At 45.4% G+C, this 115,343-nt stretch carries 104 protein-coding genes and 3 pseudogenes (2 of these 107 cut by a window edge); 56 read left to right on the forward strand and 51 right to left on the reverse strand.

From position 1 onward, the window contains the following. The 7 genes from AC6R16_RS13945 to AC6R16_RS13975 form a co-directional block, all read left to right on the forward strand. Nucleotides 1–448 carry the 3' portion of a transcriptional regulator gene (locus AC6R16_RS13945; protein ID WP_500674766.1) on the forward strand. The gene continues 317 nt to the left of window position 1, outside the view, so the window shows 448 of its 765 coding nt (coding positions 318–765); its start codon lies beyond the left edge, outside the window; the stop codon is at nt 446–448. Between the two features lie 276 nt (nt 449–724). Beyond that, entirely contained in the window at nt 725–2,335 is a 1,611-nt protein-coding gene (locus AC6R16_RS13950) for a peptide ABC transporter substrate-binding protein (RefSeq protein WP_500674767.1), read from the forward strand. 70 nt (nt 2,336–2,405) lie between these two features. Continuing rightward, entirely contained in the window at nt 2,406–3,326 is a 921-nt protein-coding gene (gene oppB, locus AC6R16_RS13955) for an oligopeptide ABC transporter permease OppB (RefSeq protein WP_171320612.1), read from the forward strand. A 10-nt stretch (nt 3,327–3,336) separates the two neighbouring features. Continuing rightward, nucleotides 3,337–4,266 (forward strand): ABC transporter permease subunit, encoded by a 930-nt coding sequence (locus tag AC6R16_RS13960; RefSeq protein WP_239824078.1) that lies wholly within the window; start codon nt 3,337–3,339, stop codon nt 4,264–4,266. 9 nt (nt 4,267–4,275) lie between these two features. Next, nucleotides 4,276–5,265, forward strand: coding sequence for an ABC transporter ATP-binding protein (locus AC6R16_RS13965; protein WP_500674768.1), 990 nt, complete (start codon nt 4,276–4,278; stop codon nt 5,263–5,265). 8 nt (nt 5,266–5,273) lie between these two features. Then, nucleotides 5,274–6,272, forward strand: a complete 999-nt coding sequence (locus AC6R16_RS13970; protein ID WP_500674769.1) for an ABC transporter ATP-binding protein — start codon at nt 5,274–5,276, stop codon at nt 6,270–6,272. Further along, nucleotides 6,269–8,056, forward strand: a complete 1,788-nt coding sequence (locus AC6R16_RS13975) for an aminopeptidase P family protein (protein ID WP_500674770.1) — start codon at nt 6,269–6,271, stop codon at nt 8,054–8,056. The genes AC6R16_RS13970 and AC6R16_RS13975 overlap by 4 nt, the downstream gene beginning before the upstream one ends. Nucleotides 8,057–8,124: 68 nt before the next feature. On the opposite strand, the gene AC6R16_RS13980 is transcribed toward AC6R16_RS13975, so the two are convergent. The 3 genes from AC6R16_RS13980 to AC6R16_RS13990 form a co-directional block, all read right to left on the reverse strand. Further along, nucleotides 8,125–8,538: a VF530 family protein gene (locus AC6R16_RS13980; RefSeq protein ID WP_004743668.1), complete on the reverse strand. Its 414-nt coding sequence runs from the start codon at nt 8,536–8,538 to the stop codon at nt 8,125–8,127. A 148-nt stretch (nt 8,539–8,686) separates the two neighbouring features. Further along, nucleotides 8,687–9,469 (reverse strand): type I methionyl aminopeptidase, encoded by a 783-nt coding sequence (map, locus tag AC6R16_RS13985; RefSeq protein ID WP_494503904.1) that lies wholly within the window; start codon nt 9,467–9,469, stop codon nt 8,687–8,689. Next, complete coding sequence (locus AC6R16_RS13990; RefSeq protein ID WP_500674771.1) at nt 9,459–9,686, reverse strand: ParD-like family protein; 228 nt, start codon at nt 9,684–9,686, stop codon at nt 9,459–9,461. The genes map and AC6R16_RS13990 overlap by 11 nt, the downstream gene beginning before the upstream one ends. Before the next feature lie 321 nt (nt 9,687–10,007). Between AC6R16_RS13990 and trpS the strand changes: the two genes are divergently transcribed. Continuing rightward, complete coding sequence (gene trpS / locus AC6R16_RS13995; protein WP_500674772.1) at nt 10,008–11,030, forward strand: tryptophan--tRNA ligase; 1,023 nt, start codon at nt 10,008–10,010, stop codon at nt 11,028–11,030. A 73-nt stretch (nt 11,031–11,103) separates the two neighbouring features. On the opposite strand, the gene AC6R16_RS14000 is transcribed toward trpS, so the two are convergent. Then, nucleotides 11,104–11,970, reverse strand: a complete 867-nt coding sequence (locus tag AC6R16_RS14000) for an alpha/beta fold hydrolase (RefSeq protein WP_500674773.1) — start codon at nt 11,968–11,970, stop codon at nt 11,104–11,106. Between the two features lie 253 nt (nt 11,971–12,223). On the opposite strand from AC6R16_RS14000, the gene AC6R16_RS14005 reads away from it, so the two are divergent. The 5 genes from AC6R16_RS14005 (at nt 12,224) to AC6R16_RS14025 (ending at nt 15,167) form a co-directional block, all read left to right on the forward strand. After that, nucleotides 12,224–12,649 (forward strand): gamma-glutamylcyclotransferase family protein, encoded by a 426-nt coding sequence (locus AC6R16_RS14005; RefSeq protein ID WP_500674774.1) that lies wholly within the window; start codon nt 12,224–12,226, stop codon nt 12,647–12,649. Nucleotides 12,650–12,658: 9 nt separating this feature from the next. Continuing rightward, nucleotides 12,659–13,171 carry a DUF6653 family protein gene (locus tag AC6R16_RS14010; protein WP_500674775.1) on the forward strand — a complete coding sequence of 171 codons (513 nt, stop codon included), beginning with the start codon at nt 12,659–12,661 and terminating at the stop codon, nt 13,169–13,171. A 26-nt stretch (nt 13,172–13,197) separates the two neighbouring features. Then, entirely contained in the window at nt 13,198–13,653 is a 456-nt protein-coding gene (locus AC6R16_RS14015; protein WP_500674776.1) for a GNAT family N-acetyltransferase, read from the forward strand. A 167-nt stretch (nt 13,654–13,820) separates the two neighbouring features. Further along, on the forward strand, nt 13,821–14,771 hold the full coding sequence (locus tag AC6R16_RS14020; RefSeq protein WP_500674777.1) for a universal stress protein: 951 nt from the start codon (nt 13,821–13,823) through the stop codon (nt 14,769–14,771). 99 nt (nt 14,772–14,870) lie between these two features. Beyond that, nucleotides 14,871–15,167: a hypothetical protein gene (locus AC6R16_RS14025; RefSeq protein WP_004749104.1), complete on the forward strand. Its 297-nt coding sequence runs from the start codon at nt 14,871–14,873 to the stop codon at nt 15,165–15,167. Between the two features lie 80 nt (nt 15,168–15,247). On the opposite strand, the gene AC6R16_RS14030 is transcribed toward AC6R16_RS14025, so the two are convergent. The 6 genes from AC6R16_RS14030 to AC6R16_RS14055 all read right to left on the reverse strand — a co-directional run bounded on the left by AC6R16_RS14030 (nt 15,248) and on the right by AC6R16_RS14055 (nt 24,875). After that, a complete protein-coding gene (locus AC6R16_RS14030; protein ID WP_500674778.1) occupies nt 15,248–16,441 on the reverse strand; it encodes a DUF3103 domain-containing protein in 1,194 nt (397 codons plus the stop codon). A gap of 253 nt (nt 16,442–16,694) precedes the next feature. After that, on the reverse strand, nt 16,695–19,112 hold the full coding sequence (locus tag AC6R16_RS14035; RefSeq protein WP_500674779.1) for a M9 family metallopeptidase: 2,418 nt from the start codon (nt 19,110–19,112) through the stop codon (nt 16,695–16,697). Nucleotides 19,113–19,267: 155 nt separating this feature from the next. Beyond that, nucleotides 19,268–20,236, reverse strand: coding sequence for a chromosome partitioning protein ParA (locus tag AC6R16_RS14040; protein ID WP_500674780.1), 969 nt, complete (start codon nt 20,234–20,236; stop codon nt 19,268–19,270). Then, complete coding sequence (locus AC6R16_RS14045) at nt 20,236–21,561, reverse strand: sphingomyelin phosphodiesterase (RefSeq protein WP_500674781.1); 1,326 nt, start codon at nt 21,559–21,561, stop codon at nt 20,236–20,238. The genes AC6R16_RS14040 and AC6R16_RS14045 overlap by 1 nt, the downstream gene beginning before the upstream one ends. 248 nt (nt 21,562–21,809) lie before the next feature. Then, a complete protein-coding gene (locus tag AC6R16_RS14050) occupies nt 21,810–24,269 on the reverse strand; it encodes a collagenase (RefSeq protein ID WP_500674782.1) in 2,460 nt (819 codons plus the stop codon). A gap of 366 nt (nt 24,270–24,635) precedes the next feature. Beyond that, entirely contained in the window at nt 24,636–24,875 is a 240-nt protein-coding gene (locus AC6R16_RS14055) for an HP1242/YdcH family protein (RefSeq protein WP_004744651.1), read from the reverse strand. A gap of 220 nt (nt 24,876–25,095) precedes the next feature. On the opposite strand from AC6R16_RS14055, the gene AC6R16_RS14060 reads away from it, so the two are divergent. Beyond that, nucleotides 25,096–25,881 (forward strand): SDR family NAD(P)-dependent oxidoreductase, encoded by a 786-nt coding sequence (locus AC6R16_RS14060; RefSeq protein ID WP_500674783.1) that lies wholly within the window; start codon nt 25,096–25,098, stop codon nt 25,879–25,881. 179 nt (nt 25,882–26,060) lie between these two features. Here the strand turns inward: AC6R16_RS14060 and AC6R16_RS14065 are convergent, their stop codons facing one another. The 5 genes from AC6R16_RS14065 to AC6R16_RS14085 all read right to left on the reverse strand — a co-directional run bounded on the left by AC6R16_RS14065 (nt 26,061) and on the right by AC6R16_RS14085 (nt 29,697). Next, a complete protein-coding gene (locus tag AC6R16_RS14065; protein ID WP_500674784.1) occupies nt 26,061–26,969 on the reverse strand; it encodes a DMT family transporter in 909 nt (302 codons plus the stop codon). A 270-nt stretch (nt 26,970–27,239) separates the two neighbouring features. Next, nucleotides 27,240–28,196, reverse strand: a complete 957-nt coding sequence (locus AC6R16_RS14070; RefSeq protein ID WP_500674785.1) for a LysR family transcriptional regulator — start codon at nt 28,194–28,196, stop codon at nt 27,240–27,242. Nucleotides 28,197–28,205: 9 nt separating this feature from the next. Next, entirely contained in the window at nt 28,206–28,664 is a 459-nt protein-coding gene (locus AC6R16_RS14075; protein ID WP_239851526.1) for a YaiI/YqxD family protein, read from the reverse strand. Nucleotides 28,665–28,730: 66 nt separating this feature from the next. Next, nucleotides 28,731–29,051, reverse strand: a complete 321-nt coding sequence (locus AC6R16_RS14080) for a heavy metal-binding domain-containing protein (RefSeq protein ID WP_004744645.1) — start codon at nt 29,049–29,051, stop codon at nt 28,731–28,733. A gap of 25 nt (nt 29,052–29,076) precedes the next feature. Then, the gene (locus AC6R16_RS14085; protein WP_500674786.1) at nt 29,077–29,697 is read right to left on the reverse strand and encodes a LysE family translocator; all 621 of its coding nucleotides are present in this window, start codon (nt 29,695–29,697) and stop codon (nt 29,077–29,079) included. A 176-nt stretch (nt 29,698–29,873) separates the two neighbouring features. On the opposite strand from AC6R16_RS14085, the gene AC6R16_RS14090 reads away from it, so the two are divergent. Both AC6R16_RS14090 and AC6R16_RS14095 read left to right on the forward strand, forming a co-directional pair. Next, nucleotides 29,874–31,370, forward strand: coding sequence for a phospholipase D family protein (locus AC6R16_RS14090; RefSeq protein ID WP_500675340.1), 1,497 nt, complete (start codon nt 29,874–29,876; stop codon nt 31,368–31,370). Nucleotides 31,371–31,699: 329 nt separating this feature from the next. Beyond that, complete coding sequence (locus tag AC6R16_RS14095; protein WP_500674787.1) at nt 31,700–33,004, forward strand: dicarboxylate/amino acid:cation symporter; 1,305 nt, start codon at nt 31,700–31,702, stop codon at nt 33,002–33,004. A 73-nt stretch (nt 33,005–33,077) separates the two neighbouring features. Here the strand turns inward: AC6R16_RS14095 and AC6R16_RS14100 are convergent, their stop codons facing one another. The 5 genes from AC6R16_RS14100 to AC6R16_RS14120 all read right to left on the reverse strand — a co-directional run bounded on the left by AC6R16_RS14100 (nt 33,078) and on the right by AC6R16_RS14120 (nt 38,498). Then, nucleotides 33,078–33,935, reverse strand: coding sequence for an EAL domain-containing protein (locus AC6R16_RS14100; protein ID WP_500674788.1), 858 nt, complete (start codon nt 33,933–33,935; stop codon nt 33,078–33,080). 1,451 nt (nt 33,936–35,386) lie between these two features. Next, nucleotides 35,387–35,638, reverse strand: a complete 252-nt coding sequence (locus AC6R16_RS14105; protein WP_004744637.1) for a DUF3081 domain-containing protein — start codon at nt 35,636–35,638, stop codon at nt 35,387–35,389. 116 nt (nt 35,639–35,754) lie between these two features. Beyond that, nucleotides 35,755–37,002: an NAD(P)/FAD-dependent oxidoreductase gene (locus AC6R16_RS14110; protein WP_500674789.1), complete on the reverse strand. Its 1,248-nt coding sequence runs from the start codon at nt 37,000–37,002 to the stop codon at nt 35,755–35,757. 5 nt (nt 37,003–37,007) lie between these two features. Continuing rightward, nucleotides 37,008–38,075: a methyltransferase gene (locus tag AC6R16_RS14115; RefSeq protein WP_500674790.1), complete on the reverse strand. Its 1,068-nt coding sequence runs from the start codon at nt 38,073–38,075 to the stop codon at nt 37,008–37,010. A gap of 30 nt (nt 38,076–38,105) precedes the next feature. After that, the gene (locus AC6R16_RS14120; protein WP_004744634.1) at nt 38,106–38,498 is read right to left on the reverse strand and encodes a hypothetical protein; all 393 of its coding nucleotides are present in this window, start codon (nt 38,496–38,498) and stop codon (nt 38,106–38,108) included. 70 nt (nt 38,499–38,568) lie between these two features. On the opposite strand from AC6R16_RS14120, the gene AC6R16_RS14125 reads away from it, so the two are divergent. From AC6R16_RS14125 to cspE, 20 genes are all read left to right on the forward strand, one after another. Then, nucleotides 38,569–39,297, forward strand: a complete 729-nt coding sequence (locus tag AC6R16_RS14125; protein WP_500674791.1) for a beta-ketoacyl synthase chain length factor — start codon at nt 38,569–38,571, stop codon at nt 39,295–39,297. Then, nucleotides 39,297–40,061 carry a lysophospholipid acyltransferase family protein gene (locus tag AC6R16_RS14130; RefSeq protein ID WP_500674792.1) on the forward strand — a complete coding sequence of 255 codons (765 nt, stop codon included), beginning with the start codon at nt 39,297–39,299 and terminating at the stop codon, nt 40,059–40,061. The genes AC6R16_RS14125 and AC6R16_RS14130 overlap by 1 nt, the downstream gene beginning before the upstream one ends. Nucleotides 40,062–40,077: 16 nt before the next feature. Further along, nucleotides 40,078–40,338 carry a phosphopantetheine-binding protein gene (locus AC6R16_RS14135; RefSeq protein ID WP_004744631.1) on the forward strand — a complete coding sequence of 87 codons (261 nt, stop codon included), beginning with the start codon at nt 40,078–40,080 and terminating at the stop codon, nt 40,336–40,338. A 15-nt stretch (nt 40,339–40,353) separates the two neighbouring features. Then, the gene (locus tag AC6R16_RS14140; RefSeq protein WP_171320567.1) at nt 40,354–40,611 is read left to right on the forward strand and encodes an acyl carrier protein; all 258 of its coding nucleotides are present in this window, start codon (nt 40,354–40,356) and stop codon (nt 40,609–40,611) included. After that, a complete protein-coding gene (locus AC6R16_RS14145; RefSeq protein ID WP_500674793.1) occupies nt 40,611–41,180 on the forward strand; it encodes a COG4648 family protein in 570 nt (189 codons plus the stop codon). Before AC6R16_RS14140 ends, AC6R16_RS14145 begins: the two co-directional genes overlap by 1 nt. After that, on the forward strand, nt 41,177–42,553 hold the full coding sequence (locus AC6R16_RS14150) for an AMP-binding protein (RefSeq protein ID WP_500674794.1): 1,377 nt from the start codon (nt 41,177–41,179) through the stop codon (nt 42,551–42,553). Before AC6R16_RS14145 ends, AC6R16_RS14150 begins: the two co-directional genes overlap by 4 nt. A gap of 6 nt (nt 42,554–42,559) precedes the next feature. After that, nucleotides 42,560–42,919 (forward strand): ApeI family dehydratase, encoded by a 360-nt coding sequence (locus AC6R16_RS14155; RefSeq protein WP_500674795.1) that lies wholly within the window; start codon nt 42,560–42,562, stop codon nt 42,917–42,919. 1 nt (nt 42,920) lies between these two features. Beyond that, complete coding sequence (locus tag AC6R16_RS14160) at nt 42,921–44,633, forward strand: glycosyltransferase family 2 protein (RefSeq protein WP_500674796.1); 1,713 nt, start codon at nt 42,921–42,923, stop codon at nt 44,631–44,633. Continuing rightward, complete coding sequence (locus AC6R16_RS14165) at nt 44,614–46,167, forward strand: HAL/PAL/TAL family ammonia-lyase (protein ID WP_004744625.1); 1,554 nt, start codon at nt 44,614–44,616, stop codon at nt 46,165–46,167. The genes AC6R16_RS14160 and AC6R16_RS14165 overlap by 20 nt, the downstream gene beginning before the upstream one ends. Beyond that, nucleotides 46,167–46,616, forward strand: coding sequence for an acyl-CoA thioesterase (locus AC6R16_RS14170; protein WP_500674797.1), 450 nt, complete (start codon nt 46,167–46,169; stop codon nt 46,614–46,616). Before AC6R16_RS14165 ends, AC6R16_RS14170 begins: the two co-directional genes overlap by 1 nt. Beyond that, a complete protein-coding gene (locus AC6R16_RS14175) occupies nt 46,613–47,221 on the forward strand; it encodes an outer membrane lipoprotein carrier protein LolA (RefSeq protein WP_500674798.1) in 609 nt (202 codons plus the stop codon). Before AC6R16_RS14170 ends, AC6R16_RS14175 begins: the two co-directional genes overlap by 4 nt. After that, complete coding sequence (locus AC6R16_RS14180) at nt 47,193–49,544, forward strand: MMPL family transporter (RefSeq protein WP_500674799.1); 2,352 nt, start codon at nt 47,193–47,195, stop codon at nt 49,542–49,544. The genes AC6R16_RS14175 and AC6R16_RS14180 overlap by 29 nt, the downstream gene beginning before the upstream one ends. Beyond that, on the forward strand, nt 49,541–50,152 hold the full coding sequence (locus AC6R16_RS14185; protein WP_500674800.1) for a DUF3261 domain-containing protein: 612 nt from the start codon (nt 49,541–49,543) through the stop codon (nt 50,150–50,152). The genes AC6R16_RS14180 and AC6R16_RS14185 overlap by 4 nt, the downstream gene beginning before the upstream one ends. Before the next feature lie 21 nt (nt 50,153–50,173). Then, entirely contained in the window at nt 50,174–51,361 is a 1,188-nt protein-coding gene (locus AC6R16_RS14190) for a beta-ketoacyl-[acyl-carrier-protein] synthase family protein (RefSeq protein ID WP_500674801.1), read from the forward strand. Further along, on the forward strand, nt 51,354–51,818 hold the full coding sequence (locus AC6R16_RS14195) for a hotdog family protein (RefSeq protein ID WP_500674802.1): 465 nt from the start codon (nt 51,354–51,356) through the stop codon (nt 51,816–51,818). Before AC6R16_RS14190 ends, AC6R16_RS14195 begins: the two co-directional genes overlap by 8 nt. Further along, a complete protein-coding gene (locus AC6R16_RS14200; RefSeq protein ID WP_171320555.1) occupies nt 51,815–52,540 on the forward strand; it encodes a 3-ketoacyl-ACP reductase FabG2 in 726 nt (241 codons plus the stop codon). Before AC6R16_RS14195 ends, AC6R16_RS14200 begins: the two co-directional genes overlap by 4 nt. Continuing rightward, nucleotides 52,537–53,760 (forward strand): beta-ketoacyl-ACP synthase, encoded by a 1,224-nt coding sequence (locus AC6R16_RS14205; RefSeq protein WP_500674803.1) that lies wholly within the window; start codon nt 52,537–52,539, stop codon nt 53,758–53,760. Before AC6R16_RS14200 ends, AC6R16_RS14205 begins: the two co-directional genes overlap by 4 nt. A gap of 364 nt (nt 53,761–54,124) precedes the next feature. Next, nucleotides 54,125–56,737 (forward strand): cellulose-binding domain-containing protein, encoded by a 2,613-nt coding sequence (locus tag AC6R16_RS14210; protein WP_500674804.1) that lies wholly within the window; start codon nt 54,125–54,127, stop codon nt 56,735–56,737. Nucleotides 56,738–56,973: 236 nt separating this feature from the next. Next, a complete protein-coding gene (locus AC6R16_RS14215; RefSeq protein WP_500675341.1) occupies nt 56,974–57,441 on the forward strand; it encodes an Sbal_3080 family lipoprotein in 468 nt (155 codons plus the stop codon). 285 nt (nt 57,442–57,726) lie between these two features. Next, a complete protein-coding gene (gene cspE / locus AC6R16_RS14220) occupies nt 57,727–57,939 on the forward strand; it encodes a transcription antiterminator/RNA stability regulator CspE (RefSeq protein ID WP_004744614.1) in 213 nt (70 codons plus the stop codon). 119 nt (nt 57,940–58,058) lie between these two features. Here the strand turns inward: cspE and AC6R16_RS14225 are convergent, their stop codons facing one another. Continuing rightward, nucleotides 58,059–58,580, reverse strand: a complete 522-nt coding sequence (locus AC6R16_RS14225; RefSeq protein ID WP_004744613.1) for a DUF2058 domain-containing protein — start codon at nt 58,578–58,580, stop codon at nt 58,059–58,061. A gap of 279 nt (nt 58,581–58,859) precedes the next feature. Between AC6R16_RS14225 and speA the strand changes: the two genes are divergently transcribed. Then, nucleotides 58,860–60,782: an arginine decarboxylase gene (gene speA / locus AC6R16_RS14230; protein ID WP_500674805.1), complete on the forward strand. Its 1,923-nt coding sequence runs from the start codon at nt 58,860–58,862 to the stop codon at nt 60,780–60,782. After that, nucleotides 60,783–61,709: an agmatinase gene (gene speB / locus AC6R16_RS14235; RefSeq protein ID WP_500674806.1), complete on the forward strand. Its 927-nt coding sequence runs from the start codon at nt 60,783–60,785 to the stop codon at nt 61,707–61,709. A 56-nt stretch (nt 61,710–61,765) separates the two neighbouring features. On the opposite strand, the gene AC6R16_RS14240 is transcribed toward speB, so the two are convergent. Beyond that, nucleotides 61,766–62,797, reverse strand: a complete 1,032-nt coding sequence (locus tag AC6R16_RS14240) for an AraC family transcriptional regulator (RefSeq protein ID WP_500674807.1) — start codon at nt 62,795–62,797, stop codon at nt 61,766–61,768. A gap of 171 nt (nt 62,798–62,968) precedes the next feature. Here AC6R16_RS14240 and AC6R16_RS14245 point away from each other — a divergent pair, with 171 nt between their 5' ends. Then, a complete protein-coding gene (locus AC6R16_RS14245) occupies nt 62,969–63,982 on the forward strand; it encodes a DUF2804 domain-containing protein (RefSeq protein WP_500674808.1) in 1,014 nt (337 codons plus the stop codon). A gap of 22 nt (nt 63,983–64,004) precedes the next feature. After that, on the forward strand, nt 64,005–64,910 hold the full coding sequence (locus AC6R16_RS14250) for a sterol desaturase family protein (protein WP_500674809.1): 906 nt from the start codon (nt 64,005–64,007) through the stop codon (nt 64,908–64,910). 4 nt (nt 64,911–64,914) lie between these two features. Here AC6R16_RS14250 and AC6R16_RS14255 read toward each other — a convergent pair whose 3' ends face one another. Continuing rightward, nucleotides 64,915–65,466: a P-loop NTPase family protein gene (locus AC6R16_RS14255; protein ID WP_500674810.1), complete on the reverse strand. Its 552-nt coding sequence runs from the start codon at nt 65,464–65,466 to the stop codon at nt 64,915–64,917. Nucleotides 65,467–65,607: 141 nt separating this feature from the next. Further along, on the reverse strand, nt 65,608–67,431 hold the full coding sequence (locus tag AC6R16_RS14260) for a M4 family metallopeptidase (protein WP_500674811.1): 1,824 nt from the start codon (nt 67,429–67,431) through the stop codon (nt 65,608–65,610). Nucleotides 67,432–68,088: 657 nt separating this feature from the next. On the opposite strand from AC6R16_RS14260, the gene AC6R16_RS14265 reads away from it, so the two are divergent. From AC6R16_RS14265 to guaD, 6 genes are all read left to right on the forward strand, one after another. Beyond that, nucleotides 68,089–69,780, forward strand: a complete 1,692-nt coding sequence (locus tag AC6R16_RS14265) for a methyl-accepting chemotaxis protein (protein WP_500674812.1) — start codon at nt 68,089–68,091, stop codon at nt 69,778–69,780. A 134-nt stretch (nt 69,781–69,914) separates the two neighbouring features. Then, a complete protein-coding gene (locus AC6R16_RS14270) occupies nt 69,915–70,646 on the forward strand; it encodes a GntR family transcriptional regulator (protein WP_500674813.1) in 732 nt (243 codons plus the stop codon). Between the two features lie 454 nt (nt 70,647–71,100). After that, a complete protein-coding gene (gene xdhA / locus AC6R16_RS14275; RefSeq protein ID WP_371717284.1) occupies nt 71,101–72,546 on the forward strand; it encodes a xanthine dehydrogenase small subunit in 1,446 nt (481 codons plus the stop codon). Further along, on the forward strand, nt 72,539–74,923 hold the full coding sequence (xdhB, locus tag AC6R16_RS14280) for a xanthine dehydrogenase molybdopterin binding subunit (protein ID WP_500674814.1): 2,385 nt from the start codon (nt 72,539–72,541) through the stop codon (nt 74,921–74,923). Before xdhA ends, xdhB begins: the two co-directional genes overlap by 8 nt. 52 nt (nt 74,924–74,975) lie before the next feature. Further along, a complete protein-coding gene (gene xdhC / locus AC6R16_RS14285; RefSeq protein ID WP_171320540.1) occupies nt 74,976–75,827 on the forward strand; it encodes a xanthine dehydrogenase accessory protein XdhC in 852 nt (283 codons plus the stop codon). Between the two features lie 41 nt (nt 75,828–75,868). Further along, nucleotides 75,869–77,206, forward strand: a complete 1,338-nt coding sequence (gene guaD / locus AC6R16_RS14290; RefSeq protein ID WP_239856006.1) for a guanine deaminase — start codon at nt 75,869–75,871, stop codon at nt 77,204–77,206. Nucleotides 77,207–77,275: 69 nt separating this feature from the next. Here the strand turns inward: guaD and AC6R16_RS14295 are convergent, their stop codons facing one another. The 4 genes from AC6R16_RS14295 to AC6R16_RS14310 form a co-directional block, all read right to left on the reverse strand. Then, the gene (locus AC6R16_RS14295) at nt 77,276–78,004 is read right to left on the reverse strand and encodes a transporter substrate-binding domain-containing protein (protein ID WP_004743677.1); all 729 of its coding nucleotides are present in this window, start codon (nt 78,002–78,004) and stop codon (nt 77,276–77,278) included. Between the two features lie 21 nt (nt 78,005–78,025). Beyond that, nucleotides 78,026–79,561, reverse strand: a complete 1,536-nt coding sequence (locus AC6R16_RS14300; RefSeq protein WP_004749591.1) for a methyl-accepting chemotaxis protein — start codon at nt 79,559–79,561, stop codon at nt 78,026–78,028. A 201-nt stretch (nt 79,562–79,762) separates the two neighbouring features. Further along, nucleotides 79,763–81,874 (reverse strand): ATP-binding protein, encoded by a 2,112-nt coding sequence (locus AC6R16_RS14305; RefSeq protein WP_500674815.1) that lies wholly within the window; start codon nt 81,872–81,874, stop codon nt 79,763–79,765. A gap of 4 nt (nt 81,875–81,878) precedes the next feature. Continuing rightward, the gene (locus AC6R16_RS14310) at nt 81,879–82,379 is read right to left on the reverse strand and encodes a putative pterin-binding protein (RefSeq protein WP_500639749.1); all 501 of its coding nucleotides are present in this window, start codon (nt 82,377–82,379) and stop codon (nt 81,879–81,881) included. Between the two features lie 348 nt (nt 82,380–82,727). Between AC6R16_RS14310 and AC6R16_RS14315 the strand changes: the two genes are divergently transcribed. After that, nucleotides 82,728–84,101, forward strand: a complete 1,374-nt coding sequence (locus AC6R16_RS14315; protein ID WP_500674816.1) for a nucleobase:cation symporter-2 family protein — start codon at nt 82,728–82,730, stop codon at nt 84,099–84,101. A 42-nt stretch (nt 84,102–84,143) separates the two neighbouring features. On the opposite strand, the gene AC6R16_RS14320 is transcribed toward AC6R16_RS14315, so the two are convergent. The 14 genes and pseudogenes from AC6R16_RS14320 to urtA form a co-directional block, all read right to left on the reverse strand. Next, nucleotides 84,144–84,617 (reverse strand): hypothetical protein, encoded by a 474-nt coding sequence (locus AC6R16_RS14320; RefSeq protein ID WP_500639751.1) that lies wholly within the window; start codon nt 84,615–84,617, stop codon nt 84,144–84,146. Between the two features lie 145 nt (nt 84,618–84,762). Further along, nucleotides 84,763–85,386, reverse strand: a complete 624-nt coding sequence (gene ureG, locus AC6R16_RS14325; protein WP_008079192.1) for an urease accessory protein UreG — start codon at nt 85,384–85,386, stop codon at nt 84,763–84,765. Nucleotides 85,387–85,421: 35 nt separating this feature from the next. Beyond that, nucleotides 85,422–86,111 (reverse strand): urease accessory protein UreF, encoded by a 690-nt coding sequence (locus AC6R16_RS14330; protein ID WP_500674817.1) that lies wholly within the window; start codon nt 86,109–86,111, stop codon nt 85,422–85,424. Nucleotides 86,112–86,121: 10 nt separating this feature from the next. After that, a complete protein-coding gene (locus tag AC6R16_RS14335) occupies nt 86,122–86,685 on the reverse strand; it encodes a HupE/UreJ family protein (RefSeq protein ID WP_500674818.1) in 564 nt (187 codons plus the stop codon). Between the two features lie 39 nt (nt 86,686–86,724). Further along, nucleotides 86,725–87,177: an urease accessory protein UreE gene (gene ureE, locus AC6R16_RS14340; protein ID WP_004744077.1), complete on the reverse strand. Its 453-nt coding sequence runs from the start codon at nt 87,175–87,177 to the stop codon at nt 86,725–86,727. A 68-nt stretch (nt 87,178–87,245) separates the two neighbouring features. Then, complete coding sequence (gene ureC, locus AC6R16_RS14345) at nt 87,246–88,949, reverse strand: urease subunit alpha (protein ID WP_500674819.1); 1,704 nt, start codon at nt 88,947–88,949, stop codon at nt 87,246–87,248. Between the two features lie 22 nt (nt 88,950–88,971). Then, a complete protein-coding gene (locus tag AC6R16_RS14350; RefSeq protein WP_004744079.1) occupies nt 88,972–89,313 on the reverse strand; it encodes an urease subunit beta in 342 nt (113 codons plus the stop codon). Between the two features lie 8 nt (nt 89,314–89,321). Then, a complete protein-coding gene (gene ureA / locus AC6R16_RS14355; RefSeq protein ID WP_008079177.1) occupies nt 89,322–89,624 on the reverse strand; it encodes an urease subunit gamma in 303 nt (100 codons plus the stop codon). A 57-nt stretch (nt 89,625–89,681) separates the two neighbouring features. Further along, nucleotides 89,682–90,591 (reverse strand): annotated as a pseudogene (locus AC6R16_RS14360) (urease accessory protein UreD). Then, nucleotides 90,588–91,283 (reverse strand): urea ABC transporter ATP-binding subunit UrtE, encoded by a 696-nt coding sequence (gene urtE / locus AC6R16_RS14365; RefSeq protein ID WP_500674820.1) that lies wholly within the window; start codon nt 91,281–91,283, stop codon nt 90,588–90,590. The pseudogene AC6R16_RS14360 and the gene urtE overlap by 4 nt, the downstream one beginning before the upstream one ends. A gap of 1 nt (nt 91,284) precedes the next feature. Continuing rightward, nucleotides 91,285–92,136: an urea ABC transporter ATP-binding protein UrtD gene (gene urtD / locus AC6R16_RS14370; protein WP_500674821.1), complete on the reverse strand. Its 852-nt coding sequence runs from the start codon at nt 92,134–92,136 to the stop codon at nt 91,285–91,287. Continuing rightward, nucleotides 92,133–93,326 carry an urea ABC transporter permease subunit UrtC gene (gene urtC, locus AC6R16_RS14375; protein ID WP_500674822.1) on the reverse strand — a complete coding sequence of 398 codons (1,194 nt, stop codon included), beginning with the start codon at nt 93,324–93,326 and terminating at the stop codon, nt 92,133–92,135. The genes urtD and urtC overlap by 4 nt, the downstream gene beginning before the upstream one ends. A gap of 9 nt (nt 93,327–93,335) precedes the next feature. After that, nucleotides 93,336–94,961 carry an urea ABC transporter permease subunit UrtB gene (gene urtB / locus AC6R16_RS14380; protein ID WP_500674823.1) on the reverse strand — a complete coding sequence of 542 codons (1,626 nt, stop codon included), beginning with the start codon at nt 94,959–94,961 and terminating at the stop codon, nt 93,336–93,338. A 99-nt stretch (nt 94,962–95,060) separates the two neighbouring features. After that, nucleotides 95,061–96,344, reverse strand: a complete 1,284-nt coding sequence (urtA, locus tag AC6R16_RS14385; RefSeq protein ID WP_004744086.1) for an urea ABC transporter substrate-binding protein — start codon at nt 96,342–96,344, stop codon at nt 95,061–95,063. A gap of 583 nt (nt 96,345–96,927) precedes the next feature. Between urtA and AC6R16_RS14390 the strand changes: the two genes are divergently transcribed. Continuing rightward, nucleotides 96,928–98,511: a S8 family peptidase gene (locus tag AC6R16_RS14390; protein WP_500639762.1), complete on the forward strand. Its 1,584-nt coding sequence runs from the start codon at nt 96,928–96,930 to the stop codon at nt 98,509–98,511. Nucleotides 98,512–98,594: 83 nt separating this feature from the next. Here the strand turns inward: AC6R16_RS14390 and AC6R16_RS14395 are convergent, their stop codons facing one another. The 7 genes and pseudogenes from AC6R16_RS14395 to puuE all read right to left on the reverse strand — a co-directional run bounded on the left by AC6R16_RS14395 (nt 98,595) and on the right by puuE (nt 105,094). Beyond that, nucleotides 98,595–100,514, reverse strand: coding sequence for a methyl-accepting chemotaxis protein (locus AC6R16_RS14395; RefSeq protein WP_500639763.1), 1,920 nt, complete (start codon nt 100,512–100,514; stop codon nt 98,595–98,597). A gap of 140 nt (nt 100,515–100,654) precedes the next feature. Next, nucleotides 100,655–100,924 (reverse strand): annotated as a pseudogene (locus tag AC6R16_RS14400) (urate hydroxylase PuuD); the annotation flags it as partial. 92 nt (nt 100,925–101,016) lie between these two features. After that, a pseudogene (locus AC6R16_RS14405) lies at nt 101,017–101,956 on the reverse strand (urate hydroxylase PuuD); the annotation flags it as partial. An 11-nt stretch (nt 101,957–101,967) separates the two neighbouring features. Beyond that, the gene (locus AC6R16_RS14410) at nt 101,968–102,531 is read right to left on the reverse strand and encodes an ureidoglycolate lyase (protein WP_500674824.1); all 564 of its coding nucleotides are present in this window, start codon (nt 102,529–102,531) and stop codon (nt 101,968–101,970) included. Nucleotides 102,532–102,545: 14 nt separating this feature from the next. Continuing rightward, nucleotides 102,546–103,532: an allantoicase gene (gene alc / locus AC6R16_RS14415; RefSeq protein ID WP_239854955.1), complete on the reverse strand. Its 987-nt coding sequence runs from the start codon at nt 103,530–103,532 to the stop codon at nt 102,546–102,548. A 121-nt stretch (nt 103,533–103,653) separates the two neighbouring features. After that, nucleotides 103,654–104,169: a 2-oxo-4-hydroxy-4-carboxy-5-ureidoimidazoline decarboxylase gene (uraD, locus tag AC6R16_RS14420; RefSeq protein WP_171320518.1), complete on the reverse strand. Its 516-nt coding sequence runs from the start codon at nt 104,167–104,169 to the stop codon at nt 103,654–103,656. 1 nt (nt 104,170) lies between these two features. After that, on the reverse strand, nt 104,171–105,094 hold the full coding sequence (gene puuE / locus AC6R16_RS14425; protein ID WP_239854956.1) for an allantoinase PuuE: 924 nt from the start codon (nt 105,092–105,094) through the stop codon (nt 104,171–104,173). A 352-nt stretch (nt 105,095–105,446) separates the two neighbouring features. Between puuE and uraH the strand changes: the two genes are divergently transcribed. The 6 genes from uraH to AC6R16_RS14455 all read left to right on the forward strand — a co-directional run bounded on the left by uraH (nt 105,447) and on the right by AC6R16_RS14455 (nt 112,653). Beyond that, entirely contained in the window at nt 105,447–105,800 is a 354-nt protein-coding gene (uraH, locus tag AC6R16_RS14430) for a hydroxyisourate hydrolase (protein WP_500674825.1), read from the forward strand. A 136-nt stretch (nt 105,801–105,936) separates the two neighbouring features. Next, entirely contained in the window at nt 105,937–107,280 is a 1,344-nt protein-coding gene (locus AC6R16_RS14435; RefSeq protein WP_500674826.1) for an NCS2 family permease, read from the forward strand. A gap of 158 nt (nt 107,281–107,438) precedes the next feature. Continuing rightward, nucleotides 107,439–108,845, forward strand: a complete 1,407-nt coding sequence (locus AC6R16_RS14440; protein ID WP_239854959.1) for a nucleobase:cation symporter-2 family protein — start codon at nt 107,439–107,441, stop codon at nt 108,843–108,845. 163 nt (nt 108,846–109,008) lie between these two features. Next, nucleotides 109,009–110,370 (forward strand): 8-oxoguanine deaminase, encoded by a 1,362-nt coding sequence (locus AC6R16_RS14445; RefSeq protein WP_500674827.1) that lies wholly within the window; start codon nt 109,009–109,011, stop codon nt 110,368–110,370. A 393-nt stretch (nt 110,371–110,763) separates the two neighbouring features. After that, nucleotides 110,764–111,990 carry a YbfB/YjiJ family MFS transporter gene (locus AC6R16_RS14450; RefSeq protein WP_500675342.1) on the forward strand — a complete coding sequence of 409 codons (1,227 nt, stop codon included), beginning with the start codon at nt 110,764–110,766 and terminating at the stop codon, nt 111,988–111,990. A 9-nt stretch (nt 111,991–111,999) separates the two neighbouring features. Next, complete coding sequence (locus tag AC6R16_RS14455) at nt 112,000–112,653, forward strand: glutathione S-transferase family protein (protein WP_500674828.1); 654 nt, start codon at nt 112,000–112,002, stop codon at nt 112,651–112,653. Nucleotides 112,654–112,698: 45 nt separating this feature from the next. Here the strand turns inward: AC6R16_RS14455 and AC6R16_RS14460 are convergent, their stop codons facing one another. Then, nucleotides 112,699–113,394, reverse strand: coding sequence for a VC0807 family protein (locus AC6R16_RS14460; RefSeq protein WP_500639769.1), 696 nt, complete (start codon nt 113,392–113,394; stop codon nt 112,699–112,701). Between the two features lie 220 nt (nt 113,395–113,614). Here AC6R16_RS14460 and uilS point away from each other — a divergent pair, with 220 nt between their 5' ends. Beyond that, on the forward strand, nt 113,615–114,481 hold the full coding sequence (uilS, locus tag AC6R16_RS14465) for a UilS family quorum-quenching N-acyl-homoserine lactonase (protein WP_500674829.1): 867 nt from the start codon (nt 113,615–113,617) through the stop codon (nt 114,479–114,481). A 64-nt stretch (nt 114,482–114,545) separates the two neighbouring features. Here the strand turns inward: uilS and AC6R16_RS14470 are convergent, their stop codons facing one another. Further along, a complete protein-coding gene (locus AC6R16_RS14470; protein ID WP_500639771.1) occupies nt 114,546–115,019 on the reverse strand; it encodes a PaaI family thioesterase in 474 nt (157 codons plus the stop codon). A 273-nt stretch (nt 115,020–115,292) separates the two neighbouring features. On the opposite strand from AC6R16_RS14470, the gene AC6R16_RS14475 reads away from it, so the two are divergent. After that, on the forward strand, nt 115,293–115,343 hold the 5' end (the start) of the coding sequence (locus AC6R16_RS14475; protein WP_367940015.1) for a thiamine-phosphate diphosphorylase. 288 nt of this gene lie beyond the right edge of the window; 51 of the gene's 339 nt are visible here — the first part of the coding sequence; its start codon is at nt 115,293–115,295; the stop codon falls past the right edge of the window.

Raw genomic sequence — 115,343 nt, forward strand, 5'->3', positions numbered from 1 at the left:
AACCCCAGAGGAAATCGCTGAGGATTATCAGTTGTCTGACACCAGCGTGCGTTTTTACCTTAGTATTGCAGAAGTACTGGGCTATATAGAAAATCTCGGAGATAAGATTTTTTATCGTTCTGGACGCCGCTTTATCATGGAAGAAGGTACTGCACTTGATACTTTGTTCAAAAAACGCTTTGAACAAGTTTCTATGGCGGATGAAACCCTCTCACAAGTGTGCCATGCTCGCGTGCGATTAACTGCAGAGCAACGGCTGCAACTAGAAAAAGAAGTCGATCAGAAAATCGGTGAGATGCATGCCGCCAACAGCGCCAATGGAACGGGCGAGTTGACGAATGTCTTGCTGCGAAACATTCCTGGGCAACAGATTTTCTTCTCTGACGGCATTCCTGAAATTGATGGAAAGCTGCTTAAAGAAGTCTCTTCCCGCTTCCGTCGCCAGTAACCCTTTCTTCCTGAGAGCTTACTGTGATCAAAGCCTAGTAACTGTCATATCAACTGCTCATTTTTGCTCGGTCTCAATTTATAAGACTGCCGGTCTCTCTTTTTGCCACCTTGTTACAAACATGTTAATTAGTGTTGTTTGATTATTTTATACAATATACATTTCTCTTATCCCTTTGGTGAAACATCAAGCTTACTCTTGTGCCGTTTTTCGAGTAGGTCTCCCCCACAAAGTGACGCCAAAGGGCCACTCCGATAAGGACATAACGAGGAAGCTATGAAAGCCAAAAAACTGATCGCACTAAGTACCATCGCTGCTGCGCTGCTGACTAGCAACGCGATAGCTAAACCCTTTCCTGCTGGGACACAGCTCGCAGATAAACAAGAGATTGTGTTAAACAACGGAGCAGAAGTCACCTCTATTGACCCTGCAAAACAAGCGGCAGAGCCTGCATTTAATCTAGGACGAGACCTGTTTGAAGGTCTTACAATCCAAGATAAACAAGGCAAAACCATTCCAGGTATCGCAGAGAGTTGGCAGGCTAATGATAACAACACTGTCTATACCTTTAAGCTGCGTGAGTCTCAATGGTCAAATGGCGAGCCTTTGACTGCGCAAGATTTCGTTTATAGCTGGAAACGCTTAATCAATCCCGAGACCGCTTCTCCGTACGCATGGTTTGCTGCGATTCCGGGCATAAAAAACTCAAACAAGATTATGAAGGGTGAAGCATCGGCAGATACCTTAGGTGTGCGTGCCGTTGACGACTATACCTTTGAGGTAACGCTAGAAAAACCCGTTCCTTTTTTCATCAAACTGCTTAGCCACCCTGTACTCGCACCTGTTCATCAGGCAACGGTAGAAAAGCATAGCAACGCTTGGACACAGCCCGAAAACATCGTGACCAACGGCGCATTCACAGTTTCAAGTTGGAAAGTCAATGAGAAGATGGTGATGGCGAAAAACGCTCACTACTGGGATGCAGATAATGTCGTACTAGAGAAAATTACTTGGTTACCGATTGGTGATGCTAACGTGGCACTAAATCGCTACCTTGCAGGAGAAATTGATCAAGCACTCTCGATTCCAGCGGCGCAGAAAAACAAACTCCTTAAGAAATACCCAGAGCAAGTCGCTGATACCAGTGCCTCTTTAGGATCGACTTTCTACTACTTGAATACACAAAAAGGGCCAACCAAAGATCTACGCGTTCGTCAGGCTTTATCATTTGCGATTGACCGTAACATCATTACCAAAGCGATTGCTAAGAATGGCGGTATCCCAATGTTCACTTTGGTACCACCGCAAACCGATGGTTTTAAAACTCATACACCAACCTTCGCAACTTGGGATCAAGCTAAGCGAGATTCTCAAGCTAAAGCGCTGCTTGCAGACGCGGGGTACAGCAAGAGCAACCCACTTAAGCTGACCTTCACTGTCCCTACCTTCTCTAAAGATGTGAAGATGGCCACCGCAATGGCTGGTATGTGGAAGAGCAAACTGGGTGCACAAATCGAAATCAAACAGCTAGAGCCTAAGGTCTTTTACGCACTTAAAGATCCGGGCAACATCAGCCGTGGTGGTTGGACCGCCGACTACAATGAAGCTTCGACTTGGTTAGATATCTTTGTCTCAACTGGCGAGTACAACGACTCAAAATACAACAATCCAGAGTATGATCGCCTGATGGCTGAGTCTAAGAGCCTCAGTGACCCTTCAGCTGAATATATTGCCGCAGAGAAACTTCTTATCGAAGACATGGCGATCATTCCAATGTATCGCAATGGCAACGACCAATACCTGATTAAGGAGTATGTCGGTGGATTCGAGCGCACCAATCCTGAGTCGTCATACTACCGCAAGAATGTTTACGTAAAGGCCCACTAATTGGGACGGTTTGCCCGCACCTAACGATGTACTCGTAGTTAGCGGGCTTTTTTGAACGAAAGGATGCGTCATGTTGCTGTATATTCTCCGTCGCTTGCTTATCGCAGTGCCCACATTACTGTTCATCGCCTTGGTTTCTTTTTGGCTGATGCATATTGCCCCTGGTGGGCCATTTGATATGGAAAGGCCGATGCCAGAAGTGGTACGCGCCAATATTGAAGCCAAATTTCACCTAAATGAACCTTTTATTGTTCAGTTTTTTATCTACATTGGTAACTTCATACAGGGCGACCTTGGCCCCAGTTTCGTTTATCAAGACTTTAGTGTCACCGAACTTGTCGCGCAATCATGGCCTGTTTCAGCTGTGTTGGGTGTAATTTCTTTTTGTATTTCAGTCCCTCTAGGGATGGTTTTAGGCACCATAGCAGCGCTCAATCGCAATGGAAAACTCGACTACTTACTTATGTCACTTTCAATGACAGGTGTCGTGATTCCAGCGTTTGTTTTGGCGCCTGTGCTTGTAACTATTTTCTCTATCCATTTAGGCTGGCTACCCGCAGGCGGATGGGAAGGCGGTCAAGCTTCATTTTTGATTTTACCTGTACTTAGTTTAGCGATTGGATCTGTAGCAAGTATCGCTAGGGTCATGCGCGGCGCAATGATTGAGACGCTCAACCAACCTTATATACGCACAGCAAAAGCAAAGGGGCTGTCCACCAGCTACATTCTGTTTCATCACGCTCTTCGCCCTTCACTCATACCGATTGTCGCGATGCTCGGCCCGAGCTTTGTTGCCGTTGTCACTGGCTCGGTGATCATCGATATCTTCTTTAGTACCGGAGGTATGGGGCAACACTTCGTCTCTGGAGCTCTTAATCGAGATTACGGCTTAGTCATGGGCATAACCCTGATTGTCGCCTCTCTTACCATCTTGTTTAACTTGGTGGTCGACATTCTCTACACCGTCATCGACCCGCGTATTCGTGTTTAGGAGGTAACCAATGTTAACCAAACGTATTGACGCCCAGGAGCTAGCAGATCAAGTAAGCTCTCAAGTTGAAGCGGTTGAAGGGCGTAGCTTATGGCAAGACGCTTGGACTCGCTTTCGTAAGAACCGTGCCGCAATGACATCCATTTATGTGCTGATGTTTATCGTCTTGTGTATCACGTTCGGCCCACAGCTTGCTGCCTTCGGTCACGATGAAATTGATTGGAACGTGGTTGCTGACCCTTATGAATTAGGCAAACCTTCGCTCAGTTCAGGGCACTACTTTGGTACCGATGATTTAGGCCAAGATATTTTCGCCCGCACCATGCAGGGAGGCAGGCTCTCGATCATGGTTGGCTTTATGGGCGCACTGGTCGCGGTCGTGATTGGAACTGCTTGGGGAGCCTTATCTGGTTATCTTGGTGGCATCGTTGATAGCACTATGATGCGCATTATAGAAGTGCTCGACTCCGTCCCATTTATGTTTCTGGTCATTCTGTTCGTTACCCTATTTGGCAATAATATCTACCTGATCTTTGTTGTGATCGGCATGGTCTCTTGGCTCGGCATTGCTAGGGTCGTACGCGGTGTCACATTCAGTATCAAGAAAAGGGAATTTATCGAAGCAGCCCATTCTATCGGGGTGTCTCGATTGACCATAGTACGCCGTCACGTGTTACCCAATGTACTGGGCATTGTGATGGTTTACTCCTCACTCATGGTACCCGGGTTCATTATGTTTGAGTCCTTCTTAAGCTTTTTGGGGCTGGGCGTTCAACCACCCGATACCAGTTGGGGCATCTTAATCGCTGAGGGTGCGAAAACAATAGATGTCGCCCTTTGGCAATTGGTGTTCCCTTCAATTTTCCTTGTTGCCACCTTGTTCTGTTTTAACTTTATCGGTGATGGTCTGCGTGACGCACTCGATCCAAAAGATCGCTAAGGAGTAGTGATGAGTATTCTCTCGATTAACCAGATGAATGTGCGCTTCCAAACCCCTGATGGCTTAGTGCAAGCGGTCAGTGATTTGTCCTATAGCATAAACAAAGGCGAAACCTTGGGCATTGTCGGCGAGTCTGGCTCGGGCAAAAGCCAATCGGTTTTTGCGCTGATGGGCTTAACTGCTGACAACGGTTTGGTCAGCGGAGAGGCCAATTTCCACGGTGAAAACCTACTTTCGATGTCAAAGAGCCAACTCAATCATATTCGTGCAGAAAAGATTGGCATGATCTTCCAAGATCCGATGACCTCACTCAACCCGTTTATGAAAATTGGTAAGCAACTTGCCGAAGTTTTGATGATTCACAAAGGCATGTCACGCAAAGAAGCCGATAAAGAAGCCATTGCCATGCTTGATGCGGTAAGGATTCCATCAGCGGCCACAAGGATGGCGCAGTATCCGCATGAAATGTCAGGCGGCATGCGCCAACGAGTAATGATTGCAATGGCATTGCTGTGCAAACCTGAACTACTGATCGCGGATGAACCGACCACCGCACTGGATGTTACGGTACAAGCACAAATTTTGACTCTATTGCGTGAGCTGCAAGCTGAATTCAACACCGCTATTCTGCTTATTACCCATGATATGGGCGTGGTCGCAGAAATGTGTGACCGAGTCTTAGTCATGTATGGCGGGCGTAAAATGGAAGAGGCAGATACGGAGTCAATATTCGCCTCCCCTTCTCATCCATACACACAAGGTCTTCTCAAAGCAATTCCTTCAATCAGTGAAGATATGGATCGCCTGCCTACTATTCCCGGTAATCCCCCTAGTGCACTGATTCACAACAAAGGCTGCCCTTTTAAAGAACGTTGTAACGAGTACCGGGCGGAGTGCAGTGCGCAAATGCCGCCATTTAGAGCACTCTCTAAGAGCCAAGGGCTAGCTTGCCATGTCAATGCCCCCGCTTCCATCACATCCATTGCGCGTTCAGCTTAGGAGCTAACATGAACCAACCAGAAGTTTTGCTTTCAGCGCGTGATCTAAAAGTTCACTTCGCGATCAATAAACACATACTGCCAAGTAAACGCAAAGTGGTGAAAGCCGTCGATGGTATCGACTTAGAAGTATTCCGCGGAGAAACTTTAGGCATTGTCGGTGAATCAGGGTGTGGAAAATCAACCCTAGCACGAGCGCTGCTTCGCCTGATAGAGCCAACAGGTGGCGAGCTCTCATGGAAGGGGCAAGATATGCGTGGGTTTGGTAAACAAGAGCTAGCGAAAAAACGTCGTGAGTTTCAAATGGTGTTTCAAGATCCTTCTGCCTGTTTGAATCCTCGTCTGACGATCTCCGAATGTATCGCTGAACCCTTACTGACTCATGAACCCCACTTAAGCCGCCAAGAGATAGAGAGTCGCGTTATCGCGATGATGGACAAAGTGGGCTTACTTGCGAGCCAGCGAAATCGCTATCCGCATGAGTTCTCGGGCGGTCAATGTCAACGCGTGGGCATCGCACGTGCTCTGATTCTCAAACCCGACTTAGTGGTGTGCGATGAACCTGTCAGCGCCCTTGATGTATCGATACAAGCGCAGGTGATTAATCTTCTTGATGATTTAAAACAAGAGATGGGGTTAACACTGGTCATGATCGCCCACGACCTAAGTGTAGTAAGACACATAAGCGATCGTGTCATGGTGATGTATTTAGGTAAACCGATGGAAGTTGGCCGCTACGATAAGGTTTTCGATGACGCCCAGCACCCATACACTAAGGCCTTACTATCTGCTGTTCCTATCGCTCACCCAACACTCGCTCGCAATCGTGATATTCAACTACTGCCTGGCGATCTTCCATCACCGCTCAATCCACCAAGTGGATGTGTATTTCGCACTCGTTGCCCAAGTGCAACTGATTTATGTGGCCAACAAAAACCGACTCGAAGTGGTCTGCCAGACCACCACATTTTCTGTACCCATACTTTGCTAGGAAGCCAAACATTATGACTTTAACCACTGTTCCACAACGACTTAACGCTTTACGTGATGGCATGCAAAAACATAAATTTGATGCCTATATCGTCACCAATAATGACCCACATGCCAGTGAATACTCGGCCGATTATTGGTTGGCAAGACAATGGATATCCGGCTTTACTGGCTCTGCTGGCGATGTGGTGGTGACCAAAGATGGCGGCGGACTTTGGACAGATGGACGCTACTACATTCAAGGAGCCGAGCAAATCGAAGGCTCTGGTTTATCGCTGTTTAAAGCGCGCCTAGCCGAGACGCCAACAATTGCGCAATGGTTAGCTCAAACCTTGCCAGAAAACGCGACGGTAGGTGTCGATGGTCGCAGTATCAGTAAACAATTTTTCGATGAGCTTACTCGCGCATTCGAAGACAAATCGATTCGAGTGGTACTAGAGCACGATCTTATTTCCTCCATTTGGCATGATCGACCGTCGCGACCGACTGCACCTGTTTTTAACCATCCAATAGAGGTTGCAGGGCTAACATGTGGCGAAAAAGTCTCTCAGATTCGTCAATACCTTAATGATGAGAAGGCCGATGCACTATTGATTTCAACGCTAGACGACGTGATGTGGACGCTCAACATTCGCGGAGGCGATACCACCTATTGCCCGATATCTGAGGGCTACTTACTTGTCGATAAGCAAAGTTGCCGTTTGTTTATTGACACTCGAAAGCTCACTCAGCAAGTTGTCGCTGCACTTGAAGAATCTCAGGTTCATATCCATGATTACGAGCACCTTAGCACAGCGTTAAACCTTATCGAAAAAGGCGCTAGGGTCATTTATACCACTAAAAACTGTGACAGCCTGTTAGCAAGCCAGATTAAATCTGAGCTCTGTCTAATTGACCGCCCATGCCCTGTCACGCTAATGAAAGCCCAAAAGAATTCAACCGAACTTGCAAGTATGGAAGAGACGTTGCGCCAAGATGGCGTAGCGGTCGTAAAATTCATGCAATGGCTAGATGAACAAGTACCCAGTGGCAAAGTCACCGAGTTAAATGCCGAACAACAGTTAATGGGCTACCGCAAGCAGATTAACGGCTATTTAGGCGAAAGCTTTAGAACCATCGCGGGGTTTGCTGAGCATGGCGCTAAGATGCACTACGCGGCAGACGAAACGAGCTGCTACCAAGTCGATGAAAGCCATTTCTTCCTTGTCGATTCGGGTGGGCAATATCCAGGTGGTACCACAGACATCACTCGCACTTTCCACTTTGGCAACCCTTCAGCACAAGAAAGAAAAGACTACACCTTAGTGCTAAAGGCTGTCATACGCCTAACACAAACTTGCTTTATGAAAGGCTCGACTGGAGCCAATCTCGATATCATGGCGCGCGGCGTGTTGTGGCAACATGGCATCGACTATAAATGTGGTACGGGTCATGGTGTCGGCGTATGTTTGAATGTTCATGAAGGGCCGCAAAACTTTTCGCAAAATCCTGCCGAAGTCGCCCTTAGACCGGGTATGGTAATAACTAATGAGCCCGGTGTTTACCGCGAAGGTATGCATGGAGTGCGGATTGAAAACATCATGAAGGTGATCGAGTTAGAAGAGAACGAATTTGGCACTTTTTATGGCTTTGAGACCATAACCCTCGCGCCAATCGCGACCAAAATGATAGATAAATCGATGCTGGATAGCAGTGAGATTGAATGGCTCAATGACTACCATCAGCAGTGTTGGAGTAAGCTCTCACCAGACCTCGATGAGCAAGGAAGAATTTGGTTAGAGAAAGCCACGCAGGCGATCTAACCTCATAAAGTCACTCTGCCAGATACACCATGATGTATCTGGCAGAATCAATAGGTTTTGTTGAAGCGTTACTTTCGTGAACGACCGCCGCGCGAAGAACGGGCTTTATGCGCCGAGGCCGCCTTTGCTTGTGAATTCAATATTGATTCAACGGTCAGTTCCATCGGCTCTTTTGGTTTAAGGCCATGTGGGAAAGTGCGCGCGCGCGGAGGTAAATCATACTCTTCACTAGACGCTCTAGGCATACGCTTAAAACGGTACAGATAAAAGTTTTCTACTTTCTCTCGCGCCCAGTCGGTTTTCTTTAAGTATTTGACACTACTAGCAATCGAAGGGTTGGTGTGGAAGCAGTTGAAGCGCATTGCGGTATCTAAAATATCCCAACCATAAAAGTCTACTAACTCTTGTAGCAAAGTCTCTAATTTCAGGCCGTGTAGAGGGTTATTTTGTTGTAGTTCAATTCTTTCTTCATCGGTCATCATATTGAGATCCTAGGTGTCTTACTAATTGCAGCGAGTTAAATAGCCAGTGTTGCTCATACCCTGATGGATAAGTTTCCAAATAGTAAGGATAACAACACTTGGTGGCGCGGATTCTAGCAGAGTTAATCTTGCTTCCCTATTCTTATTATCAACTAGGCAAGCTTTCCTCTTCTCTTAACGTCAGCACTTCATATCCACTACTAGTCACCAACACAGTATGCTCTGATTGAGCAGACAGCTTTTTGTCTCGGGTTATTACCGTCCAGCCATCTTTCTTAGTCTTGGTTTTCTCGGTACCTTGGTTAACCATGGGCTCAATGGTAAACACCATGCCTTCTTTTAACAGCAAACCGGTATCGCGAATACCATAATGAAGCACTTGCGGCTCTTCATGCATTTCTCGACCAATGCCGTGACCACAGTACTCTCTTACTATGCTGTAGCCGTAAGTTTCTGCATAGCTTTGAATGGCATGGCCAATATCGCCAAGGCGCGCTCCTGGTTTGACTTGCTTGATCCCCTGCCACATCGCTTCATAAGTGACTTTCACTAACTTTCTCGCCAGTGGGTTTGCATCAGGCATCACATACATTTTGCTTGAGTCAGTGATAAAGCCACCTTTCTCTAGCGTAATATCCAGATTGATAATGTCGGTACTTTTTAGGATTTGGCTCGCTTTAGGCACACCATGACAAACCACTTCATTCAACGAAGTATTGAGGACGTACTGGTAATCATACTGCCCTTTGCTGGCAGGCCTCGCCTGTAGCTCATTGACAATAAAATCTTCAACTCGGTTATTAATGTCCATAGTTGAAATACCCGGCTTCACGTAGTCATCCAGCATTTGAAACACCTTAGCCAACAACTTGCCGGAGGTGCGCATCAATTCAATCTCGCTTTCTGACTTAATCGCTACATTACTGTTCATTAGCAACGTCTTCTGTCGCAGAAACATTAGTCACTGACACTTCTGCCGATTTCATTAAATCTGCCACCAAGTCATTGAAAGAGAGCTGAGGACGCAGCTCAGCAAGCATACCAATCTTGATCCAGAACTCTGCCTGCGAGTTGATCGAGCGCGCCATCACAGAGCTCGCTTTTCTGAGCTCTTCATGCAACTCGTCTGAAATTTTAACAATACCCATAAAATACACTTTATATATAAAACGTATATTTATTGTATATGTAGTACCTAAAGGATCAAGTAAAGAATGACCAGATTAGTCATGGGTTTCTAATTGCAATATTGATCAAAGAGTTAATAGAAATGCGCATATTGCCTCACTACACAAATACTGTTACGTTGTGAGGATGAAAGAATTTAACACCTCTCACATCAATCTTTTCTGGTGGCGCTCTAACTAGAGCGGCGCGGAATAGTCACATTCTTACGCTGCTGGATGGTAGCTAAGAGTGCGGTGCTTTTTTTATCTCCAGTAGCGATCTATTTAACTCGGAGATAAACCATGAACAATCATCCAACCACTTCACAGCGCGAAGTCATCCTTACTGGGGATAGAGCAACAGGCCCTTTGCATCTAGGCCATTATGTCGGCTCGCTGCAACAACGCGTTTCCCTTCAAGCACAACATGATCAAACCATCTTGGTCGCCGACATGCAGGGTCTTACCGACAATGCGCACAACCCGGCCAAAGTCTCATCAAACATTTTGAATGTGGTGGCAGACTACTTGGCCGTGGGCATAGACCCATCGCAAACAACCATCTGCTTGCAATCTCAACTGCCTGCTCTTGCCGAACTCACCATGTTCTATAGCAATCTGGTTTCTATAGCGCGCTTAGAACGCAATCCAACCGTTAAAAATGAAATCCAGAGTAAAGGTTTTGAGCGCTCTATTCCGGCTGGTTTTCTTACTTACCCGATTTCTCAGGCAGCTGATATCACTGCATTTAACGCGACGCTGGTTCCGGTTGGCGATGACCAGCTACCTATGCTCGAGCAAACCAACGAAATCGTTCGAAAAATTAATAACCTAGCAGGCAGAGCCATCATCAATGATTGTCGCCCGTTACTGAGTGACGCGCCGCGTTTACCTAGTACTGACGGCAAAAACAAGATGTCTAAAAGTTTGGGCAATGCCATCAATTTAGGCGCGAATGAAAAAGAGATTCGCGCTGCGGTAAAGTCAATGTTTACCGACCCGAATCACTTGAGAGTGGAAGATCCAGGGCAAGTGGAAGGTAATATCGTCTTCACCTATCTTGATGCTTTTCATACCGACAAAGACTATGTTGAGCAGCTTAAAGCCCACTATCGAAGAGGTGGTCTCGGTGATGGTACAACGAAGAAAATCCTTGAGGAGTGCCTGCAAGAACTGCTTCGTCCAATACGAGAGAAACGTGCCGATTATCTCGCTGACAAAGCACAGCTTGTTGAGGTGCTAAAACAAGGCAGCATCAAGTCTCATCAAACAACACAACTGATGCTGACCAAGGTAAAAGAAGTGTTTGGATTGAATCTGTTTTGAAAGTTTTGTAGCTTGGCAAGCATACTATAAGAGCACATCCACAAATGTGCTCTTTTATTTTAAAGTAACTCGCTTATTCCCTAGTAGAATTAATTTCTCTACGGTAAATAAACCACTCTAGAGCCTCAAGAAACTGTTCAGGCTGCTCTAACATAGGAGTATGTCCTGACCGACTAATCTGTTTGAGCTCAGCCTGAGCCAATCCAAAATCAATGGATTGCCAGCACTCCAATGGCGCAATACTAAAATCATGATCGGATCCGATGATCAATAGTGGTATCGCAGGTAGTGCTTGATAGAAATTTCCACTTATCTCAGTGAAAACTTGCCCCCACAACTTATCTAAAACAACCGTATGTGTCGGGAAACCTTCCCACAACGGCAATTCGTTAAAGCCGAAATAAAACCAGCGCATAGCTCCCAAACGATGACACATATGAACAAATTTACGTTCTGGTTGCGCTTGAATATCATCATGCAGCTTTGCGATGTTTTCAGAAAAATAAGCCTTTCGGGTCTCATCGGCTTCAGATTCCCAACGTTCGAATTGCTTCGACTGCATCTCTGGCGACAGACTGGGAGAAATGTTGCTTAACACTAGGCTACTTATACGTGCTGGATAGCGAACAGCAAAGTATGCTGCCATATATCCGTGACCAGAGTGGCCAAGTATAGCAACTGTATCTAATTCTAGAGATTGGCAAACAAGATCAATATCATCAGCAATGATATCAAGAGAAGCATCTCTAATATCTGGCTCCCTACTACAAGAAGCAAAGCCTCGATGATCGATGTAGATGCATTGAAAGTTGGAGTAAATAGACTCGGGCATTATGCGGTAATAATAATCTGTACTACCGATAATCAGCAGAGGTTTACCAGTACCTTGGACAACAACCTTAAGACTGAAGCCTCCAGATTCAACAATTTGGGTATTCATTAGAAATTACCTTTATCAATTCGTGTTTAACCCCTCTTTGATGAAAAAGAGTGGGCAATAATGCGTTTGAAGTTAGGTAAAAATCGTCAACGAATAAGTGTCATGGTCGTCTGTCAGTCTTTAGATAAGTTGATTGGAGATTATTAAACATACGCCTTGAAATCAATAGAGCATTACAGAGCACCATTGCTGGCATAGTATATTAATGGCATATTAAGTAGCTGATATATGCCATCAAACTAGGGAGAGTTAAGTGCACAAAGTATTTGTTTTTGGGACGCTAAAGGAAGGTTTTCCTAATTTTAAAACCAACAAAGGGACTCGCTATGGCAATACATTCCAAACCAAACAGCGATTCCCTCTTTACCTGATTGGTGAACGTCACTCCCCTTGGCTAGTGTTACAACACGGGCAAGGTCATCCGGTCAAAGGGCAAATCTTTAGCGTTACTGAGCAAGCTTTGTCGGCAATGGACAAGCTTGAACGTATTGATGCAAAGGACGGCTATAGGAGAGTTTCACTTGAAGTTGAGTGTGTAGAAACAGGAGAGGCTCTCACTGTTTATGCTTATGGTAAACCGCCAGAAATGCTAGTAGACGCCGATATTCGTGCTCAGTTAACTGACGAATATTGTTTATCGCACGCGAAGCTTTATCGTAGCCGCTACGCCACTTCTTAAAGGTTGCAAATGGACATTTTGAAATTTGCAGAAAAAGCCATGTCTATGGACGACGACGCGTGGGCAAAACACTCTAGCCCTTGTAGTGTCTATTCTCGCTTTTCAATCTTGCCACTGCTTACTTCTGCCCTAGCGTCAAGAGAGTGGTTAGGCTGGTATGCTTTGATTCCAACATGCTTGGTATTGGCCTGGGTATGGCTTAATCCGCGTATGTTCCCGGCTCCAAATTCAACCAATAACTGGGCTTCAATGGGAACATTTGGCGAACGCATTTACCTTAATCGCAACAAAGAAGATCTTATTCCCAAGCATCACATTATTGTGTGCAAAATTTTGATGCTGCTACAGCTTCTCGGCTTACCCGTTTGGCTCTATGGCGTCTATTCGCTCCAAATCGAATCAATGCTGTTTGGCACGCTTTGGCTTATGGCTACCAAAGCGTGGTTTGTTGATCGTATGGTTTGGATTTATCGAGATGTTAGGGATCTAAACCCAATTTATCAGTCTTGGTTTAAAGACTAACCCGTCAGTTATTCAGGAGAAATTGAATGAAGTGCTCATTACAAAAAATAGATAAGAGCAACTATATGCAAGTGTGCCACTTGCAAGTTTCACGGCAGCAAGAACAATATCTAGCACCAAACATGTTGTCTTTGGTGGAATCAGCTTATAACGAAGATTATATAGCTCAAGCTATCTATGCGGATGATAACCTTGTCGGGTTCTTTATGTGGGTTCACGAAACAGAGGCAAAAACATCTATTTGGCGTTTTATGGTCGCAGAAGAGCATCAAAAGCAAGGCATAGGTAGACAAGCCTTAAGTCTTGCCATTAATGAAATTAAACAAAGGGACGGCATCCGAGAAATTGAAATCCGTTACAACCCAACCAACCCAGTAGCAAAAGATTTTTATACCACGTTCGGCTTCGTCGAAACTGGGATGGATATTGAGCATGACGATATGCTAGCCGTTATTGAGTTAACCCAGCAACAAGCGGCCTAAATGGCGCATCGACAAAAAGAAATGGAGGATCAAATGCCTCCTTTCTGTTGTCTTATTTTGGTTACTTTTATCAAAAACACCTTAAAAGCAAAATGATAATTTAGGACTCATTACCTATAGTTAGAAGTGTAGCTTGATCCATTCCACATTATGTTGGAGGAAGGTATATGACATTTACTCAACTATTGGTCCCAATTGCTCCTGGACAAGAGATTGATGACTCACACCATCAAGCTTTCCAATTTGCTAATAATTGTTCAGCAAATGTTACCTTGCTGCTAGTTATCAAGGAATTGGCGGAGTTCAAAGAGATTTTTCACCTTTCTGGGTCATCGCTCAACGTACTTGACCAAGCGACCCATCATTTTAAAGACCATTTGGCTCAACAAGCACGAACCCTATCAGAGCAATATGCCAACATACGTTTTACGACTAAGGTTCGTGTTGGCACACCATTTATTGAGATCATTCAGGAAGCTGACGAGTCGAACTCGTCAATGATCATCATTAATTCCTATCGAGAATCGAAACAAGATGCATGTGAAAGAGGCAGTAACACTCTCAATCTAATGCGTAAATCAGAAGTGCCTATCTGGTCTTTAAGCCGAGTGCCAAGAGCAACTCGCAACGTTGTTGCCGCTGTCGATCTAACCAATAACGAATATCAAGATTTCAATGCACAGCTCTTGGCAATGGCAGTAGATTTCTGCATCCAAATTGGCGCTTCTCTCACCCTTTGTCACGTTTGGAAATTTGAATCTGAAGGATTTCTAAAAGATTGGAGTGGTTATAGTGACATTGAGATCGCACTGCTAGCCCAAGAAATGCGCAAAGAAAGACAGTCTCGTTTGAGTAAACTATTAGAAGGACAAAAAGAGTGCTCAGTAGATATAGCGACTAAAATACTTGAAGGTGAAACTCGAGAAGTTTTCCCTCAGTATGTCGCTGATGAAAACATAGATCTTGTAATCTTAGGCTCAATGTCGCGGACAGGCATAGCAGGTTTTGTGCTCGGAAACACAGCTGAAGCAATGGTTAGCCAACTCGATTGTTCAGTTGTAACGCTCAAACCAGATACGTTTGCGTCGCCCGTTCTAAAACATCATAACGAAAAATGAGTACTAAGACTTGAGCTACACTAAGACAATAATAACAATTCCATCATCGATGTCGTAGGCAAATACCAATAACTAATCAGAGCATTGGGGAAAGAACTTATGGACTCGTTCGCCATTGAGTTTGCCTTTGAAGTTTTCATTTCAGCGTGTTGTGTTTATGTCGCTGCACAAATTGCACTTGAGAAAGTGCATTTCGCTTCTCTCACAGCAATCGTTGTTGTTGTGTCTCTTTTTTCCTTGATTCCGTCACTAGGGTGGGTGATTAGCTTAGTCATTTTTGTCACCCTTCTTTACTACGTGACCGAAACACCTCTTGAAGGGTGTATATGGATCGCATTTATCTCTAAATTAATCAGTTTCGTTTCCATTGAAGTGATGCGGTACTTGTTCATCTAAACTTTCTAGTGTCGCTAATTGTGAACCAAAAAAAATGGGACTAACCAATAGTCCCATTTTTAGATCTTGTTTCGTTATCTTTACTCAGTTGGATTAATCGTAACTGGCTTGAAGGTCGCCGTAGCATTACCACCAGCTCCAGGGCGATCCACATATGGCGTGTTTTGCATCAAGGTGTAATAAACATCGACATAATCGTCATCGTTGGTCAGCAATCCATCAGGAATCACGTCAATAATTTTTCCCGTAATCTGAGCGATAATGGCATAGCCTTGCACTTCCGGATCTGGAATCATTTTTAGGATTTCTTCAGCGGCTTTCACTAGAAGCTTGGCAAGTTCCTTATAGTCAGTGCCGTCATCCTGCTCCATCAGGACCATATCAACGGCTCCCCAACGATAACGAGGCCAGATGATAATTGTTTGCCCTGGGTAGTAATCTTGACCGTCGTAATCGAGGTAAGGCATTTCAACTAAATCGATCTGAGGCGCGTCTCTGCTTGGATCAACACCAGTGATGATAGCGTAGATCTCTGCCTTGCCAGAAATCCAAGGTTCTTGGTCATCATTGAGGCGAATTTTCGTAAGCTGAGTCGTTCTCAGGGGTTGCACATCTGCTGCCATCGCTGAGCGTTTAAACCGCTGGGCTGTTGGCTTAGCAACGGGTTCATCGGTTGTTAGCTTGGTTGGTTGGCCTAAGCGCTGCATCTCTGCCTGCATGGCTTGGAGGCCCGCTCGTAGCTCTTCGGCACCGTTACTATCAACAACCAGAACAGGTACGTCTGGCATTTCATATACATCTAACTGATGAAGCTGACCGTATATGTCGTAGGCCTCTATATACTGCCAGTTGGAGTCATCGCCAGCAGGTTCAAATGCGAAAAGTGGGCTTTCCCCCTGCTTCCACTGTTCTACCATCGAAGCATCAGCAATGCGAAGCTCGATTAAAGAGTCCGTAAAATCTTCAACTCCTTTGATCGTCCGGTAGTCTTGATCTGCTTGTTGTAACTGACGACTAAAGGCCGAGTATGGCTGGGCTGACTGAATCTGACTGACGGATGCCGACAAATTCTTCTCGGTGATTTGCGCTTTCAGGTTAGCTTCTAGCGATTGGTACCTTTCACTGAACTGAAGTGCGAGTTCTTGTTTCTGTTTGGAGATTTCTTCTGCTTTCGACACCGGAGTCATGTCTTGTGCAATAAGAGGTTTTGCGTTGGATTGGAATCCAACCACTGCCGTTGCAAGCATTAAGCTGATAGAAATATTCGGTCTCATAAATGATCCTCATTGTAATAATTATCAGTAGTAGAGTAATTAATCTACAACTACAACCTATCAGCTTGATGGATAAGAGGAAGCAAAATGATTAGATTTTGGCCAATTTTTCTGCTCAAGATCACTCTATCACATAAAATATCAATATTTAATTTTGTCTAAATTAGCAACAACGAATTTAACCTCCTACTATTGATGCATTTGTAATATCATTAACTAAAAGAGCGCCGTTGGCGCTCTTTTATGTTTACTTTTAGTAACTTGCAAATAGCTCTATTTCACTGCCTAAGTGAGAAGACTTGAGAGTGAAGTGCACATAGCCCGTTTTTTCGACATTGAACTCAAGATACTGGTGTTTGCCCTGTGAAACCGTGGAAAAATCATACTGATTTTCAGATGCCCAAGCCTCTAGACCAACGTACATATCGACTTCTCCTTGCGCTTGCTGTTTAGGTGTCAACCAAATACGAACAGTACCTGGCTGTTCTACATACAATCCGATATAGCGGCGCTCATTCACAGTGAGTGATTTGGCCTTATTATTTTCAATCAATAGTGGCGATAGGTCATCTTTCGGTTTATGAGTTTGATTTTGCTGTTTAGCAAACGTAACAACTTCGACATTTTGAAATGCCTCGCGCGCTGCCAAGCTAAAGTAGTATCTCCCAGGGGCAACCAAACCGTTCGATTGTGCAAGGAACTGAATCGCTTCTTCACTTCCACGCTGGAACTCTGAAACCTGGTAGTCATAATAGTGCGCGACTTTCTCGTAACTAGCGTAAAGATCAGCGTCTCCGTCGCCTGTTATCGAAATACTGAACTCCGAAATACCGTTAGGAACATCAACATAAAACAGCTGCTCCTGATAATCATCAGCCTTAAAACTCATTGTTTGATTTAAGCCGATGTTTAATAGTTCTTGTGGTTGAGGTTTGTCGGTTGTGCCCGATTCACCATTGCCGCCCCCCTCTTCTGTATCCGGCTGTTTTGACACCACTTTCAGCCAAGTAGCAAACTCGGCATTCAAGTTAGCACCAAGCTGCTCTACTTCGCGAGACCATGTCACATAATCGCCCGAACGAGCAAACTGAAGCAGACGGTCGACTTCACTTGGATGTTGCTCTAACAAGAAACGAACCGCTAAGTAGCCCCATCGGTAAACTCGATTAAGGTCATGTTCGTATGTTGTTGTTAGTATCTCTGCCAATGAATAGTTTTCGTCACCAATGAGATCCACCGCAGCCTGATAGCCTTTTTTGTAATGCATGTACTCAGCAAAACCTTCGAGCCACCAAACAATGCTTCCTTCACTTAGTGTCTTACCAAAACCACCATACAAGTTGAATCGACCATCAAGATAGTGAACGTATTCATGTTCTAAATTGAGGATTGAGAGTTCTTCTGACGAATATCGATACGCGAGGAATCGCGCCACGTTGTTCTCATCCGAAGGGTCTCCTTCCAAATACTGACCACCGTTATCAGTACTATTACCAAACAGAAAGTTCGAATATGTGGTGTACGAATTATTGTCTTGCCAAACCACAACCTCTACCTTGTTGTTATGGTCGTCTTTGACTGGAACCTGACCAGTATTGGCAACTAGATGGAAATCAGCCTCAGTCGAATCCAGTATCTCACATGCCTGCTGAGACTGCTGCTGAGTAAGGTTCTGAGAGCGAATGACTGCCGGGCCATTACACTCATACCTACTCACTAACAAGCGGTGCTCTAGTTGCTGCTTTTTACCCTCAATATTGAGCTTTTTCGCCTTTTCAGGTGCGTAGAACATCAGCATTTCAGCGGATGCCAGCCAAAGTTTTTCACCTTGAGTTCCGATTTTATGCTGAGCCATAATGCTTTCTAAGAAAGGCATAACTTGCTGGTTAAGCGATTCGTTTCTGCCCGCTAGAAGACGCCCTGTTTCACGCACTGCGTTGTAAATAAGAAACTCAGAGTCCGTCCCTAGAGCCCACAAGTTGCTATCGACAAATTGTTTTAATCTTTGCAGGTACTGGGGATGTTGTACCAACTCTTCATAGAAAGCATGGCGAACAATGTGACCGTTCATTGCTCGAAAGAGGTTATTTAAGCCATCAACGTACTGAAGATTGTTGCTGTTTTCACGATCAAACGACTCTAGTAAAGTCAGCATAGACTCCATCGTTACATGAAGCTGTTTAACACTATCAACCAACAACGTCATGGACGACATCGCCCTAACTTGCTCGCGTCCTTGGTCTGTTGCATGTTGAGAACGAATAAAGCGATCTGAGATTTGTGCAATCGAGCGACTCATTTCATCAGAAAAGTAGCCGTACTGCTCCTGTGTCGCATAACGAGCAAAATACGCCGCTTTGATAAATTCGCTTAGATTAGCAATACGAACTGCCTGCGCATCTTCCCCCTTATACTGATTCACTTCAGCACTTAACGCGCGTGCTACTTGGTTTAGAGACGCTTCGCTATAAAGTGAAACAGCCGCTTCAGCTGGCGCATTGAACCAAGATTGATAGCAAGATGATTGAGCAGATGCGATACTCTCTACCCATAAATGACCTTGAGCTAATTCGTTAAATTCGCATTGTGTAGAGGCTTGAGCATGGCTTCCCAAGCTCGCTACTAGACATGCTCCCGCTAATTTACCGAGAGCCCATTGACGTTGTTTCATTTGCAACACCCTGTTTTTATTGATAAATGGCAGGCGCGTTATAACAACAATCAATATATTAACTAAAAACATATCAGGAGCCTTTTAGACTCCCATTCAAAAATTTCGCTCTCTGTTAAAATAGCAATCGTTTTCATTAAACACTTATTTAACAATTACTTAGAATTAAAAAAGCCGATACGGAACTGGCTAATCTGCTCATTGTAATAGGCTATCCAATCTGAATCAGTCATCGCGCCGTAAGTGGAACTTCGCTGTTGACTCAGTGAGGACTTCAATGAAGAAAGCTGGCTTTGATAGTCTTGTATTTCTTGCTGCTGCTCCTTTACCTGCTGCTGCCGAGTGCTAATTTCATTGATTTGTTCACTATTAAGGTAAGTCCCTGCAAGTTGATTGACGACCGCATCTCTTTGCTGCTGGCTGTAACTAGCAGGAATGAGAGAAACCGCCGTTTCAAAAGTGGCAACATCACCGTCCAATCCCACCGATGTCGCATTCTGCTGCCAACGCTGCGAAAGGGATTGGAACTGAGCAAGGTAATCATCTGACGAGATATCAGCGAGTGCTTGGGAGTCGAGAGCAAAATCATAGGCTGCAAATTGATCTGCAAATATTGTTTCAGCTTGCTGACCCCAAATCACTTGCGCTTGACGTTTAAACTCAGCAATTTTGTCTGCTAACGTTGCTAGTTGGTTTAACTCTAGAGTCCCTAAACTGTCATGCCATTGCTGCTTCAATTGAGGATAATTTGCCAGCAAGAAGTAACCCGATCCAGTCATTAAAGACTTCAGCGAGACCAGTTGCATTTCACAGTTGTTCAACTCTAGGCAATGTTGCCAGAATGCTTCGAGCTCCTGACTTAGCGCTGCTCCTTCCAAACCTGATAAGCGCGCTACCCATTCATTTGCATTAGGCTGATTAGATTGAGCAGACGGAGCCTGAGTTTGAGCTTTGTCTCCTTGAGCAAGATTATCAATAGGGGGAGGTGTTCTCGCCGCCTCTACAACGGACTCTATAGGGTTAACGTTATGATTCATTGTTGAAGAGGACGGGACTTCAATGACGAACCAACCAATAATGCTCGCCGAAGCGACGAGCATAATCAATGACAACAAACGCAGCATTATTTCACTACCGCAGTCACTGGGAAGTGATCCGACAGATTATAGTGTTTCCATAATCTTTCGTCGGTTGAGCGAGGGACATCCACACGGTTATCGTTATAGGACTTCACCTGATATTCATTGCTGACCATCACGTAATCTAGATACTCGACATTTTCTCCACCAGACATGGCTTCACCAGCAAAGTCGTTGATTCGAGGATCAAACGTCGACGCCGTATAGCCTGAGTAGGTTGGCTCGATAGCGCTTAAGTTGGCAATCATCTGTTGGTAATCACCTGGGAACTTCAGCTTGTTGACGTTGAAGTCACCGCTGTACACCACAGTATCTGTTTTGGGAATGTTGAGTGACGTCGCTAACTGGCGAATCTGTTTGAACTGACGCTGACGGTAATCCCTCGCCGTATCAGTATCAAACGACGCAGTATGAGTGGCGAATACGTGGTAAGCCTTGCCACCTTTGATCACCTCAGCATAGTTGACGCCTTTATCCGCAAAGCAATCCGTGCCGGTACAGTCTGGGAAAACATATTGCGCCTGGTTAACAATAGGATAGCGACTCACGATCATCACACCACCGTCGTAGATGTTGATCCCTTCCTTATCGAGCATCTTGGTTTGGTAGGGGTATTCTTTCGCCAGTTCACGCAGAAAAGCATCACGTCCACTTGCAAATACTTCTTGCAGTGCCAACACATCATAACCCTTCACATATTTAGGGATCAGATCATAACGATCACCAATATGAGAAGCGATAACAGGCAACGCCCAAATATTGTAGGTCATCATTTTGAGCGTGCTATCATCCTTCTCTACTTGCTCTTCGACCTTTTGTGGCGTGATGGTGTAGTAAAGGTCATCATAACGAGCGGTTTTAGCCGATTTAAAAGCAAGCTCAGCACTACGCTCCCCAAATGATTGGCTGTTGTAACGGTGAATATTTCGATCATCTTTCAAACTTAACGAAACATCTGACGCAGATACACCATACTCAATAGAAGAGTTGTACCAATGCCCTTTCATCACCTGATTTAGCGTTACACTTTCACCCACCGGGTTTGAAACAACGGTACTAAAACGGTAGGTTTTACCGGATTTAACCCCTTCCCAACGGTTGAAGCTCATCACCTGCTTGGTTTCCCAAGGTCCGAGGGTTTCAACATGCTGCTTCCACTCTTCACCATGTTTGAGAATGTCTGTGCCCTCATGGCTGACTTGAATGGTCAGCGCTTGGTCAGAGTTGTTGGTGAGATACACATCTGTGTCAGCAAAAGCTGAGCTTGCCATCAAAGCGACTAAGGCGATGGAACACTGCTTAAAATTCATTACGTTATCCTTGTTGTGTTTTGGAGGCTTGAATCTAGAGCATATGCTTTACATAAATGTTATGAATGTATGACATGGTTATTTCGCAGTAATCGCGATACAAATTCGTGAATCAGACATTGTTTATGTGCAACAAGAAGCAAGGCTATAAGTAAGCATCTGGCAAAAGATCAAACTTTCATAAACTGTGGTTCATAACTTCAACAAAAAAGCTCAGCGATTGCTGAGCTTTTTCTTTGGTTAGATGATTACGGGCGACAGCTTGAGGTATCGAAATCAACGACTATTGCTGCATTTTCAAAATTGCCGGAAACTTTCAAATATCCCCAGTAATTAGCTTGCCCAGCGATAGTGACACACTCACCGTTGCCTTCATTGTCTGACCATCCGTGAAGGTTCGATCCTGCTTCATTCGGCCATCCAAAATTGCTGTATTCCAGTTTAAGATCACCTGTCCCATTAGCAGAAGTTATTGCCATCGACTGATGCTCATTGACTCCTTCGATACTGAGCCAGATGGTTGACTGACTCGCAAGACATGCGGGCTCTCCTGCCACCAAACGTCCACCTGAGATTTTACTTTGGACTGCACAATCAGTCGGTAGCGATGAATCACCTCCTTGCGGTGAAATAACAATCGAAGCGGTCGTCGTGCCGGTATTTCCATCGTTATCCGTGACGGTTAAGCGGATCGTGTAGTTACCCTCGCTGTTGAACTGGTGCGACGGATTGGCCTCGGAACTTGTCGAGCTATCACCGAAGTCCCAGAGGTATTTTGTGATTTGCCCGTCTTTGTCTGAACTACCTGCACTGCTGAATGAAATGGATTCACCGATTTTACCCTCATTGCTTACATTGATTACCGCGGTCGGTGACTCTGCACCGCCACTGACCAGTTGTTGTTGCCACTGTTCGAACTCAGACTGATACTGAACTGCCCATTGATTGATGATGACTTTATACTGGGACCAGTTTCCGCTTCGTGTTTCAACTAACATGCGATTGACGTCATCCATGTGGCGTTCAAACATGAATCTCACGGCTAAATAACCCCAACGATAGATGCGATCGACATCGAAGCCATCGTAAGTGGTTTCGAATATTTCGCTTAATGTGTAAGTAGAACCATCTTTAATTGTCTCTATCGCTCTAGGATTGTTGTCTTCATTTGCGACATACTCAGCGACACCTTCACTCCACCACACTACTTTTTCAGTTGGATGACTAAAGTCACCATACATGTCGAATCGCCCATCTAAGTAGTGGACATACTCATGCTCAAGGTTCCAAACGAAATGATCCGGGTTAGCGTAAGACGCTTCATAAGCAATGAAGTTAGGAATATTGCCCGGCTTAGAAGGGTCACCTTCTAGATACATGCCACCATTGTTAGTGTTGATATCGAAAATGGGTCCAGCGTATTTGCCGTAATCGTCACTGCTATCGAAGATATTCACCTGCAGCTGAGTATTGTGATCGTCTGCGACAGGCTGATTGCCAGTTTCCAGTCGGGTGTGGAAGTAACCTTCCTCAAAACCCATTTTTTCACAAGCAGCCTGATGCTGAGTTTGAGTCATATTCTGCGACAGAATACGAATAGTCGGGCTACAAGTGTAGCTTTGCGCTAAAACAAGGGACTTCAGTTGTTGTTCAAAATTACAGATGCCAAATTGAGAACAATCGGAATGATAAGAGGCAGTATCAGCGGTCGCGAGCCAAACCGTATCACCATAGCCATACATCTCGTATTGGCTGAACACCTCAGTGACCTTAGCTTTTACTTTCGCTTCAATCGCAGCGCCACTGTACTTTAGTAATCTGGCCATTTCACGACCCGCATTAGCGGTCATAAACTCATCCGCTCGCGTAATAGAATCTCGATTGAGTGCCATCTTAGCGAGTGCGTCGACCAAAGCGGTCTGCGAACCTATCGCCTGAACGTATTGGTCATTCCATTGCCCGCCGAACAGCACGGTGAAAACGCCATTGACGGCATCACGCATATACCAATGCTGAGCGTAATCTGAGTTCCAGCGATTTAGCCACTGCGTAATAACATCAAGGTAGGCATGCTCAAGACTTGCGCTATCCATTGTGATGATCACTTCGCGCAACACCTTACCGTGAGTATCGCTGCTTTCATAAAAGTTAGCGTTGGCGACAAAAGCATCGACCGCTTCTTTTACCGCAGGTGTCACCCAAGATAAAAAGCTCACGTTATTGTTATAGAACTCAGCGTAGTAGCCTGCGCGCAAGAAGAGGAACAACGCCTCTAACTCATCACTTCCACCACCCTGATATGCTTTTGCAATATTCACCGTGTGCTTGGCGACATTGAACATGTTGCTAGACTCAAATGCTGTTTCTTGAACACGGCTTTCAGCTGAAAAAAGCTTGTTCACGCAACTCGCTCCCTGCGTCGTAATCGCGGAGATAAGCGCTGTACTATTTGAAGTGGCAAATGTCTCTACATCACAGGTTACCGCTGCTTCGTCTGCAGCAGCGGCAAACATCTTAAAAGTTGGCTCTGGTTTTTGAGTGAGTGTTTTCTTCGGTGCGTTGTCTGGTTGATGATCTTCGACACCATGATGTTCATGGTCATGAAGAACACTTCGGTCTACATATTGCGGCACCGGCTCGCTCGCCGCGTACACGTTCAAAGAAAATAAAGCACCTGCCACTGCTATTGTTAGTTTTTTAAGTTCCATCTTAGCTTTTCTACCTATGTATATTTTATACAAACGGCATTGCCGTCACCGGATCTCACTTACTGCGAAATCACTGATTAATCTAGACGGGAAAATCTTAACTATGAAACAAATTACTGATACTCAATTTTTGAGTCTCAGTTTATAAGACGCACAGAATCACTATTTAAGCTTGGATACTTAATCATTCATTAATTTAGTAGCAGTGACTTTCTAAGCTTTGAAAGTGGTAGAAGCCACGTGTGTAGGAAAAGCATAATACTGGCTAAAGTGTGGGATTAGGCTGAGATTTAACCTTATGAATATCAATAAAAAAGCGCCAGAAAGGCGCTCGTATAAAATTGGAATTTTTTGCGAAGTGTTGGACTAAAACGATTTCGCCCAACTATGGAGCGCATCTTTCATCTCGGCTCGGTCATGTTTCATTTGATGCATTTCTCCGTCACTAATTGGAGAATCTCGCAACTCAAGGGTTCGAATCTCTTTATCTAATGAGTTGTAGTTTCTCATCATCTGCGCAAAGTCCTCATTGGTTTCGACAAGCGCAAGAATTGCATCTTTATATTCAGGAAATTCTTTTAGTAGAGAATGATCTTCACCGAGCATATGTACTCCTCCATGGTAGAAATTAACTGTTCAATTTTTAACCATAGCAACGAATACTGATGTGAAATGTGCGCTCTCGCACTTACTGGCAATAAACTTCCCGTTCAAGTGTACTTTGATTATGGAAGCTTTAACCCATAATCTTCGGAAGAATCGATTAATGTAGTCTTGAGTCATTTGTCCCATAATGGCTACATCCACATCAGACAGGTTCAGTAAAATGCAAAAGGTTATTCTCGTAACAGGCGCAACAGATGGCATCGGTTTTGAAACTGCAAAAATGCTCACTAGCCAAGGGCATCACGTTCTTATTCATGGCCGTAATCCAAGCAAGCTGCAACATGTAGAAGAAACACTAAGTCAACTTGGCAACGTCTCTAGTTATGTGGCGGACCTGTCTGACTTAAGTGACGTAGACAAGCTCTCCCAGCAACTTATTAGCGACTTTGAAACTATCGATGTGGTGATTAACAACGCGGGCGTATTTTCTACTCAACAACCACGTACCGAAGAGGGTTTAGATGTCCGCTTTGTGGTCAATACACTTGCGCCTTATAAACTCACTAAAGCGCTTTTGCCTTTGCTACCAAGTGATGGTCGAGTAGTAAACTTATCTTCAGCCGCTCAAGGAAGTGTCAGCATTGAGGCTCTTATTGGCAATAAAGCGCTTGCCGATGGTGACGCCTACGCACAGAGTAAGCTCGCGCTCACTATGTGGTCTCGTTACTTAGGTTTAGCCCATAAAGGTACTGGCCCTACGATTGTTTCCGTCAATCCGAAATCGCTGCTTGGGAGCAAAATGGTAAAAGACGCGTTTGGTATTGCTGGCGGCGACCTCAGCTTAGGTGCTGATATACTCGTGAGAGCGAGCCTTTCAACCGAGTTTGCCAACGCGCATGGACTCTATTTCAATAACGATCTCGAACGTTTCTCTGAGCCGCATGCCGATGCGCTTGATGATTTGAAAGTTCAACAAGTCGTGGAGGCAATTGAACGCTTAGTTTGATCGAGAGTGCTCACTAAAAACAAAAATAGGTGTTTGGCTTAACCAAACACCGATTGTTTTCTGTTTAAGCGAGTGCCTAATAAGCAAATGTCTCGCGGTAAGCAAATAAGCCTTGGCTCCCCCCGGTATGCAAAAACAAAACATTGCTGCCCGATTTGACCTATTCGACCCAAAACAAACTAAGCGGTTGTCGCTTCTTGGCCGCGCTTGAAAAACTTCTTAGGAACTTTAGTCAACAAGATACCAAAAAGGAGAGGTAACATCAGAACAACTGACTGATCTGAGATCATTTCATCGTTTACATAAGATGAAATAAACAATGCAACAATCGGGAAGATCAAAAAGCAGATTGAAGCATGAAATGGAGAAGACACCTGCCCCAGTTTAAAGTAAGCCACGATACCACCAACACTGGCAATCAAGCCAAGATAGATAACCGCCCAGATCGAGTCCCATGTGAACGCGCCAATCTCTACGTTTTCACCGACCGCCGAAACCGCAAATAGAAATAGAGAAGCGATACAACAAGGTATCGCGTTATAGGTCAGTACCTGAACATCACGACACTGCTTTTGAGCAAAGACATACATAAACGCGTGGATCGCAACAGCCATACCTAGCGACAAGGTGCCAATGAGATAATCTTCGCCTCCAAGCTCCATTTCATTAGATAGGATGATGCATAGGCTGATCACCGCTAACACTAAACCGAACATTTGGTGCTTTTCTAGACGCAGACCAAGGAATAGCCCTGAAGTAATCAAAACAGCAATCGGCATATTGGCAAAGATAATCGATGCTAGACCAGACGAAATATACTGTTCACCATAAATCATCAGAGTAAACGGGATAGCAAAATACATAATCGATACAATCAGCATCCAACGACGTTTACCCTTAGGGAAAAGCAAAGGCTGGTTAAACACTTTGGTCAAGAAAATAAGCAGTGGAGCTGCGAACAAAAAGCGCAAAGCGGTGGCAAACATAGGTGGGATAGAATGCAACGCGACTTCCATCGCAAACCAAGTTGTACCCCATATTAAACAAACCGAGAGGAACAGAAAAATGCTAAATGACTTTGAATTCATGGTGATAACTCATTAACTACGCAAATAAAAACGGTGCGCTGAAGCACGAAAAATTTGGCATGTAGTCTAAAGAATCACTGAGAGAAAATGTTTTCCTTTTACATCAAACCTTACCTATTAAAGGTAAAAGTTTTCTAATAAACCGAGATCTCTTAGAAAATTTTTATATCTGGTAAATAACGCAAACAATAACCTTGGTCAAAACAAGGTTATCAGTAGAATTAAAGCATTTACGGTCGCTATACAAGATAGTACTTCAAGAGTGAGTCGCTATGATTGAGCAGGATAATAATGTTCAAAGTTGGGAATATGCTGCTCCCAAATAGGCGGAGTCCCAATGTGTTTTTGGACTGCAGTAATAAACTCTCTAACCAATGCCGTTTGCTTACGGTGAGGATATAAAGCGTAAAGAGCCAATCCTTTGTTACACAAGGTATAGTCAGTAAGAAGCGGCTTCAGCCCTAGCTCATCAATAGAGCAGTTGAGATTGGAAGAAGAAAGCGTCACATAACCGAGCCCATCTTGAACCGAAGCAATCAAGGTCGGGACATCATTCACTTTGAGCTTGCCTCTCATCTTGTAGTTGATGATATTACTGGAGTTGGGTTGCTCGCTAAGTCTCATCGTATCGACAGTTAACGAGCGGTTGCTGTACACCACAGAAGGAAGCTTCACTAGCTCTTCAGGAGTTAACGGCTCACCATACTTTTCAATAAAGCTGTTTGAAGCAAGAATCACCGCCCTAATATCGGCAATCTTTTTCGCTATTAAGCTCGAATCATCTAAGCGCCCTAAACGAAACGCCACGTCAAAGTGGTCAGAAATAATATCCGAGCGTTTATCATCCAGTAGCAGTTCAATCTCAACATCTGGATATGACTGCATAAACTGACTGATCACAGGACGAAGATAGTTTTGACCCACATGGTAAGGAGCAGTCACTCTAATTCGTCCTTTAGGCTGAGCATGATAAGAGTCAGCGATTGATTGAACGTGCGTCAAAGTCCCCACAAGGTTATGAGCTTGTTCGAGAATCTCTTCTCCTGCAGGCGTTAGTGAGAATGAGCGCGTCGAACGGTTAAGAAGCTGAACGCCTAAATCAGACTCTAGTTTTTTTATCTGCTTTGAGAGAGAGGAGTTGTCCATATCATGCAGAGCGGCAGCCTTAGTAAATGAACCTTGCTGAACGACATCGATAAACAGAGAGAGTTGATTCACTAACGCCATATTACAACCTTACTTTTGAGTTCGCTGCCATTGCACCAACCACTTATCAAGATGGTTCGCAAACTGCTGGCGATCTGCCTGACTTAATGGCGCAGGCCCTCCTGTTTGGATACCGCTGCTACGCATTGTCTCCATAAAATCACGAATGTTCAGCCGTGATTTGATGTTCTCTTTGGTAAACAACTCACCGCGCGAGCTCAGTGCATGGCCGCCTTTGGTGATGATTTCGTCCGCAAGCGGAATATCACTGGTGATCACCAAGTCACCCGTTTGGCAGCGTTTTACTATCTCATTATCAGCCACATCAAATCCGGCTTGAACTTGCAGCATGGTTACCTTTGGTGAGGCTGGAGTGCGGATAAACTGGTTAGCCACCAAGGTCACTTCGACCCCAGTACGCTCAGAAGCGCGAAACAAGATGTCTCGTACAACGACAGGACAAGCGTCCGCATCTACCCAAATTTTCATTCTTCATTATTCCTAAAAACGGTCTACTGACGCTATTAGACCGTAATTACTAGGGACTTAATAGCGTTATTTAAACTTAACCGCCGTTCCGCTAACACTCACCATCATCATGCTACCGCCGCTACCTATCACTTCGTAGTCGATATCAATACCGACAATACCATCTGCACCCAACTCACGAGCTCTGGACTCCATCTCTTGGAAGGCGATTTCACGCGCACGCCCCATCTCTCGCTCATAGGCACCGGAACGACCGCCAACCACATCACGAATCGCGCCAAACATATCTTTGAAGATATTAGCTCCTAATATTGCCTCGCCAACAACAACACCCAAATAGTCTTGAACCGGGCGACCTTCAACAACTGAAGTGGTAGTTTTGATCATAGAGTTCTCCTTATATTTATCATAACTAACTCATAAACAGCCAAACACCGACACCCATCATAAGCGTGCCAGCAATACGATTCAGCAACCGAACGTTCTGCGATTGCCCAAGTAGACGTTTCAGCCCTTTCCCGCCAGTTGCGTACAAGGTCATACAGATAAACTCAAATACCAAGATTATCGAGACCAACACGATCAGCTGAGGGGCTAAGTCAGCACTCTGGTCGATAAACGGAGGAAGTAAAGAGATCATAAACGCCCAGCCCTTAGGGTTAGCGATCGCAGTGACAAAGCCTTGCACCACCAAATCCCAATCACTTGAGGGCTGAGGAGCTTGCTCATTTAGGTTAATGGCAAGCTTACCTTTTGAGCGCCACATCTGAATGCCTAGATAAAACAGGTAACTGCCCCCAATGAGCTTCAGTGCTACAAATAACCACGGATAGTTGAGCATCACAGCTGCAATACCGAGAACGGCAGCGACAGCCACTAGACCGACCCCAACTAACTCCCCTGCCATCATCCACAGCGCTCGGCGATAGCCAATACTCATGCCTAAGGTCAGCGCTAACGTCATGCACATCCCAGGCGTAATTGAGACAAAGAAAAAAGTCGGAATAAACATTCCCAGCAAAGCGGTATTCATAGTCGATATTTTTATCGTTAATTGTTGTGTTATGCGTCTAACATATAGCAATGATCGCTAAAACCAAACCACTCTATTACTCTGATTAGTGGTAGCAACGTTAAATGATATTATAATCAGCCTATTAACTGTTTTTCATTCGCAAGGGGCTAAGCTTGTTCACTCTCAAATGGCGCATGCTTACGCTATTGTATTTCACCTTGTTGGTTGGCTGTGTATCAATTGATCCAAGCACGCTTCCCGAAAAATCTTACTCCAATCATTTGGGCTATCAAAAGAGTAGTCAACTCGCCAAATACTTTGAATCAGATAAACATCCCGATGCTTCTCTTACTGGATTTGTGCCTCTCGACCAAGGAGAGGACGCCCTTCTAGCTCGCCTCGCCTTGATTGAGTCTGCACAAAACTCGCTTGATTTACAGTACTACATCTATCGTAGCGATGAGACAAGCCAACTCCTGACTTGGCGACTTTATGAGGCGGCCGAGCGCGGGGTAAGGGTTCGCTTGCTCCTCGATGATATGCAGGATAGAGGTGACAATAAACTTGCCGTACTCAACGCTCACCCCAACATTGAGATTCGTCTGTTTAACCCGCACCACTATCGAAATGCACGTGTGATAGCAATGGCAAGTGACTTTGAAAGACTCAATCGTCGTATGCACAACAAGTCTTTCACTGCCGACAGCGTTGCTTCTATTGTAGGTGGGCGCAACATAGGTAATGAGTACTTTTCATTTGAGTCTCATGTCGAGTTTGGTGATTTCGATGTACTCTTATATGGCAAAGCCGTCGAGCAAACCGCCGAGCAGTTTGATCTCTACTGGAACAGCCTCTACGCCATTCCAATAGAGTGGATAGTTGAAGACACTCAACGTGTAGATTACAGCACTATTGAAAAAGAAGTCACAAAGAGAAAGTTACGCGAAAAATTCTCCGAAGGGCAATACAACTTCACTAAGCTAGACCTTTACGAACAACTGGTTCAAGGTAACTTGGATATGTATTGGGGAGAAGGCGTTGTTTGGTATGACTTGCCCGACAAAGTCGCCACACAGAAGAGCCAGTTGGTTGATAACTTAAGTGAACTGCTGGCAGATATTGACGCCTCAATTGTACTAATTTCTCCCTATTTTGTTCCGACCGAATCCGGAACAGCCGCCTTGGTCGATGCCGCCAAACGTGGAATAGACGTCACTGTTATTACCAACAGCCTTGCCTCTAACGATGTATTTGCTGTTCACGGATGGTATGCAAAATATCGCAAAAAACTCGTTGAAGGTGGAGTCAAACTCTGGGAAACCAAAGCGAATGCTGATCTTAACAGCAAATGGAGTGTGACAGGCAGCAGTCGATCAAGCTTGCACGCCAAGATGATGTTCATCGATGGAAATACTCTATTTGTTGGCTCTATGAACTGGGATCCTCGCTCTGCCTACCTCAATACAGAAATGGCAGTGGTCATAGAACAAAAACGCTTTGTAAAGGAATCACTCAATCAGCTGCCTAGAAGCCTAGAGAAAAATGCTTATCAGATTGTCCTTCAAGACGATGACATCGCGTGGAAAGATTTTTCTTCTGGGAAGCTGTTAACCTCCGAGCCAGACGCCAGTATATGGCGAAAGGTGGGCGCTTGGTTATCAGGAATGCTACCAATTGAAGAACAACTCTAGCCCTATGATTTCATGTTAAAAACTGCATAAGTCTCGACTATATATGCAGTTTTTAACACCTCATACCAGTATATGCATTTAGATTCTCAAGTAATGAGAAACCTATATATATTAACGACCAGGCTTTTCCTTGTTACAAAATGGAATTTATAGATAAATCCGTTAACCATACTGGTTAAAATCCTGTTAATTAACACAAAATTCTAGTGATGAGTGTCACATCTATAAATCTGGTCAGTTATTTTGCTTTTTGATCTTTCGATCTGCCTGCTAACCTCCTGCTCGCCTTGAAGTGAACTCAAGGTGCATAACTATAAGGAGTGTTCACTATGAATACCAAGAAACCGATGTCGCTAACCAGCCGCGTAATTCTAGGTATGGTTGCGGGTATCTTGACAGGATTTGCGATTCGCAGTCTCTTTGCTGACAACGGATTTGTCGATGCATATATTGTAAATGGATTATTTGAAGTCGGCGGCCAGATCTTTGTCGCTAGCTTGAAAATGCTTGTTGTCCCACTAGTCTTCGTGTCACTAGTTTGCGGTACAAGCTCTCTAAAAGACCTTTCTACACTGGGTCGTATGGGTGGTAAAACGCTCGCGTTCTATGTTGCAACCACAGCCGTTGCTATCACTCTTGCCCTAACAATGGGTAACCTTTTTCAGCCGGGTGCAGGCGCAGACTTAACTGCCGCAAGCTCGTTTAAATCGGCGGAAGCGCCATCTCTTGGTCAAGTTATCATTGATATGTTCCCGACCAACCCAATTAGCGCTATGGCAGAAGGTAAAACACTTCAAGTGATCGTCTTTGCTGTGCTATTTGGTATTGCTATCAGTGCTGCAGGTAAACCGGGTGAGCGTATTGCTGCTTTCTTCTCAGATCTCAATGAAGTGATCATGAAGCTAGTTGCAATCCTAATGAACTTAGCACCATACGGTGTGTTCTTCTTGATGGCGAAGCTATTCACTGGTTTAGGTTTAAGTGCCATTGTAAACCTAGCAGAATACTTCTTGGTTCTTGCGGGGACACTTGTTCTTCACGGTCTGGTTACTTACAGCGTGATGCTAAAAGGTTTTACGGGGCTTAGCCCAATAACTTTCTTGAAGAAGATGGAAGACGCCATCATGTTTGCTTTCTCTACGGCTTCTTCAAACGCAACGATTCCAGTCACAATGGAAACTGCGAAGAACCGTATGGGTGTTGAAAACCGCGTTTCTTCATTCACTGTGCCATTAGGCGCAACAGTGAATATGGACGGTACGGCAATCATGCAAGGTGTCGCGACCGCGTTCATTGCTCAGGCATTCAACATTGATCTGACTATGGGTGATTACCTAATGGTGATCATGACGGCAACTCTGGCATCAATTGGTACAGCGGGTGTTCCGGGTGTTGGCCTTGTCATGTTAGCGATGGTGCTTAACCAAGTCGGTCTACCGCTTGAAGGTATCGCTCTTATTATGGGTGTTGACCGTCTACTGGATATGATTCGTACTGCCGTAAACATCACAGGTGATAGTGCCGTGACCATCATCGTTGCTAAATCTGAAGGTGCACTAGATGAACCTCGCTTCAATGACCCAATGGCAGGTGTCAAAGAAGAAGAAGTTCATTTAAAGCGCTCTGAAGCCTAAAACAATGATATAAAACAGGGCCCTTAACTTGAAAAAGTTAAGGGCCTTTTTGTTAACCTATTAACCGCTTTCGCTACACATACAGGTAACCTTGATGGAGGTTATATCCTAAACTCTGCAAGGTAAGCTGCTGAGCGTAAGTTTCTACGCCTTCTTGGATTATTTCGCATTCTGACACCTCACCAATTTCAGACAAGGTCCCTAACAACCTTTGCTTAGCTTCATTTGAATCTATATCGCGAATAAATTCTTTATCAATTTTGAGGTAATCAAGAGATACCTTTTGTACAATTTCAACATTGTTATTGCCAGTTCCAAAGTCATCAAGTGCTATCTTGAAACCTTGCTGTTGAAGCTTGCTGATGTTGCTATAGATCTCCTTGTCGTAAGGCAAGTTTGAGTTTTCCGTAAGTTCCAAGACGACCTCGCTTGGCTTTAACCGAGCTAAATATTTTTCCAAGACAGAATAGTGGCTACCTAGCAAAGAGCCTGGACAAATATTAATACCGTAGACTCCAGTTCCCCCCTTTCTCTTCGCATTCGCAACGGTCTTAGCTATGAGTACAGTATGAAAAGTAATTAGCTGATTTTCTGCCAAATTCTCGATGTACTGCAATGGCGTTCTTTCAGCAATGCGAGTTAATATTTCTCGATAAATCGTATTATTTTTCTTGGTATCAACTACTGGCTCTAACGCGTAATCAAGCAAGACCCAATCTTGGCAGAATCGGATGAACCTTGAGATTTTTCGCCAATACAGTGTAAGAGATACTAGGAGAAAAAGAGATGCAATTTCGGCCAGTAGATTGCTCGCATAGAAGGAAACTTTGGTACCACCATCCAGTACTTTTGTATAAATGCGAATACCGCTAGGCTGACCAAGAGCCACAGCCTTATCATCTTTATGTTGGACAACCAAACCATCAACCAACAGCGACCATAGGTTGTTGCTATACATACTCTCAACAGCTCGAATAGAAATCCTACCGATCATCGTGGTATAAGTCTCATCGTTGTCTCTGACGCTGTATATAAATTGGGGCAAGTTGAGCAGCGAGTTAACGTAGTCTTCACTAATTTGCTCAACCGAATCTCTATCAACAAAACATGATTCAAAGGGGAAACTAAAAGAGCTGAATCAAGATATAGCGAGTGGTTGAATACGTTGTGAGTTTCATCATCGTGGCAACCGAGTGACGTTAACTCTTGGGCGACGCTGTCAATATTGCTTCGAAACTGTTCAACGATTGAGATCAGTTGATAGATATGTAGTGAATAGAGGAAGGATGTCATTACTGCAACATACAGCAAAGCTCGGGCCGATTTTCGGAATAAGGCCATTTTGTAGGTTATTAAAAATGAACCCAACACAGAAAAAAGACTCGGCTTGAAATCGCTTAGTTTAGGCTCGGTGTTATGAGTGTTGGCCCTTGTTGAACGTGCAAGAGCAACATAATAGCCTTTGTGACGTACGTCCGATATTAACCTCTTTTCATTGATACTTTGACTATAGCCAGTGGTCAAGCGCTTAAATTTTGATTGCAATCTCCGAATCGTTGTCTGCCACGGTTCCCTTTTAATCTCTTTTCTCTCGATATTCCTGTAAGCACTTTCGAGATCGTATAGACTAATCGGGTTGTCTACAGAGCCGTTATTGATAAGAAATTCGAGTACAAAACGTTCTCTTTCATCAAGGTCAGTTTCACGCTTTTTATTCTCATTTTCAACGCTATATAACTGACTACCACTTAGAACTAAATCTAATGAACTATCGTCACATAGATTAAATGAATAGAACATCTATCCCCCGAAAAACAATACCTTACTGCATATAAATTAAGCCAACAGCGATATCGTTGTATTTGTTTAACCAACTAAATCATTTATTTAAGAACCGTTGTATTCATTCCTTTATTACAACCATGGTATGTATAGCGACTCAGTAACATCTAGTATGTTTCACTAAGATATCCGTCCATTACTTTCGCTTTCACACCTATCGAAGTTAGGCTCAGTCCTATCTGATAGAAAACGTTAAGATCCAAATCAAGCCGCCAGAATGACCAACAATGCAACCAATCACGCACAATGTATCAAAAATAAAACAAAACAAAACAAAAGAGGCGACCCATTAGAGAAACCAAAAAATGACACCAATCTCACATGATAAACAAACTCACATTTACCACCCACATAGTTAATCATCAAACCATCCTCCTAAACATTGATTTATCATGGTTCTACTCACACTTGAGATAAATAGGAGATAAGCCAAACCATTTTGCTAAGTGGGTAGTCTATGATGGGTATGGGTATAAAAATGCCCCAATAATTGATTACGCAACCATTGGGGCAGATTCATTATCTTGTTTATGGTGTTTTCTATTTAGCTAACATGGCAACCTTTTTAAGGAAGCTATCTCTAAGGTGTTCTTGGTCATAATCGAGATGATAGGTATTGTGAAAGCCGATTTTTAGCTCAACACCATTACCTCGCATATATACATTGTAACCATCGTAATCAGAGAAGGCTTCGACACCTTCATAGATCTTACCATGCTCAGTTGGTGAGCCGTTCGCCATCACCGTTTCATAAGCTTGTAGGACCTTGGTTGGATCAAGTTCATTCTTCATAGCTCACCTCCTTTCACTACCCAAACCTACGTACAATGTTTGAATAGCGATCTACTAAAAAGTATGAACGGTGATCGAGATTTTCGCCATCTCTAGTCTTGAGCCAAATCAAAACTCTAAACGTTATTATTTTCGCGAACTAGCTCTGCCAATGTTTTTAATCGTTGTTCGCTATTCTTAACATACGGGTTGTCTTGATCCCACGCATACCCCGCTAAGATAGCGCTGATCATTTGTTTGATACGGGGGTTAGGGTTCTGATAGAAGATGACATCTTGCAGAATACCGCTATACCAGCCTTCGACATAAGTTCGGAAAGTGTTTACACCAACCATTAACGGCTTAGCGTACTCGTCATCCCAATCCACTTCTTGCCCATTTAGCTGTTTCACCACGCACTCGGCGGCATACTGGGCCGACTTCATCGCAATGGTCACACCGGATGAAAATACCGGATCAAGAAACTCTCCTGCATTGCCTAGCAGAGCGTAGTGCTTGGTCGCGAGCTGTTTTACGTTCGCTGAGTAGCCGCCTAGGTCTCCCGCAGGGTTTGGATATTTTGCATTGGCAAGCAATCGGGCTAAACCAGATTCTTCGCTCGCTAGTTGCTTAATGGCGGCAATTTTGTCTTCCGGGTAGCGATCAAAGAACTCAGGTTCCCCCACCACACCAAATGAACACACGCCATTGGAAAAAGGAATCAACCAGTACCAGACATCGTGATTTTCAGGGTGCACGGAAATTAGAATCTTGTTGCGGTCGTACTCTAACGCTTGCGGGTCAATGTTATCAACGATATGAGTAAAAATCGCTTTGCGTGGCGGAAGACAAGACGGCTCTTCAAGGTCGAGCATTCTTGGTAAAACTCGCCCGAAACCACTCGCATCCAACACATAGTCTGCTTCTATTTGGTAGCTCTCACCCTGCTCATCTTTGACTGTCAGCAAAGAGCGATCACCAACAAACTCAAGTTCAGTTAACTCATGTTGATAACGGATTTCTACCCCTTGAGTCTCAGCGCTATCAGCGAGGACTTTATCGAAGTTACCTCGCTGAACTTGGAACGTAGTCCCTGGTCCTGAAGTGAATTTATCGGTGAAATCAAACTGGGTGTATACGCCATTGCGTCTAAACGCTGCGCCATCTTTGTACTGAAAACCGTATTGATTAACCGCATCAAGCATACCGGCTTGTTCTACCACTTCCATACACGCGGGAAGTAGGCTTTCACCGATAGAAAAACGTGGGAACAGCGCCTTTTCAATAACAATAACGTTTATGTCCTGCGCGTTTAACAACGCAGAAACAGTAGAGCCTGAAGGCCCTGCACCAACAACAACGACTTGGGTAATTTCTTTTTTCATAATTTTTATTGTGATTTTAGCTTGAGCAGCGTATGGCCAAGGCCAATATTATCGGTTCTTTCTTCAACGGTTAATCCTGCTGCTTCAATGATCTCTAAGAAATCGTCGCTACGATAGAAACGGCTATTGCCATTGGCTAGGCAGGTGAAGTAGAGAGAAGTGGCATTCAAACTGAAAGAAGCGGCGTCATATTTTTGCGCATCCCAAAACAACTCTAGAATGTAAATAGAATCACCTTCACGAAGCTGACCTTTGACTTTCTTGAGGATATTAAGAATTTCCATTGGCGAGAAGCAATCTAAGAACTGGCTCATCCACCAAACATCGGCGCTTTCTGGCAGTGCTTGCTGCTTATCGAGCATATTGGCAGGGTGCGGATGAACTCGACTTGCAAAGCCCTGCTCTTTGGCATTTTTCATCGCCATCTCAAGCTGCTGAGGTAAATCAACAATGGTGATCTCAACATCCGCATTGTAGTTACAGCATTGCATTGCCCACTTACCGGTGTTGCCACCGATATCAACCAGTGTTTTCGGTTGGCTTTTAAAAACTTCTTCGAGCAGAACCGGGAACGAACGGTCAGAATAGAAATGATCAAACTTAAACCAGCTCTCTTTTGCTTGCTCTGGCAGAGTCGACAAACCTTGATATATGGTTTCCCAGTCACCAAGCTCCTTCAAGCCAGCTGGTTTGCCTTCAACTATCGCTTCGGTGAGATGCATCATCGCCGCGTAACAAACATCAGCAGTAAAATCCATGTTGGCATTGGTCATGCCATCATGGAGGATAAAGAAGCCTAAGTTTGCTAGGCAATAGTTAGGTTTTTCCCATAACACGATATTGGCGCTGATCGCCATATCAAGCAACACTTTAACGCCATACTCAGAAACCTGAGTTTGCTGAGCAAGTTCTACCGCATTTAGACCTTTCTCACCTGCTTTATCTAGTGCAGACAAAATACCTAAATCACGTAAAGTGCGCGCTGTTTGGAACACAATTGGTGCAAATGATAGCTTTTGAGCTTCTGTTTTTGCTTCTAGAGCATTAAACGGGTCTTTGTTTTCTTGTACCACGAAAAACCTAACTATAAGTTAATTAAATGATTATTGTGCAGACGCTGTAAGCGCAAGCTGCTTCTTAATATCTACGTTTAAGTTGTTAATCCAACGATTGTAGTTACGGTGAATTTTGCCATCACCTGCTTTCAAGTTTTCTGAGTTGAGATAAATAATTGAGTAAAACTTGTCGTTATATGGAATTTTTACTTCCGCATAATGCGAGCGAACGTGTAATTTCGCATTCAGTTCATTTGCAGAAACTTCTTCTACAACCCAACCGCGATTCATGGCAGCTTGCATAATCGCCATCTTAACTTGTTTACTTTGAAGATTATAAGCAACTGGAGTATCCTCAACGTTCATTACTGGCTGAACGCGACCACAACCGACAAGTAGCAATGCGAGCAATACTGAGCTGAGTAACTTTAGTGGTGACATATTAATAATTCCTTATTAGGTGTTTAGTCTTTAATAGTATTTCGCTGTAAAAACGACAATTCAATATCTTATGCTAAATTCAGATATCAACATCTCATTTAACATCGACGCGTGGCTCGCGCATTCTAACGGATTCTCAGTGTCTCAAAACTGGGAAAGTTGGGCAAATAGCTTACAGTGGCCTGAAGAGGACAAATTAATTACCTCTGCAATTCCACCCATGATGCGCCGTAGAATGAGTAATCTGAGCAAGCTTGCCGTTCAAACGACCATCGAACTTCTCAATGAGCACGAGGTCGACTACCTGGTCTTCGCCAGTCGTCATGGAGAACTGCACCGCAGTGTCAAACTTGTCGACGATATCTTAAATGGTGAAGAAGCTTCTCCGATGGCGTTTTCTCAGTCGGTACACAATACTGCAGCAGGTCTTGCCACCATCGCGACCAAAAAGCCTATTCCTCTTACCTCGATTGCAGCTTCAGAGAACACCTTCCAAAGTGCAATTCTCGAAGCTTGGTTGTATTTAAACGAGCATCCAAACAGCAAAGTATTGGTTATCGATTTCGATGAGCCACTACCTGATGCCTACAAAAAGTATGAAGACCAGAACTATCGCGGTTACGGCTTAGGACTTGTTGTTTCAAATGGCAACGGCTTCTCGCTATCGCAACATCAAACTAGCGAGACATCAGCCCAAACACTGCCACAAGGATTAGAATTCATCCGTCATTTCTTGTCTAATCAAAGCCAATGGAAAATTGAATCCTCGCAACAGACATGGACTTGGCAGAGAAATTAATGAAAACATTCGATCAACATTGGCGTGTTTTCGCGACGGGATTCTGCTTCTCTGTTTTTGGCCTTGGCGGCTTAACCCTGAGTTTCGTCGTAATCCCCGCAATTCACCTATTGACCAAAGATCAAACGGTTCGAGAGTACCGTGTTCAAGGTGCCATTCAGCGTTCATTCAATCTGTTTTGTAAACTGATGAAGTTCACTGGTGCGATTGATTACAAAATTGTCGGTGCTGAGCTTCTGCAACAAGACAGAAACTGCTTAATCGTTGCTAACCACCCAAGCCTGATTGACTATGTTTTAATTGCATCACAGTTGAAACGCTGTGACTGCTTAGTTAAATCTGCCATTTGGGCCAATCCGTTTATGAAGCATATTGTTAAAGCGGCAGGTTACATTCCAAACGAAACGCCTGATGACTTGCTGGCAATATGCGAAGAGCGTTTTGAACAAGGCAACGTATTACTCGTTTTCCCAGAAGGCACCCGAACCACACCCGGTGTTGAATCGAAACTCCAACGAGGTTCAGCACAAATCGCAGTGCGAACTGAACGAGATTTACGCGTAATTCACATTAGCGTTTCTCCGAGCTTTCTCACAAAAGAGACAAAATGGTATCAAGTTCCCCCTACCAAGCCTTTTTTCCTTGTTGAAGTTAAGGATAAAGTTGAGGTTAAACCATTTATAGAGCAAACTACGTCCCCAACAATTGCCGCTCGCCGTTTGCAGCAGCATTTATCAGAGACGATCTTTCCAGAAAATGACTAGTGACAAGTAGGCCCAAGTGGAAAAACTACACAACGAAATAAAACAACTTATAATTGATGCACTAAATCTAGAAGATTTAACCATTGATGATATTGAGACAGACGCTCCACTGTTTGGTGATGGTCTTGGCCTAGACTCAATCGATGCGTTAGAACTAGGTTTAGCGATTAAGAAGAAATACAACATTGTCATCGATGCGGATGATTCAAATACTCGTGAGCACTTCGCTTCAGTGAGTAATTTGGCGAAGTATATTTCTTCACAGATCAGTGAATAATCCGTAGGTACACCCATGACAGATGTAAATAAAGAACAGGTATTTGCTCAAGTAAAGGACGCACTTGAAGAGTTATTTGAGATTGATGCTGCGGATATCGTGCCTGAAGCGCACTTGTATCAAGATCTTGATTTAGACAGCATTGACGCTGTTGACCTAGTAGTTCACCTACAGAACGTGACAGGCAAAAAAATCAAACCCGCTGAGTTCAGTACTGTGCGTACTGTCGAAGACGTGGTTAACGCAGTGACTGAGCTTCTTAAGGAAGCCTAATGCGCCAATTGCTGACAGTTCTGTCTGCACTTGTCCTGCTCGCTTATCCATTCGCCGTTTACTTCGGCATAGATAAATACGGCCTTTCCATGGTGGGGATTCTATTGATCGCCGCCTTGGGAGCACGCCTCCTGTCCGTACATCGTACCAAACTAAAAGAACTCAAATACGTCGCGCAAGTTACCGCTGTTACGGGTATCTCACTCGTTGGATTAGGTATCCTGTTCAAACAACATGGCTGGTTGATGTTCTATCCCGTCGTTGTCAACTTATGTATGCTGGTTGTGTTTGCTTCTAGCTTGAAGCAGCCCCAGACTATCATAGAGCGCTTGGCACGCCTTCAAGAACCCGACCTACCTCAAAGCGGTGTTGATTACACGCGTAAAGTCACCATAATTTGGTGTCTATTCTTTATTCTCAATGGTTTGACTGCCCTGTATACCTGTTTCCAACCTATCGAAGTTTGGACACTATACAACGGGCTGATCAGCTACATTCTTGCTGGCAGCTTGTTTGCAATTGAGTGGGTTGTGCGTCAGTTTATTCGTAAGGATCACTCATCAAAATGAACCTAGTTAACCCCGAATTTACTTCGATTGCTTCGCTTATGAACGCATCGCGCTTGAGCACAAAGCCAGTGGCGTTCGAGTCAAACGAAACCATTACATGGGGTCAGTTTCAACAAGATGTGGCTGAATTTTCTCAGCAGCTATCGCAACATTCCGCAAAACGCGTCGCTCTGTGCTTTGGTAACAGCTATCTATTTGCGGTCAGTTTCTTTGCCAGTTGTTATGCTAGCAAAGCAATCATCCTACCGGGTAATTACCAAACTCAAGCCGTGGCGGAGCTAAATGGCCATTTCGATCTCGTTATCCATGATAAGCAAGTCGTGGTAGCGAACGAACTGAAAGCACTAAAGCTCAATCACAATACACACGAGACGATCAAAGAAGTTTCCTTTGACGCGTTATCACTCGAACAGATCTCGATAACCTTGTTCACTTCCGGCTCTAGCGGCAAAGCGAAAGCGATCAATAAAACGCTTTTACAGCTTGCAACTGAAATTGAAATATTAGAGTCACTGTGGGGACAAACCTTGGTAGATACACGTATCGAAAGTACCGTGTCTCACCAACACATCTATGGCTTACTGTTCCGCCTGTTATGGCCTTTGTGTGCAGGCAGACCGTTTGCCCAATTCAATCTTGAGTTTCCAGAACAAATTGTTCACCACGCGGATGACAATACTGCCTTGGTTAGCAGCCCTGCCTTGCTTAAGCGTTTGACAGAAGAGCATAACAGCTCACCACTACGCTGTGTGTTCTCCTCGGGCGGTCCATTGCCCTTAAGTGCAGCCAAACACAGCAATGCGTTATTTACTCATCTTCCTATTGAAGTCTTCGGTAGTACAGAAACCGGAGGGATTGCATTTAGACAACAGCAAGTGGCAACGACACCTTGGCAGTTGTTTCCGAGTGTAGAAGCAGAGCTAAATAGCGAAAATTGTCTAAGACTGCGTGCTCCGCACATTGCAGGCGATGAGTGGTATCAGACAGCGGATGAATGCCAATTCCATGATAAGGTGACCTTTGCTCTAAAAGGGCGTACTGACCGAGTCGTGAAAATTGAGGAAAAACGTATTTCTTTGGTTGAGGTGGAAAAACGTTTGGAACAATTAGATTGCATTGAAGAAAGCGCGGTCATTCCAATGCAAGATGGGAACCGTTTAACACTTTGCGCAGTCATAGTATTAACCAACGCAGGCCAGCAAGAGGTGGAGCGACTTGGTAAAGGAAAGTTCTGGCTCTCTTTACGTAAAAGTCTGCGCGACTGGCTAGAGCCTATCGCGATTCCAAGAAAGTATCGCGTACTAGCTGAAATTCCGCTTAACAGTCAAGGTAAGCGACAAGTCGCTGAAATTGAAAAGCTATTCCAAGATTAAAAGAACATGGATAAAAGAAAACCAACGATAATAGATGTAAAGACAATAGATTCAGAAACGACTTTAACTTTTAAAGTGGATGCTGACATATTGGATTTTCGTGGTCACTTTACTGATTTCCCGCTGCTGCCGGGTGTCAGCCAAATCGATTGGGCGCTGTATTATGCCGTTGAACAGCTAAACACTCCGCCAACCTTTAAAGGCATGGAAGTGATCAAGTTCCAAGAGCCTATCTTGCCAGATATGACAATCAACCTCGCACTGAACTGGGATGAAACAAAGCAAAAGCTCGCCTTCAAGTACAGTTCACAACAAGGTGAGAGATTGGTCATCCACTCTTCAGGTAAAATGAAGTTAGGTCAGTAGCGTGGAACATTACCAACCTTGTTTCCTTATCCCTTGCTATAACCATGGCAGTACCATCGCTGCTGTGGTGTCATCGCTCGAACCTTTTTCATTACCTTTTATTGTGGTGGATGACGGCAGCAATAATGAAACTAAACAAGCACTTCAACAGATAGCCGAGCAAGACAATATTACTCTGGTCACTCTGTCTGAGAATTCAGGCAAAGGTGGCGCAGTCATGGCCGGTATTCGCAAAGCGAAAGCGCTTGGCTACAGTCATGTAGTACAGATTGATGCCGATGGGCAGCACGACGTAGAAGCGCTGCCTAATCTGCTAGCGTCTTCACAGCAAAACCCCAATCACCTCATTTCTGGTCAGCCCGTCTACGATGATAGCGTACCTAAATCGCGCTTATATGGTCGATACGCGACCCACGTTTGGGTCTGGATAGAGACATTGTCGTTTGCCATCAAAGACAGTATGTGTGGCTTTCGAGCCTATCCAGTTGCCAAAACGGTAGACGTGCTCGATAAGTACGACATTGGCACACGAATGGATTTCGATATCGAAATTCTTGTGCGTATGTATTGGGAAGGCGTCGAAATTGATTTTGTTGAAACTCGCGTTATCTACCCTGAAGGCGGCATCTCCCACTTCGATGCCCTGTGGGATAACGTAAAAATCAGTTGGATGCACACGCGACTTTTCTTCGCCATGTTACCAAGAATTCCTCGTCTACTAGCGCGCAACCGTCGAAAGAGCGCAGCCAATAAAGACGCACACTGGTCAAAACGACAAGAGCAAGGCACCATCTTTGGTATCAAATTGATGCTCGCGATCTACAGCTTGCTGGGGCGTAAGGTGTTTAACCTTATCCTCAAAGTCGTCATGCGTTACTATCACCTAACTGGCAAAGACGCGAAACAAGCTTCTGAGATCTATCTCAAGCAGCTGAAAAGTTACGCTCAGCAACACTCGCTCACTCTGCCCAATGGATTAGATAGCTATCAGCATTTACTCTCGTTTGGTCATACCATGCTGGATAAACTGGCCGCTTGGAAAGGTGACTTCAATGTCGATAATCTGACCATTCACGGTCAAGAACATTTCCAAGAAATGGTCGACAATAACCAAGGGGTACTTATCCTTGGTTCGCACTTAGGTAATATCGAGCTTTGCCGTGCGCTCGGCCGCCGGCATTCACACGTCAAAATTAACGCTCTGGTCTTTACCGAACATGCCGAGCGTTTCAACACCGTGATGAAGGCCGTTAACCCAAATTCTGAGTTAAATCTGATACAGGTGAGCTCGATGGGGCCGGATACCGCGATTTTGCTCCAGCAGAAAATCGAGCAAGGAGAATGGGTGGTTATTGTCGGTGATCGCACCTCCACCAGCAAAGAAAGTCGCTCTGTATGGGCAGAATTTTTAGGTAAACCTGCCCCCTTCCCGCAAGGCCCATTTATGCTGGCTTCAGTACTCAAAGCGCCTGTTTACCTGTTATTTGGCTTAAGAGATGACTCAAGTGAGAAACCTCACTTTGACGTCTATTTCGAACCGTTTAGCGACAAGATCGTTCTTCCTCGTAAGGAGCGACAGCAAGCGCTAGAGAAAGTGGTGCAGGATTATGCTAATCGCCTGCAACACTACACCCTGCAAGCACCCTTGCAGTGGTATAATTTTTTCAATTTTTGGACATTAAGTAATCAGAATGATGACAAAGCAAAACACTAACGCCATTAAGTTTGGCGCACAGGCGCTAACCATAGAAGATGTGGTTGCCATTGCCCAAGGTGCCAATGCTAGCCTCAACAATTCACCAGAGTTCACTGCAAAGATTGATCGCGGTGTCGCGTTTTTAGAACGCCTGCTGAAAGAAGAAGGCGTCATCTACGGTGTCACAACCGGCTACGGCGATTCTTGCACCGTTGCGATTCCGCCTAACCTTGTTGACGAACTGCCACTGCATTTAACTCGCTTCCACGGCTGTGGATTAGGTGAGGTGCTCTCTCATGAACAAGCAAGAGCAGTGCTTGCAACGCGACTTTGCTCATTAGCGCAAGGTGTGTCTGGCGTTACCCATGATCTGCTTAACCAAATCGTTACTCTGATCAATCAAGATATTGCTCCACGTATTCCTCAAGAAGGCTCTGTTGGCGCCAGTGGCGACCTTACTCCACTTTCTTATTTAGCTGCAGCATTAATTGGCGAACGTGATGTCCTTTATAAAGGTGAAGTTCGCCCTACCGCTGAGGTGTTTGCCGAACTTGGCATTGATCCTATTCATCTTAAGCCAAAAGAAGGTCTAGCCTTGATGAACGGTACATCCGTCATGACCGCTTTGGCTTGTCTTGCTTATAAACGCGCCGAGTACTTAGCGCAACTTTGCACCAAGATTACCGCCATGGTTTCTGTCGGCATGCATGGTAACGACTTCCACTTCGATGAAGCTCTGTTTGCGGTTAAACCTCACCCGGGTCAACAGCAGGTCGCAGCTTGGTTACGTGATGATCTAAAAGCGGATCGTCCACCGCGTAATAGTGACCGACTACAAGACCGATACTCACTGCGCTGTGCGCCGCATGTTATCGGGGTAGTACAAGACTCACTGCCTTGGCTACGTTCAATGATTGAGAACGAGCTCAATAGTGCCAACGACAACCCAATAATCGATGGCGACAACGAACGCGTTCTGCATGGTGGTCACTTCTATGGCGGCCATATTGCGATGGCAATGGATACGCTAAAAACAGGTATCGCTAACTTAGCTGACTTGCTCGACCGCCAAATGGCGCAGCTAATGGATTACAAATTCAATAACGGCTTACCCTTTAACTTAACTGGTGCCGAAGGCGAACGTAAACCAATTAACCATGGCTTCAAAGCGGTACAAATTGGCATCTCGGCTTGGACAGCAGAGGCGCTAAAACACACCATGCCTGCCAGTGTTTTCTCTCGCTCAACGGAATGTCATAACCAAGATAAAGTCAGCATGGGCACCATTGCAGCACGTGACTGTATTCGCGTATTAGAGCTGACTGAACAAGTTGCTGCCGCTTCGCTTTTGGCAAGTGTTCAAGCGGTAGAGATTCGTCGACGTCATAATGAGCTCGATGAACACCACATGAGCGACAATCTAAAAATGATTCGCGATGCCGTACTTGGAGAATTTGAATTTGTCGCAGAAGATCGTCCATTAGAGAAAGATCTGCGCCACTTTATTTCACGTATTCAACAGCGTCACTGGTCTTTGTACTCGGAGTCATAATGGAGCAAGAGATCCTATTCCCGCTCGAATCTGAGGTGACAATAGTCACCTCTTTTCAAGATGCTGACCCAATGGGCGTCATCTATCACGGTAACTACTTCCGCTACTTTGAAGAAGCTCGTCGTGTGATGATGGATAAGATTGAGTACGGCTACCTAGCAATGAATGCCTCTGGCTATATGTGGCCTATCATAGGGACTCAAGTTAAGTACGTAAAAGCGATTCCATTTAACCATGAGATCCGCGTAGCCGCGAAACTCACCGAGTGGGAAAACCGACTGCGCGTCGATTACGTCATTTATGATGGCAAAACAGGACAGAGAATGTGTAAGGGCCACACAATGCAAGTCGCAGTGACAATGGAAACGGAAGAGATGTGTTTTGCCTCACCTAAGGCGCTAACGGATAAAGTAGAATACTGGCACCAACACGGGAGAATTGCCGAATGAAAAAATGGCTGTTAATCGCCCTGCTTGCTGTCTCTCCATTTTCATCGGCTAAAGTCACTGAACTTGAGTCGCTGCAAGTTCAACTTGCACAGCATGAAATTGTTCGCGGAGACTTCACCCAACTGCGACACATCGAAATGTTCGAGCAACCTCTTAGCTCACAGGGCAATTTCACATTAAGCAAACAGCAAGGGCTACTTTGGCAGCAAACAGTCCCTTTTCCAGTTAATCTCGTTCTGACTGAAGATAAGCTGCGCCAAACTTTTGCAGGTCAAAAACCACAAACCGTCACCGCAAAAGACAACCCGATGGCCTTTTATTTCAGCCATGTGTTTTTGGCGGTTTTCCATGGTGATACGCAAGCACTGCAGGAGCAGTTCGACATTGCTTTCAAGGTGACCTCCGGCGACTGGACTATTGCGCTGACGCCAAAACAAGCGCCATTAAATGCAGTGTTCGAAACGATCACCCTAGTTGGAAGTCAGAACATTGATCAACTGACCTTAAAAGAAATTCGCGGCGATAAAACCGAGATTATTTTCTCCAATCAAACTCATCAACCAGAGAGTCTAACGGATGCTGAACAAGCGCAATTCAGCTTCTAAGCTCCCTAACTCAGCAGAAGCAAAAACAACGAAAAAAATCGCACTCGCATGGCTAGGTTTGGTCATGCTGTTTATTGCTGTGCTCGCGAAGCAATGGCTCTGGTCAGCCCAATCTCCGATAGAAACCAATATCCTCAAGCTGCTGCCTGTTAACCAGCAAGACCCTGTCGCAGAACAAGCCTTTGAATCGGTCTCTAGCAACCTAAGTGACAAAGTCGTGTTTGTTGTCACCGCCAACAAAGATGAGCATGCCTTCGCGGCGGCCAGCCAATTGGAACAAGATTTGACCCAAACAGGGCTGTTTGCCGAAGTCGTCGGTAAAGTAAGCGCAGCGCAACAAAGTCAGTGGGCAGCCTACTATTTTGATCACCGTTACCAACAACTGACAGCCGAGCAGCGTGATAGGTTAGCCAATCAACCTCAAGCTCAAGTTCAACATGTACTCCAGTCACTGTATAACCCGTTTTCTGGTGTAACAGGTCAAGAGCTCGCGAGCGATCCATTCCTCCTCTTTCGAGATTACCTTTCTCAATTAACTCAGTTGAGCTCGGCTTTTGTCCTTGACCAAGGTTTCCTCACTACAGAGTTTGAAGGGCAAAAATATATACTTGTCAGTGCGACACTCAATGACTCCCCTTATAGCTTAACGGCGCAGCAAGGTGTCGCAGATATTGTTTCGATTGAGCACTCGCTAACCGAACAATTTGATGCCAATACCTTCCATACTGGAGTGCTGTTTTACGCCCAATTTGGTACTGAAAGTGCCAAATCTGAGATCAGTACCATCGGTTTATTCTCGCTATTAGGCGTTATCATTTTAATTGTTGGTGTTTTCCGCAGTGCAGCACCTTTATCACTTGCGCTTCTTTCTATTGGTGTAGGCCTTTTATCTGCGTTAGCTCTGACAACCTGGATATTTGGTAGCGTACATCTGTTTAGCTTAGTATTTGGAGCGAGCTTAATTGGCGTCTCCATCGATTACGCATTCCACTACCTAACCGAACGATTGGCCGCGGGTCAAAAATGGGACAGCCGTAAAGGGCTAAAGCATATCTTTACCGCAATCACTATGGGGCTCATCACTAGCTTAATCGGCTACCTAGGAATGCTGATTGCGCCTTTCCCGGGTCTACAACAACTGGCTCTGTTCTCTTCAATAGGTTTAATCGCCGCCTACGCCACCGTCGTTGCTTGGTACCCTGTACTTGCGGTTAAGCCAAGTGTTGACAGAAAGCTTCCAGGGCAATGGTTCTGGCAACAGTGGCTCGCTGTGTGGACTAAAGCTGCAGTTAAGTATGGGCTACCTTTAACTTGCTTAATCGCGGCGACCTTGCCTTTATCAAACTTGCACTATGATGACGATATCAGGCAGCTTCAAGCCATGCCTGAGAGTTTAAAACAGCAGGAAGAGTTCATTACCCAACTAAGTGGCCTACAATCATCTCAACAGATGTTAGTCGTGACCGCCGCCAGCGATGAAGCGTTACTGCAAAGGCTTGAAGCTTTAGATACACAGCTAAAAGAATGGCAACGTGAAGGTAAAATCCAAGGCTATCAGAGCCTAAGCCAATACCTGAGTTCAACCATTCGCCAAGAGCAAAACTATCAACTGATTCAAGATTTGTATCAGCAGCAAGGGACTCTTCTCCGTGATACGTTAAAGCTATCAGAGGTGCCAAATTTGTCTGCACCTTTGTCGCAGGTGACACTGCAAGAGTATCTTGAGCATACGGTTTCAGAGCCAGTGCGCTTTCTCTATATCGGCAAAATAGAAGATAAAGTCGCCGGGGTCGTTATTCTCAATGAGCTCTCGCAACCAGAAGAGATCAAGGCATTTGCCAATTTCCATAGTGATATTAGCTACCTCAATAAAGCCGAAGAAATCTCAGCTTTGTTTGCCGACTATCGAGTTAAAGTTATGGAGTTGCTTATTGCAGCGCTTACGGTTATCGCACTGCTACTGGTGAAACGTTATGGCTTCAAGCATTCAATCAAAATTTTGGCGCCTTCTTTGATTGCCTGTGTTGCCGGTTTAGCGACCGCTTCAGCCGTAGGTTCAACACTGAATCTGTTCAATTTACTCGCACTTATTCTCATTATTGGGATTGGCATCGACTACACACTGTTTTTTGCTGAAAAAGCGCGTAGCCAAAGTACATTACTGGCAATTACGCTTTCGGCGATGACCACATTGCTCTCGTTTGGCTTGCTGTCACTGAGCCAGACACACGCCATTCATAGTTTTGGTGTCACAGTGTTGAGCGGTATTTTCGTTGCTTGGTTGCTGTCCCCTATGGCTATTGAAGAAAGGAAACCATCATGAAATCACGTTTTCTATCCCAAACGCTATTAGCCACATTGCTTGGTGTGATTGTAAGTGCCTGTAGCTCAACACCACAATCAACCACCCCTGTTGTTCAGATTACTCAGCAGGAGCAAGTTCACTTACCAACACCCAGCGACCTAGGTTATTCCCTAACGGCAAGCCAACTGATTGAAGCGACGTGGAACAGCGACAAGCAAAAACGTACAGAGCAGCTGCCTGTTCAGCTGCAAGTCAGTGGCGACAAACTGGTTTTAGCTGGTTTTTCATCTTGGGGTACTCGAATATTATCGCTTAACTATCAAGATGATGAGATTACAACCGAGGTATTAAGTGGTCTGGGGGGCGTCTTACCTCCTCCAGAACAGGTACTATTTAACCTGATGATCACGCTCTGGCCCGTTTCTGCTTGGGAAGCCCCATTAAATAAGGTAAGGTGGCGAATAATTGATAACTATAATACTCGAGCAATTTTCGATAATAGTGGTAAAAAGGTCATTGATATCCAATACAGCAACAAGGACAGGCTAAGCGGAGATATCGTTTTCCATCACTTAATCGACAACTACACTATTAAAATTAAAACACTGCAATTTAATAAAGTTTAGACAACACCATAGATAGCCATCATGCTGACACACGTTTCAAGACCCATTTTTATTCAAGACTGTGGCTTTCATTCTGCAATGGGATCTGAAGACTCTCAGATTCATCAGTGCCTGTCCGGTCAACGCGCATCAAATATGGTGCGAGATGATCATATACTCAATACAAAAACGTCAACCATAGTCGGTCGCGTGCAAGCTGAACTGCCCGAACTTCCTGAGCACTTAAGCGCATTTGATACTCGCAATAACCAATTGGCTCTCTCTGCACTTAAGCAAATTGAGGGTTCGGTCCAAAATGCCATTGCTGAGTATGGTGCATCACGTATCGCTGTAATTATCGGCACTAGCACATCTGGCATTGCCGATGGCGAAATTGCTTATAAGCAGAAGTTAGACAGTGGCGACTTTCCCGATTCATACCACTACCGTAAACAAGAGTTAGGTAATACCAGTGACTTTGTCGCGTCCTACTTTGGAATTACCGGACCTTGTTATGCCATCTCAACCGCCTGCTCTTCTAGTGGACGCGTATTTATTACTGCTCAGCGCTTAATGCGCAGTGGGTTGGTTGATGCCGTCATTGTCGGAGGCGTTGATACGATCTGCCGCCTAACATTAAATGGCTTTAACGGTTTAGAAGCTTTATCCCAGAACCTTTGTCAGCCATTTTCAGAGAATCGTGATGGCATCAATATCGGCGAATCAGCGGCGATAATGCTGCTTGGCAAAACACCATCAAAGGTTGCGTTGCTTGGTGCAGGTGATAGTTCTGACGCTCACCATATTTCTGCGCCTCACCCAGAAGGTGTTGGTGCTGAGCAAGCGATGCAGAAAGCACTTGACGATGCAGGACTAACCGCCGCTGACATTGGCTACGTTAATGCACACGGTACAGCGACCCCACTCAACGACAGTATGGAAAGCAAGGCCATCCATAGGTTGTTCCCAAACAACGTGCCCGTTAGCTCAACCAAGCCTTTGACAGGCCACACCTTGGGTGCTGCCAGTGCTACCGAAGCCGCGATCTCTTGGCACATTTTAAATTACGATTTACCACTACCGATACAGCATTGCCAAAACAAAGCAGAAGACATAGAAGTTTCACTGGTTGAAACTCAAACCAAACTGCAGGGCAAAGCCATTTTAAGTAACTCTTTTGCGTTTGGTGGTAACAACATTAGTCTAATTTTTGGTTACACCCATGACTAACTACCCTTCAGTAGGGCAACTATTGCCTCATGATGAGCCCATGATACTTATTGATCGTGCGCTAGACATTCAACAAGACACCATTCACTGCCAAGTGGATATTGGTGATAAGAATCCGTTCTTCAACGCCGAGTCACAAACCATTCCTGCATACGTCGGTATTGAGTTTATGGCTCAATCAGTCGCTGCTTGGTCCGGTTACCATGCCCTGCAACAAGGCCAAGAACCGCCAATAGGATTTCTTCTTGGCAGTCGCCGTTACACATCTCATTGTGACTATTTCAATCAAGGTCAAATACTCGATGTATACGCCGAGAAAATGATGGAAGATAACGGAATGGCGGTGTTCACTGCGCGTATCGAATTCGAGCAGCAAACCCTGGCGAGCTGCCAATTGAATGTTTACGTACCATCTGAAGAAAAATTAAAAGAAATGAAAATCAGGAGTCAACAATGACCCGACAAGTTTTAGTGACAGGCGCAAGTAAAGGAATCGGTAAAGCGATTGCCGTTCAATTAGCGAAAGATGGCTTTACCATTGCCGTCCATTATATGGGCGATCAGCAAGGTGCTCAGGACACATTGAACCTCATTGAGGAAAACGGTGGCAGCGGCCGTCTGATCCAGTTCGATATCAGCAATCGCGAAGAGTGCCGCTCTAAGCTAGAAGCCGACATCGAACAACATGGTGCTTATTATGGTGTGGTTAACAACGCAGGCATTACCCGTGATACCGCCTTCCCTGCAATGACAGAAGAAGAATGGGATGGCGTTATCCACACAAACTTGGATAGCTTCTACAATGTGCTCCACCCATGCGTGATGCCAATGGTACAAAAACGTAAAGGTGGCCGAATCGTCACACTAGCGTCTGTATCTGGCCTGATGGGTAACCGTGGGCAAACCAACTACAGCGCGGCAAAAGCTGGGGTTATTGGTGCGACGAAATCTCTCGCGTTAGAACTGGCCAAACGCAAAATCACCGTTAACTGTGTCGCACCTGGTCTTATTGATACTGGCATGGTTGATGACCATGTTAAAGAGCACGCAATGCCTCAGATTCCGTTGCGCCGCATGGGCGAGCCAGAAGAAGTGGCAGGCTTAGTCAGCTACTTAATGTCTGACATCGCGGGCTATGTGACTCGCCAAGTCATTTCAGTTAACGGAGGTTTAGTATGAGTCGCCGCGTCGTAGTAACCGGTATGTCGGGCGTTACTGCCTTTGGTAACGACTGGCAATCAGTAGAGCCAAAGCTGAGAGCCTGCGAAAACGCGACTCAATATATGCCGTCTTACGAGCAGTACGATGGTCTTAACACTAAACTCGCGGCACCAGTTGATAACTTTGAGCTGCCTAAACATTACAAACGCAAGCAAGTTCGCGGTATGGGGCGCGTGTCTCGTTTGGCGACGGTGGCAACTGAAAACGCACTTGAGCAGGCAGGATTAATCGGCGCTGAGGTGCTTACCAACGGTCAGACCGGTATTGCTTACGGCTCTTCGACTGGCAGTACCGACGCCGTCGGTGCATTTGGTGTGATGCTCAACGAGAAATCAACCAGAGCCATTACCGCCACGACCTATGTTCAGATGATGCCCCACACTGCCGCAGTGAATGTCGGCCTCTTCTTTGGTTTAAAAGGGCGTGTAATCCCAACCAGCAGCGCATGTACTTCGGGTAGCCAAGCCATTGGCTATGCCTACGAAGCGATTAAACATGGCTACCAAACAGTGATGGTGGCGGGGGGCGGTGAAGAGCTATGCCCAACCGAATCTGCGGTCTTTGATACCCTATTTGCCACCAGCTTAAAAAACGACGCGCCAAAAAGTACGCCTCGTCCATACGACACTCACCGTGATGGGCTAGTGATTGGTGAAGGCGCTGGTACTCTAGTTCTTGAAGAATACGAGCATGCTAAAGCACGCGGTGCCAAAATCTATGCAGAAATCATCGGCTTTGCCAGCAACTGCGATGCAGCTCATGTGACCCAACCTCAGATGGAAACCATGCAGATTTGTATGGAAATGGCGCTGCAAGATGCGGGCATCGAACCGGAGAAAATCGGCTATGTTTCAGCTCATGGTACGGCGACAGATCGGGGTGATATCGCGGAAAGTAACGCCACCGCGAACGCATTAGGTAAAGTGCCAATCAGTTCGCTTAAGAGTTACTTCGGGCATACTCTTGGAGCTTGTGGTGCTATTGAAGCATGGCTGAGTCTAGAGATGATGCATTCTGGTTGGTTTAGCCCAACGCTAAACCTAGACTCATTAGACGAGCAGTGCGGTAATCTCGATTACATCACAGGTAACGGTCGTGAACTTGATGTCGAATATCTGATGAGCAATAACTTTGCTTTTGGTGGAATCAACACATCGATTATCTTTAAGAAGATCTAACCATAGGAGCCAAGTCCAACCGTGACTTGGCTGACTTCTCCCCCCCTAATTTCCTATTCCCCCCTCTTCTCGTTTCTCTAATAATTCTATGTACTTGCGCAAAATTTTTACTGGTTAGGCTTGGGGAAAATCCAAAACTGAAGCAATCTCACAAGTTATTTTTAACAATTAAGCAACATGCAATAAATCACTCATTATCTCGTGATTTCAGCCGCATAACGCTCTTAGCATAACCGATTTCCCACCTATTCCTGCCAAGACTTGCTAACTTATTTTTAGGTAATTATTTATCTAACCATACGCAGTTTATAAGCGTTAGAGCGTGAAACGGAAATAATAAAATAACGAGTAGAAAGGAACTATTATGTTTAGAATGAGCAAGTTAGCGGCTTCGTTAGCGTGTATTGTTTTAAGTGGCAGCCTATACGCTGCAGAACCTTACGATGCGACGAAGAGCTACTCCGGTGGCAGTCAAGTAACCGTCGATGGAAATACCTACGAGGCTAAATGGTGGGTGAATGCAGGACAAAGCCCTACTGACAACTACGCCAATGAATGGGATTCTCCATGGAAACTAGTCAGTGGAACAACACCAGAGCCAACGCCAGATCCGGACCCGACACCGGATCCAACACCTGACCCTACTCCCGATCCAACGCCAGATCCAACACCAGACCCAACACCCGATCCAACACCTGGTACTGGAGTCTGTGCTGAATTCAACGTGTACCCAAATTGGACGCAAGGCGATCATGCCACTGGTGGCGACATCATGGTTAATGACAATGTTGCCTACAAAGCAAACTGGTGGACATCTTCCATTCCTGGTAGTGACAGCAGTTGGGGACATCACCTAGATTGTGACAATAACTCTTCAGGTGGCACTACTGCTCTGAAATTGCCAAACCCATTAGATCCAGTAAGGCTCGAAGTCGCCGGTTGGCCAAGTAACTTTGTGGTGGCAAGTCCTGCAAGTCTTGATGCTCCATCCACTTTGACTATCAATGCGATTAATAGCCAAGACCTTGCAAATCTGACCAAACTGACTGACGCCTTCGTGGCCTTGATTCAAGCAACAGATCTTGCGGGCTCAACATCAATAATCCTCAACAGTGACGTATTGGATGCTGCAACAGCCGATAAAGGTGCAGCCCTTGGTACTGTCGCGGTCAAACAAGCACTAACCGCAGCAGTAGACGCCACTGGTACTCATAGTCAAATTGACGTTAACGCTATCAATGCGCTTACGGATGATGTTAAAGGATGGGCGCAAGCTCATAACCTTGTCATTTCAGCGCTGGCACCACAGGCGACATTCGGTTGGACATTGAGCATTGGTGATTTTGCTTACAACACTCATTCAGGTAAACGAGCTGTATGGAACGCCGCTTCTGGCGCGTCTTCAGATCTATTGGCAAGTTTCGAGCTTTATAAAGCAGACTCACTCAACAAAGCCGACTTTGTTGCCTTTACTAAATCAGCAACGACTGCCGCTCTTACCGATGAGCAATGGCACTATGCGTTAGAATACGTTAAACAAGTGTCTGACCATATCAAAACACCAGCGCTACTCTCTTCGATTCCAACCGCGCAGGCTTCCACCTACTTCTTAGGCAATAACTCTGGTGACCGCCATATTCGCAAAGCTGCACACAGCAACATTTTTGCGATTTTATTTGATACAGACAGTGCTGACCTAAATACTAAGATCGCTCGTTACCAGACTGCGACCGTACCTTTGTATTACGTTGGCGAAAGCGTGAAGAATGGACCACTAACTCGAATCACCTCATTGAATGCTGAGTTGGCAAGTGCTGAAAATGCAATGAACAACCAAGCCTTCCTCTATGAAGTGGCTCAAGCACAATGGGCACCATCTACGGTATACAAATGGAATGACTTCTTAGCAGGTCTTAACTCGATGCACAATGTCGGTGTCGCTGGTAACACCTTCTGGCTATTGGATGACAATGCTAACGATGCGACGAACTCAGTTTACGCAAAAGTCGCCATTGCCGCATTCTTAGCGCAAAGTATGCAAGAAACCATTCGCTACAATGCTTGTGATGAAAACAACTGGTCCGAAGTAAGATACGGCGCTCCGGTTAACTACCCAATGACAGCAAGTTGTGGTCAGCTAGGTCAGAAATACGCCGATTACGGTAAAGACCCAGTTACCGGCATTGACCACCCTTACTCGTGTCCGCGCGATCCGAAGATGGAAGTCACCGCACTAACCAATGCGAAATGGTACGGTGCACCAGCGCCAGTCTTCGCAGCACCAGACTCTGTACTTGCAGAGAAAGGTTTACTCGTGAATGGCAATGTTGGTCGCTGGACAAACGACGGTCACTGTATGGAAGTCCCAACTAGCGTAGATACCTCTAAGCAAGTGTGGGAACGCGGCGAGTGTAAAGTTTACGAAGGCCAGAAAGCAGGTAAGTTCATCTGGGATGGTAGTGACACTAACGGCACTGTTGAAGGCTGTGGTTGGTGGGGCCGCGGTGTTATTCAAACCACAGGTCGCCAAAACTTCGGTACGCTAAACCACTTCATGGGCCGTTCTCACGTTGATCCAGATACAATTGGAACCACAGTGAATGGTGTTGTCGTTCAAGCACCTCCAGCGAACCCACTCTATGCCGATCTCGACTTCTGTTCGAATCCTGGCTTAATTTGTAGCTCTGAAGAGAACAGAGAGATCAAGTGGATTGCTGGTCTATTCTACTGGGTAACCTCCGTACAGGCTTACAACGATGAAGGTGGTCCATACGCAAGCTGGAACTACCATGCAGAGCTGAAGAGATACGTTGACGGTGGTCTACAAGGCACTGAGTTTATCGACGCAGTTTCTGGCATTGTAAACCGTGGCTGTCCTGATAGTCATTGTCCGGTAAGTGGCGAAGTTCACGCAGTTAAAGAGCGTCAAGACAACTTCAAACTTGTGTTACAAACTCTGGGTCTAAACCCTCAGTAATGAAGTGGCCCCTTAACTACAACAAAGGCTCCTGATGTTCAGGAGCCTTTTTGTTTTTTTAAAAGACAAACAACTAGAATAAAGATGACAACGTGGAATGCAAGCCCCTGCACTAATGCATAAATCACAAACCATAAATTACACCTATGAAAAGTATGATAGTCTTACGCTCCCACAGGCGACAGGGTTGCTTGTCAGGTTATCAATAATTAGATCATAAAAACTAAGGATTAATGATGTTTAAACGCCTACTTTGCGTTGCTGCTGTACTTGTAATGGCAGGGTGTAGCTCACCTAAATTTGACGGTAAGCCCCTTGAAGAGACAAACCAATCAAAGCAACTCACCATTGTCGAAGATGATGCGACACGAGATATTTTTCTGGCTTCAATGCTAAATTGGTGCGATATCAATGGCTACACATGTAAAGTTGTCGTAGATGGCACAACCCCTAAGGAAGATGAACTCACTCTCGACTATGTATCTCGCTGGAGCTGGGACTTTAAAACCTTTATCGCAGATGCTCGCATCACTGCATACCAAGAAGGGCAACGCGTTGGCTACGTAACATTCAAAGCACCGAATCAACTTAATTTTGACAAATACGGAAGTGATGAAGAACGCATTAAAACCATGATGGACGTTCTTTTCAAAATCACCTCTGCAAAAGAAGCGACTCGCAAAGCTGGTAATGGTGAAATTTAACAATATAGAGCCCTCTTCTTGAGGGCTTTTCTAAATAATTTAAACGAATCCCTTCGAAACCTACCCAACCTTCACAATAAACCTTTACAATGCGCTAAGTTCAGGTACTATCTACGTGCTCTGCAATTCAGAGTTATTAGTGAAACTGCAAGTCGAAAGTAAATTCTTAGTAAAACGCGTTACCGTTGTTATCCTTAGTGTTTCCCTTAGCTTCATCGTTACATTAAATAGTTCAAATTTTCAGTGCATATAGAAGATTAACTTAACTTATATAAGGAAGACATCATGTCTAACAAAACTACTGGTATCGTAAAATGGTTTAACGAAGAGAAAGGCTTCGGTTTCATCACTCCAGAAAACGGCGGTGCTGACGTATTCGTTCACTTCCGTGCTATCGCTTCTGAAGGTTTCAAAACTCTAAAAGAAGGCCAACAGGTTTCTTTTGAAGTTGAACAAGGTCAAAAAGGCCCACAAGCTGCTAACGTAGTACCAGCTTAATTTTAGATTGACCTAAGCGTCAATTATCTAAGATTCGAAAAACCAGCCCAAGTGGCTGGTTTTTTATTGCCTATAAGAACGAAAAAGCTCTACCGAAGTAGAGCTTTCTTTAACAGCGATTACCACATTAAATCGTCTGGCACGACGAAATCTGCGTATGGATCATCTTCAGCTGGGATATCTTCCGCTGGTGCATTTTGTTCGATGATGACGCTCTCGTCACGCATTGCAATTTTCTTCGCTACGCTGCTTGGAATGACCACATAAGTCTCATCGGTGCGGGCAATAGATAGGATGCCTTTTGCCAATTGGTCACGAATCAATTGCTCAACATAAATAGCTTTAACCAGTGTGCCATCAGTAAAGTTGTATTTGATTTCGCCATCTTTCTGATCGATGGTGTTCATCTCAATCAGTTGCTTGATTTGCGCTTTAATCTCTTTGGATAAACGTTGCTCTTTCTGCTCTTCACTCAGTGCTTTATCGCGCTCTTGCTGTTGACGCTTGTTCTCTTCCACTGCTGCTTTAACTTCACGTGCCTGTACACGAGATTTCTTCGAGCCTTTCTTTGCTTTTTTCAGTTTCTTCTCGTTCACTAAGCCTGCTTTAAGCATTTGCTCTTGAAGTGTCAGTTTTGCCATTGTTCTTCCACAAGTAAGTCATCAATTTGTGTCTATTTTAACGACTCAAGGCAGTCAAAGAAAGGCTTCATCCAACATAAAATCCGCAGTGGAAATGAATAGAAAATCATCGCCTCGCCAAAGCGATTTCATCAATCGTGACGACAAAATTGTTTTGTTAGACTCTGATGGCTTTTTATCTGTTAATGCGCTCGACGCGGAAGCTTAGAGAAGCCAAATTCAGTCCCGTGTCAGGTATGACTCAGCTCCACTGGGTCATGTATTTCTCTCCCTATCTTTGTGAGATTTGAAGTGGAAAACAATTCCAAACTTGATCGTGTTCGTGCTGATTACAATGTTCATTACTGGAGCCAAGGCTTCTACGGTATCGATAACCAAGGTGAAGTGTATGTATCACCTCGCAGTGATAATGCCCATCAGGTGCCACTAAGCAATATCGTCTCTAAGCTAGAACAGAAACAACTGAATTTGCCGGTATTGGTTCGCTTCCCGCAGATCCTGCACCAACGTGTGCACGGCATTTGCCAAGCGTTCAACCAAGCGATTGAAGAATACCAATACGACAACAACTACCTGCTGGTGTACCCGATCAAAGTAAACCAACAGAAAGAGGTCGTTGACGAGATTCTTGAAAGCCAAGCTCAGCTAGAAACGAAGCAGCTTGGCCTTGAAGCAGGCAGTAAACCTGAGCTACTCGCAGTACTGGCATTAGCTCAGAAAGCGAGCTCTGTGATTGTCTGCAACGGCTACAAAGATCGTGAATACGTCCGCTTAGCGCTAATAGGTGAAAAGCTAGGTCATAAGGTCTTCATCGTATTAGAGAAATTATCTGAGCTCGATCTGGTTCTGAAAGAGGCGAAAAGTCTTGGCGTTAAACCTCGCTTAGGTATCCGTATTCGCTTGGCATCTCAAGGTGCAGGCAAATGGCAATCGAGTGGCGGTGAAAAGTCTAAATTCGGCCTAGCCGCGTCTCAAGTGTTAACCGTCATTGAGCGTCTAAAACAAGAAGACCAACTGGATGCGATGCAACTGGTGCACTTCCACCTAGGTTCGCAAATGGCCAACATTCGTGATATCCGCAATGGGGTTAATGAGTCAGCTCGCTTCTACTGCGAATTACGTGGCATGGGAGCAGATATCAAATACTTCGATATCGGTGGTGGCTTAGCAGTAGATTATGACGGCACACGTAGTCAGTCGTCTAACTCGATGAACTACGGGCTGACTGAGTATGCACGTAACATCGTAAGCACAGTGGGCGATGTATGCCAACAGTATGAGCAGCCAGTACCAGTCATCATCTCTGAGTCTGGCCGCTCACTCACTGCCCATCACGCAGTATTGATCACAAACGTAATTGGAACAGAGGCGTATCATCCAGAGAGCGTGGGACAGCCAAGTGCTGAAGATCCAACTCTGCTACAGAATATGTGGCGTAATTGGGAAAACCTGCAAGATGGTAGCGATGCGCGTGCCTTAATCGAGATTTATAACGACACCCAAAGTGACTTAGCCGAAGTACACTCACAGTTTGCAACTGGAGTACTTAACCTACAGCAACGCGCTTGGGCAGAGCAGCTTTCGCTACGAATTTACTTCGAGCTGAGCCGCCAGATGAGCAATAAAAACCGTTTCCACCGTCCAATCTTGGATGAGTTGAATGATCGACTAGCAGATAAGTTCTTCGTTAACTTCTCGCTATTTCAATCTCTACCAGATGCTTGGGGGATTGATCAGGTGTTCCCTGTCCTGCCACTATCAGGATTGGAAAACGTTGAAGATCGCCGTGCAGTCATGCTCGATATCACTTGTGATTCTGACGGTGCTATAGAGCAATACGTTGAAGGTCAAGGTATTGAAACCACGCTGCCTGTTCCAGCTTGGGATAAGGATAAGCCATACCTGATGGGCTTCTTCCTTGTCGGTGCATACCAAGAGATTTTGGGCGACATGCACAATCTGTTTGGCGACACCCACAGTGCAGTGGTGACCGTTGATGAAAGCGGTGAGGCAATTATAGAGCGCATTGATGAAGGTGATAGCGTCGAAGATATGATGCGCTATGTACACATTGATGTAGATAAGATTCGTCAAAACTACCGTGAGTTAGTTGCTGAGCGTGTCAATGTGAACGAGCAGCAAACCGTCTTAGAAGAATTAGAAGGTGGCTTAACAGGCTACACCTATTTAGAGGATTTCTAAATGAATGATTTGTTTACAAAAACTGATTATTCGCTTTACTCGAACTCAATGAGCTTTATGCGCAGACCTTACCTGCGCAATCCTGTCTCTGCAGATGCCGATCTCGTCGTACTTGGCGTACCCTTAGATATGGCAACATCAGGCAGACCAGGCGCTCGAATGGGGCCAGATGCAATTCGTCGTGCATCAGTGAATCTTGCGTGGGAAGGAAACAAGTTCCCTTGGGATTTCAATGTCTTTGACCGCGCTAAAGTCATTGATGCAGGTGACTTGGTGTTCGACTGTGGCGACGCGGAAGATTTCACTTACCGCCTAGAAGCTGCGACCAGTGAGATCCTTAAAAGCGGTAAAACGATGTTAGCGCTAGGTGGTGACCATTTCATCACTTTGCCGATTCTGCGTGCTTATGCTAAACATCACGGAGAAATGGCACTGATTCATTTTGACGCGCACACAGACACTTATGACAACGGCAGTGCTTACGATCACGGCACCATGTTCTACCATGCGCCAAATGAAGGTCTAATTTCAGCAAAGCACTCTGTTCAGATTGGCATTCGTACTGAGTATGACCAAAATGATCATGGATTTAATGTCATTAATGCCATGGAAGCGAATGACTTGAGTGCAGAAGCGATTGTAGCGCGTATTCGTGACATCATTGGCGATAAGCCAGTCTATGTGACCTTTGACATCGACTGCTTAGATCCTGCTTTTGCACCGGGTACAGGCACTCCAGTTTGTGGTGGCTTGAACTCTGACAAAGTACTTAAGATCTTGCGTGGTTTAGCTGGTGTTAACATTGTTGGGATGGATGTGGTGGAAGTATCTCCTCCTTACGATCATAGTGATCTGACTGCCTTAGCGGGTGCAACCGTTGCGCTAGAATTGATGTACGCTTGGGCATCGAGCCGCGTTAGCGAATAACCAGTCTAATATCAATCTGTCTAAATAGAGCCTGCCAACTCAAAACTGGCAGGCTTTCACCGCGCCCCACGAAATCGTTGAGGCGTTATTCCTGTCCAGCGTTTGAACCCCCTTCTGAAATTGGCGGTATCACTGTACCCCAAACGAAAAGCAATCTCTTCAATGGTCAATTCGGTACGAAGCAGAAACTCTTTGGCAATGTCGCTACGTACCTCGCCGAGCAATTTCTGGTAACTCGTCCCATCCAGTTCAAGCTTTCTTCTTAACGTACGTGAAGAGCAGCCAAACTGCAGTGCAACTGCTTCAATCGATGGGAATACACCCGCACTCTGATACAGAATTGTTTTGATCTGGTTGGTCAGTAGATATGGCGATTGTAGTGCTGCAATGACTGAATCACAGGATTGAAGACAATTGCTCAACATATCCGCGTTATGTGTTTTAAGCGGCAGAGACAATAGCGAGGAACAAAAGCTCAATCTTAGACTAGGCGCTTCAAACTCGACTGCACAGCTAAATCGCTCGCTATACTTCGAACCATAAGCAGGTGCTCGATAAGGAAAACAGAGGCGAGTAATCTCGAGCCTATGCCCTGTTAGCTCTTCGAACATAGCCACTAGCGCACTAAAAAAGTACTCGCTACAGAAAGGCAAAAGCTCGCCAATTTCGAGCGTATTTTCCAATACGATAGAAGCGATACCGTCATCTATTGTCACTTTTACAGAAAATACCGGACCATTTAGGTTGAGATATTTAAACCCCGTTTTGATCGCTTCTTCTAAAGTACGACTGCTTAAGATGGCATAACCTAAAAGACCAAAATGGCTCAGCTTAGCTCTTTCTCCAATCAACAAGCCCAGCCCTACGTCGTGAAACTGCTGAGACACATGGCGAAACAGCAGCAACTTGTCCGCATAGGTCAACTGCGTCTTCTCGCTTTGCCAATCTAAATGAACCAAGCCGAGCTCCTCTAATATGGGAGTAGTCTTGACTCCAAAGCTCTCCACCGCTTTTAGCAGCAAGGCGATGTCCATAACGCCTAACTGGTGACGGTGGTCTATAGGTAGATACTCAGCGACAATTTCCATAACTCGTTTGTTGGTTTTTTGGGGTGGGTTGGCTAATTGGTGTTTGTAGCATACTGACATTATGAGTTTACTTTCGTGATCGTAGATGACTTTATGTCCGAAAGTGACCTGATTAATCACTTAAAAATGGCTCAAGCTAAGTCAAGTGTTAATCATTTGTAAATCAAAGCGATGATCTCTACTCAATCTGCCCCTGAGAATCTTGTGTCGTCAGAAGGAAAACCCACCTATGGTCATTTTGATGGTACGCCTAAGCAGCTCAATACGACCTGTTTTGACTATCGAAATAGTATGGACAAACCTGCAAGCAAGCTTGCCAAGCATTTCCACTACAAGCAGTTTCAGTTTGTCAGTCTAAAAACGGCAAGACACATCATAGGATTCGCCATCGCAGATATACGCTACCTTGGTTCATCGTTTTGCTATATCTACGACACCGAAAGCGACTCGCTAAGCGAACAAAGCTGGTTAAGACCACTGTCGTTTGATAAACAAATGACCGAGTCGCCCTACTCTGGTATGACACAGTTCGCGGGAACAAAACTGCAGTTTGAAATAGCCAAAGGCCAGTGGCGTGCTAAAGCGATGAGCAACAATCTAAAGCTCGATATTATCTTACATGCTCCAGCCAATAGTTTGCCGCTTTCCGTATGCACGCCCACAGCTTATTCCGGATGGACTTACACCCAAAAGCACAACGCACTAACCGTGACTGGCAAGCTAGAAATCGATGGCAATAGCGTAGATCTAAACAGTGCACTCGCCAGTTATGACTTTTCAGCCGGGTATATGCGCCGTGAAACAAGTTGGCGCTGGGCAAGCATCAATACCCGTGATGAAAACACCTTGCTTGGATTGAACCTAGCCGCAGGGGTTAATGAAACCGGCAGCTGTGAGAATGCACTTTGGGTCAATGGCCAACGACATTTGCTCAATCCAGTCCATTTTACGTTTGATCGCGACCATGTTGAGCAAGATTGGCACATATATTCCGACGACGGACGAGTATCTCTTAGGTTCAAGCCACTCAATAAACGCAGTGAAAAGCTCAACTTACTGCTACTTAAAAGTAACTTTCGCCAGTTCATCGGTCTCTTTGATGGCTTTGTTGTCGATAACGATGGGCAAAAGCATCAGCTAAAAAGTGTTCTTGGGCTCACTGAAGATCACTATGCCAAGTGGTAATCCTGTTTAACGGAGAGCAGAAATGGAATTTCAAACGATTATTGATCACCCAGAGTGGCTGCTGATGTTGCTCGCTCCACTGTTTATTGGCTTGATGGCCGCAGAGTATTTCATCGGTCAGAAAAGAGGAAAGCTACCAGAAAACTCCGCCTATAAACTGCCAGAGGTGCTGTGCAATTTTTCGTTAGCAGGCATGCATCAATTAGCGGATCTGCTGACAGGTCTCGTCATCGTAAAACTCTATTTTTGGCTGTCTGGCTGGAAGTTGCTCGACATTGAAATGAACGTGACCTCTTTCATTGTTTTACTTGTTTTGCAGGATTTCTGCTACTACTGGTTTCACCGTGCGAGCCATAGGATACGCTGGATGTGGGCTGCCCATGTCGCACATCATAGCTCGGAAAGAATGAATTTTAGCACCGCATTTCGTCAAAGCTTGATGTACCCGGTAGCCGGAATGTGGCTATTTTGGGTTCCCTTGGTCATCATAGGTTTTGAACCTAAATGGGTCATTTTTGCTGTGCTGCTCAACTTAGGCTTGCAGTTTTTCGTCCACACTCAGTGGATTCGCTCACTGGGTAAATTCGAGCTCATTTTTAACACGCCATCGCATCATCGAGTCCATCATGGACGTAATCCACAATACATAGATAAGAACTACGCGGGTGTCTTGATCATATGGGACAAACTGTTCGGTACGTTTGAACCTGAAGTGGAAACCGTCCGCTATGGGATCACTAAGCCTATCGACAGCTACAATCCGCTGACGGTCACCTTCTCCGAATGGCGAGATATGTTCCATGATGTGCAGAGCAGGCATATGTCACTAAGACAGAGGCTGAGGATCTTGCTTGCACCTCCCATTGATAAACCCGTGGCTACTGAAACAAAAGATACAAAACAGCCTGTAGAAGAAGCCAATCAGTAACAGACTAACGGTCGACACTGTGTTCTTTGCGCAAGCCTTCAAGCAACTGCTGTGCTTGTTTAGGGCTACGCAAGCGAACAAACCGAATATGCTGATAATCTGGGTGATTCATATCCGCTAGATAACGCTGCTGATTCTTGTGATAGGTTTTCACAGTCCAGAGAATTATTGAGTCACGGCTAAAGAAAGACTTGGCAAAAGTTTCGCGATTGCCTGTTCCCGGCCAAAGCTCTTTGCCTGTAATACATCGATGTATCGCTCGGCTTACCGCCTGATACAAGGTGCGTGGGAGAGAGTAATCTACCCAAATAACGGTATCGACGTTCTCCCATTTCACTTTCCGTGTACGGTTGTAGTTGCCATCGAGCACCCAACTGGAGCCTTGCAATGCATTGCGGATCTTGGCAAAAAACTCTAGGTCTGGTGACTCCTGCCAATCAGGCTTCCAAAACAAGCGATCCATCTCGATATGCTTGCAATCAAGAGCACTTGCTAGCTGAGCACTAAAGGTCGATTTTCCACTTCCACTTGTCCCTACAACATTCACCTTATGCATTGTAACTCCTTGTATGCTAGTCAAAAAAGGGGCGAGAGTAGACCACAAGTTGCACATTCAATCAAGAAAAATGTTGCAAATAGCACCAGACTAAAAAGGGCACCCGAAGATGCCCTAAGTCATATGTCTAAGATCGTAAGCTTAATCGAGTCTTAGAGTCACGCCAGAGTAGTTTGTATAACCTCGCAGCATCACATGATAAGTCACACCTTTTTGTGCTGATACACTACATTGCTCGCTATTGCCGTTTCGGTATGGACGACAATCATAGCTACTCGTCGTTGGTTTGCTGCCTGCTTTTACGTACAAATCAGCATCACCTGAACCTCCAGAAATAGACACAACTACATTTGATGCTGAATCTACGGTAAAGGTGTAAAAGTCTTGAGCAGAGCGGCTGCCACTAAGGTTAGTGAGAGGCTTACCTTTCTCGAGAACGTTGCCGCCAGGAGGCGTTGCGCCACAGCTCGCATCAACACCAACAGTGGTAAATGCCGCTTTAACATCATCGACGCTGTATCCCATATCTGAGGCAGCTTTCGCTACACCACACGCACCTTGGTCAAAAGTACTGTTTGCTGTCCAGTAAAGTTGGTTAGCCACTGTAAAGACTTCGAACCCCTTACGGACATTCCATCCAGTCTTATTCGACAACAAATAGAACGCGCGGTTGAAAACACCACTGGAGTAGTGAACATTTAAACCATCATAGTATTGAGATGCATGATCAATTGAACGACCATCTTTTGAAGGCTGATCAAAGTAGCGTAGGCCACCCTCTGATTTAAAGATATCTGCACCCACAATCCAGTCTACATTGCCACGCATGTAGTACTCCGCAGCCTCACCTGCAATATCAGAGAATGCCTCGTTAATACCGCCAGACATGTTTTGGTAGACGAGCCCTGAGTTTTGCTCTGTAAATCCGTGACTCACCTCATGTGCGCTGACGTTAATGTCCACTAGCGGATAAAAGGTATTTTGACCATCACCGAACGTCATTGACGATCCATTCCAGAATGCGTTTTCATAGTTAGAGCTATAATGCACACGCATTGTTAATTGGAAAGTAAGAGGGGCGGTGTTCATCCACTCTTTATACATATCAAACACGACGTTACCGAAGTAATGAGCATCATTAAGTGGTGAATAAGCACCATTGATGTATTTGTGATCGGTAAAGTTAGTCCCATCAGTACAGTCGTACGTATAGGCCTGAGTACCGGAAGTGCCATGATTTAAGTCGATGGTTTTTACCGCAGCATTTTCTAACTTACACTTGGTGCCAGTTTTGTCGATCGCAAACGCTGGGAAGTCTTTGCCGTAATCATAACGATTGGTCTTTAAGTTTCCTCCAGGGCCTGTACCGGTAGCTTCTGCATGGTTTAAGCCATCCCAATGCTGAAGCACTTTACCTGTCATCGCATCAATGAAGTAGAACGGGCGCGCTGGTTCTTCCTCTGCGACAAAGAAATCTACCATGTATACCACTTGTGCCGTCTGCGACTCATCTAAGCGGACCATGAGTTTAGCGTTTTCATTTTCAACGTTAGGTTTAGCAATAGACTTACCTTGATAGGCTGCAATTGCTGCAGAGACGGCCTGCTTTTCATCCAGCGTCGGACTTGTCGTTGCTAGATCGGCGCCAATTCCCTGAGCCATGGTACCAAACACTTGGCTAGGCTGATCTTTTGACACTGTGGCGACAACCGAAGTATCGAATACAGGCAGACCTAGGTGTGTTTGTTGGTAACGGACTTTGGTTTTACCGTTTGGCAATACGACACGCTTCACTTCAACGAAACCTGTCTCCACTGGAGCCACGCTGTTCGACTGAGCCTGAAGAGTTTGTTGGAATAATGCATCATCACTGACTTGTACCATTTCTGCCGCAGTCACAGACCAGCTCATAGACGTGCCCAAGATCGCGGCGATCATCCAGCTTAATTGACGTTGTTGGTTCATTATTTTTTCCTGTCATTTGTAGAAATTCCTTCTTCCCAACAGCTAGATAGGAAGTATTTAGCGATAAATCGCGCATTAAACATGGAAGATCGCGTCAAAAACGCGCAAGTTTCCTAAACAGATAATTTATACAGAACGCTAACTAAAATTTACGCAAATGAATCAATAACGAGCAACAAATAAAGGCGAGCAATAAATGGTAGTTAAAAAGCAAGGATTTAGAGCTAGTGATAGAAATATGTGCTTATTTGTTAACGCAAAAGTGTCAACAACTAGTCAGTGACTTACGCCAAAAGTTTATTTCTCGCTTTCATACTTTGCAGTATATCCTCCCGCCAAAGATATGGAGTAAAAACTCAGTTAACACCTCAAAAATCCCGATATCTGACACAATAAAATATCGTCTCAATTTTAAGAAACCACACACTTATAAATCGGTTTTTGTTCTGTTTGAATTCCAGTATTTATTTGAAGTAATTTTGCATGTTGCAAAAAAGTTGCAATATGCAAACTAGATATACAACTAAAGCGTAAGAAGACGGTATTTAAGGGTTAATTCCCTATTTATTCAGCACCTTCCTGTGGCACATCCTTTGCTTTGATGGTTATAAAAATGTAAATCAATATTGCGTCAGACAATAAATAAGGAATTTCCGCATGCTGTCTAAACTAACGATTGCTCAAAAGGTGTATTTATTAGGCTTCTGCCAGCTGCTTGCTATGGCTATCTTAGGAGGGTTCGCACTCTATCAAATGAACAAAATTGGTAACGAACTTATCGACATAGCGGAAGAGGATATACCGCTGACCAAAAAGCTCACCGTTGTTACTGAACATCAACTTGAACAAGCAATTCTATTCGAACGAGCCCTAGTCAAAGCCATTCGTGTAGAGCAAGGAATGGAAAGCAAACAAACATTTGAAAAGGCCAAAGATAAAGTGCATGACCTGACGGTACAGATACAAGAAGAGATCATCGAAGTTGAGTCATTCATAGAACATGCGATCCCTTTACTTCACTCAGAAACAGCCAAACAGGAATTTGCTCAACTGCTCGCAGACCTAAAAAAAGTAGAGGCGTCCTACAGTACTTTGACGGGCGAAGTCGACCAAGTCATGGGGTATGGACTCAACGGTGATATCGAGAAGATGTTAAAAATCTCGCATAAGGTCGAGGCACATGAAGATGAACTGGACAAAGCTTTAATCGCGATACTGGATAGGGTTCAGAACTTTACGCTGAAAAGCGCATTACAGGCCGAGCAAGATGAGAAAGAAGCCATAAAATGGATGACTATCATAGCCGCTATATCTTTGGTGGTCGGTATTATCCTGCCACTTTTAGTGACTCGCTCTATTCGTTCCCCCATATTGAACCTAATTGAAAGGTTAGATCAAGTGGCTAGCGGAGATGGAGACCTCACTGTAAAACTTGAGACCAGTGCCAACGATGAGACGAGCACAGTGGCAAGATCCTTTAACAAATTCTTAGGTGTCCTGAGCTCCATGATGTCGCAAATCAACTCTAAGGCAGAGGAGTTGCAAAGTTCTTCGAGCCTGACTTCTAGCTCTTTGCAAAGAACATTACAAAACGTAGAAAAACAGCGGATTGATATTGAACAGGTCGCCACTGCTATTAACCAGATGAATATGACGACCCAAGAAGTTGCAAACAGTACAGCTAATGCTTCATCAGTCACCGACCAAGTTAAGAAAAACGTCTTAGAAGGACATAGAGAAGCACTCGCTACACAAGAAGTTATTCAAGAACTGGCGAACGAAGTTACAAGCTCATCAGGTGTCATTGAAAACTTGGTTTCAGAAACCAACAACATTGGTCAAGTCTTGGACTCAATTCAAGGCATTGCTGAACAAACAAACTTGCTCGCACTAAACGCTGCTATTGAGGCCGCACGAGCTGGTGAAACTGGACGTGGTTTCGCTGTAGTCGCAGACGAAGTGAGATCTCTGGCTAAAAGAACTCAGGAAGCTACTATTGATATTCAACAGTTAGTGGAAAGATTGCAGTCAGAAGCCAAAAACGCAGTCACGAGTATGAAGAAAGGCACCGACACAGCTGAGCTATGTCTATCTAAAAGTAGTGAATCTGCCAATACTTTCTCGCTTGCAGCTGAGTCTGTAAACCAAATTGCTGACCTAAACCTGCAGATCGCAGCGGCAGCCGAACAGCAATCAACTGTTACGCAAGACTTAGACAACAATCTTATAAGCATCAAAACGCTAGCAGATGAGACCGCCGAAGACACTAAGCAGTCTGCAGTTGCTAGTGAAGCCATCGCTCAAAATGCTGTCGATCTTCACAACAATCTACGCAAATTCCGTTGTTAACCAAATGTTGAAAACAGCGGCTTTGAACAGTGCGTTCAAAGTCGCAAATTCAGCCCTGCTCTAGCCACATGTATACAAAGTAAAGTATGATTGTTTTATAAAGGAAATAAATGGTTTAAGAGTGAACGCCGCCTATGGCAAATCTAAAAAATTCTGTGGCAAAAAATATCAAGACTAAAGTCGCGGGTCAGACCCAAGATGATGTCGTTTACTGCCACATTTTCGATGCAATTCTGGAACAGCGCCTTCCACCAGCTACGAAACTCAATGAAGAAGCCCTAGCCGAAATCTTTAGTGTCAGCCGAACCATCATTCGCCGCGCTCTGCTTAGACTGTCTATGGAGCAGGTTGTCAGTATTCGTCCAAACCGTGGGGCTATGGTCGCTGCACCAACTAAGGAAGAGGCTAAACAGATCATTAAAGCGCGTGAAGTTATGGAGCTGGCGATTACTGAGTTAGCCGTTGAGCACGCAACACCCTCTGAGATTGACGAGTGTCGTCGATTGGTTGAGAAGGAAAATGAAGCTTTCGACAATGGTGATTATGGTAAAGGGCTACGTTTATCGGGTGAGTTCCATATTAAGCTGGCTGAGATAGCAAACAACGCTCCGCTACTTGCCTTCCAACGTAGCTTAGTTTCTCAAACGTCACTGCTTATCGCCCAGTACGAAACAGGTAACCATGCTAACTGTTCTTTAGATGAGCATACGGTGTTACTTGATGCCATTGAAGCCGGTAAAACCGAGCAGGCCGTCGAACTAATGCGAGTACATATCGACCATATCCGTTCCAAGCTCAATTTAGACAGCGGTGCCGCATCCAACGATCTGCACGTTGTGTTCTCTGATTTGATTAAAGGGCGTTGATAAGGTAGCACGATGCGGGAACGCTTCGCTTTTGGATGCGAGACCGCTGCGCTACGAGAAAAAGCCAAATTCCCAACGCTAACTTAATAAGGTGTTGGGAATTTCTCTCCCTCAATACTCGCTGCAAGAGAGCCTCAACTCACTCGTCCCTCGTTCTTCAGGATGACAGTGCCTACATCCCGCATCCCGCATCCCGCATCCCGAAGATTGTACACAACAAAAAATACAATATTAATTTTCTTTACGTAAAGATTTTTCACTCAAAGATTAGATAACTTTATCCATATAATCATTAGCTTACCAAAAACACCTCTGTTGATAAGCGCCTAGAACGCGCCTTTTCGTGTTGCATTTTTGTAAAAATAAAGTTGACCTTATGGTCAATTTATCCAATTATTGACCACAAGGTCAGAAAAAACATCAGAACAATAGTGTCAATGCACAAGGAGGTCTCTTGATTACTTTCCTACTCAATCAAGAACTCAAACAAGAAAGTGAGCTGTCGCCTAACATGACAGTGCTTCAGTACCTGAGAACACATGTACAAAAAACGGGTACCAAAGAAGGATGTGGTTCAGGTGACTGTGGTGCCTGTACCGTTGTACTGGGTGAAGTCATCGAAGGAAAACTTCAGTACCGCTCTGTTAACTCTTGTTTGACGTTCGTCTCTAGCCTTCATGGTAAGCAGCTTATTACCGTCGAAGACTTGCAGAACAAAAACAAACTGCACCCAACACAGCAAGCCATGGTCGACTTTCATGGTTCTCAATGTGGTTACTGTACTCCGGGCTTTATCATGTCCATGTTCGCTCTAAGTAAGAACAAACCAGCAGCGAACAAAGAAGATGTCATGGAATCACTGGCTGGCAATCTATGTCGCTGTACGGGTTATCGCCCTATCGTAGACGCAGCCTTGTCGTTGGTTTCAAACGAGCCACTAATGGATCAGTTTGTTGAGCTTGAGAAGAAAACTGTCGCGAGACTGCAAACCTTGCAAGAACAGCCAGCTAGCTTAAGTCATGGAAACTTGACCGCGTACCTTCCGCGTAGCGTCGATGAGCTAGCAGAAATTTACACTGCAAATCCTAAGGCGAAACTGGTTGCCGGCGGTACCGACTTAGCGCTAGAAGTAACCCAGTTCCACCGAGAAATCGAAACTCTAATCAACGTCAACCTTGTTGAAGACATGAAGGTTTGCGAAGAGAGCGAAGACGCTCTACACATTGGTGCAAACGTGGCGATTAGCGATGCATACCAACTGCTGACCAGCCACTACTCTGATTTCGGCGAACTGCTACATCGCTTCGCCTCACTGCAAGTACGCAACCAAGGTACGCTTGGCGGCAATATTGGTAACGCTTCACCGATCGGAGACGCGCCACCACTTCTTATCGCCCTCAACGCTCAGGTTAAACTGCGCCGCGGTAAGCAATCAAGAATCCTGCCGATTGAAGATTACTTCATCAGCTACAAGGTGACAGCTCAGCAAGAAAGCGAGTTCATTGAACAAGTCATTATTCCTAAACCGAAGAGCAACGACACTTTCCGTGCATACAAACTTTCTAAACGCTTAGATGACGATATCTCAGCTGTATGTGGGGCGTTTAATATCCAGATCGAAGACAACAAAGTAGTCGACGCTCGCATTGCCTTTGGTGGAATGGCAGCAACACCAAAACGCGCTTCGAACTGTGAAGCTGCCTTAATTGGCCAGAGCTGGACGCAAGAGACTATCGATAAAGCAATGAAAGAGATATACAGCGACTTTGAGCCGCTATCTGACTTCCGCGCCAGCAAAGAGTATCGCTCTATGACTGCCGCTAACATGCTGCGCCGTTTCTTTATCGAGCAGAACCATCAGAACAACCAGATTGAAACGAGGGTAACGTCTTATGTCTAACGCACACCATCAGACCCTATCTCATGAAGAGATGGTCGCCATCGTAAAGCAGGATCTCAAAACTGGCGTTGGTAAAAGCGTAAAACACGACAGCGCCCCAAAGCAGGTCACGGGTGAAGCGGTCTATATCGATGACCGTCTTGAATTCCCAAATCAACTGCATGTGTATGCGCGTTTTAGTACCCACGCTCATGCGAAAATTACCAAGCTTGATGTCTCTCCATGTTATGAATTCGAAGGCGTAGCGATTGCTATTACCCATGAAGACGTACCTGGGCAACTTGATATCGGCGCCATACTACCCGGTGATCCGCTGCTTGCAGATGGGCTAGTTCAATATTATGGGCAACCCGTACTCGCAGTTGCAGCAAACGACATGGAGACTGCACGTAAAGCCGCGCAAGCCGCCATTGTTGAGTATGAAGCACTGCCACCTATTCTGGATGTCAAAGAAGCGCTAGAAAAAGAGCTATTTGTGACTGAAAGCCACCAGCAAAAACGTGGCGATTCGGCAGCAGCACTTGCCAATGCTAAGCACATCATTGAAGGTGATTTAGAGATTGGCGGTCAAGAGCATTTCTACCTTGAAACTCAGGTTAGTAGTGTTATGCCGACCGAAGATGGCGGTATGATCGTATACACCTCAACGCAAAACCCAACTGAAGTACAAAAGCTAGTTGCTGAAGTTCTTGGCGTACCTATGCACAAAGTCGTGATCGACATGCGCCGTATGGGTGGTGGTTTTGGTGGCAAAGAAACCCAAGCAGCAGCGCCAGCATGTATGGCGGCTGTGATTGCCCATCTCACCAAGCGCCCGACTAAGATGCGCCTACCACGTGCAGAAGATATGACCATGACGGGCAAGCGTCACCCATTCTACAACCAATATAAAATTGGTTTTGATGATAATGGCGTCATTCAAGGTTCAGAGATCATCGTTGCAGGTAACTGTGGTTACTCACCAGATCTATCGAGCTCGATTGTTGACCGCGCTATGTTTCACTCAGACAACGCCTACTACCTAGGTGATGCAACGGTCACAGGTCATCGCTGTAAAACCAATACTGCCTCAAATACGGCCTATCGTGGTTTTGGTGGCCCGCAAGGAATGATGACCATTGAACACATCATGGATGAAATTGCCCGCTACTTAGGCAAAGATCCGCTCGAAGTACGCAAAGCCAACTACTACGGTGGTGAAGGACGTGACGTCACTCACTACTACCAAAAGGTTGAAGACAACTTCTTACCAGAGATCACAGAGCAGCTAGAACAAAGCAGTGACTACCACGCTCGCCGCAAAGCAATTGCCGAGTTCAACAAGCAGAGCCCTATCTTGAAAAAAGGCTTAGCGATCACTCCAGTGAAATTTGGTATTTCATTCACGGCGACTTTCCTCAATCAGGCTGGCGCGCTCATTCACATCTACACCGATGGCAGTATTCATTTGAATCACGGTGGTACAGAGATGGGACAAGGCTTGAATATCAAAGTGGCACAAATTGTTGCACAGGAGTTCCAAGTTGATGTTGAACGTATCCAAATCACCGCCACCAATACCGACAAAGTACCGAACACATCGCCAACAGCAGCCTCATCGGGCGCCGACCTCAATGGTAAGGCCGCGCAAAATGCCGCACTAACCATTAAGCAACGCTTGATTGATTTTGCTTCTAGCCACTTTAAGGTCTCGCCTGAAGAAGTAGTGTTCAAAAATGGCATGATCATGATTCGTGATGAAATCATGACCTTCGAATCTTTTGTTCAATTGGCCTACTTCAACCAAGTATCGCTATCGAGCACAGGCTTCTACCGTACGCCGAAGATCTACTACGATCATGAAAAAGCTCGCGGTCGCCCGTTCTACTACTTTGCTTACGGTGCCTCTTGCTCGGAAGTAATCGTTGATACCTTAACCGGTGAGTACAAGATCCTACGTGCAGACATTCTGCATGATGTAGGTGCTTCGCTAAACCCTGCCATTGATATCGGTCAGATTGAAGGTGGCTTCCTGCAAGGTGTCGGTTGGTTAACCACCGAAGAGTTAATCTGGAATGAGCAAGGCCGCTTAATGACCAATGGTCCTGCAAGCTACAAGATCCCAGCGATCGCAGATATGCCAATTGAGTTCCATACCCACTTACTGGAGAACCGAGCAAACCCAGAAGATACGGTATTTAATTCAAAAGCCGTCGGTGAGCCGCCGTTCATGTTGGGTATGTCGGTCTGGAGTGCATTGAAAGATGCAATTGCTTCTGTCGCCGTCGAGGGAGCGATTCCTAAGTTGGATACACCAGCAACACCAGAACGTGTCTTGATGGCGATTGCGAAAGTGAGTCAGCCACAAACGGCATCTGAGAAAGCTGAACAAGCCTAGTACGCGTCATTCCATAGACTGACGACAAGATAAATAGTTCAAGGAGAGACGTATGTTTAAGGACAATTGGATTCATGAACTGGCACAACTAGAGAAAAACAGCGAACCGTGCGTGATGGTGACTGTATTGGAAGACCGTGGCTCTGTGCCAAGGGATGCAGGCACCAAAATGCTGGTCACCCGTGACAGGTTGATTGCCACTATAGGTGGCGGTCACCTTGAGCATGTCGCGACCAAAATGGCTCGTGAGATGCTGATCGCTGGTGAACGCTCACTCAAAGTAGAACGCTTTAATTTAGGTGCCCGTCTAGGCCAGTGTTGTGGCGGAATGGCAACACTAAGCTTTGAACCTATTGGCACCGCGCAAAAGCATCTGGTTGTGTTTGGAGCAGGTCATGTTGCCAAAGCCCTTTTACATATCGTCTCGACTCTTCCCTTCCGAGTTACCTGGATTGATGAGCGTGATGATGTTTTCCCTGAAGAACTGCCACGTAATGTGACTAAGTTAGTGACCGATGATCCGGTCGCAGAAGTACGAGACTTGCCACCAAACAGTTACTACTTAGTCATGACTCACAATCATCAACTCGATTTTGATCTCGCTAGAGCCATTATTGACCGAGATGACAGCGTCTATTTCGGCATGATTGGCTCCCTGACTAAACGCAAGAAGTTTGATATGCGCTTAGCCCAGCGTGGGTACAGTGATGCACAGATCAACACTATGATTTGCCCCATTGGCGTCAGCATGGTGAATGGCAAGCATCCAGCAGAAATCGCGGTATCAGTTGCAGGTGAACTAATCGCACACTATCAGGGCATTCCACTTGAAGAAAAACGCCCTACGGCACACAGTAAAAGTAACCATATGAGCGATTCGCCACTGGAAGAGAAAATCGCCTAACCCAATCAGCCGTTTAATTTGGGTTTAAAAAGGAAGTAAAAATGACAACGCAACGCAACGCTTATCGTGCAGCAATTTTGCACAGTATCGCGGATCCGAAAGATGTCGGACTGGACAATTCATATCAATTCTTTGATGACGGTATCATCGTTGTCGAAGACGGGCATATTGTGGATATTGGTGAAACCGAGGAAGTGCTCGCCCGCCAACCCAAAGATCTCAATATAACCGAGTACGAAGACAAGCTGATTACCTCTGGGTTTATCGATACCCATATTCACTACCCGCAAACGGGTATGATCGCTTCATACGGTGAACAACTGCTCGACTGGCTAGAAAACTACACTTTCCCAGAAGAGCGCCGTTTTAAGAATCCAATTTACGCACTCAAGGTCGCTAAGTTGTTTTTTGATGAACTGGCAAGCAACGGGACTACTACAGCCCTCGTATTTGGTACGGTACATAAAGAGTCAGTAGACGTATTTTTTGGTGAAGCAGAACGTCGTAACCTACGCATGATTGCAGGCAAGGTATTGATGGATAGAAACGCGCCTGACTACCTAACCGATACGCCCGAATCTGGATATGAAGCATCAAAAGAACTGATTGAAAGATGGCACAATCGCGGGCGACTGCTTTACGCTGTTACTCCTCGATTTGCTCCCACTAGCACACCTGAACAGTTAGCCACAGTGGGTAAGCTGCTTGAAGAGTACCCCGATGTGTATATGCACACTCATCTTTCAGAGAACAAGAAAGAGATCGAATGGGTACTGGACCTATTCCCTGAACGAGATTCTTATCTCGATGTCTATGACCACTATGGTTTGCTACATAAACGCTCGGTATTCGCTCATGGTATCCACCTGTCTGATTGTGAGTGCCAGCGCCTAGCCGACACGGAATCAGCCATCGCTTTTTGCCCTACATCTAACCTTTTCTTAGGTTCGGGCCTGTTTAAACTACCAAAGCTAGAAGAGCATGGCGTGAGAGTCGGGATGGGCACGGATGTCGGAGCCGGAACCAGCTTCTCGATTCTTCAGACCATGAGTGAAGCGTATAAGATAATGCAGCTTCAACAAGAGAAGCTGCATCCCCTTAAGTCTCTCTTCCTTGCAACATTAGGTGGTGCTCGTTCACTCCATTTGGAGGACAAGATAGGCAACCTTGAAGTGGGTAAAGAAGCCGACTTTGTCGTACTCGACCTACATGCAACTCAATTAATGCGTTTCCGCATGAATCAAGCGACAACCCTTGAAGAGAAGTTGTTTGTTCTAATGAGCTTAGGTGATGATAGAACCGTGTGCGAGACCTTTATCTACGGCGAGAAAGCGTATGATGCTAAAGGTAAGATAGATGGAAAAAAGTTCGCTAGCTAAGTTCCCAACACGTAATATAAAAACGCTCCCGATTTGATGGGAGCGTTTTAAATTATCAGCCTAGCACCTCTACTTAATTCCGTATTTGGCTAATATCTTGTCAAAGGTACCATTGGCCTTAATTTCGGCCAGCCCTTTATTAAACGCTTCAATGTACTCAGCATGGTTAGGATTTGCTAGCCCTGCGGTAACATGCAACGGGTTAACTGACAACGCATTGTTAGTGAACTCAAAATCGGCCAAATTCATTCCAGCTCCAGACAAGGTAGACTTCGCCACAAGCTCATCTTCTAAAGTCAGGTCTATCCTTTTTGCCATCAGCTTCTTAGCATTAGCGACCAAGTCATTCGCCTCTGGCTTTTTAAAGTTATTGGCCGCTAAAAATTCATCACCATAGCCGTAGTTACGGATAATACCCACTGTTTTACCCGACAAGCTATCAAGTCCGTTGTATTCGAACCCTTCCCCTTTGCGCATAATAAACTTGAGCGAGTTTTCTAAGTATGGCTCACTGTACTTCAAGAAAGAGGTACGTTCATTGGTAAACCAAGTCGCGACTAACACATCAACCCTACCACCTTTCACTTCATTGAGTGCGCGTGTCCAAGGCATAATTTTGAAATCAACGGTATGCCCCTGCGATTTAAAAGCTTCAGTAATAATCTCAACGGATACACCGGGATTCGCTTTGTCTTTCTGAACAAACGGCGCCCATGGATCTTGTGCGGCAGTAATCACCGCTGCATTTAAAGCAAAAGAAAATAGTGAACTCACCACTATTAAAATGAGATTTCTCATAACATGTCCTCTGTTTATATCCTAGGTACGGAACTTAGCCATATGATTGGCAATACTTTGACTCAAACCCAGTACTTCTTCAGTCCTTTGTGCATTCTTAGTTGCGCCAGAGGAAACATCATTGGTAGCCTCTGATGCTTCCACAATCGCTTGGCTGATTTCTTCCACAGCCATCCGTTGTTCGTCGGTAGCCTGAGAGATTTGCCCACTTCTATCTGAAATAACGGTTATTAAGCTTTGTACTTCACTGACTGAGCTTTGCGATTCACTCACTCTCGAGGCCGTTTGCTCAAGCAAAGACGCTATTCGAGTCAGTTCATCTTCAACCGACTTGGTCGCAGCACCTAATGCTGCAATGTTTTTTTGAATTTGCTCTGTCGATTCACTGGTTTTTACAGCAAGATTTCGCACCTCATCTGCAACAACGGCAAAACCTCGCCCTTGCTCACCCGCCCTCGCAGCCTCAATCGCAGCATTCAGAGCAAGTAAATTGGTTTGCTCTGAAATATCATTAATCACATTAAGAACCGTGGTGATTTTTTCTCCTTCCTCAATCAAGATGTGCATCTCAGCATTTACATGGTTCATCTCTTCACGCATGTTGATGATGTCGTTGGCTGAGCTCTCGATTGCATCATTAACATTTGAAGCAAGTGAGGTAGCCGTATGTGCTTGTTGGGCTGTTTCGGAAGCCGTATCCGCAACAGTAGAGACCGATTGATTTAACTCTGTTGCAGCTGCCGCTACAGTGGTCAACTGATGTTTTTGCATTTCAAGTTTTTCAGCATTGGACTTCGCCGTAGCACCATTCGCTTGCGCTTTGTCTTTAAGCGCATCAGAGGACTGATTTACATCTTGAACAATCACCCTAAGCGACTCAGTAAAACTATTAATGCCTTCAGTGATGTCTGCAAATTCTCGATATTTTGCTGGCGCAAGCTTATTGGTTAGATCTCCATCTCCAGAAGCGAGATCTTTAACCACTTCTGTCAATTCAGATATGGGGCGAATCACCGTCATAGACAGTGCAACTACGATCACTATCGATAGAATTATGTCGAGTACAATCAGCTCGATAATGTTGGTTTTGAGCGAATCAGCAAGCTTAGTATCGAGAGCATGGGTATCAAAATAGACAACAACCTTACCTACTGGGTTTTCTTCTCCATATTCGACAAAGGTCAGTGCAGCACTCATGCTGTTATCTTCGGTAAACAACGACTTGTCCGTCACCTCAACCGTTTCATACTCTTCACCAGCAAGTTGATGTGTGAGAAACAAAAGATCACTGCCTTCATTATCAATAAGCTGTACAGCGGAGATTTCAGGTAAATTCAGTTCCGCCGAAATAGAGACTTTTGCGGAGTCTAAGTCAAAGTCCCACACGGCTTTGGGCAAACTGATCATCATCCGCTGAGTCGTGTTCTCGACGGAATGCTGTAGTTCAACTAATAAGTTGTCTTTAAAACCTTGATACTTAATGAATGCCGATACTAGTAACACTAAGGTCAGCGCTATAATGACCTGTACTAAAAATACGACTTTTAACTTTTTCAAAACTGCCCCCTAAATTTTTTGACAGTTAATAAAAAAGTAGTAACTGATTAATCAATTATCAAACAAAGAGATTAATTAGACATCAATCACAATTTTCCGGGTGTATATCTTCCATTACAGCAAAGAATAAATACCAAGAGACTGTCATCAACATACCTAACATCTATCGTTAAAAACTATGGGCAGTGATCTTAGTTAAACCTAAATGGTCGCGGGCGAGTATTTATCCAAAATTCGCTGCACTAATTCCATACGTACAGGCTTAGGCACAACATCATTAAACCCTAGCTCTAAGTAGTGCAGTACATCTTTGTCGAAGGTATTGGCTGTCAGTGCAACAATTGCGGTATCGGGCGCTAAGTCATCTTGACGGATTCTCTTTAACGCTTCTATGCCATCCATGATTGGCATTTGAATATCCATGAAGATGATATCGAAATGGCGCTGTTTAATAATATCTAGGCACTCTTGTCCATTGTTTGCCGTGGTGGTCTCAACTTGTAATGTCCTCAACATTTTCTGCGCGACAATTTGATTCACTCGCATATCTTCCACGATCAAAGCAGATAAACCAGAACTCCGGTTCAGCGACACCTCTGATTGATCTAGATTCCGGTTATGATTGCCTAAGGCACTAAGCAGACTGAAAATATCATAAGGTTTGGTCAGCTTTACCTGCTTTTCTGAAAGGGGGACTGAAGCATGTAAATCCGCAATCACAACACTCATTTGCTCATCAAGATGAACCTCAGGAAAATTGTCCTCTACTCTGTTTTCACCACTATGGTAGTAAACCGCGATATCGCCAGATTCATCGAACAAATCAAAACGCTTAAGTTCGTCACTGATTAGCTCCTTGGCGTGTAGGTCAGCGCTAACCACCCTTATTCGCCTTTCAAGATTCATCGCACAACCAATTGTTTTCTCTCCCTCTACCTGAACTGGTATTACAACGCTAAACTCAGTGCCTTTATTCAGTTCACTCTTAACCTCTATCCTCCCACTCATCAGATTAACCAATGACTGGCAGATAGACAGTCCTAAGCCAGTGCCACCATATTTTCTTGTGATTGAGTCATCGGCTTGCGTAAATTCCTCAAACACTTTATCGAGTTGTTCTCGTGACATACCAATACCAGTGTCTGACACTTTGAGCCTTAAGAAGCTCTCCGGTTCTGAGCGCTCCAATGAAAGGCGCACATCGACATAACCCTGCTCAGTAAACTTAAGCGCGTTGTAACTTAGGTTATTGATTAACTGCAGCAACTTGGTTTTATCTGCAATGAGCTTGTAGTCTTTATTCAGTTCTGTAGAAAAAAAGATCTCAACATCGATTTTACTCATATCGACAAAAATGGTTTTAGACAGCTCAATTAACTCACTGCAATAGAACGCTTCTGTTTGCAGCTTCATCTTTCCTTGCTCAATTTTGCTGAGATCGAGCACACTGTTAATAAGCTTAAGTAGGTGTTGCCCTGAGCTATTAATCATCGACAGAAAGTTACGCGTTTGCTCATCGGTAGCCTCGTAGTACTCTTTATGGCTCAAACCGATAATAGCGTTTAATGGCGTCCTCATTTCATGAGACATATTGGCAAGGAAGCGAGCTTTGGCTGTAGCATGTTGCTCTGCGAGTTTTTTTGCCTCTTCCAGTTTGTCTCCACGCTCGGTCAAGTCTTGGCTGAGTTTAATTTGGTGCAGATACATATAAGAAATCACACCGACTAGAATAATGGAGCAGGCAATGATCACTACCATGTACAAATACTGACGGTCATAAAGGTTTTCTTTGTCCTGTGTGAACTCGAGTTGATTCCTTTGCACTTCAGCGACGAAACTAGAAAGGTACTTATTGAGATCAAAGTACGTTTTTTCCACCGCGCTCAAGGAGTCCGCTAACTCCTCTTCGTTTTTGAGAGTAAGACCAGATATTTGCGTCGCGAGTCGACTAATTCTCTTTTCCAATTCGGCTAACTCATCCAAGTCGCCGTACTGAGCATGTATATTTCGCGTCCGCTGTGCTTTCAGATCTTGTAGGATGCTGGCTTTATGCACTCTCGCTTGCATTTTTAGTCGCGCCAACGAACGAGGATCTTGTTGAATCGAGAAGTTGAGTATTTCAGCCTTCAGTAACAACAGTTTGGCTTTTGCCGAAATATTGTTATTGACTATTGTGACATAGGGTTGAGGGGATATTTTTCTAATTTCACTTAACGAGTAGAAGAAATAGGTAGCCATTATCAGCAGCACAATGCTAACACTCGCAATAATGGCTATGAAGGTGCGCCCCTTTGGTAAAAGACGGGAACTCATTGTTCTATTCCACAACAATCTCTCTCACCTGCCACACTGACAGGCTATAGTAAAAGTCGTTTCTAATTTCAGCGTGCTCGGTGAAAGGCAATACAACAAACAAAGGACCTTTGTCATCAATGGTCATTCTAACCCCTGCCTCATGCGTTGCGAGTAGAATGCCATACTTCTTAATGTCCTCTAGCGAGATAGTGACAACATAATCATCCCACGCGATTACTTGTACCTGCTTACCCTTAGCACCCACATACTCGAGTAAGCTAGCTAATTTTGGTCCTTTGTACTCGACCACTTCAGTGACGACATGATTATTGGTATGAATAGTCCCTTGCTCTAAACCAAGGAGCATCGCTTCATCAAACTCAACGCCCTGTGGTGAGTTCGTTTGGCTTATATTGCCCGAGATCCAAAGGATAGGCTCCTCTGCTGGAGCCGATATCGCCAACACATATTGGCTAAAAAACAGTAAAGTGCTCATCGCACTTATAACTAGAGCTCTTCGCATAATCGCCCCTAACATCCGGTAGTTGAGTAATCGCGCTGTAATCTAGGTCTATCAAGTCAGTATAGACAAAGATCGAGATTAGGATGGAAACCAACAAAGGTATGTCATTGAATCGAAGACTATTTACTCCCTTTAACTAAAGCGATCACTTTCACCAATAACCTTAAGATCGCTATCAACGCTGCACCAATAATGTTACAGCTTGTTCCTTATCAGTGCGTTCAAGCTTTGCGAAACACTATAAAAAAACCTACCCCGTTGTTTCTAAAAGAATAAATCTCTTGGCACATAGATTGCTCATTATAGAGATAGTTATTGTATACAAGTAAAAATACAAAGGAGAACACAATGGAAAAGGATTCCGACTTAATCTACGCACTCGGTGATAGACCGGAACCAAAAGCTGCTACCTGGGCCGCCATCCAACATGTACTGGCGAGTTTCGTCGGTATCATAACCCCAACATTGATTATTGGTTCTGCACTAGGCTTAGCTGAGCATGTTCCCTATCTGATCAGTATGGCGTTGATGGTGTCTGGGGTCGGTACGTTTATTCAAGCAAAGCGAGTGGGGCCAATCGGCGCTGGGCTCATTTGTGTTCAAGGAACGAGTTTTGCTTTTCTAGGTTCAATTCTGGCTGGCGGCTTTTTAGTTAAAGGACGTGGTGGAAGCGCAGAAGAGATTCTGGCGGTTATTTTCGGCGTTTGTTTCCTCGGGGCATTTGTCGAAATCTTCCTTTCCCAATTGATCGATAAGCTAAAAGCTGTCATCACACCGATTGTCACTGGCATTGTCATCACGACGATTGGAATCTATTTGATCAAAGTGGGCGTGACTGATTTAGCCGGCGGTTTTAACGCACCGGATTTTGCCAGCCTTGAGAATTTGATGTTAGGCGGCTTAGTACTCGCGACCATCGTTATCATGAACTTAAGCCGCCATACTTGGGTTCGGCTCTCGTCCATCCTCGTTGGTCTTATCGTTGGCTGGATTGCAGCAGCATTGGTGGGAAAAGTTGCTCCAGTTGATCTATCCAGTCAACCATTGCTTAGCATACCCGTTCCATTTAAGTATGGTTTCAGTTTTGACTGGCAAGTGTTTCTTCCCATCGGGTTCATATACCTAATCACAGCCATTGAGTCGACGGGTGACATTACAGCAAACTGTATGTTCTCCAAACAAGAAGTGTCTGGTTCTGGCTATTTAAAACGTTTGAAAGCGGGCGTGTTAGGCGATGGCGTCAACTCTCTTATCGCTGCGACTTTCAATACCTTTCCAAATACCACCTTCAGTCAAAATAATGGTGTAATTCACTTAACCGGAATCGCCAGTCGCCACGTAGGGTATTTTATCGCTGCTATCTTGTTTATTTTGGGTTTATTCCCAATTTTAGGCGCGTTGCTGATGACGATTCCAAAGCCAGTATTGGGCGGCGCTACATTAGTTATGTTTGGCACTGTTGCGGCAGCTGGCATCAAGATCATCGCTAGCGAAACCTTGAATCGTGAGAAGATCATGACGATTGCGTTGTCATTTGGTTTTGGGCTTGGAGTGATGTTAGTCCCTGATCTACTCAGCCAGACACCTAAGCTAGTGCAAAGCATCTTCGGCTCGCCAGTGACACTGGCTGGTATCACGGCACTTACCATGACGTCACTACTGGCAGTGTTTAAACGTCAGAAACAGGGCAAAGAGCCATCTATCGCCCTAGTAGATAACTAAACAGTGGAAAATGCCCTCAGCAACCGTTGAGGGCAGATATTATTATTGCGCCCACCAGCCTAAACGAGCAACCGCCGTTGAACACCAGTAGAATTGCAAATCACGATTATCGGTACCAATTCTTGCGCTCGCGCCATTTGGGCCATCAGTAACATTGTTCAACGCAGCCTTAAGCGTTGCAAGAGAATAGGTTATCGCCCCCACTCCATGTTGAGTGCTCACATCCACTTGACTCTTCTCTACTTTGTCAAAGAATGGGTCATTGGTGCTATATAAAACGTTGCCTTCTCCAACATAGTAAGAGTGCGGTGTATGGGTCGGATGCCCTGTCGCGTTAGTTACTGTAAGCACACCAGGTTTTAGAGTATCAATATTATCTGGGTGAATAAGCTCCATCTTGGTGCGCAAGATACGCCAAAGGTCGACGCTTTCTTTTGCACTGGGTGTTCTGTCTTTGCTCTCGACAGGGAAACAACGAGTGAAGGCGAAGTCATGACAAATTCCATTGATCGGCATAAAGGTTTCCTCCTTTTATTATTGCCTTAACATATATTTATAAAACGCTCAGTACAATGTATAAATAACTGGTAAAACCAATAACTTGGGTCACACCAAGATCAAAAAAGGCACCGATTTCGGTGCCTTTTGCCAATCGATATTTTTAGCCTTTCATCGTTAACATACCTTGAGTGACGATAAAATCAATGATGGTATCGAGCCCTTTGCTTTCCTTTAGGTTGGTGAACACAAAAGGTTTAGTGGGACGCATCCGCTGGGTATCTTGCTCCATCACTTCCAGTGACGCTCCAACGTATGGTGCCAGATCGATCTTATTAATAATCAGCAAGTCTGAACGAGTAATACCTGGACCACCTTTACGCGGGATCTTTTCCCCTTCAGCCACATCAATCACATAGATGGTTAAATCCGCCAACTCTGGGCTAAAGGTGGCACTCAGGTTATCTCCACCGCTTTCCACAAACACTACATCAAGATTTTTATGACGTTTTGCCAACTCTTCAACCGCCGCTAAGTTCATTGAGGCATCTTCACGAATCGCAGTATGCGGACAGCCGCCCGTTTCAACACCGATAATACGATCCGGCTCTAACGCTTCAGCACGGGTGAGGATTTTGGCATCTTCTTGAGTATAAATATCATTGGTCACAACCGCGATATTGAGTTTGTCTCTGATCGCTTTACACAACACTTCAAGCAGTGCTGTTTTACCCGATCCTACGGGGCCGCCAATACCTACGCGTAAAGGTTGTTTGTAACTTTCCATTATTAAGTCCTTCTAATTCTTTGCTTGCTACTTCACTAAGAACGAAATAGCCGTGTGTACTGAGTTTCATGCAAACTGCTGGCAATTGATATTGATGGCGTAAAGCTGCCGACCATCCAATCTTCAATCGTTCCGGCTCTATCTAACGCTTTAGGAAACCGTTCACTGAGTTGAATCAAAGCACGTTGCCCATCTGTTTGACCTAAAGGCACGAGCTTGACCCCTGCCATGATCAGGTTTTCAGCCCAGCTCCATAAGTAGCCTTGTTTGAGTTGCTCGATTTCTATATCCCAATGCTGTGCGGCGACGCAAAGCCCAAGCAACTGATTTGGCTTGCTATCGGCATAATCAAAACTGTCATGATAGATATCGAGCTGTTTAAGTAAGGTATACAGCGCTTGCCCACGCTGCTTCTCTTCGGCTCTCAGCTCTTTGGTCTCTCTGCTGCTGTAGAGCAAGTCACTCAGCGCAGCTAACTGTTGTTGGTTATTGTTAATCAGCGCTTGGGAGTAACGTTCAAGGATTGGCAGCTCGAGTGTCGCGACACTGTTCATCAGCATGTTATCGAGCCAATCTTGCATTGAAACACGATCCGATACCCACTGCGCCTCGACCGCCCACTCCAAACCTTGTGAATAAGTAAAACCTCCGATGGGGAGAGAGGGGCTTATCAACTGAAACAGCCGATACAACGCCAGATCGCTTGGCCTATTTTGATAAGACATAGGCTAAGGTTTACAGGATAACGAGGGCGCTAACGGAGGCAACACCGACAGAAAGCCAAGGGCTTGAAAGTGCGCGACCAAACTGCAAGCCAAGAACCATAAGTGCCGCTGCACTGACAGTCATACCCCCAGCAAACGAAGAGATTGCACCTTGCGCTTCAACACCATGCGCATAGCCGTGGAAAAACACTAAACCAACACATAAAGTCAGCGCCAAACGCAGCATATCTTTTGAAGCGTGGAAGGCTTGCCAGATTGCGCCGCTCACGACAAACAGCGAAGCCCCTATCGCAAGCTCGACGCCATTAAAGCCGCCAAACACCTGCCCAGCTGCAAGACCAGCTAACAGTGAAGCAAGCGCACTGAACACTAATCCTACTTTACGCACGGCTGACGTCTGTATACATGCGACTAAAATACCAAACGCAACCAACATAACCAGGTGATCGAAACCGGTTACCGGGTGAGTTAAGCCTGCTGAGAAAGAGCCCGTTTCGTGCCCGGGGTGCGCCATCACTGATGATGAGAGAAGGGCCAGACAAGTGAATGCAGCGAATTGTTGTGTTTTGTTCATGATAACTTCCTTGTTGTTATTGCTTTAATTTGGGTGTGATTAGTGATGGTGATGATGCCCACCAGAGCGGCCACCATAAGCGCCACTTTCTGGCTCGAATGACGCGTCTTCTGTGGTGACTTTTGCACCCAAGCCTTGGACCATTTCGTCTAATACATGGTCGTGTTGGTAGCGGACCCAGCCAAATTCCACTTGCAGCGGTACATGCCGGTTACCAAGGTGATACGCCACGCGCGTCAGTAGATGCAAATCGCTGCAGTAGACCGTCGAGACCTTTTCAGGCGCAGCTTTGATTTCGACGATCATGCCGCATTGGCTTTTAAGTTGCTCACCGCCACGCAAAATGTGTCCACGCGGCAGAAACAAGCCTGCTTCACGACCATCATCTAGCTCAACTTTAAGTCGGCTCTTAATTCGGCTATCTATTGGCAAGCTCAGAAACGCATTAGGTTTAGTACAAATTTCTTTGCTGATTTCGGTAAGTTCGATCATCTCATCTCCTTATCAGTTCGTTTTCTCATTCAATCGTTCGTTTACTGGTTGGCTATTTCGTTGCTGCGTTAAAACAAGAAGTACTTTTGTGCCATGGGTAACACGTCAGCAGGTTCACACACCAACAGCTCACCATCAGCTCGAACTTGGTAGGTTTGTGAATCCACTTCGATGTTAGGCTGCCAGTCGTTAAGCTTCATGTCGGCTTTACTGATATCACGACAATGGCTGACAACCCCGATTTGGCTACCAAGACCAAGCTCACTCGCGATGCCTGCTTGCTCAGCCGCTTGGGAGACAAACAGCATCGAAGTGTTTTGCGATGCCTTGCCGTAGCTACCAAACATGCTGCGATAATGGACAGGCTGAGGAGTTGGTATCGAAGCATTAGGATCGCCCATCGGAGCCATGGCTATCATGCCCCCTTTTAGAATCACGCTCGGCTTAACACCAAAGAAAGCGGGCTTCCACAACACGAGGTCGGCAAGCTTACCCACTTCAATTGAGCCGACTTCATGCGCCATACCGTGAGTAATCGCCGGATTAATCGTGTACTTAGCGATGTAACGTTTAAGTCGAAAGTTGTCACTGTAGGAAGAGTCTTCTTTCAAGCTGCCGCGCTGTACTTTCATTTTGTGCGCAGTTTGCCAAGTGCGAGTAACCACTTCGCCCACACGCCCCATTGCTTGAGAGTCTGAGGCAATCATAGAGAAGGCACCGAGATCATGCAGAATGTCTTCGGCAGCGATGGTTTCGCGGCGAATTCGAGACTCGGCAAATGCCACATCTTCAGCAATAGAAGGAGACAAATGGTGACACACCATCAACATATCGAGGTGCTCATCAACCGTATTTACCGTGTAAGGACGAGTTGGATTGGTCGACGATGGCAGAACATTGGATTCACCTGCCGCGCGAATAATATCCGGTGCGTGCCCACCACCTGCTCCTTCGGTGTGATAGGTATGAATCACGCGATCACCAATCGCACCTAAAGTCGATTCAACAAATCCTGACTCATTCAATGTATCGGTGTGAATCGCGACCTGAACATCCATCTCATCAGCGACCGACAAACAGGTGTCAATCGATGCTGGCGTCGTGCCCCAATCTTCATGCAGCTTCAGTCCCACCGCGCCCGCCTCTACCTGCTCTCTTAGCGCTTCTGGCTGGCTAGCGTTACCTTTCCCGAGTAGGCCAAAGTTCATTGGAAATTCATCTAACGCTTCAAGCATACGATGCATATTCCACGGGCCGGGGGTACAAGTTGTCGCGTTAGTGCCTGTGTTGGGGCCAGTACCACCACCAATCATGGTAGTGACACCTGAAGCCAATGCTTCTTCGATTTGCTGGGGACAAATAAAGTGAATGTGCGAGTCGATACCGCCCGCGGTTAAAATTGATCCTTCCCCTGCTAAGATCTCTGTCCCCGGTCCAATCACAATCGTCACTTCTGGCTGCACATCAGGGTTGCCGGCTTTGCCTATGGCTTGAATACGCCCATTTTTAACCGCCACGTCTGCCTTAACGATACCCCAGTAATCCAATACCACTGCGTTGGTGATAACCAGATCTGGCGTTTCGGCGCTTGGGCGTTGACTTTGCCCCATGCCATCACGAATCACTTTACCGCCGCCGAATTTAACTTCGTCGCCGTAAACAGTAAAATCCTTTTCTACTTCAAGCCACAGTTCGGTGTCTGCGAGACGCACGCGATCGCCCACTGTTGGCCCAAACATTTCGGCATATGCCTGACGAGAAATGCTTGCCATTACCTATCCTTGTTTTTGTTCGTTATTGGGCGAGTTTGCCCATGACCTTACCTTGGAATCCGTATATCTCTCGCTTACCTGCAAACTCAACCAACTCAACCGTGCGAGACTGGCCAGGTTCAAAGCGTGTCGCAGTGCCAGCAGGGATATTGAGACGGAACCCTTTACACGCTTCACGCTCAAAACGCAGTGAATCATTGACCTCAAAAAAGTGATAATGCGAGCCAATTTGTACTGGTCGATCGCCAATATTTTCCACTTTGACCTTGATGGTTGCGCGGCCAACATTGAGTTCAATCTCACCAGGGGCGGATTCAATTTGACCGGGAATAAAACCAGAATATTGACTTGTTGATGCTGACATATGATCTCCTAGACGATTGGCTCATGAACGGTGACCAATTTGGTCCCATCAGGAAAGGTGGCTTCGACTTGTACATCAGGAATCATGGAAGGTACGCCCTCCATAACGTCATCAACAGTAAGAAGTGTTCGTCCAAAGTCCATAAGCTCAGACACCGTTTTGCCTTCGCGAGCACCTTCAAGAATGGCACTACTGATAAACGCTACAGACTCTGGATAGTTAAGTTTTAACCCTCGCTCTTTTCGTTGCTGCGCCAGCATCCCTGCGCAGAAGATCAACAGTTTGTCTTTTTCTCTCGGTGATAATTCCATTGGTTTCCTTGCCATTCCCTTAACATGATGGAGAAGGAGCAAAGAGAAACATGGAGTTTAGGTTGCCCAAATTCTTGGGGGCTGGGGAGTTTCACCAGTCCAGTATTGACGCGCTTGTTGCCAAACTCTCTGAAAGCTCTCCAAGAATCACCTCACTCCATCGACCCAGTGCTCTTACGACAACCAATTCTTCTATCTGTGTCGCAGCAATCACTAAGTCCTCTGTGCCGACTTCTTGCTGTATGTTAGAGAGCAAGCTCTGTACCAGTTGAAAAAAATCCTCATTTTCGACAGAAATATACAGCGTTCCCGCGAGAGAGAAATTGAGCAAGCCCTTTTCAATCATGGACTTATCGCCACCAAAAATATTTAACCCCTCGGTCAAAATTTTTCTTCCGTCTCGGTAAACCTCTGTTTTTCCAACTAAATGTCCGGAGGAAAATCCCTCATTTAGTGCAGGGCGCCCAAAACAGTGCATTTCCCAGCCCACAAATAGGGCATCACGATCGAGATGAATCTCGGTATCGAGGCGAGCATGAGCATCAGGAAAGAAGATGTTTTCCTGTGGTAGCCATTCGAGTAAACCACCACCTTCAACATGCAATATCTGCTTCTGATGAGCGTAGCGTTTTTCCGAGCGATAAAACTTAGTCGCACCCGGTGTGGTGACCAGAGCATGAGCTCCTTGTTCCACGCGAGTGCTTATTTGCAGAGTGTCGCCACCGACCACACCGCCGGGTGGATGTAACAAATAGGTATGGCACGTTTTCCCTTCGGGATACAAAGGGCGCTGAATCGCTAAAGGCCCTTTCTGTTGACGGTCTTTGATGACGGTTTTATCCCCTCTATCTTTAAACAAAAGCGATAACATGGCCTTCCAGCCTTTCTCTACATCAGACTCGATGTTCTTTTTAAGCGTCTGATTATTATCACCTAAATCAAACGCAACGGCAGGTTCACAAATCATACGGTGAGATACTCCTTTATCAATCTTTCATCCAGCTCTTCCATGTCCCCTTGGGCGACAGTGCGCCCTCTATCCAAGATGCAAAACTGATCGCCGACCTTACGAGCGAACGGCAGTTTTTGTTCTACCAGTAAAACCGTAAGTCCGAATTTCTCATTCAACATGCGTATAATATCGCCGATTTCTTGCACAATATTGGGCTGAATCCCTTCCGTCGGTTCATCCAAAATCAGCAAGCTAGGGTTGATCACCAGCGCCCGAGCTATAGCCAGTTGCTGCTGCTGCCCACCTGATAAATCGCCCCCTCTGCGATGCAACATTTCCTTCAACACAGGGAATAGCTCGAAGATAAATTCAGGGATGTGACGGTCTCCTCTTGATCGGATAGGTAAACCTACTTGCAAGTTTTCTTCCACAGTTAACATTGGAAAGATTTGACGACCTTGAGGAACATAGCCAATCCCCATTCTGGGCCGAGCTTCGGCTTCTTTTTTGAGAATAGACTGACCTTCAAGGGCAATCTCGCCACTCTCGGTTTTGACCAACCCCATAATGCATTGCAGTAAGGTCGTTTTACCAACACCATTACGCCCCATTAACACAGTGCATTTTCCTTTGGGGATCTCCATCTCTAAGTCCCAAAGTGTGTGGCTCTCACCGTAAAACTGGTTCAATCCAGAAATTGATAGCATGTTATTCCCCCAAATAAACCTGTTTGACTTGCTGGTGCGCTTGAACCTCATCCATGGTGCCTTCTGCCAACACATGCCCCTGATGAAGCACAGTGACATGGCTAGCGATTGAGCGGACAAAGTCCATATCATGCTCAACGACCACCACAGAGTGTTTACCAGCTAGTGAGTTAAGTAGCTCAGATGTACGATCCATCTCTTGGTGGGTCATGCCCGCCACAGGCTCATCAATAAGCAGCAGCTTAGGGTTTTGCATCAACAGCATTCCTATCTCTAACCACTGTTTTTGGCCGTGAGAAAGGTTGCCTGCCAGCAGCGTTTGGTGGTCCTGCAGATGAATTAAACTCAGCACCGATTCGAGCTTATCTTTTTGCTCTCCTGTCATCTTCGCCACATACGAGCCCCACACTGAACGCACGCCCGACATCGCCAGTTCGAGGTTCTCCCACACTGTTAAGCACTCGATCACCGTCGGCTTTTGAAACTTACGGCCAATTCCCGCATTGGCGATCTCGGCTTCATTCATATTAAGTAAGTTGAGGTTCGAGCCGAGCCAAACCTCACCAGTATCCGGTTTCGTCTTACCCGTGATGATGTCCATCATGGTGGTTTTCCCGGCTCCATTTGGGCCAATAATGCATCTGAGTTCTCCTTCACGAATGTACAGATTGAGATCATTGATCGCTTTAAACCCATCAAAGGTTTTATTTACCCCTTCCACATAGAGCAAGATGTTGTGTCTGGTATCAATCAGGGGATGGACGTCCGGCTTAAGAAACGAGAACACTTGATCTCGACGCGTAACTTCAGCGAATGATTGCTTAAATTGCTCGGTACGCTTTAACTCAGTCATACCAAGGCCTCCTTACTTTTCTCTTCGTCAGTGCTCGACTCAGCGGCGTTATGCCTGCGGTTTCGATTGACGACTAAATACCACTTATCACTGACAAAACCGATTAAGCCTTTCGGGAAGTAGAGCGTTGAAAGTACGAACAAGCCTCCGAGGGCAAACAACCACACTTCTGGAAACTCTACCGTGAACCAGCTTTTGGCATAGTTGATCACCAAGGCGCCAACAATCGCACCAAACAAGGTCGCACGACCACCAAGAGCAACCCAAACCACCACCTCTATCGAATTGAGCGGAGCAAATTCACCTGGGTTAATAATGCCAACTTGCGGCACGTACAGCGCCCCAGCAATCCCGGCGATCACCGCAGAAAGGACGAACACCCACAGTTTGATGCCATCGACGTCGTAACCCATAAAGCGTGTGCGCGATTCGGAATCACGAATCGCAACCGATACGCGACCAAGACGGCTCGCCACGACGCTGCGACAGACCAAATAGCTGACAATAAGGGCAATACCAGTCGCAATAAACAATGCGATTCGAGTACTGTCTTGCTGCAAGCTAAAGCCCAGAATGTCTTTAAAGTCGGTTAAGCCATTGTTGCCACCAAAACCCATTTCATTGCGGAAAAACGCCAACATCAGCGCATAGGTGAGAGCTTGAGTAATGATGGAGAGATAGACCCCAGAAACCCGAGATCGAAACGCCAAATAGCCGAATACATACGCCATTGCGCCGGGTACCAGCACCACCATCAGAGCCGCAAACCAGAATTGGTCGAAGCCATGCCAAAACCAAGGCAGTTCTTGCCAGTTTAGGAACACCATAAAATCAGGCAGGATAGGATTACCATAGACACCGCGATCGCCGATCTGACGCATTAAATACATACCCATCGCGTAGCCGCCAAGCGCAAAGAAAGCGCCATGGCCTAAACTGAGAATTCCCAAATAGCCCCATACTAGATCGACGGCGAGCGCTAACATCGCATAGCTAAGGTATTTACCCAGCAATGAAATCGTAAAGGTTTCAACGTGAAGCGGGTGCGAAGCGGGCAACATCATATTCGCCGCCGGAATTAAGATCACCGCTGCCAAGATGACCAATATTGTCATCTGACCGCCTTTATCGCCTTGCAGTGCAGAAAGGACAAAAGAGCGTGAGGGTTTTGTGTGTGTTTGATTGGTCATAACGCCTCCTTAACTCTCAACCGCGCGACCACGTTGAGGAAACAATCCTCTTGGTCGCTTCTGAATAAATAAGATGATAAACACCAGCACCAGAATCTTAGCCAGCACCGCTCCGGCCCATGGCTCCAAGATCTTATTAAACAGTCCCAAACCTAAACCAGCGACCAGCGTTCCCCAAAGATTGCCTACGCCACCAAACACCACCACCATAAAGGAATCGATAATGTAGGCTTGACCCATATTTGGCCCAACGTTGGTCAACTGAGACAGCGCCACACCTGCCACTCCTGCCACACCCGCACCTAAACCAAATGTCAGCGCATCGACACGCTCAGAACGAATCCCCATAGCTCTCGCCATCGGGCGGTTTTGCGAAACGGCGCGAACCTGTAATCCGAGTGGTGTTTTCTTCAAGATCATCACTAAAGCCATAAATACCATGGCACAGAACAAGATGATGTATAGGCGGTTGTAAGTCAGTGACAGCATGGGGTTGATTTCTAGCGCGCCCGCCATCCAATCTGGTGTACTTACCGAACGGTTTAACGGAGAGAAGATAGAGCGAACTGCTTGCTGGAGAATCAAACTGATACCGAAGGTTGCCAGTAGCGTTTCAAGAGGTCGCCCATACAGATGGCGAATTACGCTGCGTTCAATCAAGATACCAACCAATCCTGACACCACGAATGCCATAGGAATCGACAATATCAGCGCCACACCAGTATGAGCCGGCAGAAGTTGCTGCATCACATAGGTGGTATAAGCTCCAAGCATTATCAACTCACCATGCGCCATGTTGATCACGCCCATGACCCCAAAAGTAATCGCTAGGCCGATTCCCGCCAGTACCAATACAGAGCCAAGACTTAGCCCAAAAAACAACGTCTCGACACCTGCGTAGAGTCGCTGGCTTTGCTGGTAATCTTGTAAACCACGCTCTGCGGCCGCAATGATTTGTGGATCTGTCTCTTGCGCCAAAATCGTGTTAAGAGTTTTAAGAACAATCGGTTGATTGGATTGAGAGATAGACTCGACAGCGTCAATGCGATTGGAGGCCTTGGGGTCAAGTGCCGCATCAATCGCAATAGCGAACGCCAACATAGCGACGATCTCTGCGTTGGTTTCACTTTGTTGTAATGCGCTGAGCTTGTCGATTGCTTCAGGATTACCTGTCAGCGCTTTGATTGACTGCTTGCGAACCTCTGGGTCCTCGCTGTTAAGACCAAGTGATGCAATTTCAGTACGAAGGTAAGCACGAAGTTTATTGTTCACTTTTATTTTTTTAAACTTACGCTTGTTTTCAATGATCAGAGGATCGTTAATCCAAGCCTGTCTCGCCTCTGCCCCTGTTTGAGCACTCTCGATAATAAATAGCTGCTGATGCTGAGCGTGTTTATGATCTTTAAGGTAATAGAGCTGTCCATTCAGCCACGCCTCTAGAATGGGCTTGGCTATGTCATGAGAATAGTTTGAGGCAAGCCAGCTAACCGCTTGCTGCTTTTCGTGTGTGTTCTTTCCAGTCAACGTCTGGAAAAAAGAGTCTTGAGTCAGTGGCTTAACGTTCTCGGCCGACGCTGTCGTTAATCCAATAAGCACAGAAACGAGCACACAGAGCATCCGTAATACGGTCGTCATGATATGCATCCTTGCGTTAGAATTTATGGCAATAAAAATGCGCTGCGTTACCACATGCAGCGCCAAACTTTTCAGGTTATTGATTGGGGGTATTGAGTCTTAATTGGTCCCTGAACATTTCTTGGTTTCAACATTAAACGCACCGCAAGAAAACGGCTTCGACCAGCTAGAGAAGAGTTTCGCCGATTCAGGGAGATACTCTGACCAAGCATCACCTGCTACAAGGCCCGTCGTTTCCCAAACAATATCAAACTGACCATCATCTTGGATTTCACCGATTAACACAGGCTTAGTGATATGGTGGTTAGGCAACATAGTTGAGTAACCGCCTGACAAGTTTGGTACAGACACGCCAATCAATGCATCTTGCACGGCTTCGGGATCTGTCGTTCCTGCATTGGTGACCGCTTGCGCCCACATGTTAAAGCCGATGTAGTGCGCTTCCATAGGATCGTTAGTCACACGCTTTTCGCTGGCGATAAATTTCTGCCACGTCTCGACGAACTCATCGTTCTTCTCCGTATCGACGCTCATGAAGTAGTTCCATGCTGCTAAGTGGCCGACAAGCGGAGAGGTGTCCATGCCAGACAGCTCTTCTTCCCCAACGGAGAAAGCCACAACTGGGATGTCTTCTGAAGAGATACCTTGAGCGCCAAGCTCTTTATAGAAAGGGACGTTGGCATCGCCATTAATGGTCGAAACCACAGCGGTCTTTTTGCCTTCAGCGCCAAACTTCTTAATGTCAGAAACAATCGACTGCCAGTCTGAATGACCAAATGGCGTGTAGTTGATCATGATGTCTTTTTCGCTCACCCCTTTACTCTTGAGGTAAGACTCTAAGATTTTATTAGTAGTACGTGGATATACATAGTCAGTGCCGGCCAGTACCCAGCGCTCAACATCAAGTTCATTCATTAGGTAGTCAACCGCTGGAATCGCTTGTTGGTTTGGCGCAGCACCAGTGTAGAACACATTCTTCGACGACTCTTCACCTTCATACTGAACAGGGTAGAAAAGTAGGCTGTTGAGTTCTTCGAATACCGGCAACATAGATTTGCGCGATACGGATGTCCAGCCACCGAACACCACATCGACTTGCTCTTTTTCAATCAACTCGCGAGCTTTTTCTGCAAACAGCGGCCAGTTTGACGCAGGGTCGACCACCACCGCCTCAAGCTTTTTACCGAGTAGGCCACCTTTTTTATTTTGCTCTTCCACCAGCATCAGAACCGTGTCCTTCAATGTGGTTTCACTGATCGCCATGGTGCCGGAAAGCGAGTGCAACACACCAACTTTAATAGTGTCGGCGGCGCTCACCACTCCTGACATACAGGCTAATGCGGTACCTACTGCTGCAAGCTTGAGTTTGAACTTCGTGTTCATTGGATATCTCCTTATAGTGAATTGTTATTCAATTCTTTTTCCTAAGGAAACAAATCCAAAATCGATGCCAATTTATCCGCTCATATCCAAAACAAACAAGCCATTGATAATTATAAGATTAAAATTTTGATTTGTTATTTTGGTGCAACTAAGAGATAGCGTATCGCTGCATACTAGTGCAATTACATATTCAATTTCACCAATTTGGAGAGATGACTCGAAAAATCATCTTCCTCAACGAAATCCGTTAACCGCCCACACAAGCCCATCCAGTGATAAATCTACATATCTATCACTAAGCAGAGGTATATAGCACTATTTCAATAAACAGCAGCATAATAATGCCGACCTTTGACATTCAGCCAACCGATATGAACTTAGCTTACTATCAATTTCAAAAATCTAGTAAATGGCACTCAAATTTATAACGCCAAGCAAATTTAAAATGAACACAGTTGCATATGGAGATATTTTTGAGGAGTGTCGACGGGTTCCGTTATAGACATAAGAATCGACAAAACATGCTTGTTGTTTGTAGTAGGCCATGTTCAACAATCTCTTATACCATTCAAAGGAAAGTTAAATGTTTAAGAAACTATTAAGTTGTTGTATCGCCTCTTCACTTTCAGTGATCTCTGGCTCTGCCTTAGCAGAACAAATAGAGGCTCAGGTTAACCAGCCAGAAAGTGAAATACTTGCCCCGCTGTTGATGGCATCAGAAAACAAAGGAATACAGAACCAATATATTGTCGTGTTAAAGCAACCTTTATCGCTCAGCAATGACAACCCACAAGCGATGCAACAATTTACGCAACAAGCCGTTACCAGCTTAGAGAACGAGCACGTTCTGCAAATCAGTAAAGTGTTCGACCGCTCAATCAGCGGATTTGTTGCCACCCTGTCACCACAACAGCTCAACGCACTTCGCTCAGACGCACAGGTTGATTTTATCGAACAAGATCGAGTGATCTCTATCGATCCTGTGATTTCAACGAATGCCAATCAAAGCAACGCCATTTGGGGGCTAGATAGGATTGATCAACGTAGTCTGCCACTGAATAATAGTTACAACTATAACTACGATGGTTCCGGTGTCACGGCTTACGTCATAGATACCGGGGTAACGACAACGCACGCAGAGTTTGGTGGTCGCGCGACATCAGGCTACGACTTTGTCGACAATGACAGTGATGCGACGGACTGTAATGGGCACGGAACCCACGTTGCTGGTACCATCGGCGGTACACAGTATGGCGTGGCGAAGAACGTCAATATTGTCGGTGTCCGCGTTTTGAGTTGTAGCGGTTCAGGTTCAACTTCCGGGGTAATTGGTGGTGTTGACTGGGTTGCAGCCAACGCATCGGGCCCTTCAGTCGCCAACATGAGCTTAGGTGGCGGCGTGTCTACCGCGCTCGATAGAGCTGTTGCTAACGCTGTTCAATCAGGTATTAGCTTTATGCTAGCGGCTGGTAACTCTAATGCTGACGCTTGTAATTCGTCTCCTGCACGTGAACCTAGCGGTGTAACTGTTGGCTCAACCACAAGTAATGATAGCCGCTCTAGCTTCTCTAACTGGGGCAGCTGTGTTGATGTATTTGCTCCGGGATCGAGCATTAAGTCTGCTTGGTATGATGGCGGCTACCGTACAATCAGTGGCACGTCTATGGCAACGCCACATGTCGCCGGTGTTGCAGCCTTATACCTTCAAGAAAACAGTTCTCTCTCTCCAGCACAAGTGGCAGCTCTGATAAGCGAGCGAGCAAGTGTCGATAAAGTGAGCGACACACGCGGTACAGTGAATAAACTGCTTTATAGCCAAACAGATAGTGGCTGTGAGCCTGACTGTACAACTCCAAATCCTGACGGCGAACTCAAAAATGGAGTCCCTGTATCTGGAATTAGCGGCTCTCGTGGTGACCAGAAGCATTTCTATATTGATGTAGCTGCAGGTCAAACCCTTACTGTCACAACAAGTGGTGGTAGCGGTGATGCAGACTTGTTCCTCCGCTATGGTGCTAAGCCTACCACTAGCTCTTGGGATTGCCGACCATACCGTTACGGTAACAATGAAACTTGTACTGTCTCTAACACCCAAAGTGGTCGTTATTACATTATGCTCAACGGATACAGCAGTTTCAGCGGTGTTAGCGTAGTGGCTAACCACTAGTTGATCGCACTCTAACTTAACAATAATGGCCAGACAGATTTACTGCTGGCCATTTAGTATAACTTGTTGCTCTCACTGCAATGCTAAAACTTAAATTTAGCCACCAATTGACTTAAAGATTCTGCATTTCTCTTCAAACTAACGCAGTGTTGCGAGGTTTGTGTGACCATCTCTGTATTGCTTTTTGCTACATCGGCAATACTTTCGACGTGCGGTGCAATCTCATTGATCACCTGAGACTGTTGACCTGTTGCGGTGGCAGTCTGTGCACTGAGTTGATTGATCTCCTCAACAATATTGCTGATAGAGGCAAGGTGGTGTTCAGACTCTTGAGCTGCTGCGAGACACTCACTACCAATTTTGTGGCTCTGACTGACTTCGCTAACGACTGTGTTACTAAGCCCCTGTAAGTTTTCTATGATGGTACGAATTTCACTGGCGGACTCATGGGTTCGAGACGCTAATGTTCTTACTTCGTCGGCAACAACAGCAAAGCCACGGCCTTGTTCACCTGCTCGTGCCGCTTCGATAGCAGCGTTTAATGCCAGTAGATTAGTTTGCTCTGATACACCACTGATGACATCCAGTACTGTATCAATGGCATTGATATCATTAGATAGCTTTCCGATACTTTGATTGCTCTGCTCTAGCTGCTGGCTCATAGCTTCAGTGCGTGCGTATGTTTTGCTCACTGAGCTGAGTCCGTTTTTCACCTCTAAAGTGGTTTTATGGACGTTGTCTGAAGTATGGTTAGCGTTATTGGCAATCTCTTCAGAGCTAGCGCTCATCTCATGAACCGCGGTTGCTACCTGATCAATATTATGTTCTTGACCATGGATCTGCTGTTTCATTTCGTTAGCTTGTTGATCAATCAGATTGATGGTTGCAACCAGTTCTTTACGCGCTCTTTCTATTTCTTGTAAAACGTTGCCCATATAGGCGACAAATTGATTGTACCCCTTGGCAATGTTACCGACTTCATCACGACGACTTTCATCCAATCGTTGAGTCAGATCGCCGCCGCCACCACCAATTTCAAGCAATAGTTGTGCTGTGGTTGAGAGTGGTTTAAGCAAGATATTCGTCATATATGCGCTGATAATGATGAACAGCAGTGCTACAGATCCGCCGACCCAAATCATCGTTTCAATGAAATGGTTGATCTCGGTGAGCACTTCAGCCGTCGGTTGAACAGAAATCAACACCCAATCAAGTTGTGGCAGAGCCATCAAACCAACGATCGTCGATGTTTGTTCAAGCTTTGATTCATGTATAACAGGCGCTGTTCCAGCTAAAGTTTGCAGCTCAGGCGTCAATGCACCAAGACCAATATCAGCCAACTGCTTTCCAACTTGCTGCGTACTAGGGTGCACCTTCACCTCACCGCTCTTGTCGACCAACATTAGTCGACCTGAATCGCCTAGAGAGTAGTTAGCAACAGTATTGCCTAAATTTTCGAGCGACAGACCAATCCCCGTCACTCCAACGCGGCGGCCTTGGCTAATCACAACATGGTTAACAAAAACCGTTGCGATGCCTGTAGCATCATCGATATCAATCGACAGCTCGACCTGCTTATCGCCATTGAGAAAACCATAAAACCATTGGTCATCCGCTGATGAACTCGACATAGATTTGAGCTTTCCACTTGGCAAATAGTAGCTGTCGTCGACAGTGGTAACGAAAAAGGCGGTTAAGGCATTAAACTGCTGCTTGATCGAGGCGAGTTGTGCACTGATTTGTCCACTATCTTGACCGTCAAAATCCGTAAGTGGTTGTAGCTGAGACATCACTTCAGCAACAACCAACGGCTTTTCTAGCTCCAGCTGAATTTGGTTACTGACCTCTCCCAACGCCGCTGGCATCTGCTGTGAATAAGTTTTGTCGAGGATAATCTTCTGCCCCTGACTGACCGTAATGCTAATTAGCACCACTATGACAAGAATCACTGCCATCACCGTAGCCAAGATAGTCTTGTGTCGAATACTTAATGCAGTTGCCATCACTTGTAACTCCTTTTAGCGGTATAAAAAACCCCGGAACAGGGGCCGGGGGATCTCACTTGAGATAAATAGCGGGAAATACCACGTTTGCATGAATCACGCTTATCGGGCTTGCAATCCGATAAGCGAGATAAATTGGGTTAGTTGATTACTGACCCTTGTTCTACCCAATTGCCAACCAGAACACGTTCGTCATCTGTCATTTGGGTCAAATTACCTAATGGCATGTATTTAGTATTTACGGTTTGCGCTATACGTGGACCATTGGCTTGAATCTCTTGAGGTGTATCTAAGATCACTCCGGCTGGCGCAGCGGCAAAGGCAGCATGGGTTGGCGTTGCTGAGTGACATACCGAGCAGCGCTCTTGAATAACCTTGTTGATTGCTGCAAAACTCACACCGCTAGGCGCCGCAGATTCCGATGCCGACGCACCTGTTTGCTTAAGGCTCTCTGATGTTACTGCCACAGTGTCTGTAGAGCTTACTTCCGGCTGCGCAGTCACTTCAACCGCAACAGGCGCTTTAGCCACTGGTGCTGCTGCTTTCTTAGCATACGGTGAGGTTACAAACGCAAGTGTCACCATACCTAATGCAGCTACAGGAACCGTCCAAGCGAATTTCTGGCTACCATGACGAGTATTGAAGTAATGGCGCACCAAGATACTGAAGATCGCCAAACCTGCAAGTATTGCCCAGTTGTACTCCGAGCCATAGGTGCTCGGGAAGTGGTTACTGATCATAATGAACAGCACTGGCAAGGTTAGGTAGTTATTGTGACGAGAACGCAGTAAGCCTTTCGCTGGTAGCGCAGGATCTGGCTCGCGGTTTTCTTCAATAGCACTCACTAAGTTGCGCTGTGCAGGCATGATAACGCGGAACACGTTACCGACCATAATCGTACCGATGATTGCACCAACGTGAATATACGCGCCGCGACCACTGAAGACTTGAGCTAGACCATAAGCCGCGCCAACTAAGAGTACGAATAGAACCGCGCCTAATAGCATTGGTGTTTTACCTAGTGGTGAATCACACAACAAGTCATAGATAAACCAGCCAGCAACCAAAGCACCGACACCAATGGCAATTGCTGTCGTTGGTGATAAGCCCGAACCCGGTGCAATCAAATAGATCTCAGCGTTTAAGTAGTAAACCACTGCCAATAGCAGCACACCGGTGATCCAAGTGAAATACGCTTCCCATTTAAACCAGTGCAAATGCTCTGGCATTTCTGGTGGCGCAAGTTTGTATTTTTCTAGGTGATAAATACCACCGCCGTGAATCGCCCAAAGGTCACCTGAAAGGCCCGTTTTTGGGTTAACCCGGTTTAGGTTGTTCTCCAACCAAACAAAGTAGAATGAAGCACCAATCCATGCGATGCCAACTATCATGTGAACCCAGCGAATCGCTAGATTCAACCACTCCGTGATATGTGGATCCATAATTTACTCCTTTACAGCGCTTGTTCCATGCGCTGTTTTTCTTCCAGCTTGTTGTTGCTCGGTAGATCGTCCAAATGCAGTGAGACTAAGTCGTTCTCGAAATAGACTTCATCGCAGTTATGCCCTTCACCGCCTCGGTCGACGATAAGAAACTGATCTTGGTCAGTTAGGGCTAACACTGGGTGATGCCAAACGCCTTTGTGGTAGTTGACACCTTGACGTCCATTGCTCACGAACGCGCGGCATGACTTCAGACTTGGCTGATCCCCTTTTGGCGCAACAACAATAAGATACGGTTGACCAAGCAACGGAACGAAAGCTTGCGATCCCAAAGGATGGCGCTCTAACATTTTTATCGTTAACGGATAGCTAAGCGGCGTCGCTTGAAAGATACTGATGATGGCTTCACCACCTTGCTCTTGTACATCGGTGCTCGCTAGCTTGTGATAACGACGAGTCGAGCCATTGTTGATCATAAAGTAATCGCTATTGTCTACTTCAATCACATCCCCAAACTCAGCAAATGCCTGTTTGGTCAAAGGTTCGATGGTTAAACGGCGAATTCCATTGCTCATATTGCTTCCCTCGCTTATTTCGCTTTAGTGCCAAACAAACGTAAACGGCTGATACCACCATCAGGGAAAATATTGAGACGAACATGAGTCACAGCGCCAAGATCATTCACCTCTGAACTGAACTCGTGAATATCATGTGCCTTGAGCTTTTGCGCAGGTAAGAGTTCGCGCCAGAAGAGACTCTGAGTCGCAACTTGATCGTCCGTTCCGCCTTTGACATACGCAGCTTGAATTGAGCAGCTATCTGGGAAGTTACCTTTAAAGTGAGCTGTATCGACAACCACTCGATCAATGTTGCCTGCATGTCCAAGCGCGACAATCACCCAATCATTACCCGGAGTACGACGACGGGCTGTTTCCCAACCATCGCCCATGTTCTCACCGCGACCTGGGCCAAGAATGTTAGACTTGTTGCCGTAGTGCTCATCGCTACATGCCAAAGCGCGACCGCCATTTTCAACCGCAGCAAGGTCGACTTTCTGTTGGCTATCGATGCGATCCCAATCAACGCTAGGTCGACCATAAACGCGTAAACGTGCAACGCCACCATCTGGATAAATGTTGAGACGTAAGTGAGTAAACACTTCATCACTTTCGATCTGTTCAAGATGATGATGATCGCCTTGCAAACCCATAGAAGGCAGAATCTCTTGCCACTCGGTTGCGTCGGTAGGATCACCGTCTGGAGAATAACAGGCATCAATCGAAGCCGACGGCGGGAAGTTACCCGTGAAGAAAGACGTATCAATATCAACACCCGCAATCGTGCCTGCAAGACCTAGGCGAATGACACAGTAATCGTAGCCTTCACCACGCTTACGGCGGCTTTCCCAGCCATCCATCCATTTGCCGTTATCATCGTAAAGATCGTCTTTCCATTCTGGTGCTTCACGGCGCAAAAGTCGGCTCTTATCGGCAAAAAAGTCGTCGGTAGCGTAGATAGCTTCTGCGCCAAGTTTATCGTCAGCAAGGTTAATGTATTGTTCAATATCTAAGGACATGTCCTTTATCCTTCCAATTATTCAAAAATAGGTTAAGTGAGTATGCTCATCTAGAGCTCTATGCCCTTCGTCGGGCAGATATCAATCGATATCAGAACGAAACAGTCGCCATCTCCGTGACTTACATATCTCGTAGGCGAAACAGTGCGATCTTGTTGATCTCCTGTATCGCAGTAGCAAACTCAGTGTCACTATCATTGCCTAATCGCTTCTCGAAGGATTCAAGAATTTGGTAACGATTGGCCCCTTTCACTGCCATGATGAAGGGAAAGTTGAAGCGGCTTTTGTAACTGTCGTTGTACGTAGTGAATTTTTCGAACTCTTCCGCTGAGCACTGATCAATGCCCGCGCCAGCTTGTTCCGCAGTGGATGCGGCGGTAAGTTCGCCGTTAATTGCTGCTCGCCCCGCTAAATCTGGGTGAGCATTTATAAGTGCAAGTTGTTTTGCTTTCTCTGCGTCTAATAGCGTTTCAGCCATTCTTAAATGCAGATTTGAAACAAAGTTATCCTGATCTGATAACCCTTGATCGTAGACGGCTTCTGCCACCCATGGGCTATGCTCATACACATCGCCAAAGTGGGAGACAAATTCCGTACGTTCCATTTGAGATGGTTTGCAAAAACGAAATTCAGTCATGTTATTTTCCCTCTTTTGGTGTGTATGGATGATGCTCGTGCCAATGGCGAGCGATATCAACACGGCGACATAACCACACATCGTCATGTTGTTTAACGTAATCTAGGAAGCGCTTTAGCGATGCGATACGACCCGGTCTACCGATCAGACGACAATGCAGACCAACCGACATCATCTTAGGCGCTGTCGCACCTTCAGCGTATAAAGTATCGAATGTGTCCTTTAGGTATTGGTAGAACTGTTCACCCGAGTTAAACCCTTGCACAGTGGCAAAGCGCATGTCGTTGACATCAAGTGTGTAAGGAATCACCAACTGGGGTTGACCCGCCTCGGTATGCCAGTAGGGCAAATCATCGTCATACGCATCTGAGTCGTATAAGAAACCACCTTCTTCTGCGACTATCTTGCGGGTATTTGGCCCAGTACGACCTGTATACCAACCAAGCGGTCTTTCACCAGTGATCTCTTTAATGATTTCAATCGCTTTCATCATGTGGTCGCGCTCTTGCGACTCATCCATGTATTGGTAGTCAATCCAACGATAGCCGTGACTACAAATCTCATGTCCCGCTTGAACCATAGCTTCTGCGACATCTGGATGACGTTCAATCGCCATCGCCACTGCGAATACGGTCAATGGAATCTCGTACTCATCAAATAGCTTTAACACACGCCACACACCTGCGCGACTGCCATACTCATAGATAGATTCCATGCTGATGTGTCGCTCACCTTTAATCGGCTGCGCGGCTGGAATCTCTGACAGAAAGGCTTCGGACTCATCATCCCCATGTAAAAGGCAGCGTTCACCACCCTCTTCGTAATTCAACACAAACGACACGGCGATACGAGCACCACCTGGCCATTTAGGGTGAGGAGGATTCGCCCCATAGCCAATCAGGTCTCGTGAATAATCCTTATCCATTCAGGCTCTCCTTAAATACAAGACACTTTGTCTTTATGCCTTCTTAAACTTCATACACTCATTGTATACAATAAATTATCTTAATGTAAAGATTTTGTTGTTAAAGTTAATTTACGTAAACAAAAGCTATTTTATCAATAAGTTATGTACACTTAGGCTCAAATAGGTATCTAGCTCGATCTCACAAAACTGATTTTTGCTCACTTTCGTTAGTAACAAAATTATAACATCGAGCTTTACTATCCGAATATTTTGTGTACATATATAGGTAACAGAAGCAAGTTTAAAACAACTTTGTATACAATTTAAAATCAATAAACGCTAAGGAGAGCGCTGGGCGCGAATGACAATTATGGGCAAACTAACTACACACGTATTGGATACAATGCACGGCGTTCCCGGTGCAAATATTCAAGTTGAGCTGTTCCGTGTTGAAGGCGACAGCCTGACCAAGATTAAAACGGTCACCACCAACTTCGATGGTCGAACTGATGAGCCAGTGCTAGAAGGCGATGAGTTTGTAACAGGCAAATATCAATTGGTATTCCATGTTGCCGATTACTACAAAAACCAAGATGTCGACCTTGGTGAAGTCCCATTCCTAGATGACGTTGTGATTCGCTTTGGTCTCGGAGAAACAGGTGCACATTACCACGTGCCTTTGCTTGTCTCACCGTATAGCTTCTCTACCTATCGAGGTAGTTAAGGCAAGAAATTACCAATAGATAACCCTAACAACGTCATACATATCAATCGGGAGAATTGGAGTCTGCAAAAACACCATCAAGATGCAGAAAGCGGTATTCAATTTCAGAAACACCAAAACAAAAGGACTTGCTGACATGAATGAAAGCAAAGCAGAAGTGCTTAACAACGAAAGCCAAACGGGTGGCTTACTAGAGCGCTTTTTCAAACTGAAAGCACATGGAACCAGTGTTAAAAACGAAATGATCGGGGGGATCACCACTTTTGCCACTATGGCATACATCATTTTCGTTAACCCTCAAATCATGGCGGCCTCAGGGATGGATTCTGGCGCGGTCTTCGTTGCAACCTGCATTGGTGCGGCGATTGGCTGTCTGTTAATGGGGCTTTTTGCCAACTGGCCTGTCGGTTTGGCGCCGGGCATGGGCCTTAACGCCTTTTTCTCTTTCACTGTAGTTAGTGAAATGGGTTACAGCTGGGAAGTGGCGCTTGGTGCGGTATTCCTCTCTGGTATCCTATTTGTCGGGATGAGCTTCTACAAAATACGCCAATGGATCATTGAAAGTATTCCAGAGAGTTTACGCTTCTCAATGACTGCAGGTGTTGGTCTTTTCTTAGGCCTTATCGGGCTTAAAACCGCAGGCATTGTTGTAGAGAACCCAGCTACTTTGGTTTCACTTGGCGACTTCACTAAACCTGATGCCATGCTTGCGGCTATCGCTTTCTTGATCATTGCGGTACTGAGCGAACGCAAAGTGTTTGGCGCAGTGCTTATCGGGATTTTGAGCGTCACTGTCGTGGGCATGATGTTAGGTCTCGTTCAATACAACGGCTTCTTTGCTGCGCCGCCAAGTATTGCACCTACCTTTATGGCAATGGACATCTCTGGCGCGTTTAACATCTCAATGGTCAGCGTCATCTTAGCCTTCTTGTTCGTTAATATGTTCGACACCGCAGGCACACTGATGGGTGTTGCAGAACGTGCGCATCTGGTAAACAAAGAAACAGGTAAAATCGAAGGGCTTAGCAAGGCGTTAAAAGCCGATTCTATCTCTAGTGTTGCAGGTGCTTGTGTCGGTTGTCCGCCTGTCACTAGTTACGTGGAGAGTGCGGCGGGTGTAGCTGCAGGGGCTCGTACAGGTCTGTCAGCCATTGTGGTTGCAGCACTGTTCTTAGCCGCTATTTTCCTTTCACCTTTGGCAGGTATGATCCCAGCTTACGCCACGGCAGGTGCACTAATCTACGTAGCGTTCGTAATGATGAGTAGTATGCAGCATGTCGATTGGAAAGATTTTACCAATGGTGCTCCGGCAGCGATTACAGCCCTGATGATGCCGCTGACTTTCTCAATTGCAAACGGTATTGCTCTTGGCTTTATCACTTACACAGTACTGAAAGTCGCGACAGGAAAAACCAAAGATGTCTCTATCTCAATGTACATCCTGACTGTCGTCTTCGTCGCTAAACTTATCTACATCTAATTTCTAGGGTCTGATGACCCTAATCATCCTTGTGAAAACTAGCCTGAGCATGGGTTCGGGCTAGCTTCCTATACGAAAAATTCGTGACCCTACGTAGTTTGTAGAAGTCAATTGTCCAATCTACGAGAGACAAATGGAATCTCTCTGAGGTATAACCAATGAAACTTCTGTATACACTCAACCAAAAGCCACCACACGGCATTACCTTGCTGCTCGCTTTACAACACATGCTGGCATCCATTGGTGGTATTGTGGCTGTCCCGCTCATTGTTGGCGCATCCATCGGACTGCCTAATGAAGAGATTGTCTCGCTAATCAATGCCGCCCTACTCGCTTCGGGTATCGTCACCATGGCGCAATGTATTGGTGTCGGCCCTATCGGTATTCGTTTACCTGTTGTCATGGGCTCTAGTTTTGCTTTCCTAGGTGTGGCGATTGCCATTGGCCGCGAAGGCGGCGTCGCTAGCATTATGGGCTCGGCTTTAGTCGGCTCTCTAGTGGTGATTGTGGCTAGCTTTTATATGGACAAAGTCCGCAAGCTATTCCCAACAGTAGTGAGTGGCGTTGTTGTCACCCTCATCGGCTTAACCATATTGCCTGTTGCAATGAACTGGGTGGGTGATGCGCCCGCAGCGAGTGAAAACTTTGCCACTCTGCCAAAGCTTTTCTTAGCTATCGTATCACTGGGCATCGTGGTTGCGGTCTCGGTTTACTGTAAAGGTGCCGTTGCTGCATCTGCCATTGTTATTGGTCTGGCGGGTGGTTACATCGTCGCGCTGTCCCTAGGCATGGTAAACCTTGATGACATTACTTCTGCCGCTTGGGTTGGTGGACCAGAGCCTCTTAAATACGGCTTAAGCTTTCAAGCCAGCGCCATTGTGAGCATGAGCTTGGTTTATATTGTCGTGATTGCTGAAGCAACGGGTGACTTTATGGCACTAGCAAACAACTGTAATAAACAAATCTCAGGTAAAGACCTGCAACGCGGTCTGCTTGGTGATGGCTTAGGCAGTACACTTTCTTCGATTCTTACTGCTATGCCACTGGCTTCTTTCAGTCAAAACGTTGGGATAGTGGGTATTACTGGTGTAGCGAGTCGATATGTTGTAGCTGCAACGGGTGGCCTGCTGATTTTAGGCGGCTTGTTCCCTAAGCTTGCGGCCGTCGCGGTGACCATTCCTAAACCGGTTCTTGGCGGTGTTGGCTTTGTTATGTTTGGCATGATTGCCTACGCTGGTATTCGCATGCTAATTATGGCCGCAGACACCAAGCGCAATGCACTGGTTATCTGTGTCGGTTTGGCATCAGGCTTAGCCGTAACTTTTGAACCTCGTTTACTTCAACACTTACCGCACGATATTGCTAACTTCCTTCACTCTGGCATTACCACGGGCACCATAGCAACGGTTCTTCTTCATCAACTTCTTCCTAAGTCATCCAATAAAGAAGTTCGAGAAGCACTGACAGAGAGTAAGGTTCAAGTCGAAGAAAAGATCATTCGAAAATCTGATGATGAAGCGCCACAAGAGGTGCAAAGCAAACTTGAAGCAAAAACTACTGAGTAGACTCACTTTAATCACAACAAAGGCATTAAAAGGAGACCTAAGCTCACGACACCAATCTGAGCTTAACAACAATAACACCGCTAGTATTTGCTAGCTTAACTGTAACTAAAACGTTTAAGACCCTCTCCCCTGAAATGGCTGAGATGGCTAAGGACTATTATGAATGGAAACCATCTGGATTAAGAATCCACTGGCAATTTATACCGGAAACACGCAAGACGCCCAAGGTGGCCTAGTGGTTCAGGGAAACAAAGTTGTCGAACTTATCCCAAAACATGGGACACCGTCCCACCAAATAGATTATGTGGTTGATGCCTCTCGGCATGTCGTAACTCCTGGGCTCGTTAACGCCCACCACCATTTTTATCAAACCTTAACGCGCGCTTACCCTGACGCGTTGAACAAAGAACTGTTTCATTGGCTCAAAAGCCTGTATCCCGTCTGGGCAAATCTAGACGAAGAGATGATGAGTGTCGCGACTGAGCTTGCCTTAGTTGAGTTGATGCTGTCGGGTTGTACCACTGCTTCCGATCATCACTACTTGCTGCCAAACGGTTTAGAACACGCGATAGACTTGCAGGTCGAAGCGGCGCAAAAGCTTGGTGTCAGAGCCATCTTTACTCGTGGCTCAATGAGTTTAGGTGAAGAAGACGGCGGCTTACCGCCACAGCATACCATTCAAACCGAGCAAGCGATTGTCGATGACAGCTACCGTTTGATTCGCCAATACCACCAGCAACAAGAAGGGGCAATGACCCAAATCGCGCTCGCGCCATGCTCTCCTTTCTCCGTCACCACAGATTTGATGAAAGAAACTGCCCACATCGCCAAGCAAGAGAATGTCATGATGCACACCCATTTGTGCGAAACGCTGGATGAGGAAGATTTCTGTGTCGAGCAATTTGGCATGCGCCCGGTCGATTATCTCGAAGATGTCGGCTGGCTCAATGACAAAACTTGGCTTGCCCATGGTATCCATTTCAATAATGAAGAGATCCGCAGACTTGGCCAAGCAGGCGTAGGCATTAGCCACTGCCCAACATCGAACATGATGCTTGCTTCGGGAATTTGTAAAAACAATGACCTAGAAGCCGCAGGTGTGAAAGTCGGCCTCGGCGTTGATGGCTCGGCCTCAAACGATGGCTCAAACATGATTGCCGAAGTACGTATGGCGATGTACTTACAGCGCCTACAATATGGCTCGGCAAACGTATCCCATTTTGATGCGCTGCGTTGGGCGACCAAAGGCTCAGCTCAAGCGATGGGACGTAATGATATTGGCGAGCTTAGTGTAGGTAAACAAGCCGATATTGCGATGTTCAAGCTCGATGATATCCGCTTCTCTGGTAGTCATGATCCTCTTGCTGCACTCCTATTATGTGGCGCTCAACAAGCCGACCGCGTGATGGTTGCAGGTCACTGGCGAGTGATGAACAGTGAAGTGATTGGTGTAGATATTCATCAATTGATGGAACGCCATAAAGCTGCAGCATCAAGGCTAGCGCGTAAAGCTTTAGGTGAGTAACACGCTCTAAATCATCGCCAGCCTAAGTTCAAATCAACTTAGGCTGGCATTTAAAATTACTTGTAACCGATCCATATCCCACTAATTAAAATTAGATAATCAAGCCACTCAAGAACATCGGGCAGGCATACCCTCACAATTGAAACATAAGCTTATTGAACCTACCTTTGAGTACACGCTTGTTAGCTATGCGAATTCAAACACCCAATCCTTAAAAGCCTTCACCACTCGGTTAACTAGCATTAGAAACTGCGACTAAAGCCCCATTGCAACAACTTGCACCCAATGCGAGTATCAAAAAAACATACGACTCAAGGTAGAGAACAACAGGTTTTTGCAAACGCTCACCACGATGCGTGGAGTATAGTGGCAAAACACCTTGCAATGACGGATATGACCACATCAATACAGCTATGGAATAAACAGATCGTTAATCGAGCGAGTATGGCTGGCTTGGGCGCGACACTCATTGGCAATGGGATAGGTCGTTTTGCTTATATTGCGCTGATGCCCGCATTGATTCAAAGCGGTTGGTTTAGCGAAAGTGATGCTTCTTACTTAGGCGTAGCGACGCTTGTCGGATATATTGCCGGAGCGCCTGCGGCCAATCTTTTACTTCGTTATTTCAGTTCTGGCCAGCTCATTCGTAGCGCAATGTTAATCAGCAGCTTCAGCTACCTTGCTTGCTCGTGGCAAGACGCCCCTCTGACTTGGTTTTATATTTGGCGTACCTTGGCTGGTGTCACTGGCGCATTACTCATGATTGCTGCTCCGCCAGTGATTGTTCGCCAATTCAGTTCCGACGTCAAAGCCAGAGTCAGCGGCATTGTCTTTTCTGGTATCGGTATCGGAGCAATGCTTTCAGGTACACTGCTGCCAGCACTTATCTCATATGATTTGATTTCCGCTTGGATAGGGATGGGCGCAGTGGCGCTAGTCACCACTATTTTGACTTGGAACGCATGGGACACTCGCATTACCCCCACCCATGCAGCTTACGTTCAAGCGTCATTTTCTCATCTTTCACAGCCACAGATTAAAAATGTCATCCTCATATCACTCGCCTACAGCTTATGTGCGATTGGTTATCTGCCACACACTTTATTTTGGGTCGATTACCTTGTTAGAGAACTCGGCATGTCATTCACTAGTGGTGGGTTCTTTTGGGCTACCTTTGGTGTTGGTGCAGCGATGGGGCCACTCATTACGGGTAGCTTAGGAGATAAATTTGGGCTTAAGCGTTCTCTATGTATCGCTTTCAGTTTTAAAGCGGTGGGCGTTGCGATTCCTTTATTCAGCACCCATCCAATTTTATTGTTTATCTCTTCCCTATTGGTCGGCATTTTTACCCCTGGGATAGTCACCCTTGTGTCCACCTACACGCTCGAATGCGTTGGTTATGAGCTACATACCAAAGCTTGGAGCGGAATGACGTTATCTTTTGCTATTTCACAAGGCGTAGGCGGTTTTCTGATGGCCTACTTTCTCACCCACTTTGCGTCTTACAACACCCTATTTGCTCTCAGTGCCAGTGCGTTAGTAGTTTCACTTATATGCATTTTATCTACATCGACACACTACGCGGAACAAATACAATCAGCTAATAATTCAATGAAATAAGGACTCTCCATGCAACTCTTCCTAAATGATACATCGCCATTTTCACGTGTGGTTGTGGCGACAGCTTTGTTGTCGAGCATCCCTTCTCTTTCATTTGTTTGGGTAGATCCTTGGAGCTCACCAAGCAGTTTAAAACGTGTGAATCCGCTTTGTTTAATTCCCGCGCTCGAGCTAGATAACGGGCGGTCCCTGACAGAGAGTTTATGCATTAGTCAGTATTTGATTGAGTCCAATCAGCCAACTAAATTGAAAAACGTGCAGATCAACGATGTCGAACAAGTTAAGCTCCTCGGAACAGCGAAAACTCTGATGGAAATCGCCTTTAGAACCGCAGTACTGCCTCGCTTTACCGATCAGGACAATGAGCTAATCAGACGTGGACAAGAAGGCATTGTTTTGGCTCTAACGAACCTAAACAAAGAAATGGAAGAGTCAGGTTTAGAATTCTATCTAGATCCAAACTTAGCAACGCTGTATCTACATATTGGTTTGGAATATATCCAATTTCGTCATCGCGCTTTGTATGACGACACTGCCGTCACGCATATTGACGAGTTCTTAAATACCTCACCATTTAGCCAACTCCTTGAACTAGTCAGTATTGAAAGGCTATCAGAAAAACCCGATTACTCAGCGTTAGAATCTCCTTGGCGACAGCGGTAAAAGTAAAGGGGCGATGATCGCCCCTTATTAGTGTTTTTAGATTTGTTATTTAATATGAAAGATCTGCTCGGTCTCAAGTGATGTCATTGAGCGGATTTGACGCCAAACATAATAAAAGATACCAAACATCATCAACATGCTAGGAATCGCGATAATTGGGTAGCTATATAACGTGAGCTTACCGAGCTCTTCATTAAACTCTGGTGTGCCTGCTGGGCTAGTCACAATCCAAGTTGCGAGAAAATAGTTCATCGCAGAAGAGAACGCAAAAGTACTCGCGAATAGATAATTTGACGACATTAAGCAGCGCTCGAATGCGTCCGTCTTGCCATTCTCTTTTAAACGTTCAGTGATCAAAGCTAGATTTAGCACCGTGTCGTTAAGGATCATCTTCTGCATAAATGGGTAACGGGTAAATGTCGACCCCAAAACAGCCAAGCCAATAAGACCAGGGATTAGTGCTTCTTTCAGTGCTAACCAACGCGTATCAAGCTCTAACAGGCCAATACCTCCTGTCAGTAAAACACTCACAAAGCCCAAAGCAGCGATGAAGTTAAACTTCTTATTGCGGATAAGATCCATACCGCCATACACAATAGGAAAAGCGAGTGCGACAACCAATGCCATTACAGTGCCTAGATGCTCTTCGCCGCTGAACTTCATCAGAATGAATGAAGGTATAAATACGTTAAACAGGATTTCGAATAGGGGATTCGACTTTTTCGTCGTGGTGTTACTCATAATTGTTACTGACTCTACTCTGTCACTTCACTTTAGTTTCGGGGAGAAGTGTTCAACGCTTAGCTTAAGATGTAAAGCGTTAAAACGTCGAGTTGTGTAACGACTTATGAAATGGATGAAAGAAGTCGAGGAAAACACCTCACATATCCTATAGGTCTAACCACTAAACTGAACCACATAAGGTATAAATGCCACTACAACTCCACTAGAGAAATAATAAATGTATCAACAAGTTGATTTCACTTCGCAAAACTCCCGAATTTCTGGCCACTTATATCTTCCAACAGCTGCAACAGAACCCGCACCTTTGATCATTCTTTGCCATGGTTTTTGTGGTGTAAAGGAGCTATTACTTCCGGCTTTCGCTGAACGTTTTGCAGATCATGGCTATGCTGCACTAACGTTTGACTATCGCGGCTTTGGTGAAAGTGAGGGGGAAACGGGTCGCCTTGTGCCAAAACTACAAATTGAAGATATCCACGCAGCGATTGAGTGGGCGAAAAAGGAATCCAACATTGATTCAAATCGTATCGCGCTATGGGGGAGCTCTTTTGGAGGGGCCAATGCCATTATCGCAGCGAGTCAAAGTGATGATATCAAATGTGTCATTGCGCAATTGACTTTTGCCGATGGTGAAACGGTCATTACTGGTGAAATGTCTGCTGAAGAAAAGGACAAGTTTCTTTCTACGCTTGAGCGCATGCGAGATAAAAAGGCTAAAACGGGCAAGGAAATGATGGTTCCGATTGCGAAAGTACTCAGTGATGAGCAGTCTGTGGACTTCTTCAATCAGTTCAAAGACGACTTTCCGGCTCTGACAATCAAGATTCCATTCCTAACGGTATGGGAGACTATCTGCCACAAACCAGTCGAAGCGCTTGCAAACCTAAATAAGCCTGTGATGATTATTGCTGCAGAGCAAGATGGCGTGAACCCATTGTCTGAATCACAAGTCTTATTCGATATGGCAAATGAGCCCAAAGCACTCCATGTTGAAGAGGGTGCCACTCACTACCAAGTATATTCAGGTAAACACTTTGAATCGGTAGTAACAAAACAGTTGGAATGGTTTAATCAATACCTGTAAATGATTAAGGGCCACCGATTTCATAGTATATCGGTGGCAACACACCCTATTTACTTTAACTTTCTCAACCAGAAAACCACTCATTCGGCACCTTGACCGCAATCACCTCTGCTCGGCAACAAACGCTACCTTGAGAGAGAAGTTCGCATTCAAGCACTATCTTCTTTTCGAATGCTTCAACAATTTTCGCTTTCAAAGTCACCATAGAATCCATTACGACAGGTTTAAGGAACGAGATGTTTAAGTTGCCTGTCGCAAACCAAACAGGCTCCCCTTGCCCGACTTCTTGTCCATTCAGTTGATACCCCTTAGCGATAGCCATACAGACGCAATGACAATCAATGATGGTTGAAATAATGCCGCCATTGAGAAAATGAGTTGGTCCGGCGCAATGGTGTTTTTGAGGAACAAAGTCGCATCTTGCCTCGCTATCTGATTGCCAGTAACTCTTGATCTGTAAACCCAGCGGGTTCTCTGACCCGCATCCATAACAGTGGTTATTTGGGATCTGATCTTGTATCGCAACGGTTTGTGGCATGTCTCGCTCCTATTCAGAGTTCGCTTTCAGTGAATAAGTTAATAGTTATCTTATAGTTATAGTCGACTTTGCTCGCGAAATAATGGAAAGCAGGATTCTATCTCTCAATCCGCAAAAATTTTTGTCGTCTAGATAAAATCACTCGTTTGATATCAATTTCGCTCCTACCTACTATGCCCGCATCCGCAGATAACAGCTGCCCAACACAATTTACTGCATAACCTTTTTGGAGAAGTTATCGTGGAACGACTAAAAACTATAGACCCTGCGAAGATGGGGAAAGAGCGTCACAAACGTGAATATGATCTACGAGTTTTGAACTGC

This window comes from Vibrio sp. R10-SG3-ISO10, assembly GCF_059834185.1.

Bases quoted from the DNA above. Each gene is read 5' to 3' on its own strand.
- AC6R16_RS13950 (WP_500674767.1), top strand. From the start codon at position 725: ATGAAAGCCAAAAAACTGATCGCACTAAGTACCATCGCTGCTGCGCTG.
- oppB (WP_171320612.1), top strand. From the start codon at position 2,406: ATGTTGCTGTATATTCTCCGTCGCTTGCTTATCGCAGTGCCCACATTA.
- AC6R16_RS13960 (WP_239824078.1), top strand. From the start codon at position 3,337: ATGTTAACCAAACGTATTGACGCCCAGGAGCTAGCAGATCAAGTAAGC.
- AC6R16_RS13965 (WP_500674768.1), top strand. From the start codon at position 4,276: ATGAGTATTCTCTCGATTAACCAGATGAATGTGCGCTTCCAAACCCCT.
- AC6R16_RS13970 (WP_500674769.1), top strand. From the start codon at position 5,274: ATGAACCAACCAGAAGTTTTGCTTTCAGCGCGTGATCTAAAAGTTCAC.
- AC6R16_RS13975 (WP_500674770.1), top strand. From the start codon at position 6,269: ATGACTTTAACCACTGTTCCACAACGACTTAACGCTTTACGTGATGGC.
- AC6R16_RS13980 (WP_004743668.1), bottom strand. From the start codon at position 8,538: ATGATGACCGATGAAGAAAGAATTGAACTACAACAAAATAACCCTCTA.
- map (WP_494503904.1), bottom strand. From the start codon at position 9,469: ATGAACAGTAATGTAGCGATTAAGTCAGAAAGCGAGATTGAATTGATG.
- AC6R16_RS13990 (WP_500674771.1), bottom strand. From the start codon at position 9,686: ATGGGTATTGTTAAAATTTCAGACGAGTTGCATGAAGAGCTCAGAAAA.
- trpS (WP_500674772.1), top strand. From the start codon at position 10,008: ATGAACAATCATCCAACCACTTCACAGCGCGAAGTCATCCTTACTGGG.
- AC6R16_RS14000 (WP_500674773.1), bottom strand. From the start codon at position 11,970: ATGAATACCCAAATTGTTGAATCTGGAGGCTTCAGTCTTAAGGTTGTT.
- AC6R16_RS14010 (WP_500674775.1), top strand. From the start codon at position 12,659: ATGGACATTTTGAAATTTGCAGAAAAAGCCATGTCTATGGACGACGAC.
- AC6R16_RS14015 (WP_500674776.1), top strand. From the start codon at position 13,198: ATGAAGTGCTCATTACAAAAAATAGATAAGAGCAACTATATGCAAGTG.
- AC6R16_RS14020 (WP_500674777.1), top strand. From the start codon at position 13,821: ATGACATTTACTCAACTATTGGTCCCAATTGCTCCTGGACAAGAGATT.
- AC6R16_RS14025 (WP_004749104.1), top strand. From the start codon at position 14,871: ATGGACTCGTTCGCCATTGAGTTTGCCTTTGAAGTTTTCATTTCAGCG.
- AC6R16_RS14030 (WP_500674778.1), bottom strand. From the start codon at position 16,441: ATGAGACCGAATATTTCTATCAGCTTAATGCTTGCAACGGCAGTGGTT.
- AC6R16_RS14035 (WP_500674779.1), bottom strand. From the start codon at position 19,112: ATGAAACAACGTCAATGGGCTCTCGGTAAATTAGCGGGAGCATGTCTA.
- AC6R16_RS14040 (WP_500674780.1), bottom strand. From the start codon at position 20,236: ATGCTGCGTTTGTTGTCATTGATTATGCTCGTCGCTTCGGCGAGCATT.
- AC6R16_RS14045 (WP_500674781.1), bottom strand. From the start codon at position 21,561: ATGAATTTTAAGCAGTGTTCCATCGCCTTAGTCGCTTTGATGGCAAGC.
- AC6R16_RS14050 (WP_500674782.1), bottom strand. From the start codon at position 24,269: ATGGAACTTAAAAAACTAACAATAGCAGTGGCAGGTGCTTTATTTTCT.
- AC6R16_RS14055 (WP_004744651.1), bottom strand. From the start codon at position 24,875: ATGCTCGGTGAAGATCATTCTCTACTAAAAGAATTTCCTGAATATAAA.
- AC6R16_RS14060 (WP_500674783.1), top strand. From the start codon at position 25,096: ATGCAAAAGGTTATTCTCGTAACAGGCGCAACAGATGGCATCGGTTTT.
- AC6R16_RS14065 (WP_500674784.1), bottom strand. From the start codon at position 26,969: ATGAATTCAAAGTCATTTAGCATTTTTCTGTTCCTCTCGGTTTGTTTA.
- AC6R16_RS14070 (WP_500674785.1), bottom strand. From the start codon at position 28,196: ATGGCGTTAGTGAATCAACTCTCTCTGTTTATCGATGTCGTTCAGCAA.
- AC6R16_RS14075 (WP_239851526.1), bottom strand. From the start codon at position 28,664: ATGAAAATTTGGGTAGATGCGGACGCTTGTCCTGTCGTTGTACGAGAC.
- AC6R16_RS14080 (WP_004744645.1), bottom strand. From the start codon at position 29,051: ATGATCAAAACTACCACTTCAGTTGTTGAAGGTCGCCCGGTTCAAGAC.
- AC6R16_RS14085 (WP_500674786.1), bottom strand. From the start codon at position 29,697: ATGAATACCGCTTTGCTGGGAATGTTTATTCCGACTTTTTTCTTTGTC.
- AC6R16_RS14090 (WP_500675340.1), top strand. From the start codon at position 29,874: ATGCTTACGCTATTGTATTTCACCTTGTTGGTTGGCTGTGTATCAATT.
- AC6R16_RS14095 (WP_500674787.1), top strand. From the start codon at position 31,700: ATGAATACCAAGAAACCGATGTCGCTAACCAGCCGCGTAATTCTAGGT.
- AC6R16_RS14105 (WP_004744637.1), bottom strand. From the start codon at position 35,638: ATGAAGAATGAACTTGATCCAACCAAGGTCCTACAAGCTTATGAAACG.
- AC6R16_RS14110 (WP_500674789.1), bottom strand. From the start codon at position 37,002: ATGAAAAAAGAAATTACCCAAGTCGTTGTTGTTGGTGCAGGGCCTTCA.
- AC6R16_RS14120 (WP_004744634.1), bottom strand. From the start codon at position 38,498: ATGTCACCACTAAAGTTACTCAGCTCAGTATTGCTCGCATTGCTACTT.
- AC6R16_RS14125 (WP_500674791.1), top strand. From the start codon at position 38,569: ATGCTAAATTCAGATATCAACATCTCATTTAACATCGACGCGTGGCTC.
- AC6R16_RS14130 (WP_500674792.1), top strand. From the start codon at position 39,297: ATGAAAACATTCGATCAACATTGGCGTGTTTTCGCGACGGGATTCTGC.
- AC6R16_RS14140 (WP_171320567.1), top strand. From the start codon at position 40,354: ATGACAGATGTAAATAAAGAACAGGTATTTGCTCAAGTAAAGGACGCA.
- AC6R16_RS14145 (WP_500674793.1), top strand. From the start codon at position 40,611: ATGCGCCAATTGCTGACAGTTCTGTCTGCACTTGTCCTGCTCGCTTAT.
- AC6R16_RS14150 (WP_500674794.1), top strand. From the start codon at position 41,177: ATGAACCTAGTTAACCCCGAATTTACTTCGATTGCTTCGCTTATGAAC.
- AC6R16_RS14155 (WP_500674795.1), top strand. From the start codon at position 42,560: ATGGATAAAAGAAAACCAACGATAATAGATGTAAAGACAATAGATTCA.
- AC6R16_RS14165 (WP_004744625.1), top strand. From the start codon at position 44,614: ATGACAAAGCAAAACACTAACGCCATTAAGTTTGGCGCACAGGCGCTA.
- AC6R16_RS14170 (WP_500674797.1), top strand. From the start codon at position 46,167: ATGGAGCAAGAGATCCTATTCCCGCTCGAATCTGAGGTGACAATAGTC.
- AC6R16_RS14175 (WP_500674798.1), top strand. From the start codon at position 46,613: ATGAAAAAATGGCTGTTAATCGCCCTGCTTGCTGTCTCTCCATTTTCA.
- AC6R16_RS14180 (WP_500674799.1), top strand. From the start codon at position 47,193: ATGCTGAACAAGCGCAATTCAGCTTCTAAGCTCCCTAACTCAGCAGAA.
- AC6R16_RS14185 (WP_500674800.1), top strand. From the start codon at position 49,541: ATGAAATCACGTTTTCTATCCCAAACGCTATTAGCCACATTGCTTGGT.
- AC6R16_RS14190 (WP_500674801.1), top strand. From the start codon at position 50,174: ATGCTGACACACGTTTCAAGACCCATTTTTATTCAAGACTGTGGCTTT.
- AC6R16_RS14195 (WP_500674802.1), top strand. From the start codon at position 51,354: ATGACTAACTACCCTTCAGTAGGGCAACTATTGCCTCATGATGAGCCC.
- AC6R16_RS14200 (WP_171320555.1), top strand. From the start codon at position 51,815: ATGACCCGACAAGTTTTAGTGACAGGCGCAAGTAAAGGAATCGGTAAA.
- AC6R16_RS14205 (WP_500674803.1), top strand. From the start codon at position 52,537: ATGAGTCGCCGCGTCGTAGTAACCGGTATGTCGGGCGTTACTGCCTTT.
- AC6R16_RS14210 (WP_500674804.1), top strand. From the start codon at position 54,125: ATGTTTAGAATGAGCAAGTTAGCGGCTTCGTTAGCGTGTATTGTTTTA.
- AC6R16_RS14215 (WP_500675341.1), top strand. From the start codon at position 56,974: ATGTTTAAACGCCTACTTTGCGTTGCTGCTGTACTTGTAATGGCAGGG.
- cspE (WP_004744614.1), top strand. From the start codon at position 57,727: ATGTCTAACAAAACTACTGGTATCGTAAAATGGTTTAACGAAGAGAAA.
- AC6R16_RS14225 (WP_004744613.1), bottom strand. From the start codon at position 58,580: ATGGCAAAACTGACACTTCAAGAGCAAATGCTTAAAGCAGGCTTAGTG.
- speB (WP_500674806.1), top strand. From the start codon at position 60,783: ATGAATGATTTGTTTACAAAAACTGATTATTCGCTTTACTCGAACTCA.
- AC6R16_RS14240 (WP_500674807.1), bottom strand. From the start codon at position 62,797: ATGGAAATTGTCGCTGAGTATCTACCTATAGACCACCGTCACCAGTTA.
- AC6R16_RS14245 (WP_500674808.1), top strand. From the start codon at position 62,969: ATGATCTCTACTCAATCTGCCCCTGAGAATCTTGTGTCGTCAGAAGGA.
- AC6R16_RS14250 (WP_500674809.1), top strand. From the start codon at position 64,005: ATGGAATTTCAAACGATTATTGATCACCCAGAGTGGCTGCTGATGTTG.
- AC6R16_RS14255 (WP_500674810.1), bottom strand. From the start codon at position 65,466: ATGCATAAGGTGAATGTTGTAGGGACAAGTGGAAGTGGAAAATCGACC.
- AC6R16_RS14260 (WP_500674811.1), bottom strand. From the start codon at position 67,431: ATGAACCAACAACGTCAATTAAGCTGGATGATCGCCGCGATCTTGGGC.
- AC6R16_RS14265 (WP_500674812.1), top strand. From the start codon at position 68,089: ATGCTGTCTAAACTAACGATTGCTCAAAAGGTGTATTTATTAGGCTTC.
- AC6R16_RS14270 (WP_500674813.1), top strand. From the start codon at position 69,915: ATGGCAAATCTAAAAAATTCTGTGGCAAAAAATATCAAGACTAAAGTC.
- xdhB (WP_500674814.1), top strand. From the start codon at position 72,539: ATGTCTAACGCACACCATCAGACCCTATCTCATGAAGAGATGGTCGCC.
- xdhC (WP_171320540.1), top strand. From the start codon at position 74,976: ATGTTTAAGGACAATTGGATTCATGAACTGGCACAACTAGAGAAAAAC.
- guaD (WP_239856006.1), top strand. From the start codon at position 75,869: ATGACAACGCAACGCAACGCTTATCGTGCAGCAATTTTGCACAGTATC.
- AC6R16_RS14295 (WP_004743677.1), bottom strand. From the start codon at position 78,004: ATGAGAAATCTCATTTTAATAGTGGTGAGTTCACTATTTTCTTTTGCT.
- AC6R16_RS14305 (WP_500674815.1), bottom strand. From the start codon at position 81,874: ATGAGTTCCCGTCTTTTACCAAAGGGGCGCACCTTCATAGCCATTATT.
- AC6R16_RS14310 (WP_500639749.1), bottom strand. From the start codon at position 82,379: ATGCGAAGAGCTCTAGTTATAAGTGCGATGAGCACTTTACTGTTTTTT.
- AC6R16_RS14315 (WP_500674816.1), top strand. From the start codon at position 82,728: ATGGAAAAGGATTCCGACTTAATCTACGCACTCGGTGATAGACCGGAA.
- AC6R16_RS14320 (WP_500639751.1), bottom strand. From the start codon at position 84,617: ATGCCGATCAATGGAATTTGTCATGACTTCGCCTTCACTCGTTGTTTC.
- ureG (WP_008079192.1), bottom strand. From the start codon at position 85,386: ATGGAAAGTTACAAACAACCTTTACGCGTAGGTATTGGCGGCCCCGTA.
- AC6R16_RS14330 (WP_500674817.1), bottom strand. From the start codon at position 86,111: ATGTCTTATCAAAATAGGCCAAGCGATCTGGCGTTGTATCGGCTGTTT.
- AC6R16_RS14335 (WP_500674818.1), bottom strand. From the start codon at position 86,685: ATGAACAAAACACAACAATTCGCTGCATTCACTTGTCTGGCCCTTCTC.
- ureE (WP_004744077.1), bottom strand. From the start codon at position 87,177: ATGATCGAACTTACCGAAATCAGCAAAGAAATTTGTACTAAACCTAAT.
- ureC (WP_500674819.1), bottom strand. From the start codon at position 88,949: ATGGCAAGCATTTCTCGTCAGGCATATGCCGAAATGTTTGGGCCAACA.
- AC6R16_RS14350 (WP_004744079.1), bottom strand. From the start codon at position 89,313: ATGTCAGCATCAACAAGTCAATATTCTGGTTTTATTCCCGGTCAAATT.
- ureA (WP_008079177.1), bottom strand. From the start codon at position 89,624: ATGGAATTATCACCGAGAGAAAAAGACAAACTGTTGATCTTCTGCGCA.
- urtE (WP_500674820.1), bottom strand. From the start codon at position 91,283: ATGCTATCAATTTCTGGATTGAACCAGTTTTACGGTGAGAGCCACACA.
- urtD (WP_500674821.1), bottom strand. From the start codon at position 92,136: ATGACTGAGTTAAAGCGTACCGAGCAATTTAAGCAATCATTCGCTGAA.
- urtC (WP_500674822.1), bottom strand. From the start codon at position 93,326: ATGACCAATCAAACACACACAAAACCCTCACGCTCTTTTGTCCTTTCT.
- urtB (WP_500674823.1), bottom strand. From the start codon at position 94,961: ATGACGACCGTATTACGGATGCTCTGTGTGCTCGTTTCTGTGCTTATT.
- urtA (WP_004744086.1), bottom strand. From the start codon at position 96,344: ATGAACACGAAGTTCAAACTCAAGCTTGCAGCAGTAGGTACCGCATTA.
- AC6R16_RS14390 (WP_500639762.1), top strand. From the start codon at position 96,928: ATGTTTAAGAAACTATTAAGTTGTTGTATCGCCTCTTCACTTTCAGTG.
- AC6R16_RS14395 (WP_500639763.1), bottom strand. From the start codon at position 100,514: ATGGCAACTGCATTAAGTATTCGACACAAGACTATCTTGGCTACGGTG.
- AC6R16_RS14410 (WP_500674824.1), bottom strand. From the start codon at position 102,531: ATGAGCAATGGAATTCGCCGTTTAACCATCGAACCTTTGACCAAACAG.
- alc (WP_239854955.1), bottom strand. From the start codon at position 103,532: ATGTCCTTAGATATTGAACAATACATTAACCTTGCTGACGATAAACTT.
- uraD (WP_171320518.1), bottom strand. From the start codon at position 104,169: ATGACTGAATTTCGTTTTTGCAAACCATCTCAAATGGAACGTACGGAA.
- puuE (WP_239854956.1), bottom strand. From the start codon at position 105,094: ATGGATAAGGATTATTCACGAGACCTGATTGGCTATGGGGCGAATCCT.
- uraH (WP_500674825.1), top strand. From the start codon at position 105,447: ATGGGCAAACTAACTACACACGTATTGGATACAATGCACGGCGTTCCC.
- AC6R16_RS14435 (WP_500674826.1), top strand. From the start codon at position 105,937: ATGAATGAAAGCAAAGCAGAAGTGCTTAACAACGAAAGCCAAACGGGT.
- AC6R16_RS14440 (WP_239854959.1), top strand. From the start codon at position 107,439: ATGAAACTTCTGTATACACTCAACCAAAAGCCACCACACGGCATTACC.
- AC6R16_RS14445 (WP_500674827.1), top strand. From the start codon at position 109,009: ATGGAAACCATCTGGATTAAGAATCCACTGGCAATTTATACCGGAAAC.
- AC6R16_RS14450 (WP_500675342.1), top strand. From the start codon at position 110,764: ATGACCACATCAATACAGCTATGGAATAAACAGATCGTTAATCGAGCG.
- AC6R16_RS14455 (WP_500674828.1), top strand. From the start codon at position 112,000: ATGCAACTCTTCCTAAATGATACATCGCCATTTTCACGTGTGGTTGTG.
- AC6R16_RS14460 (WP_500639769.1), bottom strand. From the start codon at position 113,394: ATGAGTAACACCACGACGAAAAAGTCGAATCCCCTATTCGAAATCCTG.
- uilS (WP_500674829.1), top strand. From the start codon at position 113,615: ATGTATCAACAAGTTGATTTCACTTCGCAAAACTCCCGAATTTCTGGC.
- AC6R16_RS14470 (WP_500639771.1), bottom strand. From the start codon at position 115,019: ATGCCACAAACCGTTGCGATACAAGATCAGATCCCAAATAACCACTGT.